Origin of the sequence: Rhizobium sp. RHZ02 (assembly GCF_014851575.1) — a bacterium.
Taxonomy (GTDB): domain Bacteria; phylum Pseudomonadota; class Alphaproteobacteria; order Rhizobiales; family Rhizobiaceae; genus Rhizobium; species Rhizobium altiplani.
In genome coordinates this window covers 1-112,441 of sequence record NZ_JACUZX010000019.1, presented here as the reverse complement: position 1 = coordinate 112,441, position 112,441 = coordinate 1, and the positions used below count along the sequence as shown (strand labels likewise).

At 58.9% G+C, this 112,441-nt stretch carries 102 protein-coding genes and 10 pseudogenes; 49 read left to right on the top strand and 63 right to left on the bottom strand.

Features of this window, described 5'->3' with window-relative positions:
• On the top strand, positions 1 to 944 hold a 944-nt coding region (locus IB244_RS22800; RefSeq protein ID WP_192305667.1), incomplete at its 5' end, for a tetratricopeptide repeat protein.
• Positions 945 to 1,428: 484 nt separating this feature from the next.
• Positions 1,429 to 2,235, top strand: coding sequence for a hypothetical protein (locus IB244_RS22795; protein WP_192305665.1), 807 nt, complete (start codon positions 1,429 to 1,431; stop codon positions 2,233 to 2,235).
• Positions 2,236 to 2,520: 285 nt separating this feature from the next.
• On the opposite strand, the gene kduD is transcribed toward IB244_RS22795, so the two are convergent.
• From kduD to IB244_RS22770, 5 genes are all read right to left on the bottom strand, one after another.
• Complete coding sequence (kduD, locus tag IB244_RS22790) at positions 2,521 to 3,273, bottom strand: 2-dehydro-3-deoxy-D-gluconate 5-dehydrogenase KduD (RefSeq protein WP_192305663.1); 753 nt, start codon at positions 3,271 to 3,273, stop codon at positions 2,521 to 2,523.
• Positions 3,274 to 3,281: 8 nt separating this feature from the next.
• Positions 3,282 to 3,620 carry a cupin domain-containing protein gene (locus IB244_RS22785; protein WP_192305661.1) on the bottom strand — a complete coding sequence of 113 codons (339 nt, stop codon included), beginning with the start codon at positions 3,618 to 3,620 and terminating at the stop codon, positions 3,282 to 3,284.
• Positions 3,621 to 3,631: 11 nt separating this feature from the next.
• Positions 3,632 to 4,474 carry a 5-dehydro-4-deoxy-D-glucuronate isomerase gene (kduI, locus tag IB244_RS22780; RefSeq protein WP_192305659.1) on the bottom strand — a complete coding sequence of 281 codons (843 nt, stop codon included), beginning with the start codon at positions 4,472 to 4,474 and terminating at the stop codon, positions 3,632 to 3,634.
• Between the two features lie 62 nt (positions 4,475 to 4,536).
• On the bottom strand, positions 4,537 to 5,448 hold the full coding sequence (gene kdgD, locus IB244_RS22775; RefSeq protein WP_409564081.1) for a 5-dehydro-4-deoxyglucarate dehydratase: 912 nt from the start codon (positions 5,446 to 5,448) through the stop codon (positions 4,537 to 4,539).
• 93 nt (positions 5,449 to 5,541) lie between these two features.
• Positions 5,542 to 6,282 carry a FadR/GntR family transcriptional regulator gene (locus IB244_RS22770; RefSeq protein ID WP_246734597.1) on the bottom strand — a complete coding sequence of 247 codons (741 nt, stop codon included), beginning with the start codon at positions 6,280 to 6,282 and terminating at the stop codon, positions 5,542 to 5,544.
• A gap of 275 nt (positions 6,283 to 6,557) precedes the next feature.
• Between IB244_RS22770 and IB244_RS22765 the strand changes: the two genes are divergently transcribed.
• Positions 6,558 to 7,706 carry a mandelate racemase family protein gene (locus IB244_RS22765; protein ID WP_018858153.1) on the top strand — a complete coding sequence of 383 codons (1,149 nt, stop codon included), beginning with the start codon at positions 6,558 to 6,560 and terminating at the stop codon, positions 7,704 to 7,706.
• Between the two features lie 28 nt (positions 7,707 to 7,734).
• On the opposite strand, the gene IB244_RS22760 is transcribed toward IB244_RS22765, so the two are convergent.
• The 6 genes from IB244_RS22760 to IB244_RS22735 form a co-directional block, all read right to left on the bottom strand.
• The gene (locus IB244_RS22760; protein WP_192305657.1) at positions 7,735 to 8,793 is read right to left on the bottom strand and encodes a dienelactone hydrolase family protein; all 1,059 of its coding nucleotides are present in this window, start codon (positions 8,791 to 8,793) and stop codon (positions 7,735 to 7,737) included.
• A 60-nt stretch (positions 8,794 to 8,853) separates the two neighbouring features.
• Complete coding sequence (locus tag IB244_RS22755) at positions 8,854 to 9,612, bottom strand: ABC transporter ATP-binding protein (RefSeq protein ID WP_169681536.1); 759 nt, start codon at positions 9,610 to 9,612, stop codon at positions 8,854 to 8,856.
• The gene (locus IB244_RS22750) at positions 9,609 to 10,460 is read right to left on the bottom strand and encodes an ABC transporter ATP-binding protein (RefSeq protein WP_169681538.1); all 852 of its coding nucleotides are present in this window, start codon (positions 10,458 to 10,460) and stop codon (positions 9,609 to 9,611) included. Before IB244_RS22750 ends, IB244_RS22755 begins: the two co-directional genes overlap by 4 nt.
• 10 nt (positions 10,461 to 10,470) lie before the next feature.
• Entirely contained in the window at positions 10,471 to 11,313 is an 843-nt protein-coding gene (locus tag IB244_RS22745) for an ABC transporter permease (RefSeq protein ID WP_169681760.1), read from the bottom strand.
• Positions 11,314 to 11,380: 67 nt separating this feature from the next.
• On the bottom strand, positions 11,381 to 12,397 hold the full coding sequence (locus tag IB244_RS22740) for an ABC transporter permease (protein ID WP_192241638.1): 1,017 nt from the start codon (positions 12,395 to 12,397) through the stop codon (positions 11,381 to 11,383).
• Positions 12,398 to 12,464: 67 nt separating this feature from the next.
• Positions 12,465 to 14,060: an ABC transporter substrate-binding protein gene (locus tag IB244_RS22735; RefSeq protein ID WP_192305673.1), complete on the bottom strand. Its 1,596-nt coding sequence runs from the start codon at positions 14,058 to 14,060 to the stop codon at positions 12,465 to 12,467.
• Between the two features lie 190 nt (positions 14,061 to 14,250).
• Between IB244_RS22735 and IB244_RS22730 the strand changes: the two are divergent.
• Positions 14,251 to 14,385, top strand: a pseudogene (locus IB244_RS22730) (alpha/beta hydrolase); the annotation flags it as partial.
• Positions 14,386 to 14,450: 65 nt separating this feature from the next.
• Positions 14,451 to 14,831: a hypothetical protein gene (locus IB244_RS22725; protein ID WP_169681542.1), complete on the top strand. Its 381-nt coding sequence runs from the start codon at positions 14,451 to 14,453 to the stop codon at positions 14,829 to 14,831.
• 161 nt (positions 14,832 to 14,992) lie between these two features.
• Here IB244_RS22725 and IB244_RS22720 read toward each other — a convergent pair whose 3' ends face one another.
• The 6 genes from IB244_RS22720 to IB244_RS22695 form a co-directional block, all read right to left on the bottom strand.
• Positions 14,993 to 15,220: a hypothetical protein gene (locus IB244_RS22720; RefSeq protein WP_192305655.1), complete on the bottom strand. Its 228-nt coding sequence runs from the start codon at positions 15,218 to 15,220 to the stop codon at positions 14,993 to 14,995.
• A gap of 508 nt (positions 15,221 to 15,728) precedes the next feature.
• Positions 15,729 to 16,343: a DJ-1/PfpI family protein gene (locus IB244_RS22715; protein ID WP_018858163.1), complete on the bottom strand. Its 615-nt coding sequence runs from the start codon at positions 16,341 to 16,343 to the stop codon at positions 15,729 to 15,731.
• Positions 16,344 to 16,401: 58 nt separating this feature from the next.
• Positions 16,402 to 17,352: a substrate-binding domain-containing protein gene (locus tag IB244_RS22710; protein ID WP_037217502.1), complete on the bottom strand. Its 951-nt coding sequence runs from the start codon at positions 17,350 to 17,352 to the stop codon at positions 16,402 to 16,404.
• Between the two features lie 57 nt (positions 17,353 to 17,409).
• The gene (locus tag IB244_RS22705; RefSeq protein ID WP_192305653.1) at positions 17,410 to 18,402 is read right to left on the bottom strand and encodes an ABC transporter permease; all 993 of its coding nucleotides are present in this window, start codon (positions 18,400 to 18,402) and stop codon (positions 17,410 to 17,412) included.
• Complete coding sequence (locus tag IB244_RS22700) at positions 18,399 to 19,979, bottom strand: sugar ABC transporter ATP-binding protein (protein ID WP_210334310.1); 1,581 nt, start codon at positions 19,977 to 19,979, stop codon at positions 18,399 to 18,401. The genes IB244_RS22705 and IB244_RS22700 overlap by 4 nt, the downstream gene beginning before the upstream one ends.
• Positions 19,980 to 19,989: 10 nt before the next feature.
• A complete protein-coding gene (locus IB244_RS22695; protein WP_018858167.1) occupies positions 19,990 to 20,691 on the bottom strand; it encodes a GntR family transcriptional regulator in 702 nt (233 codons plus the stop codon).
• Positions 20,692 to 20,780: 89 nt separating this feature from the next.
• On the opposite strand from IB244_RS22695, the gene IB244_RS22690 reads away from it, so the two are divergent.
• The 7 genes and pseudogenes from IB244_RS22690 to IB244_RS32465 all read left to right on the top strand — a co-directional run.
• A complete protein-coding gene (locus IB244_RS22690; RefSeq protein WP_083929876.1) occupies positions 20,781 to 21,815 on the top strand; it encodes an Ldh family oxidoreductase in 1,035 nt (344 codons plus the stop codon).
• Complete coding sequence (locus IB244_RS22685; RefSeq protein ID WP_192305651.1) at positions 21,812 to 23,038, top strand: iron-containing alcohol dehydrogenase; 1,227 nt, start codon at positions 21,812 to 21,814, stop codon at positions 23,036 to 23,038. Before IB244_RS22690 ends, IB244_RS22685 begins: the two co-directional genes overlap by 4 nt.
• Before the next feature lie 18 nt (positions 23,039 to 23,056).
• Positions 23,057 to 24,544: an NAD-dependent succinate-semialdehyde dehydrogenase gene (locus IB244_RS22680; protein ID WP_169681554.1), complete on the top strand. Its 1,488-nt coding sequence runs from the start codon at positions 23,057 to 23,059 to the stop codon at positions 24,542 to 24,544.
• Between the two features lie 14 nt (positions 24,545 to 24,558).
• Positions 24,559 to 25,389 carry an alpha/beta hydrolase gene (locus IB244_RS22675; protein ID WP_169681556.1) on the top strand — a complete coding sequence of 277 codons (831 nt, stop codon included), beginning with the start codon at positions 24,559 to 24,561 and terminating at the stop codon, positions 25,387 to 25,389.
• Positions 25,390 to 25,915: 526 nt separating this feature from the next.
• On the top strand, positions 25,916 to 26,962 hold the full coding sequence (locus IB244_RS22670) for a catalase family peroxidase (protein ID WP_192305649.1): 1,047 nt from the start codon (positions 25,916 to 25,918) through the stop codon (positions 26,960 to 26,962).
• The gene (locus tag IB244_RS22665; protein ID WP_112658375.1) at positions 26,959 to 27,495 is read left to right on the top strand and encodes a cytochrome b; all 537 of its coding nucleotides are present in this window, start codon (positions 26,959 to 26,961) and stop codon (positions 27,493 to 27,495) included. Before IB244_RS22670 ends, IB244_RS22665 begins: the two co-directional genes overlap by 4 nt.
• A gap of 72 nt (positions 27,496 to 27,567) precedes the next feature.
• A pseudogene (locus tag IB244_RS32465) lies at positions 27,568 to 27,696 on the top strand (IS30 family transposase); the annotation flags it as partial.
• A gap of 197 nt (positions 27,697 to 27,893) precedes the next feature.
• On the opposite strand, the gene IB244_RS22660 reads toward IB244_RS32465, so the two are convergent.
• On the bottom strand, positions 27,894 to 28,319 hold the full coding sequence (locus IB244_RS22660; protein ID WP_192305647.1) for a pyridoxamine 5'-phosphate oxidase family protein: 426 nt from the start codon (positions 28,317 to 28,319) through the stop codon (positions 27,894 to 27,896).
• 581 nt (positions 28,320 to 28,900) lie between these two features.
• Entirely contained in the window at positions 28,901 to 29,902 is a 1,002-nt protein-coding gene (locus IB244_RS22655) for a catalase family peroxidase (protein WP_192305645.1), read from the bottom strand.
• 218 nt (positions 29,903 to 30,120) lie between these two features.
• Here IB244_RS22655 and IB244_RS22650 point away from each other — a divergent pair, with 218 nt between their 5' ends.
• The gene (locus tag IB244_RS22650; protein ID WP_018858175.1) at positions 30,121 to 30,360 is read left to right on the top strand and encodes a hexameric tyrosine-coordinated heme protein; all 240 of its coding nucleotides are present in this window, start codon (positions 30,121 to 30,123) and stop codon (positions 30,358 to 30,360) included.
• A 71-nt stretch (positions 30,361 to 30,431) separates the two neighbouring features.
• Here the strand turns inward: IB244_RS22650 and IB244_RS22645 are convergent, their stop codons facing one another.
• The 13 genes from IB244_RS22645 to IB244_RS22585 form a co-directional block, all read right to left on the bottom strand.
• Positions 30,432 to 31,325, bottom strand: coding sequence for a helix-turn-helix domain-containing protein (locus tag IB244_RS22645; protein ID WP_192305643.1), 894 nt, complete (start codon positions 31,323 to 31,325; stop codon positions 30,432 to 30,434).
• A gap of 9 nt (positions 31,326 to 31,334) precedes the next feature.
• The gene (locus tag IB244_RS22640) at positions 31,335 to 32,231 is read right to left on the bottom strand and encodes a helix-turn-helix domain-containing protein (protein WP_169681564.1); all 897 of its coding nucleotides are present in this window, start codon (positions 32,229 to 32,231) and stop codon (positions 31,335 to 31,337) included.
• Positions 32,232 to 32,272: 41 nt separating this feature from the next.
• Entirely contained in the window at positions 32,273 to 33,223 is a 951-nt protein-coding gene (locus IB244_RS22635; RefSeq protein WP_192305641.1) for a catalase family peroxidase, read from the bottom strand.
• A 122-nt stretch (positions 33,224 to 33,345) separates the two neighbouring features.
• On the bottom strand, positions 33,346 to 34,602 hold the full coding sequence (locus IB244_RS22630; protein WP_192305639.1) for a condensation domain-containing protein: 1,257 nt from the start codon (positions 34,600 to 34,602) through the stop codon (positions 33,346 to 33,348).
• 51 nt (positions 34,603 to 34,653) lie between these two features.
• Positions 34,654 to 35,868, bottom strand: a complete 1,215-nt coding sequence (hemA, locus tag IB244_RS22625; protein WP_192305637.1) for a 5-aminolevulinate synthase — start codon at positions 35,866 to 35,868, stop codon at positions 34,654 to 34,656.
• A gap of 146 nt (positions 35,869 to 36,014) precedes the next feature.
• Positions 36,015 to 36,923: a helix-turn-helix domain-containing protein gene (locus tag IB244_RS22620; RefSeq protein ID WP_192305635.1), complete on the bottom strand. Its 909-nt coding sequence runs from the start codon at positions 36,921 to 36,923 to the stop codon at positions 36,015 to 36,017.
• A gap of 446 nt (positions 36,924 to 37,369) precedes the next feature.
• Positions 37,370 to 39,220 carry an ABC transporter ATP-binding protein gene (locus tag IB244_RS22615; RefSeq protein ID WP_192305633.1) on the bottom strand — a complete coding sequence of 617 codons (1,851 nt, stop codon included), beginning with the start codon at positions 39,218 to 39,220 and terminating at the stop codon, positions 37,370 to 37,372.
• 20 nt (positions 39,221 to 39,240) lie between these two features.
• The gene (locus IB244_RS22610; RefSeq protein WP_192305631.1) at positions 39,241 to 40,002 is read right to left on the bottom strand and encodes a DUF1028 domain-containing protein; all 762 of its coding nucleotides are present in this window, start codon (positions 40,000 to 40,002) and stop codon (positions 39,241 to 39,243) included.
• Positions 40,003 to 40,007: 5 nt separating this feature from the next.
• The gene (locus tag IB244_RS22605) at positions 40,008 to 41,789 is read right to left on the bottom strand and encodes a gamma-glutamyltransferase family protein (RefSeq protein ID WP_169681579.1); all 1,782 of its coding nucleotides are present in this window, start codon (positions 41,787 to 41,789) and stop codon (positions 40,008 to 40,010) included.
• A 21-nt stretch (positions 41,790 to 41,810) separates the two neighbouring features.
• Positions 41,811 to 42,683 carry an ABC transporter permease gene (locus tag IB244_RS22600; RefSeq protein WP_192305629.1) on the bottom strand — a complete coding sequence of 291 codons (873 nt, stop codon included), beginning with the start codon at positions 42,681 to 42,683 and terminating at the stop codon, positions 41,811 to 41,813.
• The gene (locus tag IB244_RS22595; RefSeq protein WP_018858186.1) at positions 42,680 to 43,627 is read right to left on the bottom strand and encodes an ABC transporter permease; all 948 of its coding nucleotides are present in this window, start codon (positions 43,625 to 43,627) and stop codon (positions 42,680 to 42,682) included. Before IB244_RS22595 ends, IB244_RS22600 begins: the two co-directional genes overlap by 4 nt.
• 74 nt (positions 43,628 to 43,701) lie before the next feature.
• Positions 43,702 to 45,210 (bottom strand): ABC transporter substrate-binding protein, encoded by a 1,509-nt coding sequence (locus tag IB244_RS22590; RefSeq protein WP_169681583.1) that lies wholly within the window; start codon positions 45,208 to 45,210, stop codon positions 43,702 to 43,704.
• 59 nt (positions 45,211 to 45,269) lie between these two features.
• A complete protein-coding gene (locus IB244_RS22585; protein WP_025661554.1) occupies positions 45,270 to 46,025 on the bottom strand; it encodes a FadR/GntR family transcriptional regulator in 756 nt (251 codons plus the stop codon).
• A gap of 545 nt (positions 46,026 to 46,570) precedes the next feature.
• On the opposite strand from IB244_RS22585, the pseudogene IB244_RS22580 reads away from it, so the two are divergent.
• Positions 46,571 to 47,003 (top strand): annotated as a pseudogene (locus IB244_RS22580) (IS30 family transposase); the annotation flags it as partial.
• 99 nt (positions 47,004 to 47,102) lie between these two features.
• On the opposite strand, the pseudogene IB244_RS22575 reads toward IB244_RS22580, so the two are convergent.
• Together IB244_RS22575 and IB244_RS22570 are read right to left on the bottom strand one after the other, a co-directional pair.
• A pseudogene (locus tag IB244_RS22575) lies at positions 47,103 to 48,209 on the bottom strand (nucleotidyl transferase AbiEii/AbiGii toxin family protein).
• Positions 48,190 to 48,918 (bottom strand): DUF6088 family protein, encoded by a 729-nt coding sequence (locus IB244_RS22570; protein ID WP_169681585.1) that lies wholly within the window; start codon positions 48,916 to 48,918, stop codon positions 48,190 to 48,192. Before IB244_RS22570 ends, IB244_RS22575 begins: the two are co-directional and overlap by 20 nt.
• A gap of 236 nt (positions 48,919 to 49,154) precedes the next feature.
• Here IB244_RS22570 and IB244_RS33200 point away from each other — a divergent pair, with 236 nt between their 5' ends.
• The 3 genes from IB244_RS33200 (at position 49,155) to IB244_RS22555 (ending at position 51,382) form a co-directional block, all read left to right on the top strand.
• The gene (locus IB244_RS33200; RefSeq protein ID WP_169681587.1) at positions 49,155 to 49,544 is read left to right on the top strand and encodes a substrate-binding domain-containing protein; all 390 of its coding nucleotides are present in this window, start codon (positions 49,155 to 49,157) and stop codon (positions 49,542 to 49,544) included.
• A gap of 984 nt (positions 49,545 to 50,528) precedes the next feature.
• Entirely contained in the window at positions 50,529 to 50,837 is a 309-nt protein-coding gene (locus tag IB244_RS22560) for a DUF1778 domain-containing protein (RefSeq protein WP_169681589.1), read from the top strand.
• Positions 50,837 to 51,382: a GNAT family N-acetyltransferase gene (locus IB244_RS22555; protein ID WP_169681591.1), complete on the top strand. Its 546-nt coding sequence runs from the start codon at positions 50,837 to 50,839 to the stop codon at positions 51,380 to 51,382. The genes IB244_RS22560 and IB244_RS22555 overlap by 1 nt, the downstream gene beginning before the upstream one ends.
• 182 nt (positions 51,383 to 51,564) lie before the next feature.
• On the opposite strand, the gene IB244_RS22550 is transcribed toward IB244_RS22555, so the two are convergent.
• Together IB244_RS22550 and IB244_RS22545 are read right to left on the bottom strand one after the other, a co-directional pair.
• A complete protein-coding gene (locus IB244_RS22550; RefSeq protein ID WP_062369244.1) occupies positions 51,565 to 51,819 on the bottom strand; it encodes a type II toxin-antitoxin system Phd/YefM family antitoxin in 255 nt (84 codons plus the stop codon).
• Between the two features lie 156 nt (positions 51,820 to 51,975).
• Positions 51,976 to 52,866, bottom strand: coding sequence for a LysR family transcriptional regulator (locus IB244_RS22545; protein WP_169681593.1), 891 nt, complete (start codon positions 52,864 to 52,866; stop codon positions 51,976 to 51,978).
• An 82-nt stretch (positions 52,867 to 52,948) separates the two neighbouring features.
• On the opposite strand from IB244_RS22545, the pseudogene IB244_RS33195 reads away from it, so the two are divergent.
• Positions 52,949 to 53,083 (top strand): annotated as a pseudogene (locus tag IB244_RS33195) (helix-turn-helix domain-containing protein); the annotation flags it as partial.
• Positions 53,084 to 53,122: 39 nt separating this feature from the next.
• Entirely contained in the window at positions 53,123 to 53,293 is a 171-nt protein-coding gene (locus IB244_RS33190; protein WP_409564082.1) for a hypothetical protein, read from the top strand.
• Positions 53,294 to 53,807: 514 nt separating this feature from the next.
• On the opposite strand, the gene IB244_RS22535 is transcribed toward IB244_RS33190, so the two are convergent.
• From IB244_RS22535 to IB244_RS22520, 4 genes are all read right to left on the bottom strand, one after another.
• The gene (locus tag IB244_RS22535; protein ID WP_192305627.1) at positions 53,808 to 54,863 is read right to left on the bottom strand and encodes an alpha/beta hydrolase family protein; all 1,056 of its coding nucleotides are present in this window, start codon (positions 54,861 to 54,863) and stop codon (positions 53,808 to 53,810) included.
• A 141-nt stretch (positions 54,864 to 55,004) separates the two neighbouring features.
• Positions 55,005 to 56,150: a helix-turn-helix domain-containing protein gene (locus IB244_RS22530; RefSeq protein WP_246734596.1), complete on the bottom strand. Its 1,146-nt coding sequence runs from the start codon at positions 56,148 to 56,150 to the stop codon at positions 55,005 to 55,007.
• A 137-nt stretch (positions 56,151 to 56,287) separates the two neighbouring features.
• The gene (locus tag IB244_RS22525; protein ID WP_169681599.1) at positions 56,288 to 57,598 is read right to left on the bottom strand and encodes an MFS family transporter; all 1,311 of its coding nucleotides are present in this window, start codon (positions 57,596 to 57,598) and stop codon (positions 56,288 to 56,290) included.
• A gap of 519 nt (positions 57,599 to 58,117) precedes the next feature.
• Positions 58,118 to 59,938, bottom strand: coding sequence for a chloride channel protein (locus IB244_RS22520; protein WP_169681601.1), 1,821 nt, complete (start codon positions 59,936 to 59,938; stop codon positions 58,118 to 58,120).
• A gap of 86 nt (positions 59,939 to 60,024) precedes the next feature.
• On the opposite strand from IB244_RS22520, the gene IB244_RS22515 reads away from it, so the two are divergent.
• Positions 60,025 to 60,465, top strand: coding sequence for a MarR family winged helix-turn-helix transcriptional regulator (locus IB244_RS22515; RefSeq protein WP_169681603.1), 441 nt, complete (start codon positions 60,025 to 60,027; stop codon positions 60,463 to 60,465).
• A 51-nt stretch (positions 60,466 to 60,516) separates the two neighbouring features.
• Positions 60,517 to 61,008, top strand: a complete 492-nt coding sequence (locus IB244_RS22510) for a MarR family winged helix-turn-helix transcriptional regulator (protein ID WP_246733649.1) — start codon at positions 60,517 to 60,519, stop codon at positions 61,006 to 61,008.
• An 856-nt stretch (positions 61,009 to 61,864) separates the two neighbouring features.
• On the opposite strand, the gene IB244_RS22505 is transcribed toward IB244_RS22510, so the two are convergent.
• On the bottom strand, positions 61,865 to 62,479 hold the full coding sequence (locus tag IB244_RS22505; RefSeq protein WP_169681607.1) for an RES family NAD+ phosphorylase: 615 nt from the start codon (positions 62,477 to 62,479) through the stop codon (positions 61,865 to 61,867).
• Positions 62,480 to 63,118: an XRE family transcriptional regulator gene (locus IB244_RS22500; protein ID WP_169681768.1), complete on the bottom strand. Its 639-nt coding sequence runs from the start codon at positions 63,116 to 63,118 to the stop codon at positions 62,480 to 62,482.
• Between the two features lie 260 nt (positions 63,119 to 63,378).
• On the opposite strand from IB244_RS22500, the gene IB244_RS22495 reads away from it, so the two are divergent.
• Both IB244_RS22495 and IB244_RS22490 read left to right on the top strand, forming a co-directional pair.
• Complete coding sequence (locus IB244_RS22495) at positions 63,379 to 63,624, top strand: PD40 domain-containing protein (RefSeq protein ID WP_169681609.1); 246 nt, start codon at positions 63,379 to 63,381, stop codon at positions 63,622 to 63,624.
• A gap of 295 nt (positions 63,625 to 63,919) precedes the next feature.
• Positions 63,920 to 64,210: a hypothetical protein gene (locus tag IB244_RS22490; RefSeq protein ID WP_169681611.1), complete on the top strand. Its 291-nt coding sequence runs from the start codon at positions 63,920 to 63,922 to the stop codon at positions 64,208 to 64,210.
• 520 nt (positions 64,211 to 64,730) lie between these two features.
• Here the strand turns inward: IB244_RS22490 and IB244_RS22485 are convergent.
• From IB244_RS22485 to IB244_RS22475, 3 genes and pseudogenes are all read right to left on the bottom strand, one after another.
• Positions 64,731 to 65,210 carry a hypothetical protein gene (locus IB244_RS22485; protein WP_169681612.1) on the bottom strand — a complete coding sequence of 160 codons (480 nt, stop codon included), beginning with the start codon at positions 65,208 to 65,210 and terminating at the stop codon, positions 64,731 to 64,733.
• Positions 65,211 to 65,338: 128 nt separating this feature from the next.
• A pseudogene (locus IB244_RS22480) lies at positions 65,339 to 66,206 on the bottom strand (two-component system sensor histidine kinase NtrB); the annotation flags it as partial.
• A 376-nt stretch (positions 66,207 to 66,582) separates the two neighbouring features.
• Positions 66,583 to 68,268 (bottom strand): sensor histidine kinase, encoded by a 1,686-nt coding sequence (locus IB244_RS22475; protein ID WP_169681614.1) that lies wholly within the window; start codon positions 68,266 to 68,268, stop codon positions 66,583 to 66,585.
• Positions 68,269 to 68,410: 142 nt separating this feature from the next.
• Here IB244_RS22475 and IB244_RS22470 point away from each other — a divergent pair, with 142 nt between their 5' ends.
• Positions 68,411 to 68,623: a hypothetical protein gene (locus tag IB244_RS22470; protein ID WP_169681616.1), complete on the top strand. Its 213-nt coding sequence runs from the start codon at positions 68,411 to 68,413 to the stop codon at positions 68,621 to 68,623.
• A gap of 248 nt (positions 68,624 to 68,871) precedes the next feature.
• Positions 68,872 to 69,351, top strand: a complete 480-nt coding sequence (locus tag IB244_RS22465; protein ID WP_169681617.1) for a DUF3597 domain-containing protein — start codon at positions 68,872 to 68,874, stop codon at positions 69,349 to 69,351.
• Positions 69,352 to 69,919: 568 nt separating this feature from the next.
• Here the strand turns inward: IB244_RS22465 and IB244_RS22460 are convergent.
• The 12 genes and pseudogenes from IB244_RS22460 to IB244_RS33185 all read right to left on the bottom strand — a co-directional run bounded on the left by IB244_RS22460 (position 69,920) and on the right by IB244_RS33185 (position 81,980).
• Positions 69,920 to 70,855: a LysR family transcriptional regulator gene (locus IB244_RS22460; RefSeq protein ID WP_169681619.1), complete on the bottom strand. Its 936-nt coding sequence runs from the start codon at positions 70,853 to 70,855 to the stop codon at positions 69,920 to 69,922.
• Between the two features lie 79 nt (positions 70,856 to 70,934).
• A complete protein-coding gene (pcaD, locus tag IB244_RS22455) occupies positions 70,935 to 71,726 on the bottom strand; it encodes a 3-oxoadipate enol-lactonase (protein ID WP_169681621.1) in 792 nt (263 codons plus the stop codon).
• 85 nt (positions 71,727 to 71,811) lie between these two features.
• Positions 71,812 to 73,143 carry an MFS transporter gene (locus IB244_RS22450; protein ID WP_169681623.1) on the bottom strand — a complete coding sequence of 444 codons (1,332 nt, stop codon included), beginning with the start codon at positions 73,141 to 73,143 and terminating at the stop codon, positions 71,812 to 71,814.
• Positions 73,144 to 73,186: 43 nt separating this feature from the next.
• Positions 73,187 to 73,971, bottom strand: a pseudogene (gene benD / locus IB244_RS22445) (benzoate diol dehydrogenase BenD).
• Entirely contained in the window at positions 73,968 to 74,993 is a 1,026-nt protein-coding gene (gene benC, locus IB244_RS22440; RefSeq protein ID WP_169681625.1) for a benzoate 1,2-dioxygenase electron transfer component BenC, read from the bottom strand. The pseudogene benD and the gene benC overlap by 4 nt, the downstream one beginning before the upstream one ends.
• Before the next feature lie 37 nt (positions 74,994 to 75,030).
• Positions 75,031 to 75,543 carry a benzoate 1,2-dioxygenase small subunit gene (gene benB, locus IB244_RS22435; protein WP_169681627.1) on the bottom strand — a complete coding sequence of 171 codons (513 nt, stop codon included), beginning with the start codon at positions 75,541 to 75,543 and terminating at the stop codon, positions 75,031 to 75,033.
• Positions 75,540 to 76,898, bottom strand: coding sequence for a Rieske 2Fe-2S domain-containing protein (locus tag IB244_RS22430; RefSeq protein WP_169681629.1), 1,359 nt, complete (start codon positions 76,896 to 76,898; stop codon positions 75,540 to 75,542). Before IB244_RS22430 ends, benB begins: the two co-directional genes overlap by 4 nt.
• 95 nt (positions 76,899 to 76,993) lie before the next feature.
• Complete coding sequence (catA, locus tag IB244_RS22425; protein ID WP_169681631.1) at positions 76,994 to 77,932, bottom strand: catechol 1,2-dioxygenase; 939 nt, start codon at positions 77,930 to 77,932, stop codon at positions 76,994 to 76,996.
• Positions 77,933 to 78,002: 70 nt separating this feature from the next.
• Positions 78,003 to 78,293, bottom strand: a complete 291-nt coding sequence (catC, locus tag IB244_RS22420; protein ID WP_169681633.1) for a muconolactone Delta-isomerase — start codon at positions 78,291 to 78,293, stop codon at positions 78,003 to 78,005.
• A gap of 13 nt (positions 78,294 to 78,306) precedes the next feature.
• A complete protein-coding gene (locus IB244_RS22415) occupies positions 78,307 to 79,488 on the bottom strand; it encodes a muconate/chloromuconate family cycloisomerase (protein ID WP_169681635.1) in 1,182 nt (393 codons plus the stop codon).
• A gap of 449 nt (positions 79,489 to 79,937) precedes the next feature.
• Positions 79,938 to 81,617 (bottom strand): glycoside hydrolase family 3 protein, encoded by a 1,680-nt coding sequence (locus tag IB244_RS22410; protein ID WP_192305625.1) that lies wholly within the window; start codon positions 81,615 to 81,617, stop codon positions 79,938 to 79,940.
• Between the two features lie 135 nt (positions 81,618 to 81,752).
• Positions 81,753 to 81,980 carry a DUF3422 family protein gene (locus tag IB244_RS33185; protein ID WP_409564080.1) on the bottom strand — a complete coding sequence of 76 codons (228 nt, stop codon included), beginning with the start codon at positions 81,978 to 81,980 and terminating at the stop codon, positions 81,753 to 81,755.
• Positions 81,981 to 82,187: 207 nt separating this feature from the next.
• On the opposite strand from IB244_RS33185, the gene IB244_RS22400 reads away from it, so the two are divergent.
• The 4 genes from IB244_RS22400 to IB244_RS22385 all read left to right on the top strand — a co-directional run bounded on the left by IB244_RS22400 (position 82,188) and on the right by IB244_RS22385 (position 87,012).
• Positions 82,188 to 83,228, top strand: a complete 1,041-nt coding sequence (locus IB244_RS22400) for an amino acid ABC transporter substrate-binding protein (protein ID WP_192305622.1) — start codon at positions 82,188 to 82,190, stop codon at positions 83,226 to 83,228.
• A gap of 65 nt (positions 83,229 to 83,293) precedes the next feature.
• On the top strand, positions 83,294 to 84,433 hold the full coding sequence (locus IB244_RS22395) for an amino acid ABC transporter permease (protein ID WP_246734595.1): 1,140 nt from the start codon (positions 83,294 to 83,296) through the stop codon (positions 84,431 to 84,433).
• Positions 84,430 to 85,500 (top strand): amino acid ABC transporter permease, encoded by a 1,071-nt coding sequence (locus IB244_RS22390; RefSeq protein WP_192305618.1) that lies wholly within the window; start codon positions 84,430 to 84,432, stop codon positions 85,498 to 85,500. The genes IB244_RS22395 and IB244_RS22390 overlap by 4 nt, the downstream gene beginning before the upstream one ends.
• Before the next feature lie 291 nt (positions 85,501 to 85,791).
• Positions 85,792 to 87,012, top strand: a complete 1,221-nt coding sequence (locus IB244_RS22385; protein ID WP_192305616.1) for an SfnB family sulfur acquisition oxidoreductase — start codon at positions 85,792 to 85,794, stop codon at positions 87,010 to 87,012.
• A gap of 64 nt (positions 87,013 to 87,076) precedes the next feature.
• Here IB244_RS22385 and IB244_RS22380 read toward each other — a convergent pair whose 3' ends face one another.
• The gene (locus IB244_RS22380) at positions 87,077 to 88,288 is read right to left on the bottom strand and encodes an acyl-CoA dehydrogenase family protein (RefSeq protein WP_192305614.1); all 1,212 of its coding nucleotides are present in this window, start codon (positions 88,286 to 88,288) and stop codon (positions 87,077 to 87,079) included.
• Positions 88,289 to 88,505: 217 nt separating this feature from the next.
• Between IB244_RS22380 and IB244_RS22375 the strand changes: the two genes are divergently transcribed.
• The 11 genes and pseudogenes from IB244_RS22375 to IB244_RS22330 form a co-directional block, all read left to right on the top strand.
• A complete protein-coding gene (locus tag IB244_RS22375) occupies positions 88,506 to 89,762 on the top strand; it encodes an LVIVD repeat-containing protein (protein WP_192305612.1) in 1,257 nt (418 codons plus the stop codon).
• 36 nt (positions 89,763 to 89,798) lie between these two features.
• A complete protein-coding gene (locus tag IB244_RS22370; protein WP_192305610.1) occupies positions 89,799 to 91,187 on the top strand; it encodes an LLM class flavin-dependent oxidoreductase in 1,389 nt (462 codons plus the stop codon).
• Positions 91,188 to 91,293: 106 nt separating this feature from the next.
• The gene (locus IB244_RS22365; protein ID WP_192305608.1) at positions 91,294 to 92,316 is read left to right on the top strand and encodes an ABC transporter substrate-binding protein; all 1,023 of its coding nucleotides are present in this window, start codon (positions 91,294 to 91,296) and stop codon (positions 92,314 to 92,316) included.
• 10 nt (positions 92,317 to 92,326) lie between these two features.
• Positions 92,327 to 93,325 (top strand): ABC transporter permease, encoded by a 999-nt coding sequence (locus tag IB244_RS22360; RefSeq protein WP_192305606.1) that lies wholly within the window; start codon positions 92,327 to 92,329, stop codon positions 93,323 to 93,325.
• Positions 93,325 to 94,113: an ABC transporter ATP-binding protein gene (locus tag IB244_RS22355; protein ID WP_192305604.1), complete on the top strand. Its 789-nt coding sequence runs from the start codon at positions 93,325 to 93,327 to the stop codon at positions 94,111 to 94,113. The genes IB244_RS22360 and IB244_RS22355 overlap by 1 nt, the downstream gene beginning before the upstream one ends.
• Complete coding sequence (locus tag IB244_RS22350) at positions 94,103 to 94,399, top strand: hypothetical protein (RefSeq protein WP_192305602.1); 297 nt, start codon at positions 94,103 to 94,105, stop codon at positions 94,397 to 94,399. The genes IB244_RS22355 and IB244_RS22350 overlap by 11 nt, the downstream gene beginning before the upstream one ends.
• A gap of 31 nt (positions 94,400 to 94,430) precedes the next feature.
• A complete protein-coding gene (locus tag IB244_RS22345; protein WP_192305600.1) occupies positions 94,431 to 95,468 on the top strand; it encodes an isopenicillin N synthase family dioxygenase in 1,038 nt (345 codons plus the stop codon).
• Between the two features lie 101 nt (positions 95,469 to 95,569).
• Positions 95,570 to 96,934, top strand: coding sequence for an O-acetylhomoserine aminocarboxypropyltransferase/cysteine synthase family protein (locus tag IB244_RS22340; RefSeq protein WP_192305598.1), 1,365 nt, complete (start codon positions 95,570 to 95,572; stop codon positions 96,932 to 96,934).
• 33 nt (positions 96,935 to 96,967) lie between these two features.
• Positions 96,968 to 97,288, top strand: coding sequence for a hypothetical protein (locus tag IB244_RS22335; protein ID WP_192305596.1), 321 nt, complete (start codon positions 96,968 to 96,970; stop codon positions 97,286 to 97,288).
• Positions 97,289 to 97,907: 619 nt separating this feature from the next.
• A pseudogene (locus tag IB244_RS32450) lies at positions 97,908 to 98,147 on the top strand (hypothetical protein); the annotation flags it as partial.
• A 27-nt stretch (positions 98,148 to 98,174) separates the two neighbouring features.
• A pseudogene (locus tag IB244_RS22330) lies at positions 98,175 to 98,672 on the top strand (hypothetical protein); the annotation flags it as partial.
• 13 nt (positions 98,673 to 98,685) lie between these two features.
• Here IB244_RS22330 and IB244_RS22325 read toward each other — a convergent pair.
• Positions 98,686 to 98,940 carry a hypothetical protein gene (locus tag IB244_RS22325; RefSeq protein ID WP_192305594.1) on the bottom strand — a complete coding sequence of 85 codons (255 nt, stop codon included), beginning with the start codon at positions 98,938 to 98,940 and terminating at the stop codon, positions 98,686 to 98,688.
• Between the two features lie 521 nt (positions 98,941 to 99,461).
• Here IB244_RS22325 and IB244_RS22320 point away from each other — a divergent pair.
• Positions 99,462 to 99,812, top strand: coding sequence for a hypothetical protein (locus IB244_RS22320; protein WP_029867358.1), 351 nt, complete (start codon positions 99,462 to 99,464; stop codon positions 99,810 to 99,812).
• A gap of 685 nt (positions 99,813 to 100,497) precedes the next feature.
• A complete protein-coding gene (locus IB244_RS22315) occupies positions 100,498 to 101,535 on the top strand; it encodes a fatty acid desaturase (protein WP_192305592.1) in 1,038 nt (345 codons plus the stop codon).
• 38 nt (positions 101,536 to 101,573) lie between these two features.
• Here the strand turns inward: IB244_RS22315 and IB244_RS22310 are convergent, their stop codons facing one another.
• The gene (locus IB244_RS22310; protein ID WP_192305590.1) at positions 101,574 to 102,365 is read right to left on the bottom strand and encodes an NYN domain-containing protein; all 792 of its coding nucleotides are present in this window, start codon (positions 102,363 to 102,365) and stop codon (positions 101,574 to 101,576) included.
• Between the two features lie 290 nt (positions 102,366 to 102,655).
• Here IB244_RS22310 and IB244_RS22305 point away from each other — a divergent pair, with 290 nt between their 5' ends.
• The 3 genes from IB244_RS22305 to IB244_RS22295 all read left to right on the top strand — a co-directional run bounded on the left by IB244_RS22305 (position 102,656) and on the right by IB244_RS22295 (position 106,037).
• Positions 102,656 to 103,738, top strand: coding sequence for an alpha/beta hydrolase family esterase (locus IB244_RS22305; RefSeq protein ID WP_192305587.1), 1,083 nt, complete (start codon positions 102,656 to 102,658; stop codon positions 103,736 to 103,738).
• Positions 103,739 to 104,109: 371 nt separating this feature from the next.
• Positions 104,110 to 104,484 (top strand): hypothetical protein, encoded by a 375-nt coding sequence (locus IB244_RS22300; RefSeq protein ID WP_192305585.1) that lies wholly within the window; start codon positions 104,110 to 104,112, stop codon positions 104,482 to 104,484.
• 383 nt (positions 104,485 to 104,867) lie between these two features.
• Positions 104,868 to 106,037, top strand: a complete 1,170-nt coding sequence (locus IB244_RS22295; protein WP_192305583.1) for a GAF domain-containing sensor histidine kinase — start codon at positions 104,868 to 104,870, stop codon at positions 106,035 to 106,037.
• 138 nt (positions 106,038 to 106,175) lie between these two features.
• On the opposite strand, the gene IB244_RS22290 is transcribed toward IB244_RS22295, so the two are convergent.
• Positions 106,176 to 106,580, bottom strand: a complete 405-nt coding sequence (locus IB244_RS22290) for a response regulator (RefSeq protein WP_192305581.1) — start codon at positions 106,578 to 106,580, stop codon at positions 106,176 to 106,178.
• A gap of 256 nt (positions 106,581 to 106,836) precedes the next feature.
• On the opposite strand from IB244_RS22290, the gene IB244_RS22285 reads away from it, so the two are divergent.
• The 3 genes from IB244_RS22285 to IB244_RS22275 all read left to right on the top strand — a co-directional run bounded on the left by IB244_RS22285 (position 106,837) and on the right by IB244_RS22275 (position 108,393).
• Positions 106,837 to 107,154 (top strand): PepSY domain-containing protein, encoded by a 318-nt coding sequence (locus IB244_RS22285; RefSeq protein WP_192305580.1) that lies wholly within the window; start codon positions 106,837 to 106,839, stop codon positions 107,152 to 107,154.
• 40 nt (positions 107,155 to 107,194) lie between these two features.
• Positions 107,195 to 107,803, top strand: coding sequence for a general stress protein (locus IB244_RS22280; RefSeq protein ID WP_192305578.1), 609 nt, complete (start codon positions 107,195 to 107,197; stop codon positions 107,801 to 107,803).
• 86 nt (positions 107,804 to 107,889) lie between these two features.
• Positions 107,890 to 108,393, top strand: coding sequence for a ferritin-like domain-containing protein (locus IB244_RS22275; RefSeq protein ID WP_192305576.1), 504 nt, complete (start codon positions 107,890 to 107,892; stop codon positions 108,391 to 108,393).
• Between the two features lie 591 nt (positions 108,394 to 108,984).
• Here the strand turns inward: IB244_RS22275 and IB244_RS22270 are convergent.
• A complete protein-coding gene (locus IB244_RS22270; protein WP_192305574.1) occupies positions 108,985 to 110,109 on the bottom strand; it encodes an AI-2E family transporter in 1,125 nt (374 codons plus the stop codon).
• A gap of 1,783 nt (positions 110,110 to 111,892) precedes the next feature.
• Between IB244_RS22270 and IB244_RS22265 the strand changes: the two genes are divergently transcribed.
• Positions 111,893 to 112,180 (top strand): hypothetical protein, encoded by a 288-nt coding sequence (locus IB244_RS22265; RefSeq protein WP_192305572.1) that lies wholly within the window; start codon positions 111,893 to 111,895, stop codon positions 112,178 to 112,180.
• A 156-nt stretch (positions 112,181 to 112,336) separates the two neighbouring features.
• Here the strand turns inward: IB244_RS22265 and IB244_RS22260 are convergent.
• Positions 112,337 to 112,441 (bottom strand): annotated as a pseudogene (locus IB244_RS22260) (IS5/IS1182 family transposase); the annotation flags it as partial.

Sequence of the window (112,441 nt, the reverse complement as noted above, 5' to 3'; positions counted from 1 at the left end):
GGGCACGCATTACGGCGCAGCTTATCGACGCAACCACCGGCGGGCATCTATGGGCGGAGCGGTTCGATCGCGACCTGACCGACATATTCGCTGTTCAGGACGATGTAACGCAGCAGATCGTCGACGCACTGGCGGTCAACCTGACAGAGGGCGATCGGAAAAGGCTGGTGCCGGGGCAGACCGGGCATCCCGAGGCGTACGACTGCTTCCTGCGCGGCCGGGAGCTGTGGCATCGCCTGACGAAGCAAACGAACAGCGACGCCCGCGACCTTTTGCAACATGCCGTCGAACTGGACCCGAACTTCGCCTCGGCGCACGCCTTTCTCGCCCTGACCCACGGGCTCGACTATTTGAACCGGTGGAGCGCGTCGCCGCAGCGCTCGATTCAGCAGGCCGAAGAGGCTGCGACGCTGGCGGTGGCACGGGATGATAGCGATCCCGTGGCCCACTGGGCACTGAGTGTGGTCAGGCTTTACTCACGACAGCACGATAGAGCTATCAGCGAGGCCGAGCGTGCAATAAGTCTCAATCCGAACTTCGCCGAAGGGCAGGTCAGCCTCGGGGAGGCACTTCTCTATTCAGGCAGATCCGAGGAGGCACTCGCCTGTTTCGATCGGGCCAGGATCTTGAACCCGTACTTTCCGGATGTCGTTCTCCACTTTCAGGCCTGGGCATGGTTTCAACTGCGAAGGTACGAAGAGGCCGTTAAATTGTTGGTGCAGCGCGTGACTCGCAATCCCGTCACCGACGTCTCGCGCGCGCTTCTGGCCGCCTGTTACGGACACCTCGGCCGTTTCGAAGAGGCTCGGGCGACGTGGCAAGAGGTGCTGCGCGTCAATCCCGACTACTCCTTGGAATACCGCCGCAAAGTCTTGCCCTTCAAGAACCCCGCCGATTTCGAGCTCGTCATGGAAGGCCTACGCATGGCCGGTGTCGTACAATGATGGGTGATAAATGTCCGATCTTGAACCTGTTCGCCACTTCCACGGAAGATGAGCAATAGCCGATGCCGGCTTAACCACCACCTGCAGCGTAATCGCTAGCAAGGTCTGCTTCGAGGAGTCTGCAAAGCCTCTCTGGCGGGCGTAGCTGCCGTCGAGCCCCAATATTTGCGACCCCCGTCAAAACATCTACGGCCGCCCCAATTCGCTGAAGAGGGCGCGACGGCTTTGTGTCGGCGCTGCCGCGGCCGGCAGGCTGGCGACACGCTGTTGGGCGATGGGCCATTGATACCACGGGTGGGACCGGCAAGCTGGTGATGGCACCGTGCGCTCATTGCGGAGTTCGAGACGGCGATCCACCGCGAACTCCAGATGGTAGGCATCGCGCGGGCCAGGCCGAGGGTCGGACTAGTGGCCAGGCTTGGCAATTATCCATGAAGTACAGCACAACATATACTAGGCTGATGCGACTCCATCGGATGCCGCAGTGGAAAAGAACAGAATGCTCGTGCTATTAAAGCTGACATTGGCACCGCTGCTCGTGGCTTTTGCTACCATCGTTGCACGACGTTGGGGTCCCAAGATTGGCGGCATCGTCGTCGGGTTGCCATTGTCCACCGGGCCGATTTTTCTGTTTCTAGCCGTTGACCAGGGCTTGGGTTTCGCCGATAGAGCGTGCGTCGGAATTTTGCTTGGTTTGATTGGTCTCGCAGGCTTCGCGCTGACCTACACTGTCGCATCTCGATACGCAGGATGGTCTTTTTCCATCATCGCCTCTGCGGTCACTTTTTTCGTTGTTTCAGCCATCACCAGCAGGTTGATGTTAGGCGGAGTGGTGGGGGCTGGTCTTGGTGCCTACACGGCTCTCCTGCTGGCCGCGTCGTTGATCCGGAGACCTCGGCTAGGAGCGAGGAGGCCAGGTTCGCCTTGGTGGGATATCTGGTTTCGCATGACCGCCGCCGCAGCGCTGACTTTGGCTATCACAACCGCTGCCGAAAGACTTGGACCGACGCATAGCGGGATAGTCGGAACATATCCCGTAGTAACTACCGTGATCATGACGTTCACCCATCGCCAATTTGGGCGAGAGGTCGCCATCGCGATGTTGCGCGGCACAGTTCTGTCGTGGATCGGCTTTGTAAGTTGCTTTGTGGTCATTGGATTGACCATCAAGCCATATGGACTAGGACCCTCGCTTGGCCTTGGAGCGCTCGCCACGGTGGTCACCACGCTGTCGGTGCTTTGGATTGATCGCTTGACGGCTTCGCGCATGCGAGAGACACCGCAGATTTAGGTTCTGGTGGCTTGGGGCGGTTGCGGGTAGGAACAAATGACGGTTGATCACTAGGTCTTGGGTTCGAAGGCGCTCCCCTGCAAGGGAGTGTGCATTCGGTGGCGAAAGAGAAAAGGTGGCACGAAGATTATGTGCGTCAAGTTCAGCAAATTGGGCGGTCATGCGGCTTGGCGCATAGCGAGTTTCTTGTGCTCTCGTAGGTCGTCCATGTTGATATAGCGATTGGCCTCCATCGACGCGCTCGTAGCGCTCCGATCAGTGAGTTGCGCGAAAAACGTCGTGCGGTCATCTTGCCAGCCATCCGCCATCGACAGGCAAGACGATGCCGTGGACATAGTCGGACGCCTGTGAGGCCAGGAACACGGCTGCGCCACCGAGTTGCGCGGGATCGCCCCAATGGCCGGCCGGGATGCGGGCAAGGATGCCGGCGTTCCGGACCGGATCCTCGCGAAGCGCGGTCGTGTTGTTGGTCACGAAATAGCCCGGCGCAATGGCATTGACGTTGATGCCCTTGGCCGCCCACTCGCAGGCCAGTAGGCGCGTCAGTCCGGCAAGCCCGCTCTTCGATGCCGTATAGGAGGGAATGCGGATACCGCCCTGGAAGGACAACAGCGAGGCGATGTTGATAATCTTGCCGCCACCTCTTTCCAGCATATGCCGGGCAACAGCCTGTGAGAGGAAAAAGACGCTCTTCAGGTTGATGTCCATGACCGCATCCCAGTCGGCTTCCGTGAAGTCGATGGCATCGGCGCGGCGGATGATGCCGGCATTGTTGACGAGGATGTCGAGCTTGCCAAAGGTCGCTACCGTTTCGTCGACGATTGCCTTTGTCGGTTCGATCGATCCAAGATCGGCCTTGATGGCGTGAAAGCCAGCACCGATCTTGCGAACCGCAGCCTCGGTTTCGTCCATCGATGAGCGGCCAACGGCAACGATCGAGGCGCCGGCAGCCGCCAGCGCCACGGCGATTGCCTGACCAAGGCCGGTATTCGCCCCAGTGACGACCGCCACCTGCCCGGAAAGATCGAACATGGTCATGGCGGGCCTCACTTGAGGAATTCGGCGCGATGTGGCGTAAACGTATCGATCAGCCGACCCTTCTCGAGAGCCTTGACCCCATGTACCAGATCGGGGGGAACGATGAAGCTGCCTCCCTGGTGCAGGGTTTCCGTCCTGCCGTCGATCGTCACCTCGAAACTGCCCTGTGCGATATAGCTTGCCTGGATGTGGGGATGGGAATGAAGCGCACCGACGGCGTCCTTCTCGAAAACGACCTCGACCATCATCATCTCAGGCAGGTAGGCCATGATGCGACGGGTCACGCCCGGTTCCGGACTGGTCCACTCGGCATCCTTGGCCGGCACGAAAAGATCACTCGCTGCCATATTCCCCCTCCTCACCTAAGATCTTCGATGGCGACAAGGTCGACGTCGGTGTAGTCGACGTTGTCACCGGCCATGGCCCAGATGAATGTGTAGCTTGATGTCCCGACACCGGAATGGATCGACCAACCCGGCGACAGGATCGCCTCCTCGTTCTTGACGATGAGGTGGCGCGTTTCGTTCGGCTCGCCCATCAGATGCACGACGCGGGCCTTTTCCGGCAGATCGAAATAGAGATAGGCCTCCATCCGCCGGTCATGCACGTGGCAGGGCATGGTGTTCCAGACAGAGCCGGCAGCAAGCGTCGTCATGCCGACGACGAGCTGGCAGGTTCTGACACCGTCCGGGTGAATGAACTGGAAGATCGAGCGCTCGTTGCTGGTTGCCTGAGAGCCGAGATCGACGCGCTTGGCATCTGAAATGCCGATATGCTTCGCAGGGTGACGGACATGCGCGGGGGCGCTGAGCAGGTAGAATTTTGCCGGTTGTTCGGCCGATACGGACCGGAATGTCACCGAAGCCCCCATGCCGGCATAGACCATGTCGCGGGTACCGGCCTGAAACTCTTCGCCATCGACGTTGACGATGCCGGCACCACCAATATTGACAGCGATCAGCTCGCGCCGGGCCAGAAGCGTATCGGTCCCGGCAGGCTTGATCGTTTCCAGTGAAAGCGGCGCGGAAGTCGGCATTGCACCACCGACGATCATCCGGTCGTAATTGGTGTAGTGAAGCTGGATGCGCTCCGCCACGAAGAGCGGCGGCAGCAGAAAATTCTCGCGCAGCTCTTCCGTACTGAACCGTGAGGCCGTCTTCGGATCGATCGCATAGCGGTTGGTAAAATCAGTGTGGCTCATCAAAAGCCGTCCTTCCGTCTGTGTTTCTCAGTTCGTCAGCGACATACTGACGGTGCCGCTTGTCATCTGCGGTGCGGAGCTACCAGCTTCTCAAGCATCGAGACCTCGTCTGCTGTAAGGTCTGTCAGGGGCGCGCGTACTGGACCGCTATCAAAGCCCTGCAGGCGCACGCCTGCCTTGACGGCGGATACCGCGTAGCCCTTGCGGCGGTTGCGTATCTCCATGAACGGGAAGAAGAAGTCACGCAGGATGCGATTGGTAGTTTCGGTCTTCCCGGCCCTTAGAGCCGTGTAGAATTCCTGTGCCAGAGCCGGTACAAAGTTGAAAACCGCCGACGAATAGGTCGTCACACCCGCGCCGAGATATGCATCCGCAAAGAGCTCGGCAGTCGGCATGCCGCCGAGATAAGTGAGCCGGTCGCCGATGGTTGCTGTGATCTGTCGTACCAGCCCGATTTCGCCCGAGCCATCCTTGAAGCCGACCAGATTGGGGCAAACCTCGCAGAGCCGTGCAAGGGTATCGGCCGACAGGATGGCGTTGTCGCGATTATAGACCATAACGCCGATGTCGACCGCGTCACAGACCGCCTTCACATGTGCAAACAGGCCGTCCTGGCTGGCATCGATAAGATATTGCGGCAGCAGCAGAATGCCGTCGGCCCCCGCCTCTTCGGCCAATCTGGCGATCCGGACGGCCATCTTTGTGCCGTATCCGCATCCCGACACGATCGGCGTTGCGCCCGCTGATGCCTTGGCAGCACGCACCACCTCCGGCACCTCGTCGGGGGTTAGCGAGAAGAATTCGCCGGTACCACCGGCGGCAAACAAAACACTCGCGCCGAAACCGGAAAGCCAGCCGACATGGTCTTCGTAGACAGACCGATTAAACCGATCGTCGTCGTTAAAAGGGGTGACGGGGAAAGAAAGAAGGCCAGCTCCAAGAGCAGCCTTCAAAGAAATGGGGTCCAGTGCCATGGATATCCTCCGGACAGAACGAGAGTCGATGGCAGTGAAACTAGCAGAGATATGATGACTGTCAATAACTCATCATACGATAATTGAGATCACTCAGCCGCGCTTGATGAAATTCCGGTAGCGCTGTTGGCTTCCCTTCAGGTGGAGACGCATCGCCTCTCGCGCCGCGGCCTCATCCTGGTCCGATATCGCCCGGGCAATTCGCAAATGCTCGGATTGAATCTGCTGCAGGTACTCCTGCGAGGATCTCTCGGTATCACCCTCAGCCAAGACGCCCCTTGGAATGATCTGCTTGCCGACCAGCTGTAAAAACTCACGAAAACGGGGATTGCTGGTGGAATCAGCTATCGCCAGGTGAAACGCCCTATCTGCCTCGACCGTCGGCTTTTGATCCTGCTTCAGTCGCTCGATCTCGTCATAGGCCTCAAGAATGGCCTCTTCCTGGGCCGGCGAACGCCGTATGGCCGCAAGCCCGGCGGCCTCGATTTCGATCGCGGCCCGCAGCTCAAGCATTTCAAGCAACGAGGAGATCTTATTGGGATCGGCGCTTTTGAACCCGTCATAGGCGCCGGCCGGAGGCGTCAGGACGAAGACGCCGACCCCGTGGCGCGCTTCGACCAGTCCGTCGGCGCGTAGCGATGCGATCGCCTCGCGGATTACCGTTCGGCTGACCTCGTATTCCTGCGTCAAACCACCTTCCGTTGGCAACCGATCGCCGGGCTTCATGGCCCCTGACGCAATCGCGTCGCGCAGGCGGCGCGCCACCATTTCCACTAACGTTTCACCGCTTTTGCGTTGCTCTGGCCCCGTCTGCTGAACCACATTGCGCCCCATATTTGTCCCCGCCCTCTGTCGATCTAGACATCCCGAACGACGCCCGTCTGTCAAGAGATTGCAAAAATCCGATTGACCAGAACGCGTCAGACATATTATGACATTAGTGACGCCGTATTACAAGTAAGCATCCGGAGGCCTTCGGCAAAGGCATCGCCGCGCACGTCAGCACCAAAACAGTCCAGGCGATGACGCGACAGGACTGTGGATCGAACCTTCGACATTTGCCGTATTCCGCCACCGGCCGGACACAGAAAGAACCTGGAGGAGAAGACTTGAAGATCGTCGATATTAACGTGCGCGTCTTTGCGCACACGACCTATCGCCACGCCGACACGGCTGGGCATGCGCATCCTGGGCCGGCTCACAAGGTCAACCTTGCGCTGCTGACGATCGTCGCAGACGATGGCACCGAGGGCTACTGCTTCTCCCCGCCCGAAATCGTTCGTCCGCATGTCCTCGACAAGTTCATCAAAAAGGTCCTGATCGGCCAGGATCCATTTGATCGCGAGAGACTCTGGCAGGAACTCGCCCATTGGCAGCGTGGCAGTGCTGCGCAACTGACCGACCGGACCCTTGCTATCGTGGACTGCGCGCTGTGGGATCTCGCCGGACGTAAGCTCGCTATCCCCGTCCACAAGCTTATCGGCGGCTATCGCGACAAGGTGCGGGCCTATGGATCGATCATGTGTGGCGATGAGCTCGAGGGCGGCCTTGCGACGCCGGAAGACTACGGGCGCTTCGCCGAAAAGCTGGTAAAGCGCGGCTACAAGGGTATCAAGCTGCATACCTGGATGCCTCCGGTCTCGTGGGCACCTGATGTGAAGATGGATCTGAAGGCCTGCGCGGCCGTGCGGGAGGCCGTTGGTCCCGATATCCACCTGATGATCGATGCGTTTCATTGGTATAGCCGGACCGAGGCGCTCGAACTTGGCAAAGGCCTGGAAAAGCTGAGCTTCGACTGGATCGAAGAGCCGATGGACGAGCAAAGCTCGGCCTCCTACGCCTGGCTTGCCGCCAATCTCGATATTCCCGTTCTTGGTCCGGAGAGCGCTGGTGGAAAGCACTTCAGTCGCGCCGAGTGGATCACCTCGAATGCCTGCGACATCCTGCGGACAGGCGTGCACGATGTCGGCGGCATCAGCCCCGCGATGAAGTCGATGCACCTTGCGGAGTCCTTCGGCATGTATTGCGAAATTCATGGCAACGGCGCCCCGAACCTGATCGTCGCCGCCTGCAGCAAGAATGCCAAGTGGTACGAGCGGGGCCTCTTGCATCCCTTCCTCGAGTATGATGACGGCTTCGAGTATCTGAACGCGCTTGTCGATCCCATGGACGAACACGGCTATGTCCACCTTTCCGATAAGCCGGGTCTTGGAGAAGACATCAACTTCGCCTTCATCGAGGCGAACTTGGTCGCATGAACAAGAGGGGCTGGCGAAGCGTCGTTTGTCAGCCCCTTAGAGCCGCATCGAGCCAGTTGAGCGCAGCGTCCTGCTCTGGGATGGGAAACTCGTGGCCGCCTTGCCAGATGGTCGTTTTCAGATTTTGCATCCCCTTTCCGGCCGACCAGAGCTCACGCAGACGGCCAAACGCAGCCTCAACGACGGCTGGAGGGAAATGCCGGTCCTCGCGCCCGCTCAGAAAGTAGCCCGGCTTCGGCGCTGCAAGGCCGGCAAAGTCGGGATAGTCCAGCTTGCCTGCGATCTGTGGATGCAGCATGTAGAATGCCGATTGCCCGCGCAACTGGTTGCCGCCGGTTTGCATGAGCCCCTCCAAGGTGCCCATCCAGCCGATTGCACAGAAGGCCGCAATGTCGGCAGAAAGAGCTGCGACCTGCCAGGCGCGGTACCCGCCAAAGGAAAATCCGTAACTTGCCACGCGCTTCCGATCAACCGCTGGCAACTCGCCAAGAAATTTGGCGGCTGCGATATCCTCCATGGCAACGACTGAGGCGAGCGAGACGCCGAACTGCATCAGGTTGGCGGCAAGCGCCTGCTGCGCTTCGTACCCGTTACCGCAACGGCTTGACCAGCCGAGCGCATCGACGCTGAGAACGACATAGCCACGCCGCGCCGCCTCCTCTCCAGGGAAACGTCCCCCATAGAAACGATCTGCCCACGCCTGCGCTGCTTCCCGCGTCGGGCTATCTGACGGCGCAGGGGCTACCTTTTCCTTGCCGATATCAAAGGTCGCACCGTGATCATGCAACATCAGCAAGGCTGGTGCAGGTGTCTGTTGGTGTGGCAGAAGGAGAAGGGCCTCAGCCACCTCGCCATTGGAAAATCGAAGGCTCAGCCGTCTGCCGGCAAAAGACGAGCAATCCCATTGCGCAATCGTTTCCACCCGGTCGACATGGCATGCGTCAGGATCGATCGACTGCACGACATAGGCCAATGTCGAGGAACGCCACGTCGCGAAGTCGACTGAAGAGCCGCCAAACCTCAACGGAAATGCTGACGTGTCGCGATGCCGTCGAGCGATGGAAGCAAGATTGTCTCGATCGATCATTGGCCTTCATCCGTATTGCCCGGCGCTGCCAACCTCACGATTGCGCCGCTTGGCGCCAGCTCAAACGGCCTGGTCGTACTCGACACTGGCTCGGATCAATTCCCTTGCGTAGGGATCGGTCGCCCGCCCCGTCGAAAGGACCGCACGGTCCAGGATCTCGACGATGCGTCCATGCTGCATGACCGCCAGCCGATCGCACATATGGTCGATCACCGCGAGATCATGCGAGACGAGGAGATAGGTCAGCCCCTTGCGTGCTCTAAGCTCGGAGAGGAGGTTCAGCACTTCTGCCTGAACGGACACGTCGAGGGCCGAAGTTGGCTCGTCGAGCAGCAGGACGGAAGGATCGAGGATGAGTGCGCGTGCGATGGCGACGCGCTGGCGCTGCCCGCCGGAGAGCTCGTGCGGATAGCGCTGGAGAAAGGCGGGAGTGAGCCCGACCTCGATCAGCGCCTGTTCCATGCGTTCTTGATGGCGATCCATACGCTGAATACGCAAGGGCTCCTGAAGCGCGGTTTGGATCGACTGGCGCGGGTGAAGCGATCCGTAGGGGTCCTGGAAAACCATCTGGACGGTACGGCAGTATTCGTCCTGAGGCGTATCGCGGACGGCTTTGTTGTTGATGGCAATCCTACCATCCCACGCGTTCAGCAGGCGGGCGACACACCGCAGGACCGTCGACTTGCCCGAACCAGATTCTCCGACAAGCCCGAAGGACTCGCCCTTGTCGACGCTGAAGTTCACGCCCCCGAGAATGCGCTTTGCGTGAACGCCAAGGCCGAGCGAAATGGATAGATTCTCAATCTCGATCGCGCTCATGGTGTACCCTCAACTGTTGCGACTTTGATGGTCTGGCTGCGGCTCAAGACAGGCAGTGGGCGGCGGTCACCGCCGATGTGAGGCTGCGCTGCCAGCAATCCGCGTGTGTAGGGATGTTCCGCGTTCTTCAGGTCGCGCGCCTGCCGTTCCTCGACGAACTCGCCCGACCGCATCACCAGAACGCGGTCACAGAAATTTCGGACCAGGTTGAGGTCATGGCTGATCATGATCAGCCCAATGCCCTTACTGATCACCAGGTCATTGAGGATCTTCAGCACCTGCATGCGCACCGTGACATCGAGCGCTGAGGTCGGCTCATCGGCGATGATCAGCTCAGGCTCGGGGATCAACATCATCGCGATCATGATGCGCTGCCCCATTCCGCCCGAGACCTCGTGCGGATAAAGACCGAACACCCGCTCAGGATCACGAATCTGCACCGCCTCCAGCATTTCAAGCGTGCGTTGCTTGGCCGCGCCGCGTGAGGCGCCACTGTGTATGCGATAGGCTTCCGCAACCTGATCGCCGACCCGGTGGACTGGATTGAGAGAGAATTTCGGGTCCTGCAAGATCATCGACATACGGCGTCCGCGGACCTGCAACATCTCTTTCTCGCGGCAGGTCAGCAGATCGGTTTCACCGAATTGCATCCGCTCAGCTGTAATTTTGGCCGTCGGCAGAAGCTTCAGTAGCGCCCGACCGATGGTGGATTTTCCCGATCCGGATTCACCAACGATACCCAGCCTCTCTTGCCCGAGCGAGAACGAGATTCCCTTGACAACCGGGTTGTCACCTTTGCGGCCGCGATAGCTGACATGTAGATCGCGGACATCGAGGAGATTGGCCATGTGACGTTCCTCACTTCTGCTTCGGGTCGAGCACGTCGCGAAGACCGTCGCCCAACAGGTTGAAAGCAAGACTGACAAGCAGGATCGCGCCGCCTGGAAACGCAACGAGCCACCAGTTGTCCAGCATGTAGCGCCGGCCCGTCGCCATCATCGCACCCCATTCGGGCAAGGGCGGCTGCGCGCCAAGTCCGAGGAAGCCGAGGCCAGCAGCAGTGAGGATCACCGTCGCCATGCTCAAGGTAATGCGGACGAGGACCGAGGGCAGACACATGGGCATGATCGACTTTACGATAATTCGCAGTGGCGAGGCTCCTTGCATGCGCGAGGCAGCGATATAGTCCGCCCCGCGAAAGGTCAGCGTCTCGGCTCGTGCCAGACGGGCAATCGGTGGCCAGGCAGTAAGCGCTATGGCGATGATCGCATTCTCCAGGCCCGCGCCCAATGCCGCGACAAAGGCAAGCGCCAGGATCAGGCTCGGAAACGACAGGAAGATATCGGTAATGCGCATCATCACCGTATCGCACCACCCGCCGAAGTATCCGGCTGTCGTTCCAACCAGAAGTCCGACCGGGCCAACGATGATAGACACGATGAAAATGAATGTCAGGCTGATCCGGCTTCCATAGACGAGACGGCTGTAGACGTCCCTTCCCAGTTCGTCCGTTCCGAACCAATGAAGGCTGCTCGGTCGGCCGAGAGCGTTGCCGAGGTCGACGACATTGGGGTCATGGCTGGCGAGAACGGGAGCAAGCAGCGCAGTCAACAGCAGTATCGCGACGACGATGACGCCGAAGGCAGCTGTTGGGTTCGCCAGCAACTCGCCGATGACCGCGGCGAACCGTCTGGCCGCCATGACAACAGGTCCGTTGCGACGCTCAGTCAAAACAAGATTGCTCATTTCAAGATGTCCTGGTGCCATGTCACCGCGTCCTTGGATCAAAGATCTTGTAGAGTGCGTCTGAAAGCAGGTTCAGCGCGATGAAGATAACGCCCACAAGCAGCACGCAGGTCATGACCGCGTTCATATCGCCGATGAGCATGTTGTTGGTGATGTATTGTCCAAAGCCCGGCCAGGAGAAGACCGTCTCAATCAGCACCGCCCCTTCGAGCAGGCTGCCATATGCCAAGGCAACGATGGTGACGAGCTGAACCCGGATATTGGCAAAGGCGTGATGCCAGATCGTCCGGCCCTTCGACAATCCCTTCACTCGCGCCGTCGTAACATACTCCTGCCCAAGCTGGTCGAGCATGAAACTTCGCGTCATCCTGGTGATGTAAGCCATCGACGAGTAACCGAGAATGCTGGCGGGCAGGATGAGATGGTTGAGCGCATCGCCGAAGACCTCCCAGTCGCCAGCGATCGCCGCGTCAATGAGCATGAAGCCGGTCGTCTCCGGCACAAGGCCGATATAGTAGTCGGAAATCCGCCCGCCGCCGCCCACGAGCCCAAGCATCGCGTAGAAAATAATGAGGCCGATCATGCCCGTCCAGAAGATCGGCATTGAATGCCCGATCAGCGTCAGGAAGCGGATGATGTGATCGGCTGGCCGATTACGATTGATCGCCGCGAAAATACCGAGAGGTATCCCGAAACCAGCCCCACAAAGAATGGCGAAGGTGGCAAGTTCAATCGTAGCCGGCATGACATGAGCAATGTCGCTGATGACCGGTTGCCCCGTGCGGATAGAAACTCCGAAGTCGCCGCGCACCACGTCCCCGACGTAGCGGATGAACTGTGTATGAAGCGGCAGATTGACCCCCAACCGCTCTGCGACCAACTCGTAGGTGGCGCGATCCGCCTCCTCCCCGACGATCGCTCTCACCGGATCCACCGGCATCAGACGACCGATGCAAAACGTCAGGATGAGGAGGCCGAGCAAGGTCACCATAATGGTGCCGGCCTGCCGCGCGGTGGCAAAGATGCGATCATGGCTCATTGCTGGATCTTTCATAGTCACAAAATGGCATGTGCGACGGGACACACCCGTCGCACGTGTTGGCGGCCTAGCGTTCCTTGGTGACCGTACGCAATTGCGTCGACCACGACGGATTAAGCGCCAGCCCTTTGATATCGGCGCGCACGCCCACGGTATCCACCACCTCGGAGAAAGGCTGGATCGCCGGTACGAGGTCGGCATAATACGCCTGGATATCGCCGTAGAGTTTAGTCTGAGCAGTCTTGTCGGCTTCAACCTGTGCAGCATCGATCATGCTGTTCAGCTTCTCGTCGAAAAACGACGTGCGCCAACCCTGGAAGTTCGTCAGCTTTGCCTCATCCGAATTGTTCGGGTTGTAGGCGATAGCGCGCAGATTGGAGTCGGGATGCGGCAACTGTCCGCCGCCGCCGCGACCGACAAGCAACTCGAATTTGCGTTCGCGCATCGCGCCATAAATCTGATCGCCGGACCCGGTGATGACTTCGGCCTTGATGCCTGCCTGCGCAAGTGTTGCCTGGAGAGCCGTTGCGAGGTTCAAGAACGGCGCGTCCGAAATACCGCGGAGCGTCGTCAAAAAACCGTTCGGATAGCCTGCTTCGGCCAGCAGCGCCTTCGCCTTCTCGACATCGAGCTTGTAGCCGGCATCAGGCAATGCACCGAAGATGCCGCTCGGGATCGGCCGATCGCGTAGCTTGCCGAAATAAGGCAGGACAGTCTTGTCGAGACCCTGATAGTCGATCAGATAGCGAAGCGCCTCTCGAACCTTCGGGTTCTTGAACTTCTCATCCTTCATCGACACCGCAAGGTAATAGAAGCCACTGCCACCGATTGTTTCGATCTTTACGTCCTTGTTGGCTTCCAGCGACTTGAGATCGGCGGCCGACATCGAGAAGGCAATGTCGATATCGCCCTTCTCCAGCATCAGGCGCTGGCTCTGCGATTCAGCCAGATGACGCATGATGATGCGGCGCATCGCCGGCTTGTCGCCCCAGTATTTGTCGTTGCGATCAAGAACGACGCGCTCGTTCGAGCGCCATTCACCAAGCACGAATGGTCCCGACCCCGCTGAATGCGTCGTCAGCCAGGCGGCACCCTTGTCACCGTCCTTTTCATTTTCCGTGACAGTCTTGCTGTCATAGATCGATCCCGGGCCAACGATGCCCAGCGTCATGATGATAAGTTCCGGGTCAACCTTCTTGGGAAGCGTGATGACCACGGTCTTGACGTCCGGAGCGGTGAAGCTTGCCTCGGCGTTGTCGGCAGTAAACCCATGGGTCTTCAAAAACGACGCCTGGGCCAGGTTCAGTGACATCAGCCGCTTCAACGACCAGACGACGTCCTCGGACGTGACGGAGTTGCCGGAAGCAAAGGTCGCCCCGTCTCGCAAGGTGAAGGTAATCTTCGACTTGTCATCGCTGACGACCCAGCTCTCCGCGAGTTGAGGTGTGACCTCGGACCTGTTGACAGGATCGAGTGAAACCAGGTTGTCGTATATGTTGGCGAGAACCTGGACCGTCTCCTTGCCGGTAATGGCCGCCGGATCCAATGTCAGGATATTGTTCATCGAGAAGCCGACAACAAGCATGTTTGGCGGCGTTTCGGCACGGAGCGGTGCGCTCCAGCATGCTGCGCCGATAACCGCTGCAGCAATCATTGCCTTCATGTGATACATCGAAAATCCTCCTTTGCCGACTCCCGATCGACTGGTGATACTATCTGTCATCATATCTCATTAGTCAAGTTGTATGATATGCCCACACAGCAGCGATCCGTATTTTCGCAAGCGGGCGGCAATTGCCCTGACGGTCAGAAACACCTCCCGATAGCAAGAGCGCATGGAGAGCAACTCGCGGGCAAGTTCCGTGCCGCGTGCAGTCGACCTGCTCAAGAACGGGTCGCTGAAGACCTATCCGGGCTACCCCCATGGCATGCTGACCACACATGCAGATGTCCTCAACCCCGACCTGCTCTCGTTCATCAGGTCTTGACCACTCGACCGGACCGCGGCCTTCACCCCACGTCGGCCGCGCGATCTGTCACCCGGCAGTGCCGGGTGACACCTGTCGCCATCGACATGCCAGCATGGCTGGCGTTGCTGTCGTCTTTGAGTTTTATGGCGCTCAACTCAATGGCAGCTTTTGGGACACTGACCATAGACCTGCTCGGTGCCGCCGTTGTTGATGACTGCATCGTTGGTCGCGTCTGCCCAGATCCGGTGAATGTTGCATCCGAGGCTAATTTCCTGGCGATGGCGGCCGCGATGGCGCGCCGAACGAGAAGAGTGATATGTCCCTCGATCGTAGCCTTCGAAGGAGGATTGATTAGGCCGTCGCTTCTGAACCTGCCGTTACATCTGATGGCGGTGCAGTCGAAGTTTCGTTACGAACCTTTGGTTTCTCAAAACGACCAGCAAATGCGAACAAAGACAGGATGAGCCGCTTGATCGAGAGGTGCCGGGAAATGCACCGCGACTCCGAGAGCCCGGCTGTAATGTGGCCAAGATCAAAGCTCAGTTAGCCTTGGAAACGTCGCCGGCTTCAAGGCATCAGCTATCATATCTCCTAAAAGCCGATGCAAGCTGTGCGGTGCTCATGTTCATATGCAAGCAGCTGGCGATGTCGCAGATGCCACTGTTGTTTCCGTCCACAATGGCGGAGCCAAACGCGAGGCAAAGACTCCGTTGTTGTGGCGCGCTTCAGTGATGATATCGACAAAACTCACGGGACCTCCGTTGTCGCGAATATCTAGCCATTTGTCCCCGACAGCGGTCCTTTGGCCGCCACGGACGACCAATTCATTCCTCTTGAAGTCTTCGTCGCTCATGCTCGACTTCCTAGAGTGTGAGGGCGATATTCCACTTGAAGTAGATTGCTTGCCCAGGCGCCAGACGAAATCCCATTTCCTGCGGGATCACCGATCGGACGACTTTTCTCCTTCATTGCGCATAGTCGCCTAGCCGCCTACTGGCGAGCCACCCGAAGGAGGCCCCGAATTACTCGGCCTCAATGGATGCGTTTGACGGCTGGATGAGCCCACGACCCTTTTCACCGCTGGGCCAGGTCCCACATGGAGCGACAGCCGCCTTTGGACGCGTTTACCAGTGGCGCGTTGACGCGAAAATTCGAGAAATAATGTCGAGTTGTCAATTGGCCAGCGGCTTGCGCGATGAACGGAGAAGCGGCCGTGAACCTTAGCTCGACAGATCCCATGCAGACCGCAGTGTGCATCACCCCTTCAAGCTTGGCCGCAAACGCAGGGTGCATCGGAAGCAGTGAAACTTCTGGTTTGGGGCCGCCGAGTGACGGCGACCCTAATGGAGAGGTCGCAGGAGTTACGCTGCCTGTGCAACATCATCCCGGTGGTGAATCTCTGTTCCGAGCACTTTCAGGCATTCCCGGATAAATGCGGCGAGCGCCGTCCATCCCTTTGCGGATACCATCGTGCCGTCAACGTAGGCCTCGGTCGGCGAAAGGTCGATATAGGTACCGCCTGCGAGTGTGACTTCCGGCTCGCAAGCGCCGAGCGCACCGACTTTCTTCCCGCGCACGACGCCGTCGACCGCAATAAGAATCTGCACGCCATGGCAGATCGTGAAGATCGGCTTCTGCTTCTCGTGGAAATGACGGACGATGGCCTGCACACGTTTGTCGGTGCGGATGTATTCCGGACCGCGGCCACCGGCAGCATAAACGGCGTGATATTGGTCTAGCTGCACCTCCGCCTCTGAGAATGTCTTGTTGATGGTGAAGAAGTGCCCGAGCTTCTCGGTATAGGTTTGATCGCCTTCGAAGTCATGAAGCGAGGTCTTGATGAGATCTCCGGCTTTCTTGTCGGGGCAGATGACGTGGACCGTATGGCCAACTGCTTCCATCGCCTGCTGGAAAACGTAGATCTCGTACTCTTCGGTGAATTCACCGGTCAGCATCAGTATCTTCTTGCCTGGCATGATTTACTCCTCTTTGTTCATGCGGCGGGGTGGCTCCTTGCCACCCCTGTTTCTATGATTAGAACGGCGAGTCCGGGAAGTAATACTCCTTCGCATTCGCCTGAGTGATGAGAGGCGCGTCGAGCTTGACGTTTCCTCTGGTGGGAGCCTGTCCGACCAAGTTGGCGACCGTCATGTAGATCGCGGTCTTGATCATCGCTGGCGGGTATGGCGTTTCGACCGGGGTCATGGCGTCTCCGTCGATGACCTTCTTGACGATGTCCTTCATGCCATTGCCGCCGAGTGCCAGCTTGATATCCTTGCGCCCGGATTCCTTGACCGCTTCGAGCACCCCAAGCAGCATGTCGTCGTCGTTTGCCCATACGGCGTCGATCTGAGGGTATTTGGCCAGATAGTCCTGCATCAGCTTGAAGGCTTCATCACTGTTCCAGTTCGCATACTGGATGTCGAGTACCTTGAGGTCAGTGCCCTTGATGGCGTCCTGGAATCCTTGAATGCGCTCGTCATCGATCACTGTCGGAATTCCCCGCAACACGACGAGGTTCCCCTTGCCGCCCAGCTTGTCGATCATGAATTTTGCAGTGTTGCGTCCGACGGCGATGTTATCGCCAGCCAGGTATAGGTCCTGGATCGTTGGATCGTTCAGGCCCCGGTCGACGACCGTGATGAAGGTTCCCGCATCCTTTACCGCCTTGACGGGGGTCGTCAGTTCCTCGGACGTGTAAGGCAAGATCACCAGAGCATCGAGTTTGCGTCCGGCCGACAGATCCTCAAGCGCGCTCACCTGCGCCGTTGCCGAAGGCGAGGTCTTTACCACCACCTCCACGTCCGGAAACGCGGCATTGATTTCCTTTGCTGCGGCCTGCGCGTGATAGACGATGCCTGCCGTCCAACCGTGGTCGGCAGCCGGGATCGACACTGCCACCACTTTCTTGTCGGCGCCGAATGCGTGACCCGCGAGCAGCACCGTGCTTGCGGCGAGTGCCACAACCCATTTCCTCTTCAACATTCATTCCTCCCAGAATAGGACCGACAAAATTCATTCGCCGCGCGGTCCGGACGCGGATTATTTCGAGAACCTCTGAATGAGCATCGCGATGATGATGATCACGCCCTGGACGCCCGCCACCAGGTATTCGGAAACGAAGTCGGACAGCACCATCAGGTTGGCGATGAGTTCAAGGATGACCGCTCCGGCGACCGTGCCCCAGACGTGACCCTTGCCGCCGCGGAGTGCGGTTCCGCCGATGACAACTGCCGTGATGACTTGGAGCTCCCAGAGAACGCCAGTCGTCGGGGTGGCCGCGCCAAGACGCGGCACGTAGCAGATCGCGGCGATCGCAACGCAGGCACCCTGGATGGCGTAGGCGATCGTGCGGGTCTTGATTATCGATATGCCGGAATAGCGGGCAACGTCCTCGTTGGCCCCGACCGCGGCGCATTTGCGCCCGTACTTCATCTTGTAGAGAATGAACGAGGCGACGACAGCGACGGCAATCGAGATCAGGATCGGCAACGGGATGCCCGCGACGGTGCCAAAGTACACGGGGCGGTACGCGTCGCGGAGGGTGCGATCGATCGGGATCGTGCCGCCGTCGGACATGTACGTGATCAGTGCCCTGAAGATGCCCATTGTTCCGAGCGTCGCGATGAACGGCTCGATCTTGCCGACAGTCACAATAATACCGTTCATCAATCCGCAGAGGAGACCCACGGCAATCGCCACCACCATCCCGGCCGGGATTGCCGAAACACCCCAGTCGGGTGCCATCCGGTTCATGAACATGATCGTGATCCCGGTGATGAATGCGGCCATGGAGCCCACGGAGAGATCAAGGCCCCCCGACGAGATGACGAAGGTTGCGCCGACCGCGATGATCGCAATGAAGGCGCTGCGGGTGATGACGTTGCCGAGATTGGTCGCGGAGAGGAAATCCGGATTGACCGCAAAACCGATTGCCAGCAATGCGATCAGAGCCATAAATGGTCCCACATCCGCCCATCCGATATTCCATTCCCGCTCCGGTTTGACCGAGGTCGAACCCGTAATAACAGTCATCTGTTTCCTCCCTCGCCTTTTCCCGGAGCAGCGTCGCTTATCGCCAGAAGCGCGACGTTGTGCTCCGTCATTTCGTCTCCTGAGACCTCCCCCGCGATGCGCCCTTCCCGCATCACAAGAATTCGATCGCAGATCCCGATCAGTTCCTGCATTTCGGAAGAGATCACGACGCACGCCTTCCCCTGAGCCACGAGCCGCTGGATGAATGCGTAGATCTGCGCCTTGTTGGCGATATCGATGCCACGCGTCGGCTCGTCGATGACGACGACCGAGGGCGCGGTCAACAATACCTTCGCAAGCAGGAGCTTTTGTTGATTGCCACCGGATAGCTGTCCTGCTTTCACCCCCAGACTCTTCAATCGGATGTCGTATTGATCGATGGCCTGTGTCAGAGCGGTCTGTTCGCGGCGTCGCCGCATCAACAAACCGGGATGAAACCGTTGAAGCGCGGACAGGGTGAGGTTGGGTGCAAGCCGCTCCTGGAGGAGAAGTCCTTTTCCCTTCCGGTCTTCGGTCAAGTAACCGATCCCGGCGTCGATCGCCGCCCGCGGCGAATGAATGTTGATCGACTTGCCTTCGAGTTCGACTTCGCCAGTTGCCGGTCTCAACCCCATGATCCCTTCGAATAGCTCCGTCCGGCCTGCCCCGATCATTCCGGCGAAGCCGAGAATCTCGGATTTGCGAACGTCGAAGGTGATTTCCTTTGCAAAACCCGGAACTGACAGGTTGCGGACTGAAAGCATCTTTTCACCAGCGGCCGCGGGTGACTTTTCCGGATAGAGCGCCGCGAGGTCGCGTCCGACCATCAGACGCGCCATGTCCAACTGACTGAGACTGTGGCCCGGGTGCGTGCCGACCAGCTTGCCGTCGCGCAGCACCGTTACCTTGTCTGCAATTCGCTGCACCTCGTCGAGACGGTGGCTGATATAGAGGACAGCAATCTCCTGCGCCTTGAGTTGCAAGATGATCGAGAGCAATCGCTCGACCTCGTCCCCCGTAAGGACGGCTGTCGGTTCGTCGAAGATCACCAGCCTATGATCATCCAGCAGCGCCCGAGCGATCTGGACAAGCTGGCGGTCGGCAAGCGAGATGTTTCGCACCAGCGCATTGGGGGAAACCATGCTTCCGAGTTCGGCCAGCTTCTCAGCGGCGAGACGGCGCATCGTCCGGTCGTCAACGACTCCGTTGCGCATCAATTCGCGGCCGAGGAACAGGTTTTCCGCGACAGTCAGGGCATCGGCAAGCAGAATTTCCTGATGGACCAGAACAATACCAGCCTGCTGGGCCTGCTCAGGCCCGACAAAACGGACCACGCCCTTGTCCATGCTCAGCGAACCTGCGGTAGGTTCGGCGTAGCCGGACAGAAGCCGCATGAAAGTCGATTTGCCGGCACCGTTCTCGCCGATGATCGCGTGAATCTCGCCGGGAAGGATGTCCAGTGTCACATCCGAAAGAACCGTGACCTGGCCATACTCCTTGGAAAGGTTTTCGGCACGCAACACCGGCTGACGTGCGAGGTCATCGGCCTGAACCACGGGCGCTCTTCCATCTCTCTGAATGCTGACAACGCTCGACATCGCAGATTCCTCAATCGAAAGCTGGGAGCAGCCTGTCCCGCGAATGCTCAAGGTGGACGCGCATCGCCTTCTCGGCGGCGGAAGCGTCGCCTGCAGCGAATGCCGTCAGTAACGCTTCGTGTTCGTCGAGAGCCTCCTCGGTCACCCGTGAGTGGAACATCAGACGGAAGATATGGAAATGCGTGTGCTGGTGATTGAGCGTCTCGCGGATGAGCTCGTTGCCCGCATATTCGAGGATACGGTCGTGGAACATTGCGTCCTGGCGCGCGAAGGTCGAATAGCGAAGGCGCTCATCGGTGCCATCACGTCGCCCCATCACTCCGGCTGCTTCGCGAAGCGTTGCAAGCTTTTCATCGTCCATCGCGAGGGCCGCTCTGGCTGCGCTGTCCGGCTCAAGCAGAAGACGCAGCTGATAAAGCTCGTCGAAGCGGCGTCGGGCGATCTGGGGAGCCGCGCTGTAACCGATTAGGTGGGTCTTGACTACCAGTCCCTCCCCTTCCAGCCGCCCAAGCGCTTCGCGGATGGGCGTCTGCGAGACATTCAGTTCGCGCACCAGATTATCGACATTGATCCTTGCGCCTGGGGGAATCTTCAAAGCCATCAATTGGGCGAAGATTGCCTCATAGACGCTTCCCGCAAGACTATTGGCCCTCGGGATGAACGCGCCCGTGTCCGGCGCATCGTTAACGATCGTGGGTGTTCTATTCTGCATCATCTATTGCCTCTTGACAGAACCAATCGCTAACACGATGCTCGCCGATATTCAATACTATATCCTATAGGATTTTATTTGGAGCTGTCGTGAGAGTAAAGAGGGAGATAGCGGCGGACCTGGTGAGGAACCTTCTCGAGGAAAAAGGGACCCCTCGTTCATACGCTTTGCAGCAAACCGACGTTCTCGTCGAAGCAGAGTTGAGAGGTCATCCATCGCATGGCCTTCAAAGGCTGCCGAGGATTCTTCAGAGAATTGGCAATGGTCTCATCGATCCAAGCACCCAAGGGAAATCACACTGGCGAACGCCGTCATTCCTGAAGATCGACGGGCTGCGCGGACTGGGGCCAGTGGTCGCTCTCCAGGCATGCACCATGCTCTCTGAACGAGCTTCTTCGACAGGCGTCGCCGTTGCTGGCATCAGGAACTCAAACCACCTGGGGATGCTCGCCTATTACGTAGAGCACCTCGCGAAAGAAGGCATCATCGGGATCGCGCTATCTTCGAGCGAGGCACTTGTCCACCCATATGGCGGGACAACGCCCCTCCTCGGCACCAATCCCCTTGCGATTGCCGTGCCGACTGCGGACCGACCGCTTGTCGTCGATCTCGCGACCTCTGTGGTTTCAATGGGGAAGATCCATCACCATGCGGCAAACGGATGCGCGATCCCGGAGGGTTGGGCACGCGACAGCGACGGAGAAATGACGACCGACGCCGCCGCTGCAATGAACGGGTCGATCGCTCCGTTCGGCGACGCCAAGGGATACGCTCTTGGTATGGCACTTGAATTGCTGGTGGCCTCGATTGCGGACTCATCGACTGCGCCTGACGTCCGGGGAACGCTGGATGCCGATGCCATCTGCAACAAGGGGGACGTGTTGATTGCCATCGACGCCGGCAAGCAGCCCGACCTCCTCGCTTGCTTCAGTACCTACCTCGATCGCATCCGGAAATCGCGTCCAGCCGAGCCCACACGACCAGTAACGGTCCCTGGCGACGGCACCTGGTCGCGCCGCCAGCAGGCGCTCTGCGACGGAATCGAGATTCCTGGAAGGCTTTGGGACGAACTTAACGCCCTTTCCCGCTCAAACGAAGCACTTGTCAAAGGACATGCACAATGACCCTTTTCGCCGCCATTCGGCTTCCCCAGGAAATTCTCTTCGGCAAGGGACAACGTCATGCCCTCCCGCACATTGCCGCGAAGCTGGGCAAGCGTGCGTTGCTATGCACTGACGAGCGGTTCGCTGCTACGCCCGTCTTCGCGGATATCGTGAAGGCGCTCGAGGCCGCCTCGATCACAGTACTGATCCACGATGGTGTCCAGCCGGACGTTCCCATCGAGACAGTTTCCGTCTGTGTGGAGGAAGCACGAACCTTTCACCCGGACATGGTGATTGGCATTGGTGGAGGAAGCTGTCTGGACATGGCAAAGTGTGCCGCCTTGCTCCTTAGCCATGGCGGGCAGTTGAAGGACTACTACGGCGAGTACAAGGTGCCCGGCCCGACGCTTCCGATCATCGCTGTGCCGACGACGGCAGGGACGGGGTCCGAAGTCACGCCCGTCGCTGTCATTTCCGATTCCGAACGCACGCTCAAGGTTGGGATATCCAGTCCCTATCTGATCGCCACGACCGCCATCTGCGATCCCGAACTTACGATGACCTGCCCGCCCGGACTGACGGCGGTTGCGGGGGCCGACGCCCTCACCCACGCAATCGAGGCCTTCACCGCGGCGCGACGCGGTACCGATCCGCTGCTTGCTCAGAACCATGTATTCATCGGAAAGAGCGCTCTTACCGATCATTTCGCGTTGCTGGCGATCAAGCTTCTCGGCCGCAGCCTGGAGAGGGCCTGCAAGAATGGCTCCGATGAAGACGCACGGGCCGATGTCATGATGGGTGCGTTGGCGGCCGGATGTGCCTTTGGGACTGCAGGGACCGCTGCGGCTCACGCGATCCAATATCCGGCCGGAGCGCTGACCCACACAGCACACGGTCTCGGTGTCGCTACCATGATGCCCTATGTGATGAATTACAACAGATCCGTGTCCGCTGCCGAGATGGCCGAAATCGGCACCGCACTCGGCCTCGACAACGCGAACGGTAGCGACGAAGAACTTGCAGTCGCCGCTATCGAAGAGATCCGCAGGCTGTTTGCAACAATAGGCATTACACGGACGCTCGCGGATCTGGGCCTTGCTGCCGACAAGCTGGACTGGACCGCTGAACAGGCCTTCGGCATCGACAGGCTCATCAAAAACAATCCGCGGTCTTTTGACCTCGACGCCATGAAGCGTCTCGTCAGAGCGGCCTACGAAGGCGATCTCGTCGCATCCGCCAACTAAGAGAATCGGGGAAGCATCATGACCATTGCCCAACACATACCTCAAGTCGACCACCAACTGCCGGATCTCACGGCGACCGCACGCGGCCTCTACATCGATGGAGCCTGGCAGCCATCTCGGTCCGGTCGGACAATCGACGTCGTGAACCCTTCGACGGGCGAGGTTCTCGCCACCGTGCCGGATGCCACGATCGAGGATGCCCGCGCCAGTGTCGAAGCTGCATCCACTGCAGCGCCGGGATGGCGGGCTACGCCCCCACGCAAGCGCTCCGAGATCCTGCGCCGGTGCTTCGAGCTTATGATCGAGCGCTCCGAGATGCTGGCGACACTGATCTCGCTGGAAAATGGCAAGGCGTTGCGCGACGCGCGTGGTGAGGTCGCCTACGCAGCCGAGTTCTTCCGCTGGAATGCGGAAGAAGCTGTCCGCATTACGGGCGAGTTCGGCATAGCGCCATCAGGCACCAATCGCATCATCGTCGACTACCAGCCAATTGGCATCTGCCTGCTGATCACGCCGTGGAATTTTCCGGCGGCGATGGCTACCCGGAAGATCGCGCCTGCGCTTGCTGCTGGTTGCACCGTGATACTGAAGCCCGCCAGCGAAACACCGCTGACTGCTTACGCATTGGCTGCAATCTATGAGGAGGCCGGGGTGCCGAACGGTGTCGTAAACGTACTGACGACGACCAACCCCGGACCATTAACGGCAGAGGTTCTCGCGGATCCACGTGTCAGAAAGCTCTCTTTTACAGGATCGACTGGTGTCGGTCGCGGCCTCTTGGCCGAGGCTGCGAAGAACGTCATCTCCTGCTCCATGGAGTTGGGCGGCAACGCACCTTTCGTGGTGTTCGACGACGCAGACCTGGAAGCGGCCCTTGACGGTGCGATGATCGCCAAGATGCGAAACGCCGGCGAAGCCTGCACCGCGGCGAACCGCTTCTACGTCCAGTCGGGGATATACGATGCATTTGCCGAAGGCCTCACAAGGCGCATGGGCGCGCTCATTATGGGGTCGGGAGTTTCCGGGGACACCGAATGCGGTCCAATGATCACCCGCAAGGCGGTCGACAAGATCGCACGCCTCGTGGACGATGCAAAGGTCCGAGGAGCCCGTGTACTCTGTGGCGGCGACGCCCCGGCAGGTGACGGCTATTTCTATCCTCCGACTGTTCTGGCGGATGTACCATTTGAGTCAGAGATGGCCTCAGAGGAAATCTTCGGTCCGGTCGCGCCGCTCTATCGCTTCGAAACCGAGGAAGAAGCCGTCCGGAGAGCCAATGACACGGAACACGGCCTGGCTGCCTACGTCTATACGCGCGACCTTGCACGCGGGCTGCGGGTCTCCGACGGCATCGAGGCTGGGATGATTGCTTTAAACCGTGGTCTTGTATCCGATCCTGCAGCCCCGTTTGGCGGTGTGAAGCAAAGCGGCCTTGGCCGCGAGGGTGGTCAGCATCATGGCATTGCCGAATTCATGGAAGCGAAATATATCGCAACAAGTTTCTGAGCTGGGGAGCAATCGTGGAAACGGACCCATTTCGCATACGTGATCATGTTGCGCACTTCGACAGCATTGTCAGCGAGATCGTGAAAGCGAGTGAAAGAACTCGCGAAACTCTATCAATGACTGGGAACGTCGTCTATGGCGACGGTCCCTCCGAAAGCTTGGATATCTTCTATCCGGAAGGGACACGAAAGAACCTTCCGGTCCACATGTTCATCCATGGGGGCTATTGGCGGATGTTCTCCAAGCGCGACTATTCCTGTGTTGCAAACACCATCACCCAGGCAGGCGCGATCGCGGTCATCGTCGACTATGCATTAATGCCTGCCTACAGGATGGAGGTCCTTGTCGACCAAGTCGTACGCGCCAAACGATGGGTGATTGACCGCATCGCAGAGTATGGAGGCGACCCCTCGACACTAACGGTGAGCGGGCATTCGGCTGGCGCACACCTCGCAAGCTTCCTATTTCATGGGAGTACCATCCCCTCCGGCATCGAAGGTGCGTTCTTGCTCGGTGGCCTTTACGACCTCGCTCCATTGCAGCGGTCGTTTCTTCAAAACGAGATTGCGCTATCGGATGAAGAGGTGGCGCGCTTCACACCTCTCTCTCACCACCACGACCCGCACTGCCGCGTTATCCTAGCGGTTGGCGCAAAAGAGACAGATCCTTTTCATGCGCAATCTAATGCGTTTCTGTCTACCTTGCGAGGGCAAGGGCTCCCGGCAGTCCGGAAGATCCTGGCAGCTCGGAACCACATGGACTCAGTTCGCGACCTCGGTGTCCCTGGCTCTGAGGCTGGAGATCTTCTCGCCCGATTAGTGACTGGCGAGCCGTGCCCCGCCTGAAGCTTCGATGCTTCGATGCTTCGATGCTTCGATGCTTCGGTCCATGCTTGCAACGCGCGTGAACATCAAGGCGCTCATCAATGTTGCCTGATAATGGCGCGAATCCGGATTTGCCCGCTTGATCCTCGAAAAAGGAAGGAGCCATGAAAGCGACCAATACCGTTCTCGCGAGCCGCCCCAGCGGCACGCCGACCTGATTGCCGACCGGGGCTCACCAATACGCTCATCCGTGCTGACAGCGTGGTACTGCGAGTGGAGAGCGAGTTCACCTGTCGAATGACTTGAGGCGCTCAGCTCCATCCAACATCGATCACAGCACGGATTCGCCACCTCTTCCAGGTACCCCATCCCGGCCATTGAGGATGCGTTTCCCGTTATGAAGTCCGATTTGACCGCGCTCAACAACAATGCCATCCTCCGTGGCCCAAGAACAGGAGAAGCGCTGAAACCCGCGTCGTCGCCTGTCGACGCACTAGCTTTGATTTCCTAGCATCGCAGAGAAACTGCTAAAGACGGAGAGGCTTGTATGCCGGGCTCGCAGCGTTCCGCTCTCGGATCCTTGATGCTGATTGCCGCGGTGGTCGGTTTCAGCGTCGGCGCCTTTGCCTACACTGCCGGATGGCTTTCGCCCGGCCGCCTTTCTTCAACAGAACTTGTCAGCGCCCTGGCGCCTCCAGGCGGACCCGCGCTGGGACATCGGCGGAATCACGCAAAGGGCGTCTGCTTCACTGGCACCTTTGAATCGAATGGGACCGCCGTGGCGCTTTCGAAGGCAACGGTATTCACCGCAGGACACTACCCCGTTCTCGGGCGCTTCAACTTGGCAACTCCTGATCCGAACGCCGCTGATCCGACGGTGCGGGTGCGGGGCGTCGGCGTGCAAATCTCAGCGCCTGACAACAGCGTCTGGCGCATGGCACTAATTGACCCACCCGTCTTCGCGGTCTCGACGCCTCACGGGTTCTACGACCTGCTCGAGGCCTCGAAGAGTAAGGATCCCGAAGCGATGAAAGGCTTCGTGGCAGCACATCCAGAATTTACTGCGTTTGGCGAGTGGGCAACCACGGCTCCCTGGACGGCCAGCTACGCGGAGGTGACTTTTAACAGTCTCAATGCATTCATATTCACGGATGCTGCGGGTACAAAGAACGCAGTGCGTTGGTCATTGCGCCCAGAAACGCAGGCCGTGCCAATCTCCGGCGCGGATTTCACGAAACTCGGCCCCAATCATCTCGAAGAAGACATTACTGAGCGCGTTGCCAAATCGCCGCAGCGCTGGACACTCGTGCTGACAGTTGCCGACCCCTCAGATCCAACATCGGATCCGACGGGGGCCTGGCCGCCCGAGCGGCGTACTGTCGAAGCTGGAACGCTCGTGGTGCAGAAAATCGAGCCGGAGGTTGATGGTCCCTGCCGGGATATCAATTTTGACCCGACCATTTTGCCTGACGGTATCAAGGTTGGCGATGATCCGTTCCCGGCAGCCCGATCGGCAGCTTATGCAAGATCCTATGATCTGCGGACCAGTGAGGCGAACCACTATCCTCGAACAGCAGTGAGCGCAAAGCCATGACGGACATAAAAACACGCTTCTCCGCCGTTCAGCGTTTGCTGCATTGGCTGATGGCGATCGGAATTCTGGCCATGCTGTTCATCGGCGTCGGAATGGTCTCGACCATCGGACGGCAGTACGTACCGCTGCTGATAACCCACAAGACGCTGGGAATCGCCATTCTCGTTCTTGCCTTGGTTCGTCTTTTGGTGCGCTTCGTATCAGGCGCACCAGCACTGCCCGCAGACCTTCCCGAGCCGATGAGACTCGCTGCGCATCTCTCCCATGTTGGCTTGTACGCGCTGATGATCGGCATGCCCCTGATCGGCTGGGCCATGATGTCCGCAGCCGCCTATCCCATCGTGCTTTTTGGTGGGTTCCGCCTTCCGCCGATCCTACCGCAGAGCGCGAGCCTCCATACAATGCTGTGGAGCGCGCATTTCTATCTCGCCTTCGCGTTCTTTGCCCTCGTGATGGTGCATCTGGCGGCAGCGCTCTTCCATGGTCTAGTTCGACGCGATGGGGTCCTGCAAACGATGCTGTCTGGCAAGTAGGCTCGCTCCGATCGACGAGGTCGCCCTGCAAAAGGACTTCGTTCGTGAGGCCCGAAGGCCATTTTTCCGCCCGACCTGTCCGTACATAGCCAAGCCCAGCTCAATCCTATCGCCTGGCAGCTCAACGAACGTCCAAGAAAGACCTTGCTTTATCAGACGCCCGCGGAAAAATTTGCAGAATGTGTTGCGGCGATCAATTGAACCCACTACCCAAAGCAGCCGTTCCGAGAACGAAACGCGTCGCCGAGCCCACGATTCGCGAGCGTTGGGAGTGCCCGCATTTATCTTGATGATCGGGTTTGCTGAGCCTCCGCGATCCTCTAGGTTATCGTGCCCTCAAGGCCGGTGTCACGATTTTGCCGACGCCCTCGGACGGCGATCCGAAGCGGTTGCGTCTGTCAGAATTGAATCTCGATCAGCTCGGGAGGCTCCTTGTTGAAATCGGAATATCGAATCCACCGCGGCGTCGCTTTGAACATCTCGGCCCCTCTCTCGATGAACTCCCTTTCGGCCGGAACGCTGTTGAGATGGGCTTCCTGGTATTGTTCGATATCTGCGGCAGGAACCCTTGTGGCCTTACCCTCGTATTGAACCGTGATGTTGTCGTCCCATCCGACAACGAACGCGACGCCGGGACGCTCCGCAAGATTGTTGAACTTCCGGGTGTCTTTGAAAGTGTCGAACACGATCTCAAGATTGTCCCGCACCGAGAAGTCGACCGTAGCCGCCTCCGGCGTTCCATTGCCGTGGCATGTCGCAATGACCGCCAAAGTGTGCTTCCTCAGGAATTCAAGGATCATGCGTTTCGTATGATCTTCGTCCATTGCCTCATCCCTCAGTGAGTATTCACGACTTTTGTGCAGTCTCATTCGACAGCCCGCCGGCTTCACCGGAGTTTGGCCGCCAGCGCCGCGAGCTTGCGAGATATGCGTTCACCGCCCGATCCAGCGATTGATGCGTCCGTTCTAATCTCATGCCTTCCAGGACGATTAACACATTGCTCGCCCTCGTTCGATGGTCGTCAAGACCGTGACCTGGACCTCGAGCGGACTGATGGTGGTTTTGTTCCACTTCGTGCGCGCCTCAGCAGCACAAACTGCATGCAAGCGAGGAAATGGTTGCAGAGGTGCTCTCCCACGTCATCTGCCGGCAGGGTCCTGCCAGGAACATCATGAAGACGGTCAAGGTTCCAAAAGAACGCAAGATCGCCGACAGGACGTTGCTTCACTTGCACGGCTATGATCGCTCTTGCCGCAAAGCAGACACGTCGCCCTGCCCTTGCGCCCAAAATAATTATGGGCGCAGATGGGAACGGATGCGAAACGCGGCCCATCTGCGCCCGAAAAAAGCGCTTTGTTTTCAATGTTCGTGGCGCAACAGGGCGGCGGCCGGCAACTGGCGCTTCCTACTGCCGCTCTCCGAACGATATCGGATAGGTGTGGTTGCGAAACGTCAGCATGGGGTCAGCCGGTTCGATACCAGGGTGACTGGTACCCGGGAGGAAAAGCGTTTGCTTGTCGGCGACGGCCTTATCGCGCGGTAAGCCATCGAAGTTGAATGTGCCAAGCCTTACGAGGTTGCGGCTCTCCGGCCATGCAATAGACGGGTCTTCGATCTTGTCGCCATCTTCGGCCACCTGCGCATACCAATCGAACACGACCGGCTTCTTGGAAATCCTCGACACGATTTCCTCTTGGAGATAGTTCGGTCCCATCCTGTTGAGTTCCTCGGGATTCAAGTAGTGCTCTCCGGCTTTCGGCACAAATCGATAGCGCACAAACGCCGACTTTCCGTCACCATTGGTAAATTTGAATGAGTTGATCCCAAAGAAGGTCGCAGTTGCGTAGGATGCGGGGGACGTGAGTGTCTCGACAAAATGCTTAGAGATTGGATGGCTATCGAGGAACTTTTCCAACGGCGTCGGATGTTCCACGCCCGGACCGCTCGCGGCTACCAAACGTAGAAAGTTGGCGAATTCGTCACTCGTCGCGACGACGAATCCGTTGTGTTGATCGGTGGCGAAATCAAACTCAGTCCCGTCCTTGGCCTTGATTTTGATCGCTAGGCCGGTTGGTGCCGCGCCATTCGCCGTATCTGGAATGTCGGGCACGCCGGCAAAAAGGGAGAAACGCGCAACGACGGGGAGTTTTCCTTCGGAGAACACCGAAGCTTTCGTGAGTTTACTCGCGTCCCTGGTCGGCGTGAATGTACCAACGACCATCACGCCCTTGGTGTGCACCGCCCGTTCGTGGTGCGCACCAAATGTCCCGTGGAGTGTGCTTATGAGGTCCTGCGGCGTTTCCTTCTGCCCGTCCGCCCAGGCGGCCGACGTTATCATGGCGGCCCAAAAGACTGATGCCGCCAGGCAACGTTTGATCCGGAAATTGGCGGAAGTGAGGTTCGACATGCGATTGCTCCTTTTCGCTATATTCACCACGCAATTTTGCCCGAGACGCCACAATCCGGATTTTCCGCAACTGTCATTCTTTTCCAAATCGGGCCATCAAATTGAACATTCAGGTGCAGTACGGAATGGCCGGATAGTGCAAGCAGCGGCGCCACCGTCCAATACCTGCCAACCTGAGTGAACTATCCTGCAACGGCAAAAGATCCTGGGAGGCATCCGTGAAAGAGTTCGCTGCATCACTTGAAACCGCAACGCCCCGCGAAGGCGTCGATCTGGCCGCCAGGCTTGCATGGGAAATGGTGAGGAAGGTCCAGCCTTCGAAGAGCATACGGGACCGGCTGGTGGTGATCTACGAGGACGATGCCGAAACCATTTTAATGGCCTGCCAAATCATTGCGATGAACTTTCAAGCCATCGCTGCGGCGAACAACTATTGGCACGATCGACCCATTGCATAGAGCGGAGAGGAGGCAAACAAAGAGCAAATTGAATCCGTACGAAAGTGCAAAAGAGCGACCGGTAGTGGTAGTCAGTGGACACCACGCGGGTCGGTCCCGACTTTTCGGATGAAATCGCCGACGAAGTCGGAAACTTGCTCATAACCAAGGAGCGCGGCCACTTCTCCGGCTTCGTAGCCGCGGACCAACAGGCGCTTCGCACGCTCAATCCTGAGGTCGTCCCTCCAGGAGTGAACGGAGCCGCCGACGGTTTCCTCGAAGGCGGACACAAATTCTAGTGGCGACATGCCGCACTCATCCGAAAGTTCCTCCAGCCTGAGGTCACCGTCCAGATGTTCTGAGAGCTTTTCCTGTGCTCTTGAGACCTCTCCGTCCGACAAGGTCTTGCGCCGCGTCGCTTTTTGTCGAAACGCACATGCGTGATGGCGCACTGCGTGGGCGGTTGCAGCAACTGTCAGATGGTCGACAAACAACTGATTGGCGAGACCAGGGGAACGGAACGCCGGAAGTATGGCACGGACCAGATTATGCATGACGGGGTCCTGCACGCCAACGCCCGGGTTGTGATTGAAAGCGTCGACCGACGGAATTCCTTCCTTATCGGTGATAGCCGTCAATGCTGTCCGGGGCACATAGAAGCTAATGTGGTTAAAAGCGCTTATACTATTGGCCACCGGAGACGAGCGCAGATCGTAAAAGCTCGTTGTCCCCACAGGCAGAAACGCGGTTTTCATTTGCTTGCCATCAAGGAACAGGTCGTGAGCGGGAACGTCGCGCAACTGTACGGTCATGAGGAACGCGTCCTCGACTGCGATCGGCTCGCTCAGGCCCGTGTTTGCCTTATCACAACGGATTTCCGTGATGGCGATCCGGGCGTTCTTCAAGGTTTTGGCGACAAGGGATGGCGCGCGGGCGACTTTGAAAGTCTTTCTCAACCGCTCACCGTAAGCACCGGTCTCTTCCATATCGTTCTCCTAAGCGCGCCTGCGCCACGCGCCGGGCGAGATGCCGACAATGCGGGAAAAGGTGCGGGTGAAATGACTTTGGTCTGCGAAACCGCAGGCGAGTGCAATGTCGGAAATCGGCAATCCGGTATCCCGAAGCAGCTCCTTTGCCCGATCGCAACGCCGCACCACCATCCAGTGATGCGCGGGCATTCCCGTAGATTGCTTGAAGGCGCGCGCGAAATGGCGAGGCGACAGTCCGCAGTGCGATGCAAGTTCCGCGAGGGAAATCTCTCCCGTAAGATTGGCGTCGATGATTTCCTTCGCGCGCCGTTCATTCTTCGCGGAGAGACCTCCAGCGACAGCCCGCGCAATCACGTGCAGACCGCCGTAACGGTGGGCGATATGATTGGCGACGGCAAGCGTCGTGTGATCGAGGAAGAGTTGGCTCGCATATTCGGGATTTGCAAAAGCGGGCATCAGGGTTGTGCTAAGGGCGGCGATGACCGGATCATCAGCGGGCTTGTCAGACCGCATCTCCAGCTCTCCAAATCGCTTGCCATGTTCCTCCGCTATCATATCCATGGCGCTTTTCGGCAGGTAGTACATCATGCAATTCGAAGTTTCGCCGATGAAGGACGTTGGGTCTTCACGCAGATCGTAGAAGGATGTTTGGCCGCCGAAAAAGGGAAGCCTGCCGGTACCCTTGCCGTTGATCCAAAGCTCGTGCTCGATGCAGTCTTCGATCTGATACGCCACCAGATAGGCATCTTCGGGCGGGATCGATGACGTCAGGCTAGGTTTCCGACACTTAATGTGTGTGACTGCCACTTCCGATCGCTTCAGCGTCTTGGTCACGATGGCCGGAGCGTCGTCCAGGTGAAAGTGGTCTCCGAGACTTTGTCCATAAACTCCCTGACTGCGCATCTCAGTTTCCTCGCGGGCAGCTCTCGTAGTTCGATCGGTCGTTATTGGCGCTTTGCCAAGGAAATTCGATAGGCCTTCAGACGCGCGGCGAAGATTTCGTCGGGCGGATAGCCAACTCCGTGGGCCAACGTACCCGGATCGAAAATCGAGACATCGCAGGCATGATCACTATCGATCGCAACGATCGTGATCGTACCGAGGACAACTGTTTCACGTTCATCTTCTCCGGGCCAGCGAGCGGTAACATCCATGGTCGGATCGCCTGGTCGATCGAGCAACGCCAGAATGTCAAACTCTATCCCGCCGTTCCGGATGCGATCCTCAAGGTCATGGTGGAGAAAGTCCACAGCCTTCTCTTTCGCCTCTTCATCGGTCAGAACGATCTCTCCGATCCGTGGCACGATCTTGAATTTAATGAATCTCGTCTTGCCTGCTTCGTTGATAACGGGGAATGAGTGAACTCCCCAGTACGTGGTTCCCGCAAAGCTCGCCGGGAGCGAACGGGCCGCAATGTACTTCGCCTGGTTGAGCGTCTCGGGATTGGCGTCCGAAAAGGATTTGACTTTGGCGGGGTCCGGTTTGCCGTCCGGCCCGGGAATGCGGGCCTTAAGGAAGGCAAGCATCTGGTCGAGAGTGCGAGCGAAATGGACCGGTGCGCTTTCGACAAGGATGTCCGACGTCTCGCCGTCGGTCTCGATGCGAAAGCTGAACCCGCGCAACACCAACCTGTTCGTATCCGGCACATTCGGGTTGCCGCCACCCATCGAGAACCGCGCGAGTACACGGCCTGGTCTCGTGAAATTCACAGAACGTGTAATTTCCGCTACGCGCTCGGAAGGCACGTAGCGGCCGCGTACGCACCGACCCTTTGCGAAACTTGCTCGAACCTTTGGAGGATTGCCCGCAACAGCCTTGAGGGCCGCCACAATCGACGCCGGCGTCGCGGCTCCCTCGGCCGGGACAAATTCGGTGTTTTCGATCACATCAGCCATCGCCTATACCTCCGGCGAACCGCGTTGGTGTTCGTTGAGTTTAGTAGCGGCATCTCGGGTGTCGTGAACTGGGCAGCGATGTTTTGTCTAAAAAGGACAAAATCGCCGTCTGCGCTTCATGATCAATCAACGGCTTCCCGAAGCAGGTTCTCGGCAGCCTCCAGAAGGCCAGGAATCGGTGTGAAGCTCGTGTGGAGCAAATGGATGCGGCCGCCGACTGTCGCTACACCGATCATCTGCTCGCCCTCGATGCCGACAAAAACCGATGGTCCCCAAAGGGCTTCGACACGGACAGCGCCATACGCGTCAGACAAGGGCGCTTCCCCAAGGTTCGAGAGCATCATTTCGCAAGCACAAGCCTGCAACTCGATGGCGGCGAGCTCCTCGACCGAGGGCGAAGTGTCGAAGATATGCTGAAACGCACCGAAGGACTCGACAATTGCCTCTCGAGTCTTCATCGGCATCAGGTCTTGGCGGATATCCCTGGCCAAATCCCAGAGCCCGGTCGCGATGCCCGGCGCGTATCCGCCGATCGGGAAGACGATGGAGACAACACAGTCGTCTGTGATACCGAGCGTCGGCCTGAGATTGACCGGGGATACGGCGCGGATTGTCGCGTCGCACCATGCTTTTGAAAGCCGCCGACCTGCCAGAATGATGGCCGACAGGAGCGCGCCATGGACGGTCGTCGCATGACGCCGCACAGCCACCCTAAGCTGCGCTGAGAATTCCTGCGACAGTTGCAGGCTCGAAATGACGGGCCAGCCCTTTGACCTATCAAGCATTCGCGCCGGGATCGCCGTTGCGGACTGGGCTGCCCCGACGGAACTAACGTCCCATTCAGAGGCGATGCTCTCTTGCGCGAGGGCCAGCCCGAGCTGTCCGCGGTGACCGCCACTCATCACCTCTAGCATGTCTCGCAATACAAATGCGATCGACATGCCGTCAGCTACTGCGTGATGCGCAGTGAAGACCAGTGTCGCATAGCGAGGTGAGTGAAACAAAACTGCGCGAACGAGCGGCGCATCGGTTTGTTCGAACGGCTTCATTAGTTCATCCGACACCACTGTCTTCCACGCATGTGGCGGCTCGGACCTGATGACTTCTAGCGGGATCGGGCGACCACTGCCCATGTAAAAACTTGGAACGCCGAACTCATTCCTTGCGATCTTCGAACGCAGGAGTGGGTGCCGCAACCGGGTAGCCTCGAGAGCACTCTTCCAGGATTCAATTGTCGTTTCGCCCGACACCTGCAGCGTCATGCAGAAGTGTTTGGGACTATTTTTGTCGCTAAGCCAGAAGTATTGCTCCACAGCGCCTAAGGGACGAAGTGGAATGCCGGATTGTGGGGCGACTGATGGCTTTACCTGCTGTTCCATGACGAATTCCTTTGTTCGGACGGCCAGCAACGATTGCCGCGATACTCGGGCTCAGGCTGCCGCTTTGGAAAGCGCGCACTGCGACCACAAGGACGAGAGTGCGCCAACGAGGTGTTCGATGTCCGCATCGGTGTGAAGTGGTGTAGGCGTGATCCGGAGACGCTCGGTCCGACGGGGGACAGTCGGATAGTTGATTGGCTGCGCGTAAATGCCGAAATCCCGAACGAGAAGGTCGGATACCCACTTGCATTTGGCCGCGTCGCCAATGACGATCGGGATAATGTGACTGGGATTATCAATGTGAGGAATGGCGGCTCGATCGAGAAGCGCGCGCAATCGGGCGACCCGATCCTGATGCCGGGCGCGCTCGAAAGGACTCTTTTTAAGATGCCTTATCGAGGCTAATGCCCCGGCGGTAAGCGCCGGTGGCAACGCTGTCGTAAAAATGAAGCCAGAGGCGAACGAGCGAATGAAATCACAGAGCGCTGCCGACGCGGCGATGTAACCGCCCATGACCCCGTACGCCTTGGCCAGCGTTCCCTCGATAATCGTCAGACGGTCTGATAAACCCTGACTTTCGGCAATACCGCCGCCGGTGTGCCCGTACATTCCGACGGCATGGACCTCATCAAGGTAGGTCATCGCACCATAGTTCTCGGCGAGGTCGCAGATATCACGGATGGGAGCAATGTCACCATCCATCGAATAGAGAGATTCAAAGGCAATCAGTTTCGGGGCGTGAGGATCGGCTGCACGGAGCTTGTCGTCCAGATCGCGGACGTCATTGTGCCGCCAGACAATGCGCTCACACCTCGAATGGCGGATGCCTTCAATCATCGAAGCGTGATTAGCTGCGTCCGAGAAGACAATAAGATCGGGTATATGCGTGCCTAGTGTCGTCAGAGTGGCCCAGTTCGACATATAGCCGGAACTGAATGTCAAAGCCGCCTCTTTGCCATGCAAGGCGGCAAGTTCGCTCTCAAGAAGGACATGAAGGTGATTGGTACCGGCGATATTGCGGGTGCCCCCGGCTCCACCCCCATATGCATCCACGGCCTCCTTCATAGCGGAGACGACAGCAGGGTGCTGCCCCATGCCGAGATAGTCGTTGGAGCACCACACGATAACTTCACGTGATCCGTCCGGCGAATGAATCATAGCTCGGGGGAACGTGCCCTCGGTGCGCTCCAGATCGGCGAAAATCCGATACCTGCCCTCAGACCTAAGGTCTGACAACCGTTCATTGAAAAATGCCTCGTAGTCCATCTTTTTCTCCCGCGTTTCCGACTGAAGACGGGATCATCCTAAGCGATGAACTGGAAGGCCGATGGAAGCGACGGGTCATCTATTGTTTGATTCGGACAGGAAAAAAGTTTGAGGGCGGATTGCTGTTCTCTCGGCCCTGACGACGCTCATATGGCGTTATTCCGCCGCCATAACCCTGGGCTCGTCCCGGTTAGCGCCACGAAAACTCGTGTGAAATGGCTCTGGTCAGCAAAGCCGCAAGCCAGGGCCACCTGTGTGAGGTTCAGTTCGTTGGCGGCGAGAAGCCGCTTCGCAGTCTCCACGCGTTGCTGCGTCAGCCACTGGTGCGGCGAAATACCGGTCGATTGTCGAAACGCCCGGGAAAAATGACGGGCCGAAACCCCGCATTCGCTGGCGACTGCGGCGAGCGAGATATCCTCACCAAGCCTAGACACGATCATTTCCTTAGCCCGCTTCTCCTGCCAAGGTGCAAGCCCGCCTCGCGCGCCTTCCCGCCTAAGCCTCATGCCGCCATAGCGAGCGGCCACGTGGATTCCGATCGCAAGCATCACATGGTCCATAAAGAGCACGCTCGCTTCTTCGGGGCGCCCAAAGAACGGCAACAATCCGGCTGACATATTCCGCATAACAGGATCGTCGGTGGCCAATGCCGGCTTGTATTGCAGCTCATCGATAGGAGAAGCACCTGCTTCCTCTGAGATGGCGCTTAGGGCGGCACGGGAGAAATAGTAGTGAACAGTGTGGAAGCCGTGATTCAGGAGAAATGTCGGCTGTCGCTTGAGGTCATAAATGATGGTCTGCCCTTGACCTATTGCCGAGGCCGGAGCGGGACGACCACTCTCCCAGTAAAGATAGGATGAACAGTCGACAAGATAGTGCCCGACCATGAACGCATCTTCCTCCTTTGGAGGAGTGGAGAGTTCAAAGCTCGGATTATCATATCGGAGTTCGGTTGCGGCAATCGTCGATTTTCGAAGCGCTCTACTGACAAAGGACGTTGCCTGCGCGCCAAGCCTTTTGCCGAAGCCTTCCCCGTAGCCACCGCTGTCGCGCATTTAGTCACCACGATCACTTCGAATGGATGCGCATAATATGACAGCCATTCGGCGATGCAATATGTCGTAAAAGAATGTGCCTATCGCAAACGCTCGGACCGCTCACTTTGCCACGGCGCACGGCCGTCATTGGCCGACCAGTCAATCACGCTTGAGCTTCTGATCCATTTGCGGCATGAGGCCCTGTTTGCAAGGAGTCAACATATCCATCCCAAAACGACTTTTGCTTGCCGTCGTCCTTCCATAATCGGCAATGGTGTCCATGAAGGGCTTCGGATCTAGTATTTCCAGCGAAGCGATCGCCTATAACCTGCTGATGCAGGCTAAGGAGTTTTTCCGGACAGAAGCGGGCCACAGACCGGTGGGAATCTCGCATCCCGCTCCGTCCGCCCGCGATCCCCGACCAAACGTCGAAGAACACGACCGTAGTGGCACAAACCTCGGTCCTAGGCGTCTTGGTCGATCCTGACGAGGTGGCCGGGGCTGACTTCGCGATACTGGCGTGTGGGTGGGACGTAGTCGAGGGGACGCACCGGGCTTTTCAGCTCGTCAGCCGCGAGGTTTCGCCGGATACCCCGGCGGGCGGGATCGGGGACCGGCACTGCAGCTATCAGTTTTCTCGTATAGCTGTGCTGCGGATTGCCGAAGACCGCCGGACGCGGCCCGATTTCCACGATCTCGCCAAGATACATGACTGCGACCCGGTGGCTGAGGCGCTCGACGACGGCCATGTCGTGCGAGATGAACAGGTAGGCCAGGTCGAGGCTCTTTTGCAGGTCCATCAGGAGATTGCAGACCTGCGCCTTGATCGAGACATCCAGCGCCGAAACGCTTTCGTCCGCAACGATGACCTTGGGATCAAGTGACAGTGCACGGGCAATGCAGATGCGCTGGCGCTGGCCGCCGGAGAATTCGTGCGGATAGCGGCTCATCATCTCCGCCTTCAGCCCGACCCGTTCCATGAGGTCGGCTGCCTTGTCGCGTGCCTGAGCGCGCGTTCCAAGGCCGTGTTCGCTGAAGGGTTCGGCGATCAAGGTGCCGACGCTCATGCGCGGGTTAAGGCTGGCAAAGGGATCCTGAAAGATCATCTGGATGTTGCGGCGCATGGTACGCAGGCTGGCGCCGTCGAGTTTCAGCACGTCCTTCCCCTCGAAGTGGACGCTGCCGGCCCGCGCATCGAGAAGGCGCATGATCGAGCGGCCGGTCGTGGACTTGCCGCAGCCGGATTCACCGACGAGCGAGAGTGTTTCGCCCTGGTGAAGGTCGAAGGAAACGTTCTCGACTGCGTGTATCGCACCGGTTTTGCGCCCGAGCAGGCCGCCGCGAATGTCGAAGCGGGTGACGAGCCCTTTGACTTCGAGGATCGGCTTCCTGTTATCGTCAACCGTTCGGCAAGCCTCCGCGGCCTCTTTCAGCTGCCCGGTCGCCGCGTCGACTACCGGGAACGGAAGCGGGCTTGCACGATCCGTCATCGAACCCAGACGCGGCACCGCTGAAAGCAGGGCGCGGGTATAGGGATGCTGGCCCCGGTGGAAAACGTCTTCCGTCTTTCCTGTTTCAACAGCCTCGCCACGATACATGACGACGGTGCGGTCCGAAATCTCTGCTACCACGCCCATATCGTGGGTGATGAAAAGGACGGACATACCCTCCTCTTCCTGCAGCGTCTTTATGAGATCGAGGATCTGGCCCTGGATGGTGACATCGAGCGCGGTCGTCGGCTCGTCGGCAATCAACAACTTCGGACGCAGGGCCAGCGCCATGGCAATCATCACCCGCTGGCGCATGCCGCCGGAAAACTGGTGGGGATATTCGTCGAAGCGGGAGGCCGCATTCGGGATCCGGACCTTTTCGAGCAGACGGATCGTCTCAGCCCTGGCTTCTGCCGCCGAAAGATTGCCATGGCAGGTCAGTGCCTCGGAAATCTGCCGTCCGATGGTGAAGATCGGATTCAGCGAGGTCATCGGCTCCTGAAAAATCATCGCGACGTCCTTGCCGCGGACACCGCGCATCTCCTTGTCGGAGAGCGAAAGGAGATTCTTGCCATTGAGCAGGATGCGGCCTTCGACGCGACTGCTGCCTTTCGCAAGCAGCCGCATGATCGAGAGCGACGTAACGCTCTTGCCGGAGCCGCTTTCGCCGACGATGGCGACGGTTTCGCCGGGCATCACGTCGAAGGAGACGTCGCGCACGACCGGCCGCCAGGCGCCGTCCACTTTGAACGACGTCGTCAGGCCGGAGACCGACAGGACGGGTGCCAGGCCTGCGGCGGGCTTGACGGCGGCTGCGGTTGTCATGGGCTCACCTTCCATTTGCATCAGGTCGCGGCTTTGAGCGGCGTGGCGAACGAGGCGGACGGTCTTCCGGCCGCCACGCGTTCCGCCTCCAGCCCTGCGATCCGCTCGTCGATTTCGCGCCGGTCGATCATGCCGCTCGGATTGTCCCGGGTCGGCATGGTCTCGGCGACATGCAGGTAGCGCTCCTTGGCGACGGCGTAGAGCCGGTTGAGTTCGCCCAAGGGATCGGCGTGGTCGTCGACGCGCAGATTGAGCCAGGCAAAATCCTGATCGCGGTAGATGAGGAGCGCTGCCGACTGCTTGCCGCGCTTGTCGCCGCCGGCGTCCTCGCCGGCCTGCATGGCTTCGAGCAGCCGTTCGGCCAGGGGCCTGCCCGCCGTCTTCTTGAAGGTGGCGAGCGTTTCGGCGATCACCTGCGGTCCCGCCAGCATGTTGCCGGCGACCGAGACGTTGTCGTCGACCAGATGGCCAGCCCAATCGATGCACTTGGTGCCGGTGAAGGCCGCGTTGCGGCCCTTGACATCAACGAGGTGCAGCTGGCGCTGGTCCCGCCCCTCGTCGCGCCCGGTCAGAGCCGGAATGATCTCCTCCGGCGACTTGCCGGCGGCGAGCATGGCGAGGCCATCGGTGCCGTAGAGCGGGCTCACGAAGGCCTGTGTCGCGACCGCACCGACGCGGCCGCGAATGTGCGGCACGACGCCGCCGACGGCGAAGAAGCGGGTGGCGACCGCGATCGCCAGATGGCCGGATTCCGGTTCGCGGGCAACGATGGACCAGGTCATGGCGATTATCTCCCGACCGCGTAGGCCTGCATCAGGCGCGGCGTGGCGGCCGCGCGCAACAGTCCGTCGGCATCGCGCCGCGCCGCTGTCAGGCGCCCGACGGTCCATGGATCGGCAACCGTGAGCTGATGGCCTTTCTGGCGCAACGCCTCGAGCACTGCCGCCGGGAAGTTGGCTTCGGCCGTCAGGTCACCCGGCGCCCGGGTGCGCGGATAGAAGGAGCCCGGGAAATGCGCGGTATGGAAGAGCGGCTGGTCGATCGCTTCCTGCAGGTTCATGCCATGATGGACATAGCGCAGGAAGAAAGCGAGCTGCCACTGGTCCTGCTGGTCGCCGCCTGGCGTACCGAAGGCGAGTGTCGGCCGGCCGTCATGGAGGGCGATGGAAGGCGTTAGCGTCGTGCGTGGACGCTTGCCCGGGGCGAGCGACGACGGCAGACCTGGTTTCAGCCAGAACATCTGAGCGCGCGAATTGAGGCAGAAGCCCAGGCCGGGAACGATCGGGGAGGATTGCAGCCATCCGCCGGAGGGCGTCACCGACACCATGTTGCCTTCGCTGTCGATGACGTCGATATGCACGGTGTCGCCGCGCTTCTCGCTCAGATGCGCCATGGTCGGCTCGTAGACAGCACCCGTCTTGGCGCCTTCAAGCAGCGCCATGGTGGCATCGTACTGTGCCTCGAAGCCGGAAAGACGGCCGGGACGCAGATCGAAGGAGGCTTCGTTCGTGATCAGCTTGCGGCGCTCGGCGGCGTAGGCGTCCGACAGAAGCTCTTCAAGCGGTACGTCGGTGAAATCAGGATCGCCATAGTAGACCTCGCGGTCGGCATAGGCGAGCTTCATCGCCTCAACGACGGTGTGTACGAAATCTGGACCGGCCGGATCCATGGAGGCGAGATCGAAGCCCTTCAGCAGCGACAGCGATTGCAGGAGTACTGGCCCCTGTCCCCACGGACCGGTCTTTGCGACCGTCCAGCCGTGATAGTCATGGGTGACAGGCGCCTCGACGGTCGCCTGCCAGTTCGCCATGTCGTCCGCGCTCAGCACGCCCTTGTGGTGGTTGCCGCTTGCATCCATCACTTCCGCCTCGCGCAGGTAAGTGTCGATCGCCTCGGCGACGAAACCGCGATAGAAGGCGTCGCGCGCGGCTTCGATCTGCGCTTCGCGGCCGGACTTGCTCTCCGATTCCGAGACGATGCGCTTCCAGGTCTTGGCAAGCACGGGGTTCTTGAAGTTGGACCAGGGAGCCGGCGCAGAGCCGCCGGGCAACCAGGTTTCGAACGAGGTCGGCCATTCCTTTTCAAAGAAGTCGGCAAGGCCGGCGATGGTGGCCGAGACACGCGGCAGCACGGGATGGCCGTTCTCAGCATAATGGATCGCCGGTTCGAGAACGTCGCGGACGCTCAAGCGACCGTAGTCGCGCAGCATCAGCATCCAGCCATCGAAGGAGCCCGGAATGACGGTCGCGAGCAGACCGTCGCCGGGGATCATCTTCAGTCCCTCGTTCGTATAGTGCTCGATCGTGGCTCCGGCCGGCGCCGGCGCCTGGGCGCAGATGACCTCGACCTTGTCCTTCTTCTTCGAATAGATGATCGCCGGCAGGTCGCCGCCAGGGCCGACCAGATGCGGCTCGACGATCTGGAGTACGAAACCGGTCGCGACCGCCGCGTCGAAGGCGTTGCCGCCCTTTTCCAGGATGCTCATGCCGACGGCCGAGGCGATCCAGTGCGTCGAGGTGACGACACCGAAGGTGCCGAGAATTTCGGGGCGGGTCGTGAACGTACTCATCTCAATTTCCTTTCGAAGAAATTACGCTTCGCGAGGGTCCAGCGCATCACGCAGGCCGTCCCCGAGAAGATTGAAACCCATGACGACGAGAAAGATCGCCAGTCCCGGCCACAGCGCCATCCAGGGCGCCTGGTTGAGAAAGTTCTTGGCGACGTTGAGCATCGAACCCCAGCTCGGCGCCGGCGGCTGCTGGCCGAGACCGAGGAAGGACAGGCTTGCCTCGGCGATAATAGCAGTGGCGATCGTCAGCGTCGCCTGCACGAGGATAGGCGCAAAGACGTTCGGCAGGACGTAGCGTCTGATGATATTGAAGTGTCGAAGCCCGATGGCGCGCGCGCCTTCCACGAATTCCTCGGTCTTGACGGCGAGCGTCTGGCCGCGCGTCAGCCGCACGAAGATCGGCATGGCCGAGAGCCCGATCGCGATCATCGCATTGGAGAGGCTCGGCCCCAGGAAGGCGGCGAGCGCGATCGCCGTGATCAGGAACGGCATCGCCAGGAACGCCTCGATGATGCGCGAGATCACATGGTCGATCCAACCGCCGAAATAGCCGGCGATGAGGCCGAAGGGCACGCCGACGACAACCGCGATCGCGACCGAAAAGATGCCGGCCAGCAGCGATGCCCGGGCGCCCCAGACCATGCGCGAAAGGATGTCGCGACCGAGTTCGTCGGTGCCGAGAAGATGGGCAAGCGACGGCGCCTTGCGGATCGCCGACCAGCTCGTCGCCGCCGGGTCGGGTATCGGCAGCAGCGGCGCGGAGATCGCGACGAGCGCAAAGAAGAGGACGATGACAAGGCCAGCAAGCGAGCCCTTGTTGGCCTTCATCTTGCGCCAGGCGCGGTTTTGCGAACGCGGCTCGACTGCTGTGGCCGACTGCTCGATGGCGGTCATAGGGCGGTCCTCATGCGCGGGTTGAGCAGGACGTAGAGCACGTCGGCGACGAGATTCATCAGGATGAAGCCGGTTGCGGTACAAAGCACGATGCCCTGCACGACGGCATAGTCGCGGTTGAACACGGCATCGACGATCAACTTGCCGAAACCGGGAATGGTGAAGATCTGCTCGGTCAGAACAGCACCCGCAAGCAGCTCGCCGAAGAGAAGCGCCGTGACGGTGACGATCGGAAGCAGTGCGTTGCGGAAGGAATGCTGCAAGACGACCGCCCCCTCCGACAGACCCTTGGCACGGGCGGTGCGGATATAGTCGGCGCTGAGCACGCTCAGCATCGAGGAGCGCGTATGGCGCATCAGCGTGGCTGCGAGCGCGTTGCCGAGAACGAACGCCGGCATGATCATTGTTTCGATCGAATGCAGCGGATCTTCGAAAAAGGGCGCGTAGCCCGAGGCCGGCAGCCAGCCGAGCTTTACCGAGATGAAGAGGATAAGCATGATGCCGAACCAGAAGTTCGGGATCGACAGGCCGCAGAGCGCGATGAAATTGGCCACAAGATCGAGCGCGGTGTTTTTCTTGACTGCAGCGAGTATGCCCATGGGGATGCCGATCAACAGTGCAAAGACGATCGACATCACGGCGAGCTGGATCGTCACCGGCAGCTTCTCGGCGATCAGCGTCGTCACTTCCTGGTTCGTCCTAAGCGAGATGCCGAGATCGCCCTTCACCGCACCCGCCAGCCAGTAGCCGTACTGGTAGACCACCGGATCGTTCAGCCGGTATTTTTCGCGCAAGAGCTCCAGCACTTGCGGACTGCGGTCCTCGCCGGCCATGGCCAGGACCGGATCACCCGGCAGAAGCTTCTGAAGCGAGAAGACGAAGACGGAGATGATCAGCAGCGTCGGTATGGCAAGCAGCAGCCGCTTTCCGATGTAGGTATACATGAGGAGATCCCGATGCTCGTCAGTCGCGTTGCAGGCGCCGCGCGGGAGACAACCCCCGCGCGGCGGTTCTTTTGTTAGTCGGCTTTCTTCACGCCCACGAGGCGGATCATGCCGTCCGGTGACGGGACAAAGCCGGTGACTTTCTTGTTGTAGCCCCAGATCCAGGCCTGATGTCCGATGTAGACGATCGGGAGGTCCTCAGCGAGGATCTTGCCGGCGGCATCGTACTTCTGCTTGCGCACGGCATCGTCCTGCGACTGGCGGGCTTCGGCAAGCAGTTTGTCCACGTCGGGGTTGCTGTAGTGCATGTCGTTGAGGCCCGCGCCAGTGGTGTAGAACTGGTTGGTGTTGCCGTCAGGGTCGACGCGGCCGGACCAATCCGAGCGGCTGACCTGGTAGTTGCCGGCGGTCTGGTCGTTGAGCAGCGTGGCGAATTCGGTGGCCTTCAAGGTCACGTCGAACCCGGCTTCGGCGACCATCGACTGGATGATCTGCATCATCTGGGCGATGATCGGATCGTTGGCCATGTTGAGCTCGACCGGAACGCGGTCGAAGCCTGCTTCCTTGATCAGGGCCTTGGCTTTTTCCACGTCGCGGGCCGGAACCGGGAGATCTTTGTTGAACCATGGGCTCGACGGCGGGAACGGCTGGTTGCCGGCAACACCCGTCCCGTCATAGACGATCTGCATGGCTGCCTCGCGGTCGATCGCCAGCGAGAAAGCCTGGCGAAGCCGCTTGTCCTTGCCAAGCGGATTGTCGGCGCGGGCGCCGTTGCCGACGTTGAAGTAGATGCCGAGGTTGCCGATATTGACCTTGTCGACCATGTCCAGGTTGGAATCGCCCTTCACGGTCTCGACATCCGTCGGCGCCACGCGCTCGATCAGATCGAGATCACCCGAGCGCAGGTTAGCGAGCCGCACCGCGCTATCCGGGATCGGCCGGTAGGTGATCTTGTCGATGAAGATGTTGTCCTTGTTCCAGTAGTCCTGGAACTTTTCGAGCACGATGCGGTCCTGCTGCACGCGTTCAACGAATTTGAACGGGCCGGAGCAGACGGGATGGTCACCAAACTTGGCGCCGAGTTCCTTGGCGGCCTTCGGCGAGATCATCATGCCGGCGCGGTCGGAAAGCTGTGCGACCAGCGTAACATCCGGAGCCTTCAGCGTGAACTTCACCTCGTAGTCCCCTGTTGCCTCGACCTTGGAGACGGAGGAAAGCTCGCTCTTGCGGCGCGATTCTGGCAGGGTCATCGCGCGGGTGATGTTGTCGACGACGGCCTGGGCATTGAATGGCGTATCATCCTGGAATTTCACGCCTTGGCGCAGCGTCAGCGTCAGTTCCTTGCCGTCGGCGGACCATTTGTAATCCGTTGCCAGCTGCCCGACGATCTTGAGATCGGGCGTGACGTCGAACAGCTTGTCGCAGAGCGCCGTGTAGACGATACGACCGACGAACGAACGCGATTGTGCCGGATCCAAGACGTCAGCGTCATCGGCAAGGCCGATCTTCAGTTCGGCGGCAAAGGTTGGTAGCGCTAACAGGACGCTTGCGCCAAGAGTAGCAAGGAAGTTGGCAGTTTTCATCTCGTTCCCTCTTATGTTTGAACCAGTTTTCCGGGCCGGCTTCCCCGGCCGGCCGATCGTCAGGCGTCGGGAGCAACTCCGTCAGCTTTTCGTTTCTCTTCGCTTCCCTCTTCCGGCAGATCGAAGGAGGTGACGCGGATGAGGCTTTCCTGCAGCATCAGCAAATGCTGGCGCATCGCTTCGGCGGCGCGCAACGGATCCCGCTCGGCGATTGCGTCGATCACGGCGGCGTGCTGCGCATAAGCGCGCTCTTCCGTCTTATGGCTGCGCCGAGCCATTTCGCGGATCGCCTGCCAGGCGTCGTCCTGGCGGACATGGTTGATGACATCGAAGATTTCGAGAAAGAACTGATTGCCGGCGCTTTGGGCGATCAGCCGGTGCAGCGCGCCATCCCACAATTCGCGCGCGTCGGCATCCTCACTCGCGACGATCTTCTTCGTCAATTCACGCATGCGCTCGATGTCGGCTGGCTTGGCACGGACGGCAGCAAGTTGCGCCAGCTGCGGCTCTATTCGCAGCCGCACTTCCATGATTTCCAGAAAATTGGTTCCGGCGACGATAGCGCCGACATGCCGGCTAAGCCCTTCGGCTCGCTGACCCGCGTAAGTCCCGGATCCCTGGCGGCGAGAAATCCTGCCCTCGGCATCAAGGACTTCCAGCGCCCGGCGAATGGCGCGGCGACTGACGCCAAACAGATCGGAGAGAGCACGCTCGGTCGGCAGCTTGCCGTCCGCAGGAAGATCGGAAGAGCTCAGCAGCTCTCGGAGCTTCTCGAGAGCATAAGTTGAATTTTCGGGTAGTCCTTGTACTGCCATTTTGCTTATTGGTTCGAACCAATTTCCAAGTGGTTCAAACTGCCCCGCAATCCGCGGTGGCGTCAATGCCAAAATTCATGAAAGTCGCAATTTTCTTGACTTCGTAAGGCAGTAGTTACGCTCGCAAGCTGGCATTTCACCTGCGGGCAGCGAAGGGCGCCCGACCACGTGCAACTTGAGCCGTCGAGAGCTAACCGTCTACGCGCCATACAGAGGATTTCGGAGCACGCTGCTAAGGTCTCTGACGCACCTTTCGCTCAGGCTGACGGTGTCAAAGTTCCAAGATGGCACGCCGTTCGATGCTGCGGCGGCCATAAAGTCGTTCGAACGCCGCCGCGATGACTCGGGCTGATCCTGAGCTACATGCTAGCCAGTGGTTTCTCAAGAATGCTACCAGCTGGCATCGTACACCTAACGGTGGCGGACCAATGGCGAACAGGCCGTTCTCTATCCGTCTGTCATACCCGAGTGATTTGCGTCCGAAGGTTCATGGCGGCGGCGCGGAGCTCGCGGTGATGGTCGCAGGCAATTGGACCGTCACCGTGTTTGAGTGTCCACTCGGCCATGCCAATGTCACGTCCTTCGTGGAGCGCAAGAGCCGCTGCACCGTTCTCATCAAGAATCCAAGCCGGCATTCGCTCCCTGATCATGGACAAAATCATCAGAGCTCTTTCTCCATTGCCGGCATTTGCGCGTCAAAGCTTCATGTTTGATCGCGGTACCGAGTTTGCCGGATTCAGGGCTTTGGACGAAGGGGATCCGCGCGTAGCTGGTTCTGCGACCCCAGTGTAGAGTGGCAAAAGGGAGCCCTGGAAAACGCCAGCAAGCGCCTACGCCGCTTCATGCCAGGAGCTACAGATCTGGCCGCCGTGTCACAACGCGACCTGATCCAACTCGCCCGTCAATGACCAACCCCGTAAATGCCTTGGCTACAACACTCCAGCCGAGGTGTTCATGGCGCATTGCAGGATGACGCGTGATCCCCTACCCTGCAAGACGGGTGTGATGCACTTGGGGCTTCTCCAAACGGCGCGCAAATGTCACGGCAGCACCTGGAGCTAGTCCGACATGACCTCCTCAATTTTTCTCTTCAGAAACCGAATTCAGGAACTGCTCGAGTTCAGCAATGCTTCGCATCACATCCCCGAATTTCGGGATTTCGCCGAAGATCATGGCTGACATACGCTCGTAGTCGCGTGCGAGCTTTTCCAGCATCTCAGAATTTGGGTTTAGCCGGTAGCTTCCCGGCACTGCGCGATCATAGCGATGATCTGGCGCCCGAAACATCAGTTCCTTGTGCACTCGGCAGGCCTCGGCCAACTCACTCATGCGGGCCGTTTTCTTTCCATAAGCGCCGTTCGTCCAGATTTGATGGACATCATAGTAGTGCCGCGAGTACCGGTTGAGATCAGGTACCGGCTTTTCGGGGTTCTGCTCGTCGGCTCGCTTCTGCGTCATTTCGGTCATCGCATGGAGAATAAGCACCTTCTCCCAGAAGGTTCTTTCCGGCTTCACGGTCGTTACCCCATTGACCGCCAAGTCGTCCGCGGAGGTCAGTTCGGACGCGATGTAGGGGATGATCGTGCGAGCTTCGACGGGAACAGGATCAGGGCGGGCGCCGCCCTCTATCCGGACGGCCGGCCTAACATAATCGGCATCGGTCCCAAGCACGCTCTTATAGGTGACGACAAGAATGTCGAGCGCGTCACGTTTCCGATAGGCATCGTAGCCGTACTCGACGGTGAAATGGCCTTGTTCGCCAACTATCGCCTCGATCTCTGCAATCTTGCGGAGAAGCTGGTCGCGTAAAGGGCCGGAGATGTAGGTGCGCGCCGCATCGTCGACCTTCTCTGCGAGCATTTTCTGTTGCTTGGTCACCGAGCCCTGTGCGGCAATCTCGTCTTCAAGGGGTGCTTCAATGTCGGCTTTATAGACGCCAAAGTCGATATCTTAGGAGAACCTTTTGATGACGTCATAGGCCTTGCTCAGGCTGGTGCCGCCTTTGAAGTAGAGATTGACCGGATCGCCATCTCGCTGATTGAACAGAAAGTCCAGGATCCAACAGACATAGAGATCCTTTTCGACATTCTCAGCGCGCGTCTGGAGGCCAGCTGCGGCTGCCGCATACAGCGCACGGCGTTCGTCGGGGTTCGGTCGAAGAACCTCAATGAACGTGGTCTGCATCGGCGGTCCCCTCTGGCGTCGTTTCTTGGCCGTGTGGTGCTAAGCCGTCGGCTATTTCTTGCGCAGCCGAATACATCCAGGCTGGCAGAGCCGAGAGGTTGGATCGGAGATCATCCGAAATCGCTTCTCGGTCCGGGCTCTTCCTCAGTTTCTGGACGATCCCGCTTATGGCCGGTTCCAAATTGCTGCGATCATCGCGCACCCAAGCTAACGCCTGGACTATGCGCATGGCCGGCCGGCCGGCCCAGAATGCGGCTTTAGCCGAGACTCGCTTGAAATCGAGCGTGTAGATGACCGGGGCGCTTACCTTGGGATCCCCGGTGGTTGCATCGATTTCGATCGTCCGCGGATATGTGTCCGCGTAGATTGTCGATCGCGCGGGAGCAGCCGTTGTGAGCCCGAGATCATTAGCCGCGGTCATTCCGTCCACGAGTATCCGAAGCTTGTCCCGGCGGGCGATTGCATCAACGAATGATGCGCGCGGCGGGAACACCAGCTTTCCAGTGAGCTTGCTGATAGAGGGTTTGTCGTAGAGCCCGCGGTAAGGTCGACGAATATCGCCACGGTTTGTCAGGCGCTGCAGCGCTTTCTCAACGGCGTTCGGGCTGGCGATATCAAGGAAGTCACCGCGGGACCACACACCCGAAGGAGCGCCAGCGCTGATCCGGGAGTGAATTTGCTCAAGGGTATCTGACGTCGGGTCGGGCATTGGTTCTCCAATGTCCAAAGATTATATACAAATACTGGTCAGCGACAAGCTGTCCAAAGTTTGCGTACAAATTCTGGTCAGCAAGGTCGTCCTTCGCTGACCGGGTATCGCGGTTGCCGCGGTCGTGATGATCGGCGGCACGGAAATCCTGCAGCCTGGCGCTCCTTCAGGCGCGGGAACATCGCGAAGACCTTCTCAAGGTCCTCTTTAAAGTATTTGAGGTTTCCCCCGCTAGAGTGATTACCGCGTCTCCTGCAATCCGAATAGAAATACCGTCTTCCCCCGGCATACGGCCGGGTAGGGTCTCTCAATCCTGGCAAGCTTACGACGCATATCGCGTCGCCAGCGACCTCCTGGACCGCGGCCGTCGACCGGATGCGTTCGTGGTCGGGGATGATTATTATGCGCTCGGCCTCTACCGAGCTCTACGCGAGCGTCGCATCCGCATCCCGGATGATGTGTTGGTTATGCGGTGGGGAAACCACCCCTTCGCACGTTTTATGGAGCCACCGCTTTCTACATTGCTTCTGCCTTTCCAGGAGGTTGCACGTCGCGCAACGCGTCGGCTCCTCGACCGGATCGAAAGGAAGCGCCGACGATCGGGTGGTGGAACGATTTGCGCCTGAACTTGTTGCTCGGGCTTCAACCACGCGCTGATCCTCAGCCTCGTTAGCAAATCTCGGCATTGGCCTGATGAAGTCAATGCGCAGATCGTGTCGGAGAGCCTCGGCCCGTTGCGGGGAACCGCCTTTCGACTTGGCGAACGATAGCGCGGCAGAGAAAGCTTGTTCTGCCTGCACCTGAGGACCTCGTCCGCTCCACGCTGGCCGATTGGGTCGGGCTGCTTTCCAAGAGGTCGACTGCGGGTGTCGGCTATGACTGCCACCTTTTTAGCTGGAGGCTTCGCAGGTCTTGAACGGAGACGAACCGCCGACCCTGTTGCTGCCTAGGCCATTTGACTGCCTCAGGCGCACCGTTGGAAACGCTCCCAAGACGAGAACTGAAACAGTCCTGGCGGGTAAAAGACCTGCGCCACCGGAACGCAAATAGCTCCAACAAATGCCATGTTTCACGGCGGTGACGCGGTTCTCGACGGTGACGCGTCTGTGCCAGAACACACCGCGGAGTTTGGTGACAGCCGACCTATGCCTTGTAGCGTTCAATCGTCGCTGCAAAGACTAGCGCGACCGTCTCCATCAATGCATCAACATTTGGCGGTCGACGCCCTGGATCGAAGGCGACACCGACCACGATTGTCTGGTCCACGGTCGCTGGGACAGGCCAGAAGTCAAAGCGGGAGTTATCGAAGGGGTAGACATCCGCCGCGACCAACGTGTTCGACCCCGATGCCGCTCTCGCCGCATCTATCTCCATATCAGTCAGGCTTGCATCACACTTACGACCTCCATTTCATAGTCGGGACCGATGTAAATGATGGCGACCGGTCTCTGGAGCGCTCTTGGCCTGCTCCCCGGAAGTCGCCGCAATCATCAGTCTCGTATATGTTGCCTTCCAACGTACGTCGCACGGACGGACGCATGCAATATGACTTGACCTTGTACGTCGATGAGGCGTACAACGCGATCTAGTTTCTAAGGCAGGAGGCGACTATGGTTGCTTTCAAAGACATCACTGTCGATATCGACGAGCCGAGCAACGCGCGGATGAATTTCCGTACGAAGCCTCGTATCAAGGATGCCATTCACCGGGCGGCTGCGCTTTCTGGCATGGACGATTCCGCCTTTACGATCAATGCAGCCTACAAGTCTGCAATCGAAACGATCGCGGCCCACGAAGCGACCGGTCTTAAGGCTGTCGATCACACGGCATTTTTCGAGGCTCTCGATAATCCGCCTGCGCCGACGAACAGCCTGAAGGAAGCTTTCAGGCGTCATCGCGAGACCGTCGTTTCCAAGTAATGGCAGAAGACGTAAAGCCGAAACTCCTCATCGAGCCGCTCGATCCTTCCAAACACGATCGGGCGGCTTTTTCGTGTGGCGTTAGCCAAGTCGATAACTTTATCAAGAAGACGGCCAACAAGCTCACGAAGGCAGATAATCTTCGTGTTTGGGTGCTGACGGCGGAGGACGAGAAGTCGATCATCGGGTTCTACGCGATCAACGCTCATTCGATCTATTACGACGAACTGCCGGAAAATTTCGCCCGCAATCGTCCGGGGCACGGCGCGATACCTGCCGCGTACATCTCCATGGTCGGTCGCGACGAACGATTCAGAGGCGGTGGATACGGCGGCATTCTTCTTGCCGATTGCCTCCAACGGATTGTCCGGATTGCGGAGCAGATCGGCACGGCCGTCATCGTCCTGGATGTACTCGATTGCGGAGACCCCGGAAAAACGCAGCAGCGCAAGGACCTCTACATCGGATACGGGTTTCAGCCTTTTCCCTCTATGCCGATGCGGATGTTCCTGCCTATTGCAACGATCAAAGATCTCGTCGGTTGAGCCCGCTTGCCATCCGAGTTTGAATCTCAGTTGCGGTATAGGACAGCTTGAGAGAATTGCCTGGTTGTCAGAGATTGGCCATCACCCACCGTATTCCAGTTCCCGCCTAAGTTTGTCTGGTAGGACGAAGGTCTTGAACGGAATCGAACCGAAGGGGTCTCGGCCGGATCGACGGTTTCGTTTCAGGATAGGTCAACCGACCGGGCATGTTCCGTGCGCTGCGGGAGCGGTAAGTCAACATCATCCGCTCCGGGCGCGGCCAGCATGTCACCGAGCGTCCGCATTTTACCGATAAGCCGCTTGTACTCATCGAACGACAGGAGGACATGCGCAGGCCGGCCCCTGTCGGTGATGATCACCGGTCCATCCCTGGTGGCGCGCTTTGCGCGGCCGAGGTCCTGATTGAGTTCTCGGCCTGAAAGCATGGTAACGGTCATGACGAGCCTCAACCTTACGCAACCACTTCTAGCTCGCGTAAACTGGAATTGTAAGGGGGCAGGCCCCTCGGGCTAAGCTAAAACTGCCTAGCCAAGCTCGGCAATCTGCCGGAGCAGCGGAAAAGTCGGCACCAGCGCAGGCACACTCTCGAGCGCTCACCGCCCTGCCCGAGCCAGCGACCGTGCGATGTCGACGATATCGTCTCGGCCAGCGGTTGGATCCTCTTTGCTCCAGGCAATGCCAAGCCCGATCCGGAAGTCGATCCCGCTTACCTTCTTCAGTTCAAAGCCGCGATTGGGAAGATCAAGCGTCCACTCCGGTGCAAAGCCGATGCCAAGCCCGGCAGAGACCAGCGACACCAGCGCATAGGTGTCATCGCAGCTGAAGGCAATGTTGGCGGTGAGGTCGTATTCCGCGAACTTCTCATTGAAGTAGCGTTCCGAAAACGACAGGTTCTGCCGGTTGAAGGCGATGATCTTCTGAGTGCGCAGATCATCGATGCTGATCTCCTCTTTGGCTGCCAGCGGATTGGCATGGCCAACTGCCAGGTAGTAGCGCTCATGCGCAAGCGAGACGAAGCGCAAGGAGCCGATGTTTTCCACCGGCCGGATGAAGCCTAAATTGAGCTGGCCGGTCTCCAGGCCGCGGATGATCTCGCCGGTATTGCCCGACGCGATATGGATGCGGACATCGGGATACTTGCGGGCGATCTTGGCAAGGAAGGTTGGCAGCATGCCCATGGTGGCCGGATAGATGCTGCCGATCTTGATCTGGCGGATGCGGCTGCCGCCGGCTGCCCGCGTCAGTTCCGTGGTCAGGTCGATGTCGCTCAGGATCCGCACACAGCGATCATAGAAGGTTTCCCCTGCCCTGGTCAGTTCCACCCGTCTGGTCGAGCGGATGAACAGCGGACAGCCAAGCTCCCTTTCCAGCGACATCACATGATTGCTGAGTGCCGGCTGGGCAATGCACATCCTGGCTGCCGCCCGGCCGAAATGCAGTTCCTCGGCCACCGCTTTGAAGTAAGAGAGTTGGCGTAGTTCCATGGAACTAAATCCACACATTGTTCTATTGTATATCAACGTATCGTACATGGACCCGTTGGGCTTGTCATGAACAAAATGTGGTATGGAACCATTTTCCGCGAATCTTAAACGACGTGCCGAACAGCTCGGAATCTCAAATGCTGAAGTAGCAAGGCGAACTGGCCTGAGCGACCGACGGTACGGGAACTACGTCAGTGGGGCACGCGAGCCCGATCTTGCAACGCTTGTCCGGATCGCGACTATTTTGGGGAGTTCCGTGGACGAACTGCTCGGGCTTGGTAACGAGGAACGCGTTCGAAGCGCCGACGAGGTTTTTCAAGAACGGATATCGGCAGCATTAAAAGCACTGCATCAAGAGGACCTTGCCAGATTAGTTGTCATGATCGAAGCGCTGGCGAAAGCAAACGGCACATTCGGCTCGCGGTAACGATATTTGTCACCTTGATGGGAGTCGGCCTCACAAAGGAGGCGACTATATGCAGGGAATTCGGGTGCGTTGTATTCTCCACAATCGACCTCCGGGATAATCCAACAGCGCGACCTTTCAAAGTTCGGGTGCCCGTCCGAACCGACGTCCCGAGAAGCATGATGCCGCGCTCGGCTAGCTCCATGCACAATTCGTCAATCGTCAAATCACCCTTCTCAGCCACACGTTCCCGAAACTACGAACCGTGGTCGCCCAACGTGCCGCCGCCAATATGACCTGTCGTCTCGGCGACAGAGAGCTCGTCTCTCGCTTCAGAACAGCAAGGCTATTCACAAATCGAGCCGACACCCGCAAATGAGGGGACGTCCGCGATGAGTGTTGCCCTCTTCAACGAATGCAATAACACGGGAACGCAACTTGATCGGGTGGGAATTGCCCATGATCGGTCTCCTTCCAGCCATGAATCACAAATCAGCCGATTCGAGAACCTGGATCAAACAACGGACGACGCGTTTTAGCGCTCCGTTTTGAGCCTTTGATCGAAAGCCTCAATGACCAAATTTACCAGTTCCTGATGGATTTCGCGGCGTGAGTGCCCATCGCCGTCCGTGCAAATGGGCTCCTCGATGTCTGCGGACTTGGCCATCTCGGCCGCATCCGGCTTACACACTCCGAACATGCTATAGTGGCTTGCATCCTTTAACATGAAATACCCGCCTTCGGGAATGACCCTTGCGATTCCCGAGGCGAGCAACGTCCGGGGGATCGTTCCAGGTTGGCCAAGGTTTATTATCTCGACGGGGATCGAAACCTTCAAAAAAGACTCGATCTGAAAGACATCTACCGGAGCAGGGTCGATTGCCATAGCAAACTCAATCCGCCTGTCGCGATTGTCGCGATCAGCAAGTTTCATGTCCATCGCATGAAGGTCAACGCCACTTTGTTTTACCCATCCGCAAAGTGAAGGATTGAGAGCATCGGTGTCACAGTAACTCCCCAGACGGATTGGATCGATACGACCACCAGCCAAAGCCAAGGCTGTATTCCCGCCCATCGAAAGCCCAAGCACACCCGTCTTTTTGGGCTCAAGGTGATCTTCGAAAACCGGTTGCTTTTCCAAAGCGTCGAGCGTTGCGCTGATATCCGCAGGCCTAAGCCAAAGCTTCACCGTTTCGGCTGCTGACCTGTTGGCTCCTCCGTTCCCGAAATGAAGAGGAGCTGCCACGATGAACCCTTGCTTGGCCAAGGGCGCTGCAATCCAACTCATCGCTTGGGGAGTTCCCCCCAAACCTGCGCCATGAGATAGCAAAATCAAAGGGTGTCTTCCGTGCGCAATAGGGGCATCGAGCATGGCTTCCGTTCCGTAAAAGAACTGACTTTCGCCGAGCGTGACAGGCTTGCCACCAGCGTCGGCCGGATACCAAACGGTCACGGGAAATTCAGTGCCTCGCTCCTTGGAGGGCGCTGTGATCTGCCGGACGCCGACGAGTGCACTGTCTGCGGCTGAGTGCTGCGCTATCGCCATTGAAAGGACGCTGGCGCAGAACATTGCAACGATTTTGATCAGCATTTTCCTCGAAGCTCCTCATAGCCGTGGGTTATGTCGGAACTTGTCGCGGATTGAAGAGCGACGCGCCCAAGATCACGATTTCGCACGTCCAAGATCACGATTTAGGACGTATCGCGCATCGGCGTTTGAACTCACGCGGGGCTATCGAATGGAAGCTTCTTTGGGCAGTTCGGGCGCGGCAGACGTCTCGCCACCAGTGTTCCGATAGCGGCTCGGGGTCATGCCCGTGACCCGTAGGAATTCTCTATTGAAATTTGATTTTGTACCAAACCCCGCCTCCAGCATGATTGCCGTTATCTGATCGCGTGTGGTCACCAGCCGCTGTTTGGCATCACTCACTCGATATTCATTCACCACCTGCGAAACGTTCCGACCGTAGGTTCTGTTCAAAGCGCCGGAAATCTGGCGTGCTGGAATACCTGAGCGCCTTGCGAGACGCTGTAAGGTCAGGTCTGGGTCACGATAAAGATGTTGTTCCCGCATCAATGCATCGATGTGATTTGCTATCGCTTTATCCTCCATAGCGTCCGAAGGAACCTGCTGTGCGGATGAGGAATGGTCGAAATCCTCCGAAAGCGCATTCCCCTCATCACCGGGACGGGCATTGTCCGCAACAGTGGCGGCGTAACCGGCAATGGCCAGCCATAAAACGCTCGCAACCGTAAGAACCATTCGGCCCTGCTCGCCCTTTCCAAGGAAAAAATCAACCGCCACAACGGCGTCGATGAAGGACGTCACGACCAGCATAACCGCCACTGCGACAAGCGCCTTGTGAGCAGTCCACTCATCAGCGACGCGTACAGAAGAAAGCGCGTCCGGCCCCTCTTTGGCAATCTTGAGAAGTGCAAGGCCGTAGCCGAGGTAAGTGGCAAAAAGAACGATATCGATTGGAGCACGCCATAGGGTGACCAGAATGGCAACGAGGATCGCAGGCAGCAGGTGTGGCAGGATATCGTTGGACGTTGCGAGCCTATCGCGTCGCAGCTGATTGAACGCGGCAAAGCATAGAGCTGGGAGGATCGCCGCCACGACCGGCTGAATGAGACGCGCAGGATACCAACCGAGGTTCCAATTCAACCCCGACAGGATCGCCTGAGCGGCAAACGTTGCAATGAGCGGAGAAAACAGACCGAGTTTATATTCCGCCTGCCGCATCGTCCGAAAGAGGATGAGGCAAAGAAGAAGGGATATGACAAATGGCAAAGGTATCGAAGGCATCGCTGAAAGTGACACTTTTTCCTGTACCAGCGACGATACAGGATAGATTGTTTTCTTCAATGACTGCAAAGGCGCATTGTTGGCATCTGTGTCACGGCGGTATTACTCGAAATGGCAAGACGCGCGCGAGCGAGGCAAACGGCGCCTACGATCGACTTCACTTTTCTCGACGACGAGAAGGTATAGGCGATGTCGCGCGGTCAAGATCAATCTATCATCCCTTCACCCTGAAGGTAGCCTTTCTTCCGGGGATCGGGCATGAGAATAGCGGCGACGAGCGCAATGACCATCATTGCGGTCACGTACCAGAAGAACCAACTCTCGTGACCGATTGACTTGAACCAAAGCGCGAAATACTCCGCCGTTCCGCCGAAGAGCGCATTGCCGATCGCATAGGCGAAGCCGACACCGAGTGCTCTTACCTGTGCCGGGAACATTTCCGATTTCACGATACCGCTGATGGACGTGTAGAGACTGACGACTGCAAGGGCGCCCGTCACGAGGAAAAAGGCGCTGAATGCGTTTGTGGTGCGCCCGATGACGGTTAGAAATGGAACGGTCGTCAGAATGGAAAGGCCGGCCCATAGAAGCATGGAATTGCGCCTGCCGATCCTGTCAGACATGGCGCCGAAGAGCGGCTGCATCAGCATGTAGACGAAAAGGACCGTCGTCATCGTCAGGCTTGCGACCTCCTTGTCGAAGCCGGCGGTATTGACGAGGTATTTTTGCATGTAGGTGGTGAACGTGTAGAAAATCAGCGATCCCCCGGCAGTGTAGCCGACGACGATGAGAAACGCGCGCAAATGGTTGCGCAGGAGGCCACTCAGCGTTCCCGCCTCCTGCATGGTGCGGGTCTCTTCAGTCGACGTCTCCTGAAGCGAGCTTCGCAGATAGAGCGCGATCACGGCTGCCACACCGCCGATGGCAAAGGGAATGCGCCAACCCCACGCACGCAGCTGCGCTTCGTCAAGGAACTGCTGCAGGATGACAAGGACGAGCACGGCGAGCAGCTGGCCGCCGATCAGGGTGACATATTGAAATGAGCCGAAGAAGCCGCGGCGACCGGCAAGCGCTACCTCACTCATATAGGTCGCGGTCGTGCCATACTCGCCGCCCACAGAAAGCCCCTGGATGAGGCGCATGAGAAGGAGCAGAAGCGGCGCGAAGACGCCGATCGAGCTGTAGGTTGGCAAAATGGCGATAACAAAGGATCCGCCGCACATCATCGTAACCGAAATCAGCATCGCACGCTTGCGGCCCACCCGGTCCGCAATGCGTCCAAACAACCACCCCCCGATCGGCCGCATGAGAAAGCCCGCAGCAAAGATAGCAGCAGCATTCAGTAATTGACTGGTCGCGTCGCCTTCCGGGAAAAACTCCGACGCGAAATAGAGTGCTAGGAACGAGTAGACATAGAAATCATACCATTCAACAAGGTTGCCCGAAGCACTCGCCATGATTGCAAAAACGCGTCGCCTCGTATCTGTTGCGTCAGGCGAAAGGGGAACTGAAGTCATGGGCTCTCCGAGATCGAAATATGTTGCCGAAGCGGGATTATCAACCACTCGTTGAGTAATTGATATAAGCTGCAGAATGCCACACGTCAGGGGAGAGTGAAACCATTATTTCGCACGGTACCTGGTGCTGATCACAGACTACTACTCCAAGTAATCGATCTGATCGTCCTCCGGTCGCGTCTCGCGCCAACGGCAACGCGGGCTTCGGTCCGGCATCGCCTTTCTCAAGGATGACATTCCGCCACCCGGCACGAGCGCGTTTACCAACGGAAAGACAATTGACGCGGCGGCTGACTGACGCGGAAGTTTGCCACAGGTCCGAAATTCTCAGACGAAGCGCGTTCGGCGACAACATCAACGCACACCGTGAATGCGGTAGAGTGTCACCAGGCCGGGAGATTCCTAGACGACCTATATAATTGTCACAGCCACGTTCTGAAGAACCAGGCGATGGCCGCGACAACCGAAGAACCTTGTTAAATGGTGGATGGAAATCGCCCCTTTTAACGTCAGAGCTGATCATCTCGTAGGCACCTCGCGTCCCGAACCGACGGCGCGTCCGAAATACGGCCGCCGCTCCGTTTCGCTTGTTCTTAGGGAATGACGGAGCCTCAACAGGTCCTTGCGGGCTACGAGGCCGACGAGCTGGCCGTTATCGGGATCGACGATTGGAATGCGGCCGGCATCGGTTACCAGCATCAGATCGGCAACGTAACCGACCGTGTCATCGGGGTGAGCAAGCGGCACGGAATTATCGGACACCAGATCGGCGAGCGGCTGACTGCGCTCCACACGTTCCTGCTGCCAGCGCAGAGCGTCACCGCGCGACATCAGACCCTTGAGGATGCCTAGGTCATCGACTACCGGATAGACCCGGTGTGTCTTCGATCGCGTGGTAAAGAAATCGATCGCCTCCCCGGCGGTCATATCGGCCCTGAGGCTATCGACCTTGGAGATCATGATGTCACGGGCGCGGGCAAACTCGAAGGGATCGATGCCATATTCGCGGGTGATGTGCTGGCCACGGCGGGCGATCTTTTCCGTCAGGATCGAGCGGCGCAGCAGGAGAACGGTGACCGCGTAGGCCGCCACCGTTGCCGCCAGCAGCGGCAGCAGCGCCTGGACATCGCCGGTCAGTTCGACGGCGAAGAAAGTGCCAGTCAGCGGCGCCCGCATCGTGCCGCCCATCATCGCCGCCATGCCGAGCAGCGCCCAGAAGCCCGGATCGCCCGGCAGAACAAGTCCGACAAGCCAGCCGAGCGCACCGCCGAAAATCAGGAGCGGCGCCAGCACGCCGCCCGAGGTGCCCGATGACAGCGCCACGAGCCAGATCGCCGCCTTGACCAGCAGGATTGTCAGCACCGCTTGCGGCAGCAGGCTGCTGTTCAGGAGACCATCGATGATATCGTAGCCGACGCCGAGAACTCGCGGTTCTATGAGCCCGCCAAACCCGATGATCAGCCCGCCCAGCGCCGGGCACCACATCCAATGGATGGGCAGCGCTTCGAACAGGTCTTCAATCTTGTAAAGAAGCGTTGTCAGGATGCCCGACTGTAGGCCGGAGAGGATGCCCATTCCGGCGCAGAGCAGGATACCCCACCAGGGCAGATCCATGTGGAATTGTCTTGGAAAGAGAGGACCGGCTTCGAACAGGAAAGGGCGCCAGCAGATCGACACGCAGGCGGCGACGGCGACAGGAATGAAGCTGCGCGGCTTCCATTCGAACAGCAGCAGTTCAACGGCCAGCATGATCGCGGCGATCGGCGAACCAAAGATCGCAGTCATGCCTGCCGCGGCACCGGCGACCAGCAGCGTCTTGCGCTCTGCCGAACTCAGGTGAAAGCATTGGGCAAAGAGCGAACCAATCGCGCCGCCAGTCATGATGATCGGGCCTTCAGCGCCGAAAGGGCCGCCCGTTCCGATCGAGATTGCCGAGGAAATCGGCTTCAAGATCGCCACCTTTGGCGACATCCGGCTGCCGCCGATCAGGATCGCCTCGATTGCTTCAGGAATGCCGTGGCCGCGGATCTTCTCCGAGCCGAAACGAGCCATCAAGCCAATGACAAGACCGCCTAGAACCGGGATTACCACCATCCAGACCGAGCGCGGGGCCGCTGCCAACGAGACGGCATGGGTACTAAGGCGGCCGAACCAGACAAGGTTGGTCACTAGCGAAATGAGGCTGACCAGGACCCAGGCGGCAAAAGCGCCGCCGGTGCCGACGATCAGCGCCATGCCGATCAGAGCGATGACGCGCTTGTCGGTGGTGAAGTCTCCGGCTTCACGCCGCGAAAGGCCGCCCATGAAATCATGCGGCCGGTGGGTATTTTGTGGGGACATGGGGGTTCCTGTTGACAGGCTGGCAATGAAGGCCCAGATATATCGTATTACGATCTAATGCAAGTCATGCTTTGAGGAGCAGGCCGATGCCCAAGGAAGCCCTGTCAGAGACCGAATATGAGGCACTTGCCAATCTGAGATACCGGATCCGCAAATTCCGCCAGTTCAGCGCCGGGGCGGCCAGCCGTCTCGGCCTTTCACCACCGGAGCATCAGGCGCTTCTCGCCATCAAGGGGTTGGGGATCCGTGGCGAAATGAGCGTTTCCAGCCTCGCGGAGAAGCTGTTTCTGGCGCCTGCCGCGGCCACGGAACTGACGGAAGGATTGAAAGCCCGCGGCTTTCTGACCGTCGTCATCAAGCCGAAGCGCCGCATCGTTGTTCGATTGACAGATCAGGCGGAAGAGCTATTGCGTCGACTGACGCCTGCCCATCTTTATGAGATCCGGGAAATGGCGCCGGAGTTGATGCAGGCGCTGCGCGCGCTGCAGGATCACCGGCGGATGGAGATGGCGGCATGGATGCAGTGATCTTGCAGGTGGCAAGCCAATAACGGCAGGAGATTGATGGCCAGGAAGCAGATGGACGATCTGTCGGATGCCGATTACGAGGCGCTGTCCAACCTGCGCCATGCACTGCGCCAGTTCATGGATTTCAGCGCCTCGGCCGCCCACGAAGAAGGATTGCCGGCGCAGCAGCATCAGGCCCTGCTCGCCATCAAGGGCCACAACGGCGAGGAAGCGATGTCGGTCGGCCTGCTTGCCGAGCGGCTGCTGATCGCGCCGCATTCGACAACCGAACTCGTCGGCCGGCTGGTGGCGGCGGGATATGTGTCGCGCACAGTCGATCCCAACGACAAGCGACGCCACACGCTTGCGCTGACCCAGAAGGCCGAAGCGGTCCTCAAACGGCTGACGGCTATTCATCTGAGCGAGATTCGCGAGATGGCGCCACGGCTGATCGCCATCCTGCACGGCCTCCAGGATGGAGTGGAGCTAAATGGTCGCGCGAACATAGGTAGTCAGAAAAGCAATCCGTTTGAAACATGGATGTCAAACGTAAAGAGTCGATAGACGTACCTCTTACTACGGGATCCGATGCAAGAAGCCTCACATCAGGGCGGCACTCCGTGGCTTGCCTCGCCCAAGAGGACAACGTGCTTGTCAGCGAAACGGTCGAACAGATCGCCGAAGTGCGGATCGTGAAATTGGCTAAACGGTTCCGCTGCCTCTTTGATCAACGCCGGCAACGCCGGGCGACTACGGATCGGAGGAAGATCGGGTCGGTGCCATCCCTCCCATTGCCGCCAGCAACCGCTCATCGCGAAGGCCACGACCACGCAAATGCCGTTCAACCATGAGATCGCGTGAGTAGGCCATATCCAGCATGGGGAGATCCTCCTCCCCACCGAACGACGGAACGGCCTAAAGGTTGCGGCGCTCGCATCATCCCGGTTTTCTGGATGCGTCAGGAAACCCCAAATGCGTTCGAAGCATGCATCCAGAAATCAGGGACTCGTTCGGGGGGACGTTCTCTAGCCGCATCCATCAAATTTTCCCTGCTGATCAGGAGCGTCAGAGGGCGGATCCCGATCGCTCATGCGCTAGACGGGTTCGAACGCTGGCCCGCCACGTCATCGTAGCGCGCGGATCGAGTTAATCCCGGAAAAAAACTTGCGGCCTACGCCTTGAACACAGGCCAGTTCGAGGGCCAAGGCGTGTTTCAAGCTCAAGACCCGGGTGGTGCTATCGCCGACACGAGCGACACGGCGAAGGTAGTGGAGCCAGAGCCTGCCGATGCCGCGCCGGCTGAAAGCGAGGCCGAGCCTTCAAAATGCAAACGATATCGAAGCGGCGGGTATCAGGATTGATCTGTCGAGGATGGGCTGTCAGAAATGACTTATCGAGCAACGCTAAACGCGGCGATGAATCAGGGATCGACAATCGCAACGTTCAGGTCATCGAGTACATTCGCGAGACCCGGCGCCCGTATCAGCTTTGTTGCGCCGACTGCCTTCAGCTTCCCGATGGCTCGATCAAACACCGCAAGATTCGTGTGCCCGTTTAGCCTTGACGGATAAATGATGCCGTCGACCTGATCTCGATGTTCATGGAATGCAACAGCCCATTTGCGAGCAAGGGATTGCTTGGAGGATTTTGCCACATCCGTCGGCACACCCATCTTGATCGCTCCGTCGTCGCGCAGATCAATCATCGTCAGTGGGTCGATCACCTCGATCTGCGCGTACTGTCGGTTGTGAAGCGCTGACTCGGAAATGGGGAGATCGCCGATCGAGCCATCGCGTTGGTCTCGCAGTACGGCTTCGAGAAAGCATACTTTGATGGTGCCGCCCATGTAGAGGACCCCAAAGCGATTGGCGGGCTTGCGGCGCCGCGGATCGCTGAAGCGGCTCGGTGTCTTTCCGAAGCCGAGCGGATCAGGGTATCTATCGAGGTAGATGCGGCCGAACCGTGAGCCGGGCGCGACGACGTGTAGATGCAGGCGTGCTGTTTCGAAGCCGACGGGCGGCAGTGCACTTCCCATTTACCGGAAATCTCGCCCAACGCTTTCCGCTACCGCGATCACCTGCTTAGTCCGTCCACGCTCCAGTGCTTCACGACCCGTCAGACCATCCAGTTCACCATGCGGCTGGACCAGGAAGCGATAGACTGCCCAGGCTCCACCGAGCATTTCGTGAAGGATAGGGAGTGCAGCAAATGGCTTGCCATCGGAATCGAGCTGCCAATCGGGGAAGCGATACCCACGCTTGGCCCCGTCGAGGCCGAGCACAAGACCGTTTTGCCGCTTGGTATTGATTGTCACCCGCGTCGTGCCGAGCAGGCGAGCAAAGTCGTCAGCGCTGAGCATTTCGGCGCGCTCGAGGATTTCTGCTGCTTTCGAGCGTCCGCGTGCCCGGGCTGCGGCAAGAGCTTGCTCAAGGCCAGCATCTGCGGTGTTGTCCTCCTCAGATGGCGCAGGGGCGGCCAATGCGTCGTCTTCGACCGGGGTTACGACCATCTCGCCTTCTGGATCGACGTCAACGCGGAAGCTTACACGTCTGCCGGCGGTTCGACTCCTTGAAATGGCCTGACCATATTGCTGCAGCAGTGTCTGCACGCGCTTCGGCTTGTCGGACAGGACTTTGGTCGCACTATCCGGAACTTTGATTTTGAAGCCGCTCATGCCTTCCGGCAGCGCACCGGCGCCTGTCGCCAGGAAAAAAGCCATGGACCTATCTGGTCCATCCCTGCGGGTCGAGCCGCCCTTGATGCTGGGTTTTGCCTTGGGAGATGCCATAACTTGCCTCCATACAGAAGTACTTATATGGCAAAGATGGATAAGTTCGTCAAGTTGGTAAAGGCATTTTTAGTCCATGGCACGCATAAGGCCAGGCGATCCAGAGCGAGGGCACAGGAGCGAAGGACCCAATTGCCGACGCCGTAATGCTTCCGGATGGCCGCTCCGTCAATGTGGGGCATTATGGCGGCGCTCCAGCGGCAGTCGTTCTCAAGTCAGACGGCGGCCTCGATACATCCGTTTCAAACGACGGCGTCATCGAGCTCCCCAACGAAAAGGTCAAATCAGGTTTCAACGCCGCCTTCCTGTCCCCGGATGGGAAACGCATCGCGATCACAAGTGACGTTGACGAAAAAGGAGCGCGCCTGGTTGTTCTGAGCGAGGAGAATTGAAACCGCGGCGCCCTTCGTGCGATGAGCGCCACCCATTAAGCTTTGTATCAAGCCCCGGTAGTCGCTTGCAGTTGGTTCAGGTCAAGGCGCGAGCGCAGCAGAAGCGAGATCACCATCCGATTGACCTCGGAGCACCTCGACAAGCTCCAGAAAATAAGCCTGTGCGACTGTCGGAATCCAATCCTTCCGCAAGGTAAGGCCAATGGGTCTTGCTGTATGTTCAAGATCTACAGGAAGAGCTCTGATAAGACCCCTCACGAACAGACAGGACACCACGAACAGCTTAGGCGCGGCGGTGGAAGCCGATACGATAAACTACGCCATGGCCGGCGCTTCGCTGCGGATCGAGAAACCGGTCTTCCACCCGGGTGCCTGGTCGCCGCAGTTCGAGGTGGGCATCGAGCATGAATTCGAAAACACCTATGGTAGCTATACTGGCGAAGAAAACTACCTCGCCACCAAAGTTGGCTTCGGCCGCCGCTTTGGCAACTCGGGATACTTCAATGTGGCTTATTCCCGAGAGGACGGGTTCACCGGCGCCCGACATCAGCAGGCGTTGACCTTCATCTACTCGCTGACCTTCTGACAGCACACCTTAACGAGCGACAACAACTCGGAGCCAAGTCTTGGAATTTGGCTCCTTGCTACACCTTATCCCCGGCCCTGGATTTTAGGCGTCGCGCTGTCTGACGCTCACCTTCGAGGCCGCAGGCATAACCTTTCAGAGTGAAGGTGAGATTACCGATGGAGGAATAGGCGTCCGCCTTCGATCGCAGGATCGGCATTAGACGTGGACAGGGATACATGTACGAGTTTGCTTGGTGTTCTTGAGCGGATACGAACCCGCGACCCCTACATTACGCAGATCTGGATCTTGAGCAGCGCTCATCGCGGTTTCAACTGGATGGCTGCACCATAAACAAGGTTCTGGCCTTTACCCCTCTCTTCGGCGAAGGCTGCCAACAATGGTGCTGATCTCTTCCTCCAAATGCCGTCCGCGATAAACGAACGACGTTTCGTGGCGCGCGTATTGACCATCTCGATCGGCGCTGAGCCAGTTGTATGACCCGACGCAAAGAAGGTCAGTGTCGATCGCTACGATCTTGCTATGCAGCTTCGGGAGCTTGTGCAGCCGAACCCCCTGCTGCCGATGGATTGACCCAGATGGAAGCGGTCGAAAAGGCATGCTCATAGATTAGGCCGAGGTTGAGCAGCGGATCAGCGAACACGTCGACTTCGGCGCCCCGCTGGACGGCGGCGTTGAAGGCCGCAAGGATTCCAACTCGTTCCATCGTTGAAGCGATCACCCACGGGCTGACGATGGTGTAGCGGCGTCGACCCTCAGACAGCGCATTCAGCAGGAAGGCATGATGCCCAGCTGCATCTCGAAGCATTTGAATCTGACCGCTCCCCTGCTTCAGGTCCTCGCGCGGCTCGACCGCAAACTCAAGCGCGTTCCGCTCTGACGCGAACAGGAAGTCCGCGAAGAGAGCCCTTGGCGACCCGGCTTTCGCGGCCGCCATAACGTCCATATCGGCAAATACCAGACAACTGTCCTTTGCCCGCGAGACCATCACGTTCAGCATACTTGGCGAAGCGTCGACGAAACCACCGTCAGCATGTATCTAGTAGACGGGCGAGAAGATCACGACGGATCGCTCAGCGCCTTGAAGCGCGTGGACTGTTCCGATTGTCATCCCTACGCGGCCGTCGAGAGCGTGATGACGCCCCCGAGAGGCATGGCGTCGCGTGCGTTTACGACCAGGTTCAGGAGTGCGGTCTCCGACTGGTTGGCGTCGGCCTGAACTTTCGGCAGAGCCAGCGGGAAACTCGTGACAATTTCGATCGACGGGCCGATCGACCGCTGAAGCAGGCCCGCCATTCCCTTCACGAGGTCGGACACGTCGACCGGCTCAAGCTTGAGTTCCTGCTTGCGGGAGAAGGCAAGCAGCCGCTGTGTCACGGCCGCGCCCCGTTTTGCCCCTTGGATGGCGTTCTCGATCAGATCCTGACCGGCGAGAGCCCGTTTCTTCGCGATCTCGAGACTGCCTAGAATGGCCATCAGTAGATTGTTGAAGTCGTGCGCGACGCCGCCCATGAGCTGGCCTACGGCTTCCATCTTTTGGGCCTGGAAGAGTTCGAGCTGTGCTCGCTCGTGCTTCCTGCGTCTGTCACCTCTCCGTAATGTCGCGCGTAATCTTGGCAAAGCCGATGAGCGTGCCGTCTTCTGCCCGAATAGGGTCGATGATGACATCTGCCCAAAAGCGCGTCCCATCCTTTCTGACCCGCCAGCCTTCTCTTTCGAACCGGCCCTCGGATGCGGCGATTTCTAGCGCTCTTCTTGGCAGATCGTCGGCCTTGTCCTCGTCGGTATAGAACTGCGAGAAATGCCTACCAATGATCTCTTCGGGTTCGTATCCCTTGATGCGGCGGGCGCCCGCATTCCAACTCGATACGTGACCGTTCGGATCGAGCATGTAGATGGCATAGTCGATCACGCCTTCGACCAGCACGCGAAACTGCTCCTCGCTTCGGTTCGGATCTTCGGTCTGCCTACGCTCTAAAAGGTCGATGGTCATGCGGAATTCCGATTGCGTGTTTCTCGAGGTAACTAGTTATCCGCCCTGGATTCGCAAGCCCAAGTCCAACTGGAAGCAAGACATTGAGCCCGTGATTGCGCTCCGGCGTTAACCCATTGCCGAAGAATACGTTTCCATCAATTCGCTCTTGCCTAATATTCAATTCATGGCTGGCTCGCGACCTGACCCGAAATGGCGGGCCGCGGGGACCGAGCAGCCATTTGGCCTTGCTCGAACGCCAGAGGAAGAGAAACTGGGGACTCTCCGGAGGCAACGCTCCCGAGTTTCTCTTCCGACCGACATTGCAACGCAGTCATCAGACCGGCTCCTCACCTCGTTGGCGAATGATCCTCGACGATCGGTACCTTCGGCTTCTTTCTCACGTCCTCTGCTCCGCAGCTCCATTTGTCGAAACTTGCAAACGCGGCTCTGGTTCCGTTGTTGTAAACGAAAGTTCGAAGACGAGTCCGTCGGGGCGATAGTCAGTCCGGCACACCGAGCGCGCCCTCGACGGGAAAGCTCGCTCGATCAGGACGGAGCCGAAGCCCTTCCGGGCAGGCGCGCCGACAGGAGGACCACCGCTTTCGGTCCAGGTGAGGTCGAGCCGTTCGCGCTCCTTGCGCCAGGCGATCGAAACCTTTCCTGTCTCGTTCGAGAGGCTTCCGTACTTCGTGGCGTTGGTTGCCAGTTCGTGCACCACGAGTGAAAGCGGCAGTGCGAGATCGGCGGCAAGGACAACGTCGGGTCCTTCGAGCCGAATGCGCTCGCAACCGCCATCAAGATGAGCCTCCATTGCGGCCACAATGACTTCACGCACCGACGACGACGTGGTCTCCTTCGAAAGTAGCAAATCATAGGTCCGGGCGAGCGCGGTCAGGCGCTCGGAGAAGGAGCGGTAGCGTTCGGGTTCCACCTTCGAGAAGGTCTGACGGGATATCGCCTGTACGAGCGTGAAGCCGTTCTTGACGCGGTGCGCCAGCTCCCTCATCAGCAGAGCACGCTCCTCAACCACCTGCTCGCTCTCGAGGCGGCGACGGTCGAGTTCTTCCAGCAGGCCATCGAGCGTCGCTCCGACCGCGGACAATTCATCGGACCCCTTCATGCCTGTCCTTGCCTTCGTCTCGCCGTTGCGCCAGCTGTCCATCGTCGCCGCGATGCGTTCGATTGGCGCGAGCAGGAACTTGTTGCCGATGAAGAACGCGGCGACGAAAGCAAGCAGCACTCCCCCCGCAATGCCAAGCATGTTCGCGAGTGTCGACCTGTTAATCTGAGCGAAGGCCTCCTCCTTTGAGAAGCCTGCACTGACGTAAAGCGGGCTGCCCGGCAGAGCGATCGGGCGGAATCCGAGGATCCGCTCGGTACCATCCTGGCTCGTGACATCGATGACGCCAGGCTCGTCGGCATGAATGAGCGACTGGAATTTGTCCGGAATGACGGTGCCGACGAACCGTTCGGGAAACGGCACCCGCGCAAGGATCGTCCCCTTTCCATCAGCTATCGTCACGGCATTGCCGGGGGAGACGCCGCGCTCGGTGATCCTGTTCTGAAGCCAGTCCAGCCGGACGCCGGTGACCACGACTCCCTTTAGATTGTCGCCTTCCATCAACGGCATTGCGATCGGCAACACGGCCGTATCCGAGATCCTGCTCATCGTGTAGGTGCCAACGACCGTCTGCCGAGAAACGATGACTCCCTTCAAATAATCACGGTCGGCGAACGTCGTGCCGGCCGGTATCTGCTGACTGCTGCAGACAGGGCTCCCGGTTGTATCGAGGACGAAGATCGTTCTGACGTTTGGAACGTTTTCCGCTACAGACTTCAAGCTCTCGTTGCAACTCGCGGCGTCGAGATGACGAACGGCGGGCATGGCGGACACCGAGACAAGCATGGCGCGGACGCCTTCGATGATCCGGTCGACCTCTGACGAAGCCTGACGAGCGGCTTGCGCAGCGTTGGCTCTCACCTCTTCGTTCCGCTGGGCACGCAGCGCGACCTCGTTATACACGAGCATAGCGACAACGGGCGCGAGGGCCGCCGCTGCGACCGCTACAAGCTTCAGCTTCATGTGGCCCCCCACTCAGACCCAAGGTCGTAGCACGCGCGCGAAACCTTGGCTATCCGGTGAGTTCAATCCCGCAACCTCCAGATCTGGCGGAACAAACCGCCGTCGCAATCATTTCGACGCGAGGAAAAGGAGGAGCTGGGAAATGCATTCAGATCGTCATTTTGAACGCCGGCGGGTGTTGCGTGGCAACGCCTATACCCTTGAGGAGTTTCGGAGCCGATACGGCCTTCATCCGGACGTGGCCGAGGACCTGTTCTATCGCTTCGGGCCGTCATCGATTGAACTGGACATCCTGATGGCCGCGAAGACGCGCGTTGCGTCGATCCACGCGATAACGCAGGAAATCGGACTCTAGGCACGTCCTCCACAGCGATGTCGACGGAAGGCGGATTACAGTCGTGGACGCTCGTCAGCAACCTTTCCTCATGAAGGTAAGCGGGGTCTCGGCTTGCTGTTGCGGAACCTCTAGCCGGACCTTCTTTCGAAATGGCGGCCCTTTCGCAGGGCTGCCGACGCTCTGTCGTCTCGGCGTCTCGCACTCCTCCAACGGAACAGAATGCCTCCGATCGTGTTTTTGTTTCACCGCGAATAAGGAGTCAGTCGATGAGCATTTTCGAACGCATACGCAACGCGATTTTGGGCGACGCCAACGCAGCAACGCCCGCTCAAGCGGCTTCCGCTTCCCCGTTGACACCGCCAGCGGCGCCCGATGCTGATCCAGTGCCGCCTCTGGGGCCAGGAGCACCCCAGTCGGATCAGATCGCCGAGCGTCCGCCGATCGTCACCGACCCGGCCACTGGTGCGCCTCCGCCGCCTCAGGCCCCCGCGATCGATATCGCGGACGTGCTCGATCAAGCCGCAAGGAGTTCAGGACAGAAACTCGATTGGAGACATTCGATCGTCGACCTGATGAAGGCCGTGGGGATGGACGCAAGCATGCAGGAGCGCAAGGAACTGGCATCCGAGCTGGGCTACTCGGGCGACAAGAGCGATAGCGCGGCTATGAACACGTTTCTGCACAAGACGCTGATGAAACGGTTGTCCGCGAATGGCGGAAAGGTGCCGCCCGACCTGCTCGACTAGAACCCGATCTTGCTCCAGTGAGCCGACCATAGCATGCGAACTCAGAGCGTTCACTCTGGTGGAGTACAGTCCAACATAGGCGCCGATCAACATCGCGGCGATGTCGTCCGCGGTAGAATGGCCCTCGTTGAACAACTGAACGGCCGCATTGCAAAGGACCGTGGACGCACGCTCGTCAGGGCGAACCTCGTAGTATCGGTACCAGGCTCGAACTGCGTTCGACCTCGTTTCGAAATCGAGACTTCCGCAATCGCGCTGCATCACCGCGATCGTCCCGGTTTCATTTGCGCAAGTGTGGCTCGAACAGTCTGGCGTTCGATCGCGTCGAGTTTGTGGCGTCCCCAGAACGGAAGCAATCTGCCGTCACGCTTGTAAACCAACTCCAACCGGCTCAAGGCAACCTGCAGGAACATTTTGCAATCGTGGACATTTCTTTCCGAGCAACCTGCCGCCCATTATTGGTGCGGACAATTGGTATGCGTATCGAACTCTATGTTCCGCGTTCCAAGAGCGGCTCAAAAAATGGGCACATCGTTCAATACAGCGTGCGCCACGGGGACTGAACGCCTCAGGGTTTATTCGGGAGTTTTACATTCGAGAGCCGAAGCCACGGAGGATTGTCGGCGTACATCTCGCGGATCAAATTCTTAATCTGTTCCACCTTGGAATTTGGCTCATCGTACCGATAGCTCATGATTACTGGTGAGGTTGCCTTCTCGTCCCGAATTGTGCGATATGACACGTCGTCCGGCCGCTGTCGTTGGGACGCTGACGGGATGATGCAAACCCCTGCGCCGGCTGCGACCATTCCCAGGGCGGTTTGGATTTCGCGAACTTCCTCGATCTGCGAATGCGCAATTCCGAGCTCGGCGAAAAGTGACATAACTTCGTCCGCGAAACTCGGCCTCGGCACGGACGGGTAAAGGATGACCGTTTCGTGAGCCAGTGATGCGAGGTCTATAGGCTCTTCAGACGCAGACAACGGGTGATGCTTTGGAAGCGCTACGACAAGGCGCTCCTCACGAAGCGTCAGACGCTCCACCTCGCGATCGTTGAATCTGACGCGACCAAAACCGAGATCGATACGCCGCTCTTTCAAGGCGCTGACCTGCTCCGTCGACATCATCTCCCGGATTTCTATGTCAAGGTCGGGCCAGAGATGCCGCATGCGGCGAACCAGGTCCGGGATGCCGCCGTATAGCGTGGAGCCGACGCAACCGATAACAAATCGCTCCCGCTTCGAACTGCCGATCTTGCGCGTCTGCTCGATGATATGTTCAGTTCGCAAAAGAATGTGAGTCGCCTGTTCGTAGAGAAAGCGGCCCGCCTCCGTCAAGGCGATCGGCCGCTGGCTACGATCGACAAGCACTACGCCGAGTTCGTCCTCAAGCTGTTGGATCTGCCGGCTAAGCGGCGGCTGGGCGATGTGGAGCAGTTCGGCAGCCCGTGAAAAATTCCGTTCGCGGGCGACCGTCACGAAATATCTCAGTTGTCGAAGATCCATCTGCCAGCCTCCCAACACATTGTTTGGGACTATCGCCGCCCGTCGCCGAGCCGTCCAGTGAGATGGCGCAACCCGGCTTCTACCGGCGCAGAAAGTCATGAACTGCCGAATTGAAAGGGTGTGGAGTTTCCACGTTGACGATATGGCGGCCGGGTAAAGAAACATGCCTGCCGTCGCGCACCCCGTGCGCGATGCTCTCGAGATCGGTGGGCGGGCATACGGCGTCGTCGGCACCAGACAGGGCAAGGATCGGGTTGGAAATCGAGGCAATCTCCTCTCTCAAATCTGCATCCCTCAGTGCTTCACAACAGCCGAGGTAGCCTTCTTCTGAAGTCCTCGAGAAGCTGTCGAGCACGCCTGTCACCACGCCTGGGTTGGCGGCGGCAAAATCCGGTGTAAACCACCGCTCGGCCGTAGCGGGCACCAAGGCGGCGAGACCGTTTGTCCTGACGTCACCGATCCTTGCGGTCCACCCCTCGGCCGTTCCGATTCTGGAGGCGGTGGCACACAGCACCATCTTTCCAAATCGAGGTCCGTGATGGACCCCAAGCCATTGTCCGGTGAGGCCGCCGATGGAGAGACCGCAAAAGTGAGCGCGGGAGATGTTGAGGGCGTCCAGAAGGGAGATCACATCGCTGCCGAGATCATCGAGTGCGTAGGGCGCAGGTGGTGGCGATGACAATCCGTGACCTCGACGGTCATAACGCAGGATCCTGAAATCGTCGGCGAGTTCGCTGACCTGTTCGTCCCACATGTGCAAGTCCGTGCCGAGCGAGTTGCAAAACACCAGCCATTCCTTGCTGGAGGCAGTGTCATCAGTGCCATCGAGCCGAAAATGGAGGCGGTGGGTGGGTAGGTCGAGAAATGGCATTCGATCAAGATTCCGATCAAGGCGGTGACGACGGCCCGAGATCCGGGCCAAGGGGTCGCGCGGAAGAACGCCGCGCGACGTCTACTTAAGCTGCGACAGCCGGAACTGAAGCGGTTCTTCGGCTGTTGCTGAGGGCGAACACCACCATCGCCACGGCCGAGACAGCAGCGGGAAGGGCGAAAATCAGGAAATTCTGCTGTAGCGGCAGGTTCTGTCCGAGCAGGACGCCGCCCAAGGTCGGGCCAACGATGGCTCCGATGCGGCCGACCGCTGACGCCCATCCGAGGCCGGTCGAGCGGACGGAAAGATTGTAAAGCTGGGCGACGCTTGCATAAAGCAGGATCTGGGTGCCGATCGTCGTGGCGCCCGCGACGAACACCATCAGGAAAAGAAGCGCCGGCGCCAGGTTGAACCCGATCAGGGCGATGGACGCTGACGCGGCCGCAAAGAAACCGATGACAACCTTGGCGAGGCCGAACCGGTCGCCTAGCCAGCCGCCCGCTATGGCGCCGACCATGCCGCCGAAGTTCAGCGAAAACAGGCTAAGCAGGCTCGCCTTCTCTGCATAGCCGGCCTCCTGGAGCACCTTCGGGAGCCACGACGAAAGCAGGTATACAAGCAGCAGGCAGCAGAAGAACGACACCCACAGCATCAGAGTGCGAAGCGTACGCTGATGCCTGAACAGTTCGGAAACCGATGCAGACGCGCCTTTGTGTTCCGAAAAGACCAGCCGATCTGCAGGTGTAAGCGACGCCGCCGGCACCACCTTCGCGTAAATCGTCCTGGCCTGTTCCTGGCGCCCTTGGCGAATGAGGAAACCAAGCGATTCAGGAAGCTTCCATAGAATGATCGGCAATACGACGAGTGGAACCGCAGCGACAAAGAACATCGGCTTCCAGCCATAATGCGGGATCATCTCGATACCGAGCCCCGCCGCGACCATTCCGCCGACGGAATAGCCGGAGAACATCAGGGCGACCATCGTCCCCCGAAGCCGCTTCGGCGCATATTCGTTCATGAGGGCAACCGCGTTTGGCATCAGTCCACCGCACCCAAATCCCGCGATGAAGCGGAAGATCTGAAACTCGAACGGTGAACTCGCAAATCCCGTCAAAAGCGTTGACGAGGTGAACAGGATGAAACTGATGGCAATGCCCTTCTTGCGACCGATCCGGTCGGCGAGTGGCCCGAAGACCAGCGCGCCGAACATCATTCCAAACAGTGCCCACGCCTGCAGTGCACCTGCCTGCGGTTTTGAGAGGCCCCACTCCGCGATCAAGGTCGGCAGGACCGTGCCTGCCACGAAGACGTCGTAACCGTCGACAACAAGCAAAAGGGCGCAGAGCGCCACGACCGCCCACTGAAACGCTCCAAAGGGCGCATTGTCTATTGCGTCATTCACATCGATGTTGCGCATTTTCTCCTCCCCGAGTTGCTACGCATTTTTCAAGAACAAGTGGTCAGCCGAGATCACCTCCCGCGACCGGCAGTATGCTTCCAGTGATGTATGAGGCCTCGTCGGAGGCCAGAAACAGGATTGGCGCAGCCTGCTCGGCGATGCTGCCGTAGCGTTTCATGAAGCTCGATTGCTTTACCTGCGCGACGACCTCGCCCATCCAGGCCTTTTCCTCCTTGGTGTCGCCTTCGGCGTTCCGAGGGATAGACCTTGCAGGGGCCTCAGTGCCGCCCGGCGCTGTCGCCACGACACGGATGTTCCGTTCGGCCAATTCCATTGCAAGCGACTGGGTGACAGCATTGACCCCACCTTTCGCCGCCGAATAGGGCACGCGGTGAATGCCTCGCGTCGCGTTCGAAGACACGTTGACGATGGTGCCGCCGCCACGCGCAAGCAGATGTGGAATGACGGCGTGGCATCCGTAGAGTGTCGGCATCAGGGATCGACGTATTTCCGCATCAATCTGCACCGGCTCGAATGCCTCGAAGGGACGCATTCGGATCGCACCGCCGACATTGTTGATCAATATGTCGATTCCGCCGAAGGTTTCCGCGGCGAAGCGCATGGCTTCCAACGCGCCGTCGTAGGTCTCGAGATCAGCGAGAAACGAGGCCGCATTGGCGCCCGCCTCGCGGGCCACGTCCCTCGCAAGCTCAGCACGATCCACCAGAACTACGCGAGCGCCTCATCGGCAGCGCGCAGCGCCACGGCGCGGCCAATGCCCTGCGCTGCCCCCGTCACGACGATCACCTTGCCAGCAAAGCGTTCCCGATAGCCGGTCATCGTCATGCCGCCTCTTTCGCGACCGCATTCGGCGTAAACTTCTCATAGTAGAAGCTGTTGGGGCTCACACCATTGTCGTCGAAGTGCCTGCGCACCGCATCGACCATGGGCGGAGGGCCGCAAAGATAGACGTCGACATCACCGCCATGAAGAACCTCTTCCGGCATGTGTTGCGTTACCCAGCCCTTGCGCGGGTGGCTGGAGGCATTCTCGGCCACGACGGTCGTGAAGTTGAAGTTCGGCAGGCGGGCGGCATAAGCCTCGATCTCATCGACGAGAACGAGATCGAGATCGCGCGTCACGCCGTAGATCATGTGGATCGCCTGGTCAGATTCAGCGCGGGCGAGCGTTTCAAGCATCGAGAGGAAGGGAGCAAGCCCGGTGCCGCCGGCCAGAAACAGCAGCGGGCGCTTCACTTCACGCAGATAGAAACTTCCCAGCGGACCAATCAGGTCAAGTTTGTCGCCAGGCTTTGCCCCGGCGAGCCAGCCGCTCATCGCACCATCGGGAATCCGCTTTATGAGAAAGGCGAGACGCTGGTCGCCCGGCGCCGAAGAGAAGGAGTAGGAGCGGCTCTGACCATAGCCGGGAACGTCGATATTGACGTACTGGCCGGGCAGGAAGGCCGGCGAGGATGCCGTATCCACTTCCAGTTCAATGACAATCGCAGCATCTTGGTGTGGAGTCACGGCAGTAACGGTCGCCGCAAACTTCTGATGGCCGGTCTTGCAGGCGAGCGAGGTCGTCGGCACTGAAAGAACGCAATCCGATGTCGCTCTCATCTGGCAGGTGAGCACCAAACCGCTCTCCGCCTCGTCCGCGGTCAGGGCGTCCTCGATATAATCGTCACCGAGGTCGTAGCTGCCGCTTTCAGCCCGGCACTTGCAGGTGCCGCACACGCCGTCGGAACAATCCATCGGCAGGTTGATCTTGGCGCGATAGGCAGCGTCGAGGACCTTCTCGCCGCTGTTGCATCCGATGAAACGGGTAACGCCGTCCTCAAAATTCAATGCGATCTTATAGCACATGGCTCCTCCTCCGGGCCGCGGTTGCACGAGCCGGCCCTCAGATGTGATAGATGTCGATGACCTGGCGGATGTAGTCGTTCTTCAGCACGATCTTCTTGTCCGAGATCAGCAGCCCGCCGCCGGCCCTTCGAAGGGTGACGAACATGGTTCCGAAAAACTGGTCGGTGACCTTGTAGCGATGGTTCAGCGTGTGGAAGTTGTAGCGAACATCGACCTCCTCACCACGGTCCTTTAGGATCTCGACGTTCGTGATATTGTGGCTGGTGCGCGGTTCCGGGGTCGAAGCGCCGGAGCGCTCCGTCTTGATCCGGAAGACGCGATCTTCCAGACCATCCCGGCTCGGATAGTAGATCAGCGATATCTGGGTCTGCGGATCGTCGGTGATCTGGTCGTCGTCATCCCATGCCGGCATCCAGTAGGTCACGTCGGGTGTGTAACAGGTCAGCCATTCATCCCACTGCCGATCATCCAGCAGCCTTGCCTCACGATAGAGGAAGGCACAGATGTCCTGGTACGAAGACGTGGTGATTTCCGGAAACGAAATGGTCATGCCGCACCTCCGCTCTTTTCCATCGAGAGGGCGTCACGCATGACCTTGGCCCAGTATTCGTGCTGGCGAACGAACAGGCCTTCATCTTCACTGCGTTCTCCAGAAAGCAACGGCTCGATGCCCATCCGCTTCGCATTCTCATCCGGGCCATCGATCCAAAGCGGTGCGCCTCTCGACAGGTCATTCCAGAGCGCAGAGATGCCGGCATAGCCGGCCTGGCACGCGCGAAATTCCTCAAGATCGTCGGCCGTGCCCATTCCGGACACGTTGAAAAAGTCCTCGTACTGGCGGATCCGCAGCGTCCGGTCGGCTTCGCTTTCGCCTCTCGGCGCAAAGCAGAAGATGCTGATCTCGGTCTTGTCGACGCTGATAGGACGGGTCACGCGGATCTGCGTGCTGAACTGGTCCATCAGGAACACGTTGGGGTAAAGGCAGAGATTGCGTGTCTGGTTGACGATGAAGTCAGCCTTCTCCTTTCCAACGTGTGCGACAATCTCGTCGCGACCGCTGAAGACTGGCCGCACCTCGGGGTTCATCGTGTTTGTCCACAGAAGGATGTGCCCGTTTTCGAAGCCATAGACGCCGGCTACAGACTTGCTCCACCCGTTGGCGTCGACCGCCTTGGTACCTTCTTCCGTGCGGCGACCCATGGTGGCGGAGTAGTTCCAATGAACGGAGCTGACGTGGTATCCGTCGCAGCCATTCTCCATCTGCAGCTTCCAGTTTCCGTCGTAAATGTAGGACGAGTTGCCACGCAGGACCTCAAGACCGTTGGGGGCCTGATCGACGATCTGGTCGATGATGATTTTGGTCTCGCCGAGATAGTCCTCAAGCTCGGCGACATCGGCGTTCAGGCTGCCGAACAGAAAGCCTCGGTAGCTCTCGAAGCGGGCCACGCGCTTCAGGTCGTGCGAGCCGTCCTTGGCGAATTGAGCTGGATACTGGCTGGATTTTTCGTCCTTTACCTTCAGGAGCTTGCCTGAGTTCGAGAACGTCCAGCCATGGAACGGACAGGTAAAGCTGCCCTTGTTTCCATGCTTGCGCCGGCACAGCATCGCGCCTCGGTGCGCGCAGGCATTGATCACGGCATGCAGTTCGCCGGCCTTGTCGCGGGTGATGACGACCGGTTGGCGACCGATATAGGTCGTGTAGTAGTCGTTGTTATCAGGAACCTGGCTCTCATGTGCGAGATAGACCCAGTTGCTCTCGAAGATGTACTTCATCTCCAGTTCGAACAGGTCGGCATTGGTGAAGATGTCGCGGCGGCAACGGAACACGCCAGCTTCCTTGTCGTCTTCAACTGCGGTTGCCAGCAGTTGGTCGAGATCTCGTGCCTTCTCGATAATCGTGGACATGGCTTCTCCTCCCGCTGCGACGCCCTTCAAGGTCCGCCGTAGCGACAATTTCGGTTTTGGGACGGGAAGCGGCGGCCGGGGCCGCCGCGTGGCTCTTAGGCCGCGGCGCGCTTGCGCAGTTCGTTGATCTGGTTGTCGACGCCATCCACCAGCGCGGTCAGATGAATATCGAACTTGATCTCGGCGAAGGGGCCGGAAAGACTATTGGCCTTGATGCTGACCTCGTCGGTATGCTCGACGATCTCGGGAACGAGCCCGTCTCGGGTGGCGTAGGCGAAGTCGTCGTTGACAAGCGGATCGCCGGCGATGTTGATCTGGGTGGTCAGCTTGCGATGACCGTCGCCGCTGATGAACAAGTGGATGTGAGCCGGGCGCTGGCCATGGCGACCAAGAGCGCAGAGCGCCTGCTCGGTCGGGCTGCCCGGAGGAACGCCATATCCCTTCGGAACGATGCTCTGGAACTTGTAACAGCCCTTATCGTCGGTGACGATCGTGCGCCGCATGTTGAAGGGCGCCTGTTTGCCTGTCGGGTCGAAGTGGGAGTAGAAGCCGCGGGTATCGCAGTGCCAGACTTCGACGGTGGCATCCGGCAGCGGCTTTCCGTCGTCGCCGTAGACAGTGCCGTGCATGATGAGCGTATGGCCATTGGTGTCCGTGCCATCGTCAAGACGGGCAAAGCCATGTGCGACAGGAGCGCCGGCGACGTAGAGTGGGCCTTCGATGGTGCGAGGGGTCTCGTTCTTGATCCCCAATGCTTCGTCGATCGCGTCGAGCCGCTCATCCAAAAAATGATCGATGCCGAGGCCGGGCGAAATCAGGCCTGCCTGTCCGGCCGCACCGATCTCGTTCAGCCAGGCAATCCCTGTCCAGTATTCGTCCGGCGTGATGTCGAGGTCGTCGATCGCCTTGTAGATGTCGGACAGCAATCGGTGAACGATCTGCTTGACCCGTGGATTGCCGTCCGGCTTGTCGAGACCGGCAACCTTGGTCAGGAAGTCCTGGACTTCCGGCTTGTCGAAGATCTTTACACTCATGTCTTTTCCTCCACTTGGGTGATGTGAACTTTGAGCGCCGTCTCCTCCTGAGACGCCGCCAGCGAAGCGATCAGCTATCGTCTTCGCGTATGGATGATGGATGTCGAAGGAGCGGCGAGACTTCGATCTTCATGAACTTGAAGAGCGGAAGCCCCGACAGGACCTCGTGAAGCTCTGCGTTGTCTTTTACGTCGAAGACGCTGTAGTTCGCGTATTCGCCGGCGATGCGCCAGATATGCCGCCATTTTCCAATGCGCTGCAGTTCCTGCGAGTAAGCCTTCTCTCTGGCTATGATCGCTTCGGCCTCGGTAGCGGGAAGATCATGGGGGAGGTTTACGTGCATACGGACGTGAAAAAGCATTGGATACCTCCACTCAGCCCACGATGCTGATTGTCTTGCGAAGCCCGTCACGGGCAAAGAACGCTACACGCTCCTCGTCAAGCTCGATGCCCAATCCCGGTCCATCCGGAACCGTCAGCTCAAAGTCGCTGTAATCAAGGGGGCGGATCAGGATCTCCTCCGTCAGGAGCAACGGACCGAAGAGCTCGGTTCCCCATTGCAGCTTCTCGAACGTAGAAAAGGCATGTGCCGATGCGATGGTGCCGAAGGCACCCTCGAGCATCGTTCCACCATAGAGTTCGATGCCGGCAGCATCGGCGATCGACGCAACTCTCTGTGCGTTGAAGAGCCCGCCGCTCTGCGCAATCTTCACCGCGAATACATCCGCGCCGTGGATTTTCGCCAACTCAAATGCGGATTCGGGACCTTTCAAGGATTCATCGGCCATCAAAGCCACCTGGAAGCGATGCATTAAGCGCGACAGCGCCTGCGACGATGCCACCGGCTGTTCGACCAGTTCGCATCCTGCGGCGGCCAATGCGGCCATGGCGTAGACTGCTTCCGTTTCACTCCACGCCATGTTGACGTCGACACGGACCGCCCCGCGGTCACCAAGGGCGCGCTTGATAGCAGATACATGAGCAATATCGGCGGAGAGGCTCTTTGCGCCTATCTTGAGCTTGAAGATCTTGTGGCGCTTGAGATCAAGCATCTTTTCGGCTTCGGCAATGTCCCGCGCGGTGTCGCCGGATGCGAGCGTCCACGCGACCGGCAGACGGTCCCGCAGCCGGCCGCCCAGGAGTTCACTCACCGGCTGGCCGATACGCTTTCCATGCGCATCGAGCAGCGCCGTCTCGATGGCATTCTTGGCGAAGCGATTATCCTTCACCATCTTGCCGACGCGGGTCATCAGAGCGCGGATGCGAGTTGCGTCCTGTCCGACCATCACCGGAGCAAAATAGGTATCGATCGCCAGCTTCATACCTTCGGGGCTCTCGCCCCCGTAGGCGAGACCTCCGATCGTCGTTCCTTCACCTATACCGACGACGCCGTCGCTGCAGTGAACTTTGACCAGCATCAGCGTCTGGCCGTTCAGGGTGGTCACTGATAGCTTGTGCGGCCGTATGGTCGGCAAATCGACCAGTATTGTTTCAACCCGCTCGACAAGAGGGTGAAGGCTGGCGGACAGTGCGAGATGGGTCGATGACGTTTTCATGGGGACAGTTTGTCCGGCCATCCAATCTGCGTCCAACACCGATTTGGTTTGTTTTCATACCTTGGCGGTATAGTAAGGTGGCGTGCGAGCTCAGAAATCCGAGCGCTGGACCAGGCCGCCGATCTCAATGATCATCGGTGATTTCAACACTTTATTCAGGTGTGATGTCATGCAGAACCGCGACTTGCGGGCCGCTTTAAGCTATCCGGCATGTCTCATTTGCGCGAGCGGTTTCTTGCGGAAACTTCGCTCCTTACCGCCCTGCCCTGGCCAGCGACCGTGCGATGTCGACGATATCGTCACAGCCAGCGGTCGGATCTTCTCTATTCCAGGCAATACCACGCCCGATCCGGAAGTCGCCGCCACAAGAGCACTTTGATCGGAACGCGATCCCTGCCACTGCAATCGTTGTGCCGATAGCATGTGTTTATTGAGCGTCCGGCGCAGGCTCAAAAGTGCGCGTCCTCAAGGCCGCAGAATGGATCCACAGGGTTCACGCCCACGAAGGGCTTGCGACCAAGCATGCAGTCAACGACGGCTTCCTGGACGCTGTCCATTGTGGAATATGCGTTGATGTAGGCCGGTACCCGTGGCGCATCGTAGAGATGATATGGATGCCCGAAGGAGATCATTATTGACGGAATATTCGTCCAAGGCCGATACATCGCCTTGAAGAGTCCCCCACCCCCCATGCGATGCCAGTCGACAAATATCCTGCCCCGAACGAGCAGCGACTCATCGCCCAGCGCATAGACCACGAGATCGAAATCATCAGGTGATGGCACAATGTCGGGTCGGTCAATCGTGACTTCGAAACCCTCCTTCTCCAAAAGCTCGGGAAGCACAAATTTCAGAGGCTGCGGGATAAGCGGATGGATGATACCTCCGTCGACCAGCAACACGCGCTTCGTCTTGGCCGGGTCGAGCGGAAAGATGCCTTGGACGTCCTTCACAAGCGTCGGCGATCGTCCGATGAACTCCCTCGATGCGGCCACGTTGTCCGGATGCGCAAGCACGCGGCGCGCTTCGGTGGCCTCAGGTAGAACATCCGACGGCTGAAAAAGCCTGAGATGCGCCTTGAGCGCCAGCACGCGCAGTACGGCTGCCTCGAGCCGCTCAGAGGTAATTCGGCCGTCTTCAACGGCGGCCTTGACCGCAGCCATATCCTTCTCAGGCGCATCGCTGAAGAGGATCATATCACAGCCATTGGCAATGATGTCGGGCATTGTCTCTGTGTGGTGGCCCCAAGCTGAAAGACCTCCCATGGGTGTCGCGTCGGAGACGATGAGGCCATTGAAGCCGAGTTCGTTCCGCAGGAGGTCAACGTTCAACAACCGGGAAACCGAGGCCGGTCGGAAGGCTTCAAGATCGGCATCCGGCACTTTCGATCGGACATAGGCCGGAAACGAAATATGCCCGCTCATTACAGCCAGCACGCCTTCGTTGATCAGGGTTGTGTAGAGGCGACCGAAGGTTCCCTTCCACGCCTCCACCGAAAGCGGATTTGTCGTGGTAACAAGGTGCTGATCGCGGTCGTCGTATCCCTCGCCAGGCCAATGCTTCGCGGTGGCAGCCACACCATTTCGTTGGAGACTACGAACATGGGCAACCGCATGACGCTCGATCTTGTCGACATCGGAGCCATAAGAACGGGTACCGACGATCGGTGATCGGAAGGCGGCATTAATGTCAATAACTGGCGTGAACGACCACCGAACACCCATTGCGCGCCCTTCGCGTGCCAGGATTTCCGAACTTCTCTCTGTTGCCTCGACATCGTCAACAGCGGCAAGCCCAAGTTGGCCGAGCACCGGGGTGCCAAATGCAAATGAATGTCGGCTGCCTTCGAGGTCAGCGCTGATGATAGGGGGAACTTTGCTCCTTGACACGAGGTCGGAAATGACCCGCCGCTCGAAGTCAAGATCGGGCGTAAAGAAGCGGGTTACGCCGCCAGGTTTTAGCGAAGCAATGCGTTTGAACTCCTCCTCATCGGTCCCGATCATGATCAAGATGAAGAGTTGTCCGATCTTATCGTCGACGTCGAGCGAGGCATAAACGTCACGAACCCAAAGGATCGCAGGCTCATCGAGGTTGAAAGGCGCTTTGCGAAGTTCGTCGTAGGCCGTCATGATTCTCTCCCCCAAGGTGGCACGTCGACCGGGTGGTCACGTTCGCATTTGCACGATACCCATATCGTGCAGCTCCGAACCAAGGAAATACCGCCCTACCTTCTCATTCGAACTGCATTTGCCGGCTGCCGTCGCCTACTCAGGCAATTGACTAGCCGTTACCAATGGACTGACGTGTAGGCCTGCGTGTTCGCAAGACTCAAAGACGACTTTCAGTATGCCGATCAAATAATAGCTGATCGCAATGATGGAGAAGCCTTCGACCGCACGTTGCTCACTTGGGTGTTGGCTACGCTTGTGCTCACGCTCATCTCCTGGGTCTAAACGGATGTCCCCGCCGAAGCTTAAGGCAGAGTGGTACATTCGGAGGACCGGAACAAGGCCGCCGACCGGCATTCGCCAATCAGGTCAGTCTCGAAATAAAGCATTATGTTCCAGCAACTGCCGACAAAACGCAATAATCTATCTATTTTATAGATTTTATTTAATTAGCTTCTTCGTGGCAGGCGCTTTCGATCCTCCCAAGCTCGACGCGCCTGCATGGGGACGAAACTTCCAGGAGAGAATATTATGAACGCAATTTCCCTTATGCGGCGGCACCTCAAGGGCGCCGCTGCCGCAGCACTCATCGCCGCGGCGATGTTGCCGATGGCAGCGCACGCTGGTCCGACACTCGATAAGATCAAGGAACGCGGTGTCATCAAAGTCGGCGTCGGCACGACGCCTGGCTTCTTCACGCCCGACAGCAATGGCCGCTGGCAAGGATTCTTCGTGGATTTTGGCCGGGCGCTCGCCGTGACCGTCTTCGACGATCCGGACAAAGTCGAGTTCACCAACTCCTCGCCGCAGCAGCGCCTGCCGGCATTGCAGTCCGGCGAGTTTGACATCCTTCTCTCCGGTGTCACCGAGACCATTACCCGCGCCTTCAAACTTGGTTTCCATTTCGGCCCGGTCGTCTTCTACGACGGCCAGGGGCTGCTGGTGCGCAAGGATCTCGGCGTAGCCAAGGGCGAGGACCTCGACGGCGCCACCATCGGCGTCCAGAGCGGCACCACTGGCGAACTCAACATCGCCGATTTCTTCCGCAAAACCGGCAAGAAATTCACGCCGGTAACAATCGAGGAGACAAGCGAATTCACAAAGGCGCTGGATACCGGCCGCGTCGATGCTCTAACTCAGGATTCGACTGACCTCGCTGCCAAGCGAACCCAGCTCAAGAGCCCTGATGACTACGTTCTCCTGCCCGAGCGCCTGTCGAAGGAGCCGCTCGCACCGGCCGTCCGCGGCGGTGACGACCAGTGGCTGGAAATCGTCAACTGGACGGTCTTTGCAACCGTTCAGGCCGAAGAACTGGGCATCACCAAAGACAATGTCGATAGCTTCCTGACCAGCGACGATCCGACGATCAAGCGCTTCCTCGGTGTCGATCCATCGCTTGGAGAGGCGATCGGTCTGGACCCGAAATTCGCCTATCACATTATCAAGGCCGTCGGTAACTACGGCGAAATCTTCGAACGCAACGTCGGCAAGGGCACGACGCTCAATTTCGACCGCGGCTATAACCAGCTGTGGACGAAGGGCGGCCTGATCTATTCGCCGCCCTTCCGTTGAGCATCGCCGTGCTGTCGCAAGCGAGTTCGCATCATCAACTCGGGCCGGGTTTTTCGAAGCCCGGCTTGGGCACCATCCGCCGCTGGATCGGTCCATCACCGGCTCAACAGATCGCCGTGCTCCTCTTCATCGTCGCGGTCTTCTGGTATTTCGGCGACAACATCGTCGCCACCATGCAGCGACTGGGCCTGCGCCCCGGTTTTGTCTTTCTCGGCCAGCGGGCCAATTTCGAGATCGGCGAGAGCCTGATTTCCTATTCCTCCGCCGACACCTACGGCCGCGCACTGCTGGCGGGCCTCGTCAATACCGTCGCCGTCTCCGCCTTCGGATGTCTCTTCGCCACCATTCTCGGCGTTCTCCTTGGCATCGCCCGCCTGTCGCGCAACTTGCTTCTTTCAAATGTCGTGCGGGCCTATGTGGAGATCTTCCGCAACACGCCGCTCCTCCTCCAGCTCTTCGTGTGGAGTTCCCTCTTTCACAGCCTGCCGGCGCCGCGCCAGGCGATCCAATTCTCAGGCAACGTCTTCCTCACCAATCGCGGCATCTTCGTTCCGCGCCTTACCCTGGAAGGCCCCTCAATGCTCATCTGGCTGCCCCTTGCAGTCGCCGTAGGCGGCGCGACGACCTTTCTCGCGCGCCGGCTATTTTTCGGCCAGCACTACTATGCAAGCCGGGTCGCCGGCGGTGCCCTTGCCGCCACGATCGCCTTTCTGTGGCTGGCGGACGTTTCCATCTCCGCCGAGCTGCCCGCGAAAGGCGGTTTCAACATTCGCGGCGGCCTGTCGTTGACACCGGAATTCGCCGGTCTCTTGACAGGCTTGGTCTTCAATTCGGCTGCGACTATCGCCGAAATTGTACGCAGTGGCATCCAGTCTGTCGGAAACGGACAGTGGGAGGCGGCGCGCGCGTTAGGGCTTGGGCCCGGCCACATCATGCGCCTGATCGTGTTGCCACAAGCGCTACGCGTGATCACGCCTCTGATGACCTCCAGCTATCTCGACCTCACGAAAAACTCGAGCCTGGCCGTGGCTATTGGCTTCCCCGATCTCGTCAGTGTCGCCAATACGACCGCGAATACCACCGGCCAATCGCTGGAAGCGATTGCGATCATCGCCCTGGCCTATCTCACGCTGAACCTCGCCGTCTCGCTGGCGATGAATCTCTACAATCGCCGCATCGTGCTGAAGGACACCCGCCGCAAATGAGCGAATTGCAGATCACCGCACCCCGGCGGCTCGTCCCTCGCCGGCTTACCGCCGGTCTCATAGACAGCAAGGCCAATACGGCAATCACACTCCTCTTTGGTGCAATCCTTCTCTGGCTGTTTTCGCCGATCTGGCGCTGGGCTTTCGAGAATGCTGTATGGACAGGATCAGCTCAGACCTGCGCCGCTGAGAGTGCCGGCGCCTGCTGGGCCTTCATCGGCGCAAAACTTCGCTTTATCCTCTTCGGCTTCTACCCGCCTGAGCTGCAATGGCGCCCCGCGCTTGTCCTACTTGGCATCGGTGCCATGCTATCGCTCTCCGCCAGCCCGCGTTTCTGGAGCGTGAAGCTCGTGCCGCTCTGGCTGCTGACGCTTCTTCTCGCCTGGCTATTGATGTCGGGTATCGCTGTTCGGCCCGTAGTCCCCCCCAACCAGTGGGGCGGTTTGCCGATCACCATCCTCGTCTCGCTGGTCGGGCTTGCGAGCGCCTTTCCGCTGGCACTGGTGCTTGCACTCGCGCGACGCTCCTCAATGGGCATCCTGCGCGCACTGTCGGTAATTTTCATCGAATGCCTGCGAGGCGTACCGCTGATCGCGGTCCTCTACGTCGCAATGTTGATTGTACCTATGGCCTTGCCGGCAGAGACGCTGCTGGACAAGCTTGCGCGGGCGCAGATCGGCATTACGCTGTTCGTCTCAGCCTATCTCGCGGAGATCATCAGGGCCGGGCTGCAATCGATCCCGGCCGGGCAAACAGAAGCAGCCCTTTCGCTCGGCCTTGGCTACTGGCGCACGGCGCAGCTCGTCATCCTGCCGCAGGCCCTGAGGGCGGTCATCCCCGCAATCGTCAACCTGTCGGTCGGCATCCTGCTCAATACCTCGCTCCTTGCCGTCATCGGCATATCCGACCTCCTCAACACTGCCAAGATCTCCGCGGCGGATCCCAATTGGCTGGGTTTCTATTCTGAAGCGTTCTTCTTCGCGGGGACTCTTTATTTTGCAATCAGCTTCGCGGCTTCGCGTTACAGCCTTTGGCTGGAGGCAAGGCTGCGGCGAGGCGGCAAGTAGCAGGAGAGCGATTCTATGCAAGAATCCAGGCAACGAAAGCGTGGCGCCGCAAGACACCATCGCGGTCGCAGACAACACGACACCCTCCTGGTTCAAACCACATCACGTTTCGATCCCGAAGGACCGGGATATCCCTGGCCACAAGCTCGGCAATGTCACCCGGGGCCCGAGACGGTCGCGGCGTACAGCCGACGCAAAGACATTTCGTAATACATCAATTCCGTAGAATTTGATCACTTACCTTCTTTGTCGACTTCTTTCACCAATAGGCCAGCAATCTGGGAGAAGAAAATGGAAGCAGCAGCCTTCAAACCGGCTTATCGCATCGGGCCCACGGCAACCCGCCTGACCAGTGAGGAGGAAGCACTCTCGACCGCGCGAGCGCTCGCAAAGGAATTCGCCGCCGGTGCTGCAGAGCGGGACACCAATCGGTTGCTACCGCATACCGAGCTGGATGCGCTCTCCCAATCCGGATTGCTCGCAATTACGGTTCCCACTGAGTACGGCGGCATCGACGTGTCGAATGCGGTGCTGGCCGAGATTACCGCCATTCTGTCCGAAGCTGACGGCTCCATCGGGCAGATCCCGCAAAACCACTTTTACATTCTCGAGGCGCTGCGTACCGACGGAAGTGAAGAACAGAAGCGCTATTTCTTCGGTCGGGCACTCGTTGGCGACCGGTTCGGCAACGCGCTTTCGGAACGCGGAACCAAGACGGTTGGTCACTACAACACCCGGATCGTCCGCGATGGATTCGGCTACCGCATCGATGGCCGAAAATTCTATTCGACCGGGGTGATCTTCGCCGATTGGATTGCCATTTTCGCCTTGGATGCCGAAGACAAGCTCACCATGTCCTTTGTGCCGCGCGGAACGGACGGTATCGAGATCATCGACGACTGGGACGGTTTTGGCCAACGCACGACAGGCAGCGGCACCACCGTGCTCGACAATGTTTATGTCGCGGCCGATGCCGTCATTTTCCATCATAAAGGCTTCGAGCGTCCGACCACCATCGGTTCGGTTGGCCAGATCATTCATGCCGGCATCGATCTCGGTATCGCGCGGGCTGCCTTTGCCGAAACAGTCGATTTCGTTCGAACAAAGTCGCGCCCCTGGATGAACAGCGGCGTCGAGCGCGCTTCCGATGATCCGCTGACCGTCGCCAAACTCGGCGAGATCGCAATTCGGCTGGAAGCGGCGACGGCGACGGTCAAGAACGCCGGCCTTAAGGTCGACATCGCGCAAATCGATCCGACGGAAGAGAACGTCGTGGCCGCAACGCTTTCGGTCGCCGCTGCCAAGGTCCTCACTACCGAAATCGCGCTCGACGCAGCCAATACACTTTTCGAATTGGCCGGCAGCTCATCCACCCGTATCGGTCTTAATCTGGATCGCCATTGGCGCAACGCCCGCACCCACACGCTGCACGACCCGGTGCGCTGGAAATATCATGTGGTCGGCAACTATCACCTCAACGGGACGATCCCGCCGAAGAACGGCGCTCTCTGAAAAGTAAGATCCCCGTTCGCCCTAGCGAACGGGGATCATTTCTTCGGGGCCGCCCCGCCTTGTGTCAGCTGTAAAGGCTAACCGTCGGGATCCTGTCGTTCAGGATGAAATCGCCTACTTCCTTGGCCTTGTAGTACACCGGATCGTGCAGCGTGTGGGTGCGGACGTTGCGCCAAAACCGGTCGAAGCGATAGGATTCTACCGTCGAGCGCGCGCCGGTGAGCTCGAAGACGCGTGCGGTAATGTCCAGCGATACGTGCGTGGCATTGACCTTCGCGGCGTAGGCTTCGGCCGCCGCTTCGCCGCGCTCGCGTGCCGTCACCGCTCGGCCACGCGAAAGCGCCGTCTGCACCGTGAGTGCTGCCGAATCGGCCAGTGCGATCGAGGCCTTTAGGGCGGAGCTGAACTCGCCGATGCGCTCGAGGATATAGGGATCGTCTGCTGCCCGCTCCACGCCGGAGCTAATCCAGGGACGCGTGGTGTTGCGCACGTAGTCGGCCGCTGCCCTGAGCGCACCGTCGGCGGTACCCAAATAGAAGTTCACGAAGACGAGTTGGATGAGCGGCGTATTGAAGGTTGGAAGCGCGGGCGGCACAGCGTTGATCTCGACCGGCGCGTCTAGGAAATCCTCCTCATAGACAGGAAAATCATGGAACTCGACGCTGCCGCTGTCGGAAAGTCGCTGGCCGATATTGTTCCAGTCATCGTTGGCCACATAGCCAGGCCGGTCGGTCGGTACGGCAAAATTGGCGATTTTGCCGTCGAGAAGCGCGTTGGCGTTGATGTAGTCGGAGATGCGTGCGGCCGTCGAGAAGGATTTGCGCCCGTTCAACACATAGCCGTTGCCGCGGCGGGTTAGCACCAGGCCGGGATCGCGCGGATTGACGGCGGCGCCCCAGTAATAGTCCTTGGCCACCGTCGCTGATCCTAACGCATGGACCCGCGCCGCGTCCTCGATCGCCCAGTAGATGTATTGGCTGTTGACGAAGTGATAGCCGAGCAACTGGCCGATCGAGCTTTCGCCGCGCGCCAGGACGCGAACCAGCCTGAGCCCGTCCACCCAGTCGAGCCCGCCTCCCCCGATCTCAGGCGCGTGCAGCGCGTTCAACAGTCCCGCATTCTTCAGCTTGACGATCTCGGCTAGCGGCGGCCGCCCCTCGCGATCGAGCTCCGCGCCGCGGGCCGCAAGCTCCGCCGAGAGCTGCTCGGCGCGCGCAAAAAGGGCTTCGCGGCCGACGCCGCGGCTCGCCACGTGAACGACGTTGGATTGGGTCATCAAAGAGGCTCCGGTTTTGGAAACTTGGACACCGGTTCATTAAATATAATATCTATAAATTTTATAGATTAAATGATCCGATTTTGCCGTGCCGGTGAGATTTATTGTTCCGGCGGTCGGCACAGCCGGGAATGCCTTGTCTGGAGAAGATCCAGCAGGCGACGGCATTATCGCATTGACCGTAAACACTGTTTAGTGACCATCGTAGCGAGACCGAATGCTCCCTTCCCGCGACCTCCCCCGTCCCGATCATGCCCACAACATGAAGCTGATTGGCCATTCGGATATTGGCGGCCGCGGCGACGGCCTGCAGCTGATGGTGCATCGCGGCTTCGCCTATATCGGCCATCCCTGGTCTCAGGGCTTTTCCATTGTCGATGTGCGCGATCCTGTCCGGCCGGGTGAAGTGACCTACATTCCCGCCCCGCCGAACACCTGGAACATCCATCTGCAGACGCATGACGATCTTCTGCTGGTCATTGATGCTCTCGACCTTTTCGCCGACGTCGAAACCTTCAGGGACGAGAAGACCTACTATACCCGCTCGATCGGCGAGACGGTTGCCGCCCGCAAGACGAAGCGGGCCTGGAGGGCTGGCATGACCGTCTACGATATATCCCGCCCGGACAGGCCGCGCCGCATCGGACAACTCGATGTGGATGGCATCGGTTTCCACCGCCTCTGGTATGTCGGCGGACGATACGCCTACGCCTCGGCGCTTCTCGATGGCTATACCGACTATATCTTCGTTACCATCGACATGGCCGATCCGACGCGGCCCGACATCGTTGGCCGCTGGTGGCTTCCGGGTATGAATGCCGGAGCCGGCGAAACCCCGACGGCGCCCGAAGGCAAGCGTTACGCGCTGCATCACTCGCTTGTCGCCGGCAACACAGCCTATGCCTGCTGGCGCGACGGCGGATTGACGCTTCTCGACATCAGCGATCACGCTGCACCGAAGCTGATTTCCCATCGGAACTGGTCACCCCCTTTCGGTGGCGGGACCCACTCCGCCCTGCCGCTGCCTGGCCGCGATCTGCTCGTCGTTGCCGACGAGGCTGTGCTCGATCATGAGGAGGACGGACGCAAGAACACGTGGATCTTCGATATCCGCGAGCCTTCCAACCCGATCAGCATCTCTTCCTTCCCGGTTCCTGAAGACGCCGACTACCCGCGTAAGGGTGGCCACTTTGGCCCACACAACCTGCATGAAAACCGGCCCGGGTCCTTTGTTTCCGAGACACTGATCTTCGCCACCTGGCAGAACGCCGGGATCCGCGCTTTCGACATTTCCGATCCCTACCGCCCGGTAGAGACCGGCGCGCTGGTGCCTGCGGGGCCGGCACAGATGACCGATCGTCGCCCCGGCCGGCCAAGCGTCATCCAGTCAGCAGACGTCTTCGTCGACGCCGCCGGCCTCATCTATGCGACCGACTACAATGCCGGGCTTGAGATCATCGAATATGGCGGCTGACGGCGCCATCCTTCCAGAACGACCCAGGAGCTTTCCATGACCCGAGAAATCAGACTGAACGCCTTCGACATGAATTGTGTCGGCCATCAGTCGCCCGGCCTTTGGCGACATCCGCGCGACAAATCCTGGACCTACAAAGACCTCGACTACTGGGTGCATCTGGCAAAAACGCTGGAGCGCGGTCGCTTCGACGGACTGTTCATCGCCGACGTGCTTGGCGTCTACGACGTGCTGAACGGTAATGTCGATGCCGCACTTCGCCATTCCGCTCAGGTGCCAGTAAACGATCCACTGCAGATCATTCCCACCATGGCTTACGCGACCGAACATCTCGGCTTCGGGCTGACCGCTTCACTCTCATTCGAGCATCCCTATACCTTCGCGCGGCGAATTTCGACGCTCGATCATCTGACCAAGGGTCGCGTCGGCTGGAACATCGTTACCTCCTACCTCAACAGTGGGGCGCTCAATATAGGCCAGAAAGACCAGGTTCATCACGACGACCGCTACGATCTCGCCGATGAATATCTGGAGGTCTGCTACAAGCTTTGGGAGGGAAGCTGGGAGGACGGAGCCGTCGTGCGCGACCGCGAAAGCGGCATCTTCACCCACCCTGAAAAGGTTCACCCCATCCGTCATTCAGGCAAGCATTTCACCGTGCCCGGCATCCATCTGTCGGAACCATCACCGCAGCGCACCCCAGTGCTTTATCAGGCTGGCGCATCCAGCCGCGGCAAGGAATTCGCCGGCGCTCATGCCGAATGCATTTTCGTGGCAGCACCCTCGAAGGCGGTGTTGAAGCGCTATGTCGCCAATGTGCGCGAAGCGGCGGAACGGCGGGGCAGAAATCCGCGTGAGATCCTCGCTTTCAACCTCCAGACGGTCGTACTCGGCGAAACGGATGCCGAGGCGAAGAAGAAGTTCGACGAATACCGCAACTACGTCTCTTATGAAGGGGCGCTCACACTTATCTCCGGCTGGACGGGGATCGATTTCGGCCAGTTCAAGCCCGACGAGGTGCTACGGCACCGCTATACCAACGCCGTGCAATCAGCCGTGGAGACCTTCACGACCATCGATCCGGATAAGGAATGGACGGTGCGCGAAATGGCCGATTGGGTTGGGGTCGGAGGCTTCGGGCCCGTCTTTGTCGGGTCGCCGCAGACGGTCGCCGACCTCATGCAGGAGTGGATCGAGGATACCGATGTCGACGGCTTCAATCTTGCCTATGCCGTCACCCCGGAAAGCTTCGAGGATGCCGTCGACCTGTTGGTGCCGGAATTGCAGAAGCGTGGCGTCTACAAGACCGACTACCGCCAGGGAACGCTGCGCGAGAAACTGCTGGGCAAGGGGCCGCGACTGGCAGCCCCCCACCCCGGGGCGGCCTATCGCGACCGTGGCGACATCGTCCGCCTGGCCGGTTGAATCTTTGGAAAAGAATTTTCAACGGCCATACAATTTTAGTCTATAAAATCTGTAGACTATAACAACAGCGACTAGCATGGGGTCTCCAGATCAAGGGGGTCCCGCCATGAGCCATATCGCTTCCGACACGGTTTTTTCACGCCGCAATTTCCTCAAGGCCGCCGGTGCTGCCGGTGCCGCCGCCTCCATCGGCGCCTTCGCCGGCAATACCGGCTACGCGATTGCCGGCAATCTTGCCAAGGTGAAGCTGGAGTGGACGGAAGTGGCGGCCTGCCATTCGCCCGTCGGTTTTGGCCTGGCAAAGGGAATCTATGAGAAAAACGGTCTCGACGTCGAGCTCTTCTACCAGGGGGCTTCCGGCCAGACGTTGATCCAGTCGCTCGCCACCCATAAAGCCGAAGCAGGCCCCGGTCTGCTCTACGATTGGCTGAAGCCGATCGAGCAGGGCTTCAACGTCAAGCTCTTCCACGGATCACACGGCGGCTGCCAGCGTCTTCTCGTCAAGAAGGATTCCGGCATCAAGTCGCTCGCAGATCTCAAGGGCAAGACGATTGGTACCTTCGACGTCGGCTCGCCCTCGCGCGTGGCGTTCTCGGTGGCGCTCGCCAAGGCCGGGATCGACCCCGAGCATGACGTGACCTGGAAGGTCTTCCCCTTTGATCTCGTTGCCGAAGGTGTCGAGCGGGGCGAGGCCGACGCCGTCGCCCATATGGATCCCTGGGCCTACTCCTATGAGAAGCAGCACGATTTCCTGAAGATCTACGATACCCAAACCGGCGTCTTCCAGGATCGCGTCTGCTGCGTGCTCGGCGTGAACGGCGACTATTACGATGCCAACAAGGACGTCATCCGCCGCGTAGCCGCCGCCAACCTCGAAATCCACCAGTACACGGCCGAACATCCCGACGAAGTGGCGAAATGGTATTTCGACACGCTGAAGCCAGGACTGCCACTGGAGGATCTGACAGAAGTCCTTGCCGGCCTCACCTATCACAAGAACTGGTTCGGCAAGGATCTCATCGACGAGGTGCGGATCGGCTATGAAAACTTGAAGCAGACCGGCGTCATCGACGCGGCGACAGATCCAGAGGAAATCGCCCACCGCGTCACGCTCGATATCTTCGCGTGAGGCCGAAGCCATGGCCGATATCGCACAAGACGGCGCGCCGCTGATTAGCGGGCGCCTCTCGTCCCTCCAGGACCATGTCTGGAGGGACGGCTTCCTTGCCGCTGCGACCTGGTTCCTTGCGGCGGCGATCAGCCATTTCCTGCCGGATGTGGTTGTCTGGGGCGATACTGAGGCTTTCGCGCTCCTGACCGCGATCGGCGGGGCAGTCTTCCTCGCCCTTGCCTTCGCCGTGCCGCGCCTGGCGGACAAGCTCCGCACGCTCGTCCACTACGGCCCCTGGTTCGTCGCCATCGGCATCTGGCTCGCCGTTTGGGAACTGACGACGGCCAAGCTCGGCTGGCTGCCGAAGCCTTTCTTCTCGCCGCCGCAGGGCCTGCTGCACGTCTACCTGACCGATTGGGACAGGCTCCTGATCTGCATCGCTTATACGGGCCGCCTGTGGATCCTCGGTTTTTCCTCCGGCATTCTCGCTGGCTTCGTCGCTGGTGTTGCCCTCGGCTGGTCCAAGCGCTTCGCCTATTGGGGCATGCCGATCCTGAAGCTGATCGGCCCTGTGCCGGCGAGCGCCTGGATCCCCTGCACCTTCTTCATCTTTCCCTCGACGTTCCATGCCTCGATCTTCCTCGTGGCACTCGCCTCCGGCATCCCGGTCGCGATCCTGACGGCGGCCGGCGTAGGGCAAGTTAACAAATCCTTCTACGACGTGGCGCGCACCCTCGGCGCAAGCAATCGTTACCTGATCTTCAAGGTGGCCGTTCCAGCGTCGCTGCCCAACGTCTTCGTCGGTCTGTTCATGGGGCTGTACTATTCCTTTGCGGTGCTGGTCGTCGCCGAAATGCTCGGCGCCAAATATGGGCTCGGCTGGTACCTGCAGTTCAACACGGCCTATTCGGCCTATGCCAATGTCTATGCCGCTCTGATCATCATGGCGCTGATCTGCGCTGGACTGGTGAAGTTGCTCTTCATCGTTCGCGAGCGCCTGCTTGGCTGGCAGAAAGGGATCATCTGATGAATGCGCTTGCACGAAGTGTCGCGCCGGCTCAGAGCCTGCGCCTTGACATCGACGATGTCAGTCACGAGTTCGATTTTGGAAAGAGCCGGTTGGCCGTCCTTTCCAACATCTCGATCACCATCGAGCCAGGCGAGTTCGTAGCCCTTCTAGGTCCCTCCGGCTGCGGCAAGTCCACACTGCTGAGGTTGGCCGCCGGGCTGGAAGCGCCGACCCGCGGCGCGGTGCTGGAAGACGGTAGAGCGATCACGCGACCGGACCCCTCCCGTATCCTCGTTTTTCAGGATGCGACGCTGTTCCCCTGGCTGACCGTCTGGAAAAATGTCGCGACCGGGCTCGATGCCCGCGGCATTCTGAAAGATCAGGAGCATCGCGTCGACGACATCTTGAAACTCGTGAAGCTGGACGCCTTCGGCGACGCTTATCCGCACCAGCTTTCCGGGGGCATGGCCCAACGCGTGGCAATCGCCCGTGCGCTCATAAACGACCCAAAGCTGCTGCTCCTCGACGAACCCTTCGGAAAGCTCGATTCGCTGACACGATTAAAGATGCAGAAGGAACTGCTGCAGCTGTGGCAGCGCTCCGGCTTCACCGCGCTGCTCGTCACCCACGATGTGGAGGAAGCGCTGCTGCTCGCCGACCGCGTTATCGTCTTCGGCGACCGGCCCGCAAGCATCATCGCCGACATCACCGTCGACAAGCCGCATCCGCGCCGGCGGGACGATAACGCTCTCGTAGCACTTCGCCAGGGGCTTCTTGAAAAGCTCGGAGTGTCCCATGACGTCTAATCCGCGCCTTGCCAATGCGCTCGCCATCGCCGGTTTTGCCGCGCTTGCGGTCGGACTTGCCTGGTGGTGGCTGGTCTTCCGTCAGGTCGTTGCCAACGACTACATCAGCTATCGCCAGGCCGCCACCTGCATCGGTCGCTCCAGCGACCTTTGCCTGCTCGCACAGTCACTCTGCAAGTCGAACCACTGGCTCGACATCAAGACCTATTCCTCTTCCGTCTTCTGGGCCGGCGTGGCGTCGCTGAGCGCCAGCCTCATCCTGCGCTCGAGCCGCCGTTTCGCTTGAGCGACAAACCGCAATAAGGATCAAGACCATCATGGCAGCGCCCAAAACCCTTCCCATCCTCGATCTCAACCGCTTCGCGCCGGACCACCGCGAGCGCACCCAGGCGCTTGCGGAACTGCGCGACGTCAGTCGCACGGTCGGTTTCTTCTATCTCGCGGGTCACGGCATCCCTCAGGAGGAGATCGACGAGTTGACCACTCTTGCGCGCCGCTTCTTTTCCCTGCCGGAGAAAGACAAGCTCGAGATCGAAATGCGCAGGTCCCCACATTTCCGGGGCTATAACCGTGCCGGCCTGGAATACACGCGCGGCGCTCAGGACTGGCGCGAACAGGTGGATTTCGGGCCTGAGCGAGAAAAGCTCGACCTGACGGCGGGCGATGCTCCCTGGAAGCGGCTGATCGGCCCCAACCAGTTCCCCTCTGTTCTGCCCGAGTTGCGTCCAGCCGTGCTCAAATGGATCGAGGACGTTACCGCCGTCGGCCTCAAGGTGTTGCAGGCCTTTTCCGAGGCGCTGGGCCAGAAGCCGGACGTCTTCGCGCCGATCTACAGCAACGGCCCCAACCAGCTTCTGAAGATCGTCCGCTATCCAGGCCGCGACCAGACCGAGAGCGACCAGGGCGTCGGCGCCCACAAGGATGGCGGCTTCGTCACCATTCTCCTGCAGGATGTTGTCGGCGGCTTGCAGGTCGATGACGGTGAAGGCGGCTGGATCGACGCACCGCCGGTCCGCGGCACGTTCGTGATCAACATCGGCGAACTCCTTGAACTGGCGTCCAACGGTTACCTGAAGGCCAACATCCATCGCGTGGTGACACCGGCGGCCGGCGGGGATCGTCTTTCCATCCCCTTCTTTCTTGGCGCCAATCTCGCCGCCTCCATCCCGGTTCTCAACCTCCCGCCGGAACTGGCCTCGGAAGTGCGCGGCGTCACGCAGGACCCGCTCAACCCACTGTTCCGCGCGGTCGGCCGCAACGTGCTGAAATCTCGTCTGCGTTCCCATCCGGACGTGGCGCGCGAGCACCATTCCGACCTGCTGGAAGAACAGGCGCAGGAAAAGACCCCCGCCTGATCCAGCCGCTGTCGCTCCACCGAAATGGTCCGCGGCAGGTGCGTTGTAGCCTGCCAGCGCGAGGCTTTGTCCAATCGCAACGTGAGAGAAAGGCAATCAGCATGACGATCCACAATCCGCCGTCACCGGTTCCGGAAACACCCGCGCAGTCTTCCGGCACCTCCGGTCCCCGCTCGTTGCGACGCCATCCCGAGACGATCGCGCTCCACGGCGGCAGCTTCCGCTTCGACCCCGTCTCTGGCGCGGTCGCCGTGCCGATCTATCAGACCACGTCGTTCCAGCTTCCCGGTACGGAAGGCGCCGACAAGCTTTTCGCGTTGGAGGCCGCCGGTCACCTCTATACCCGCGTCTCCAATCCGACACAGGACGCCTTCGAGCAGCGCTTGGCCGAACTCGAAAGCGGAGCGGCTGCACTTGCGCTTGCCTCGGGACAGGCCGCCTCTGCTTTTGCCATTCTCAACCTTGCCCGCGCCGGCGACAATATCGTCAGCGCCGCCGGCCTGTACGGTGGCACCTGGGCGCTTTTTGCCGCGACGCTGAAGAGCTTTGGCATCGAAACGCGTTTCGTCGACGCCGCCGATCCCGAGGCATTCGCACGCGCGACCGATGACAGAACGCGAGCCTACTACGCCGAATCCCTGCCAAATCCGAAGCTCGAGGTCTTCCCGATTGCCGAAGTCGCCGAGGTCGGCCGCCGCTTTGGCATCCCCCTGATCGTCGACAATACCGCCGCTCCCCTCGTCATCCGGCCATTGGAGCATGGCGCTGCAATCGTCGTCTATTCCACGACGAAATACATTGGCGGCCACGGCACCTCGATCGGGGGCGCCATCGTCGATGGCGGTACCTTCCCTTGGAAGGATCTCGCCAATCGCTTCCCGACGCTGCACGAGCCTGATCCGAGCTATCACGGCAAGACCTGGATCGAAAAGGCGGCAGCGATCGATTTCCATCCGTATATCCTGCGCGTGCGCGCCGTGCTGTTGCGCGACATCGGCGCGGCCATCAGCCCTCAGAACGCCTTCCAATTTATTCAAGGCCTCGAAACCCTGCCGCTGCGGCTGCGGCAGCACAACGAGAATGCCGTCAAAGTCGCTGAATTCCTGAAGAACCACCCAAAGGTCTCACGGGTCATCTTTCCGAAATTCCAGACCGGGGCCGCCGGCGAGCGGGCGGAGAAATATCTTCGCAACGGCTACTATGGCGCGCTCGTCGGCTTCGAGTTGAGGGACGGGCGCGAAGCTGGTCGCAGCTTTATCGACAACCTTCAACTGCTTTACCACGTTGCCAACATCGGCGACGCGCGCTCTCTGGCAATCCACCCATCCACAACAACGCATTCACAGCTGACAGCCGAGGAGCAACTCGCAACCGGCGTCACCCCCGGTTACGTGCGCCTCTCGATCGGCCTCGAGCACTGGGAAGACATCGTTGCGGACATTGCGCAGGCGTTGGAAGCGGCATAGTCCAGCAGTCATCAACAAGCGGACCGGCCAGCAGTGATTATCTGCTCGCCACACTGGCACGGCATTTGCAGGCTCGGCGGTGCCTTGACGTCGAGCCTGACAGGGCGTGCCACCTCCCACGCAGACAGGAGTGCTGATCGCATCAGCACGCAGTCTCCAAGGGTTGACGTCTCCACACCGCCAGTGCTTCTCGCGCTCCTCGTCGATCAGTGGGTCGATATCGGTGGTGAAACGCTCTGGCATCCATCTCTGCGGAAATGTGCCGGCAGCTTTGCTGCCAGCACTACCGACGTCGTTGCTGTAGCGATGGTCGACTTCATTCTCGTTTCCCTACGTTGGTCTCTTCAACGTTGATGACGCAGGAAAAGGCGAATTCAACCGGCGACGCGGCCGATGACAGCACCAGCTATATGCGTAAAACTCGCCACCGGTGTGAAGGAGACAGGCTGAGGTAGTCGGGGCTATTTCGCCCTATCGAGCACAGCCCTTCCCTCGCACATCGGCGAGCCGCACCGCTTTCCCGATTTCGATTTGATGCCGGGTTATCGGGCAATAGCGGATTCCCTGCGTAGTTAGTGAAGATCAGTGGGCGTCTCTTCGCTTTCGTTTGCCCTGCGATCCGCAAGCAGCCGATCTAAAGCCCAATGCTCTGGCCCAAACGGGCGCTGGTTCAAAAATGAAGTGACAAGGGTTGTCGTTTCGTGACCGCCAGACGAGGGGTTCCCACGATGAACGACGACCTCTGTACTAGTCACATCATCGATACCCAAAAACCACCGATCGCCATTCGCGCTCGAGGCAAATTCTCTTAGATTTTCCAAGTTGAAACTCCTTCCTTGAAGAAGAAACTAGGACTCTACAGCGGGATTGCGACAAAATACTTGGGAGCGTCTATTTTCAGGCCGAGAAGTAACCTTCGGTCTCCCTGGACGCGTTGCTGGAGCCAACCTGTGGGGATATCTAGATCGACGGCGCCGTTCTGGCCCTGATCTCCCTCTTTACGCACAATCATCTGTTTTGGATCGCGAACTCGCAGTTAGCTTTTATAGAGTTTCCGGATTTTTCCACGCCGCTTTATTCCATTGCCCAGTCCCTCGCGAAGCTTTCAGGCAGAGACGCAAAATCGACCGACGACCCGGCCCTGATATCAGAGGAGTCAACCGTCCAAGAGCAGAGGCCGTCCAATTCGGATACGTCCGGAGAGGGTATCTGATCCAGGTTTGAGCTCATCCTCTGCTCCATGATCACGTCTCCCCGACTATCTCTTTCGACGCTATGGTCAGGGAAAGCCGATCGGGCAAGAGATCACGCTCTACACCGTCTGGTACGAGCTGCGATGGGGCATCACCGCGTGCCTTCTTCGTACCATCCCCCTCATTACGATGATCTTCTGCTTCCACCCGCCAACGAAGAGCGTGACGGCGGTGCGCAAAAGGCAAGCGCAGAAGCTGCTCTTGCCCAGGCACAGGTGAAGCTGGACACGACGCCGGTACGGGCCGGCATCGCGGGCACGGTCCAGCACTTCACGCTCCGGCCGGGCAACGTCGTCAATACGATGATTTGCCCCGCGGGCATTCTCGGGCCGACGGGTGCCGGCAAGGGCACCCTGATTGCAGGCTTCGACCAGATCGAGGCGCAGGTGATGAAGCCGGGCATGATTGCCGAAGCCACGTGCATCGGGAAGCCCTTCACCATCATTCCGCTGGTCGTGACCCAGGTTCAGGACGTAATCGCCGCCAAAAAGTCGCATCTCAGTCTTGACTGGTAACGCCCAAGACCAAGTTTGAATTCGCCGGTAAGAGGTGCAGTCGCGCGGGCGAGGCCAGATAGAGGACATAGCGCTCGGCTGCGTCCGCCAGTGCCAAGGCAGCCTCCGACTCCCGCCAGCCGGCATTTATCGCTGAGATCACAGTGTTCCGGGCGATCTTGTCAAATACACGAGAACACTGTGCCTCGCGGCGCAAATCATTAACATGGAAAGTAGGTGCCGGGAGGTCGGAAGACATGACGTCCTCCTTTCGGTCGGGGCAAGGGGTTGAGGACCCAAAACGGCAGCGCCCTGATAATTGCTGCCGAAGTTGAGAAGATGCGCCTTCGAAAGATACGAAGCAAGCTTATTAACGCACGTCGTCTCACGCTCAGCTCCCCGAAGACAGTCGTACCTTTACCAAGCTGCTATTGGGAAGGCATGCCCTCGAAACGGTTTCGTCGCGTACTCTATTGAAGCAGCCATTCAAGGGCTGCGCGCGTCGGTGCCTGTTTCACGAGCCATCAGCCTCGTCATGTGGGCTCGAAGCTCTATCTCGTCCAGAATGCGACCGGCGGCTCAAAGATCTGCCAGGATGAAGAGGACTGAAACAAAGAACATGAAATGTAAAAATAGAATTTATTGCAAGTCATCAAAAATAGTATTTCAAGCACTCCAAATAAAATGGAGGGAAAAAATAATATATTAGTCGAGAATTGCGTTTTGTGTTATTGTAGTTCTGCGCAATATTGCGCGTTCTCATTCAGATTGGATATGGACATGCTAGACATGACCTGGCTTCGCCCCGGCCTATGGGGAGCGGCATGCGGCGCGGCCGCACTTGCCATCGTCGGCTTCACATGGGGAGGTTGGGTGACCAATGGCAGTGCTCAAAAAGCCGCCGGGATCGAGCGAACCTCGGCCATCGCGGCTGCGCTGACGCCCTATTGTCTCGAGAGGGCCAAATCGGATCCAGCTTCGGCAGAGATCTTGGCCGCACTCAAAGCAGCCGGTACCTACGGGCGTAGCGATGTTATCAAGAAGGCCGGCTGGGCAACGCCACTTGGCAGCACCGAGCCAAATGCAGACCTTGCACAGGCCTGCCAGATTGCGCTCGGAAGCGCGGGCTAATTTCAAAGCCTGGGGGATCGCGGAGCCTGAATGGAAGGAGCCCTGCCATGCAGGCAAAGCCATCCGGTAGCGATCGGTCAAACAAGATCGACGGATAACGAGTGATCCGTTTCGAGAAAAAGTTCGATCTGCAGTCATCGCTGAAGGAAGCGGAAACCAGTCGCGCCGAACCGGTCCACGAATCTGCGAAAGAAGAGAATAAAAAGACAGGCAGAGGCCAAGTGCGGTCACGAACTCAAACGGCTGATGATGACCGCCTCTAGAGCGCATGCTGCCTGTCGCTTGTCCCCGCATCATGGGCCCGGCACTTTAATTTCAATGAACAAAGGATCGCCTGGATAGCCAAAGGACAAGTGCGAAGCAACCGTGAGGCGCGGAAACCGAAACAGGAAAAGGCGCCGGCGAAGGTGCAGGCAAGCTTTGCCAACCAGATCAAGGATGCCTCGAAAAGCAGCCTGCAGGGCGGCAAACACAAGAATTGAAGCACAAACAATAGCGCCAAAGCGCCGGCTTTGCTCGCCGAGTTAGCGCCGTGAACAGACATATTCCGAAAACCAGGAGATTCGGCAATGACAAACATTCTTCATGAGATCTATCGCTTCGACTATAGGCTGTTCCTCATCAGGTCCGCCGTGGTGATAGCCCTCGCCTTCTCGGCACTCGTTACCATGCGTGGAATTATTCTTTGATCGATATCATCGACCGCGACCCGAACCATACCCTTTCCGATGAAAGGGCATGGCTCAATATCCTCGCCAGATACCGTCAGCCGTATCTCAAACGCAGCGTTATCGAACTTACGGTGACCGCCATCCCGTTCGCGCTTTTCTGGGTCGGCGCATGGGCATCGGTTCACTACAGCTGCTGGCCCGGCCTGATCCTGATCGTTCCCGCAGCAGCCTTCCTGTTGCGTCTGTTCATGATCCAGCACGACTGCGGCCATGGTTCCTTCTTCGCGCGTCGACGCGCTGACGACTGGACGGGCCGCGTGATCGGTGTCCTGACGCTTACTCCCTATGACTATTGGCGTCGGGCGCATGCGGAGCATCACGCCTCGGCAGGCAATCTCGAGGAGCGCGGCATCGGCGACATAACCACATTGACGGTATCGGAATACAAGGCCCTGTCGTGGTCCGGACGGCTTAACTACCGGCTCTACAGGCATCCGGCAATCATGTTCGGCATTGGCCCCGCATGGCTGTTCCTGTTCAAGCAGCGGCTGCCCTTCGGCATGATGCAAGCCGGTTCATTGCCCTGGATATCCACCATGGGGACAAATCTGGCGATCGCTGTCATCTCCGGGGTACTGATATGGGCAATCGGAATCCTGCCCTTCCTGGCGGTGCATCTGCCGATCACCCTGCTGGCTGGAGCCGCGGGCATATGGCTTTTCTACGTCCAGCACCAGTTCGAGGAAACCCATTGGTCGAAAAAGCCCGAATGGCAGTTTTCACATGCAGCCCTTCATGGCGCGTCGCACTACGATCTGCCGCTCGCACTTCGCTGGATCAGCGGTAATATCGGCATCCATCACGTTCATCATCTGTCGAGCAGGGTGCCTTACTACAGGCTGCCGGAAGTGCTGCAGGATCACCCCGAACTGGCCGGCGTCGGCCGTATTACGCTGATGGAGAGCCTGCACTGCGTAAAACTGGTTCTCTGGGATGAGCAAAGCCGGCGCCTGATCTCGTTTCGCGAGGCCGCAAAGTTGCGGTACGCGTAATAGTAGGCGATTTAACAGGCCATCGTGGATGAACCACGTTATTCCGTGGCGGGACTTTTTGCAGAGCTGCGGGAGCGTCCTCTCTTTGCTCTTTCCTCCGCGTTCGGCTTCTGCCTGATGCGAATCCTGAGAGGACTGCCTTCGGTTCGTTCGATGTCGAACTGGCCCGTCTTGCGGACGAGGTCGCTCAATTTCTTGAAGCCGAATGTCCGCGGATCGAAATCCGGTGCCAGATTGAGAAGCTGCTTGCCGACCGTGCCGAGGCTGATCCAGCCGTCATCAGTATCTTCCTGAGCCAGGACCCGCTTTATCAGAAGGCTGGCCGTATCCGGTGACTGCAGGGGCTTGCTGCTTGTGGCGGTATCGCCTTCCTCCTTGATCTTTCCCGGCAAGAGGTTTTCGGTATAGATGAAACGTCGGCATGCTTGGCGAAAACTCTCCGGAGTTTTCTGCTCCCCGAACCCGAAAACATCGATGCCCTGTTCGCGGATGCGTGCCGCTAGCCTCGTGAAATCGCTGTCGGACGAAACCAGGCAGAAGCCGTCGAAACGCCCGCTGTGCAGCAGGTCCATCGCATCGATGACAAGCGTGATGTCGGACGCATTCTTGCCTGTCGTATAGGCGAATTGCTGCTGGGGAATAATCGCGTGCTTTGCCAGGATCTCGGCCCAGCCCCGCGAACGCGTCCCCGAAAAATCACCGTAGATGCGGCGCACGCTTGCCTCGCCGATCTTGGCGACCTCTTCAAAAAGACCGTCGGCAATTCTCGCTGAGGTGTTATCTGCGTCGATCAGAACCGCCAGACGCGGTGATCGTGGTTCAGATGGCATCTATTGCCTCCCCCTTGCTTCAGTTCAGCCTTGCTACATGTCTTCGGTGATTACCTCGAGACGGGCACTCCGAAAGCCGTCGACAGGGCGACATCCGTCGCATCACGACCGACCGCCCTCTCCGATGCTTGAAGAAGGCGCGGTTGGACGAGGGCACCGCCTTGAGCAATCAATGTAAGCAATCTGGTCGCGGGCCGCCACATTAACTTTGTGCAACGCAGCAACCTCTAGCGTTCTCGCTCGTTGAGGTAACAATCATCGCCGTCATGGCCGTGATCTTAGGAGCCAAGATGCGACCATTATCCGACACCATAGCTCGTCTGTCACGGTTAAACCGCCGTCCCCCTTTCCCAAGCGATGCCCTCCCCACACGGCTGAGCGACCTTCCAAATTTCGGTTCCAACCCTGGAGCCCTCTCCGCCAAATTCTATGCCCCGTCAGAGCCCCCGAAATCGCCAGCCCTTGCCGTCGTCCTTCACGGCTGCACGCAAACAGCGGCGGGCTACGACGGTTGCGCCGGTTGGTCCAAGCTTGCAGAGGAGTATGGCTTCTACGTCCTTTTTCCGCAGCAGAGGCGCGAGAACAACGCCAACCTTTGCTTCAACTGGTTTGAGAAAGGCGACACGGTCAGAGATCACGGCGAAGCGATGTCCATACGGCAGATGATTGAAACTCTGGCCGCGAAATGGAAAATCGATAGAAAGCGCATTTTCATAACGGGCCTGTCAGCTGGCGGAGCAATGGCGAACGTTATGCTTGCTACCTACCCTGAAGTGTTCGCAGGCGGGGCAATTATCGCGGGACTGCCCTATGGCGTAGCATCAACGGTCCCGGAGGCTTTCGACAGAATGCGTGGCCACGGAGTGCCTGACAGGAACAAGCTGCAAAACCTGCTACGTGGAGCGGCTCCGACATTGACGACGTGGCCGTCAATCTCGGTTTGGCATGGTACAGCAGACCAGACGGTGTCTGCCGTCAATGCCACCGCGATCGTCGACCAATGGCGTGGCGCCCATGGAGTTGAAGGATATCCGCCGACAGTTACAAAGGACGAAGATATGGTGCGCCAGGATTGGCATAACGAAAGCGGCCAGGTCGTACTATCTTATCATTCGATCGATGGAATGGGGCACGGAACGCCTGTCGATGCTTCAAACGGTCGAGAAAACAGCGGCCCATTCATGTTAGACGTGGGCCTTTCCTCGACTTCAAAAATTGCTGCCGACTGGGGTCTCACACCGTCGTTTGAACGGAGGCCGCAGTCTACCCAAGCGCAGACGGCGCATCTTGCGCCGCCGATAGCTCCCAATTTGTCATCCGGGATAAAGCAAACGATTGAGAACGCCCTGCGAGCTGCTGGGCTGATGAAATAAAGCCATTCGCACAAGCGCACGGACACATTGGGCTGTTGGCTTTTGCTGTCGAATCGACTCGTTGGTCTCGCGACGACGCTCGACGAAGAGGAGACCACCTATGAGTTGCTCTCCGAACTCGCCGACGCGACCGTGAACGCGAAAGCCGCCTCACCGTCGAGAGGCGTGCGTCGGCGAGGCCAGTCTGTTGGCGTTATGGCCTCGGACAATGGCCCGCTAGGATCAAAAGGACCACCTCGGGACTCTACATTTGCTGTCGCCAAGATCCGCAGCCGAGTTGCGAAGGAGCACGCCGGTCAAGTTAGTTTTGAGCGCCGGTGGAACTAACTCGTAGTTCCGAGCTTATCTCGCTGCCCTTTGGAGTGAAAAAGATGACGGACTTTCAGGATATCACCATCGTAGAACTCAATGACATAGACTCCGGTTTGTCCAACGAGGGCCCGCTGACCAGCATGGTTCTTCGCCTCTCCGCAGACGCGCCTGATCCCTGGTGCGCCGCCTTCAACGAGGGATGGCAGTCTCACGATGGCATGATGAAGCGGAAAGCGACGGCCAACCGAGATACCATCACTTCCCTCTGTATGCCCTACGAATTGCAGGGGCAGATCATTGAACTGAACAAGGTCATTTCCCAGACAAACGCCACTTATCGCGCCTCACTGTCTCCAGAGGCGGCCGGGTGCTACCGTGAGGCGGATGCTAGGCGAGAACTCAGCGACCTGAAAAACTCGCTTACCTACGACTGACCATCTGCTCGGGACTTCAAGATGGGCCAACACCGCTCAACCATCCGCCCATCGCACGATCGATCGAACACGATATCGTCCGAGGCCGTCGTTAAACGGTGCCGCTGCCGCCAGTGGCTACTCTAGCCTCTGCCGGTGAGGCCAATTTTCCACAGCAAGAGAGCTCGTAAAGGCCTGCTGCCAGGGGTGAGTTCGCATACCTGCTTGAGCGATGGCGGCGGACGCTTAAACGAGCGCCGGGCCGACCGATACCAAGTCGAAAGCCGATTGGGCTTGGAACGGACGTTGGCATACATTTCGCGCAGCGCTTCAGTCTGTCCTATTGCGCCGTCTCGCCTCAGCCATCATGTATGATAGCGTCGGACACGAACCGCAAGGTGGCTATGGGAGAGATCAAAGCAGACATCGAGGCCGTCGGCCGGATGGAAGAAGTCCCCACCATTTTAGAAGTCGTCTGCAAGACCACGGGGATGGGTTTTGCTGCCGTCGCGAGAGTGACGGAAAGGCGTTGGGTGGCTTGCGCAGTTCTCGACACTATCGACTTCGGGCTCACGCCAGGCAGTGAACTGAGGCTTGAGTCGACGATCTGCAACGAGATCCGGCAGAGCCACCAGTCTGTAGTCATCAACAGCGTCACTGATAGTCCCGACTATTGTGATCATCACACGCCGGCAACGTACGGCTTTCAGAGCTACATCTCCGTCCCGATCGTTCAGCGCGACGGCTCCTTTTTCGGAACGCTATGCGCCATAGACCCCTCGCCTCACAAACTCGACAATCCCGAGACGATCGGCATGTTCAAGCTGTTCGCCAAGCTGATCGCCAGCAATCTCGACAATGAGGCTGATCTCGTTCAGGTACACGCCGACCTTGCTGAGGAGCGCGAACTGTCTGTAGTCCGCGAGCAGTTCGTGGCGGTGCTTGGCCATGATCTGCGCAATCCGATCGCGTCGATGATGGCGGGCATCCGACGCCTCACTCGTACTGGCGTCAACGACGAGACGCGCAAGATTCTCAACTTGATGCAATACAGCGCGGTCCGAATGCGCGACCTGGTCGACAACGTCCTTGATTTCGCACGGGCGCGGCTTGGCGATGGCCTGAAGCTGGAGGTCGTGGCGGAGGCGCCGTTGGGACCGGTGCTCGAGGGCGTGGTCGGTGAGGTTCGAGCGGTGAACCCGAACCGGGAAATCCGCTCGACGTTCGACCTGGTTCGCGATGTAAGATGTGATCATCCGCGGATCGCGCAGCTCCTGTCCAACCTTGTAGGCAATGCCGTCACTCACGGCGATCCGACAAAACCGATCGAAATCGGAGCGTGCACGCGCAATGGCACATTCGAACTCTGGGTGTCGAACGCAGGTGACCGCATTTCCGAAGCAGCTATGGGAACACTCTTCAAGCCGTTCTTCCGAGGCGAAGTGCGCGGCAGCCAGCAAGGACTGGGTCTGGGTCTCTACATCGCCAGCGAGATCGCACGGGTCCACGGTGGAGCACTTTCCGTGAGATCGGATGAGACCGAGACGCGCTTCACCTTCACTATGCCGCTCTAAGCGCATGTCAACGGCCATCTTCCCGCGCGAGACGGACGTTGACATGCCGGGATGTCGATGAATGGGTGGCGGCCGTGCGATTGCCTCGCCAAGCCATAGCATAAGCTGGTCATCGCCGAGATAAGGAAGGCGGTCTGATCAGCGTTTGCGGCGGGGGCCGTTCGGAAAGTGCTCCAGCAGCACCCCGAGTACCGTCTCAGCGGAGAACGGCTTTTGAATGAAACTTGCGTTGTCCGGCAGGTCGCCATCGTTCGGCAGCCGCGCCCCGGAAGCGACGACGACCTCGATGCCCGGCCAGCGTTCGGCCACCTTCCTGGCCAGTTGGAATCCATCCATATCCCCTCCCGTGTACACATCCGTGAAGAGAAGCTGGAGCGAATTGTATTTGATCAGGAACGCAAAGGCATCATCGGCCGACGACGCCTCGACGACATAGTATCCCGCGCCGGAGATGATGTCCGCGGTGTCCATGCGGATCAGTGGTTCGTCGTCCACGACAAGGGCGATTGGTTGGGAGATTTCGTCGAATTGCTTGCTGCTCATGCCGGGTAACCTTCGCGCCGCGCGGTTGTTCCACGCAGCGCGAAAGCATTTCGGCGACACCGGACGACGGCATTGTTTCCCCCTATTGCTGCACGCAGGAACGTTCGGCAATCCGGGTGCACGGTCGCCGTGGCCGGGGCCGTGGCCAGCAACGGAGATTCACCTCCATTCCATCTTAACGTCGGAACATAACGTTGCGCGGCGAGTTCTCATCTCACGGACGTGTGAACCCGCTCCGGGAAAACGAGGAATCTCAATGAAAATCATGATTTTGGCCGCGGCGCTCGTCGCAGCGTCGGCGATGGTGGCTGCTGCCCAGACAAACCCAGCACCATCGACCGAGAGCAACACGCCCGCAGTTGCAACCCCCAACACGAAGAACCCGACCGCGCCTGTAGAGGGAGCCAACAGCTTCACCGAGGCGCAGGCGAAGGACCGCATTGAGCAGGGAGGTTACAGCGGCGTGACGGGACTAAAGCTCGATGACAAGGGCGTATGGCAGGCATCCGCCACCAAGGACGGCAAGCCCGTCAAGGTCAGCCTCGACTATCAAGGCAACATTGTCGCCATGTGATCGCCAATAGCGATCGAACCCCCTTTTTTAGGAGACTTTCATGAGAACGATCACCGGACTTTTCGACGACTATAACGATGCAAGCTCGGCCGTCAGCGCCCTGGAAGCAGCGGGCATACCCTCCAACGACATCAGCATCGTCTCCAATAACGCGGACGACGGCCACGTTAACAACCAGTCGGGTGCTGCGACCGGGGCTGAATCCGGCGCCGGACTTGGCGCGGTTGTCGGCGGTGCAGGTGGCCTTCTGACCGGTTTGGGCATTATGGCCATTCCTGGCGTCGGTCCCGTCGTTGCGGCTGGTTGGCTTGCCGCGACGGCGGTCGGCGCTGTTGCTGGCGCAGTCGCAGGCAGTGCAGCCGGCGGACTGATTGGCGCACTGACGGATTCCGGGGTGTCCGAGGAGGATGCCAATCTCTATGCCGAGGGCATTCGACGCGGCGGCTCGCTCGTGACGGCAAGGGTCGACGAGGCATTTGCACCTGAGGCCGAGGCGATCCTGAAGGGCTTAAACTGGGTCGATCCCCTCGAACGCCGGGCGGCTTACAACGAACAGGGCTGGACGGAGTTCGACGACACGCTCGACCCCTACGCCCCGGATCAGATCGACCAAGAGCGTAAAAGATACCGCAGTCCCGCAAACCTCTGATCGATCGATCAGATCCGGCGAGAACGAAGCCAGGCGAGGTTATCGCCTGGTGCGAAAGAAAATTCAACCAACCCAAGGAGCCAATCATGGCCAAGGAAATCAAAACACTCGACGTGCTTTTCCACGACACGCTGAAGGATGTCTATTTCGCAGAAAACAAGATCGTCGCCACGCTGCCCAAGATGCACGACGCCGCGCAGAGCAAGCAGCTCAAGGACGCCTTTACGAAGCATCTCGCCGAGACGAAGGTCCATGTGCAACGGCTGGAAGAGGTCTTCAAGATCATCGGCAAGAAGCCGGAACAAAAGACCTGCGATGCAATCATGGGTATCGTAAAGGAGGGCGCTGAGATCATCGAGGACTATCAGGGCGCTCCGGCTCTCGATGCCGGCCTCCTGGCCGCCGCCCAGGCCGTCGAACACTACGAGATGTCGCGCTACGGCACCCTTAGAACATGGGCGCTTGAACTTGGCAGGAAGGACGCAGCGAAACTCCTTCAGACCACGCTTGACGAAGAGCAGGCGACCGACCTCGCCCTCACCTCGATCGCCACGAAGGTCGTCAACCAGAACGCTGAAAAGGCGGCCTAAAGCCTACGGTCAACGATCTGGACCCGATGGACGCGCGCACCGCGCGACCTTCGGGCGACCCTAGTGCCTACGCAGCCCCCACAGTCGCATCAACTGATTTGGCGCGGAGATTTCTGCCGGGAGCACGAAGGGGTCTTGCGAGCGTTTCGGCGCGGTGGCGGCCGCCTTGCTTATCGGAATGCCGTGACCCAAGCCCGCGACTGAATAGAGAGCCACGCGGACTTGCCCTGCTCGCTTCCAAGACCGCAGGACGCCCCATGATTTCTCCTCGAATCGCCCGGCTTCTTCGGGGATCCCAAGCACTTCGAGCCATTGCGCAATGCATGCATTTGCGTTGACGGGGTTGACCACCCTGTCCCGCGCTCCCTGCCAAATCGTCACTCTGATGTGGGACCATCAAGCCGGGGCGCGCTGTCGGCAGTCCACAATGTCGGTGCTTGACCGAAACCGCCGACAAATTCGAACAGGGAGTTTGAACGTTGAAAGGGAGCTCCAGACGTCTTGCCGTGAGAAGCTGCCGAACGAGCCGCGGGCATATCCATATTTGGTGTCTTCCAGCAGCTCCGCCGCAGGAACAACAGAGTGTCGCAATTATTCGTCACCGCTGAGGAAGTGCCCGATGGCGGCAAGAGGCCGAATTCCATCGCAGACGATTTTCGTGACGGCCAGCATCGGCACGGCCAGAATTGCTCCCGGCACACCCCACATCCAGAACCAGAAGATTAGCGCTATGATTACAAGTACCGGATTGAGCGTGAAGCGCCGGGCGAGCAGCACCGGCGTGATGATCTCTCCCTCGGCCACATGGATTAGAAAATAGAGCGCAGCCGGTAGAAGAGCCAGCCACAACGGATCTATTACCAGAAGGCCGGCGAGGAGAAAAATTCCGACCCCTAGAAGTGGTCCCATGATCGGGACATAGTTTAGAAGAAACGCCACGACACCCCATAGAACCGGATCACCGAGCCCTGTCAGCCACATGGCTATGCCTGTGGCCAGACCAACGGCGCCATTCATGACTGTGATGGTGACCAGATAGATAGAGATATTCTTCTCGACATCCTGGGACATTTCGACGACCTGGCGTTTCTCCTTGAAGTTAGGCAGTATTTCGACCATCCGTTTTAAGAACGTGCTTCCGGATACGAGCAAAAAGAACAATATGATGATGGTTTCGAAGAAACTGGCTGCGAAGTGGGTAGTTCCAGCAAATAACGTCGCTGCGATCGTTGAACCGCCTCCCCCACTTGAGACGGAACCCTGCTGCATGAAGTTGTCAAGCTGATGCAGGAACGTCTGGAGTGCTTTCACGGGTTGATTGAGGAACTTCAGACGCTCCTGCAATCTGGGAATACCTTCGGGCAGCTTCGCGGCCCACTCCGTCGCCGGACCGGAGATCGCAGCCCCGATACCGACGATGGCGCCGAAGACCAACAGGATTAGCAACAAAGCTGCAAGGCTTCTCGGAAAATGGAGTTTCTCGAGCAATCGCATGGCCGGCTGGAATAGAAGCTTAAGAACGAACGCGAGCACAATTGGCAGTACGATTTCGGCCGCCACGTAGGCAATACACAATATGGCGAGCGCCACCAGCAGTGAGAGCAGCACAACCACCGGATTGGTCGGCAAATCCAGCGATCTGACTTGTGCGACCGGACCCGTTTTGGGCTCTGCCACGTTATCGACGTTCAGTTCGGTATTGTCATCAGTCGCCATTTTGTATTTCCTCTGACCCTGCCAAACTGACCGGTCGAATTGAGTTGCAAGAGCCCGTTTGTCACCGACCCACAGAGTGCGTTTAAGCCTCGGTGTTTTTGCGGATCTGCTCACCGGGCTTGGCATCCTGCGCGCGGGTGCTCGAACGCCGGTAAGCCAGCGCTTCTCTTGAGGAAGGATTGCTGGAGCAAGAGGTCACGCCCAATAGTTGCAGTGGCTCCGCTTGCCGATGGCACGTTGTTGCTCCTTCACTGAGAAGAGCGGGTGTGTCTCGCTATGAGAACCAAAATTCCTGTCAAGTGTTCCGCCCTGTCTGACAGTTCCCAGCACAACTAGGTGAAGGCCGCCACCGCGTTGGGGCCGGGCGCGCGAAATGCCCTGTGCTTGCCCATTCAGCCCAGGTAAGACCCTCCAGCTCGTCGAAGGCGCGAACCACATGGAGCCTTACGAAAGTTCTTCAAACGACCCTCGACGGAGCCGGGGCCCGCGAAGCAGCAAAGCAAACCCGTCCCGGCGCCATGCCTTCATAGGAGCTCTCATGAGGAGGAACGCCTTACCTGACTCTCTCAATCATGCTCTGCCCAGCTTCTCCCGGACGTGAATCTAAAGGATTGCAGCTAGTTGCCCAGCAGACCCTGTATCTCGTAGCGATGCCGACAGGGACCTAGTCCCGGTCGCTTCCCGATTAAGCACGCACGCCATCTCCTCAGCATCGATTTTTGAAAGGTTTAGTAGGGGAATGAATCGCGGCTTGGCGACACTGCTGGAGTGCGTTTCAAACACCGCCCAACTGCCGTTCACCTCGCGCCGATGCGCGTAGGGCATTTCGGTCGTCTCGCTCATTTCACCATCTCCGGCATTGCGCCCTCTATAGAGCGCAGCAACACGGACTTTGAGGGGACATGCAGAGGACCGGCGAGAGGCAGCATCTTGGAGGTCAAGTAATGTGCTCGCTTAATCAGCGTCTGAAGGATTTGAGCGTCACGTGCACGAAAGTCGACATGCTGAATGCTGGAAGACATAGGGGTCCTCCTTTCAAATAAGGCCAGGGTTGGTGGCCCTGAAGTAGCAGCGCCTGTAAAAATTGCTACTGAAGTGGCGACAATGGGCGCAAGCCTATGTAATGGCAAGCGATCAATTGAGATCACTTCGGCCTGACCCTCACAAGAAGGCCATCTCGCCGATCTGTCCCAGGCAGAACGAAACAGCATTGATTGGACGAGAATCTCGGCGTGATCGACATCGACCTTTCGACTGCCGAACGTCTCGAACAGAATATGCACATGCCGGGATTGAGGTTCAGCGCGAGCGCTCCCCTATCGCCTGAGAGGACTGTAGAAAGTCGCGGTATCGCTGCTTAGGAACTACGCCGATTTCTTTAGCTTGGATGTGACTGCTCTGGGTCGGTGGCAGAAGAATGGCTCTCGTTTGTGCTCGCTTTCGAGGATTGCCGTCAGCCTCATCTTGTAATTGTGGTTGGCATCCCCATATTTGCTAAGGTAGCAGCCACAGCACGGGCGCTGCTTTCAAGGGCGCTTAGAAACGCTCTAGCCCCAATCAAGGAGGACACGATGTCTTCCACCCAATCCCTACACCGCGCAACTCGCTACCTCAGCCGGTTTCGGTATGTCGATTTCATCATCAAGTCGACACCAATAATATGCATGGCTTTCGTTCTTTACCTCATACTCCACGGCACGTTCGGGTAGCGGTAGCAGCGCGCATATTTACGGGCCGCAAGGCGCTTGCGGCATGAGCAACCCAACAGACATGAGGTTTTCCCATGACCGAACGCACCACAGCATCTGAAATCACCTTTTCTCACCCGTTCATCCTAGGTTCGCTGGTCGTACCGCTTGATGCCGGCACCTACCGGCTGATAGTGGATGAGGAGCTGATCGAGGGACTCTCTTTTCCCGCCTACAGAAGAACGGGAACGCATCTCGAAATTCCGGCGGTGGGGGTCGAGATTGGCACCAGGCAATTGCTGCAGGTTCCTCGACAGGAACTGGAGGCGGCAATGCAGAGGGATGCAGAAGACGGTGAGGAAAGCCTTGCTTCCCAAGTATGAGGTGCCCGACGGGCGTCGATGAGGCGAAGCCTCTCAGGACGTTTGACGATGTTCAGTTTTCAGTTCGCACCGGATCGTAGTGCAGTGAATTCCCGCTTTCGCAGTGGGTAATGGTGGCCACCATGGCTGTCGGGCTAGGCTGTGGTGACAATTTAACTATTTGATCCATAGCATGATGCTCGCGAGCTTTATGAAGCCGAGGAAGTTGTCGGCGATCTTGTCGTAGCGCGTTGCGATACGCCGCCATTGTTTGAGCTTGGC

Coding starts and splice junctions, on each gene's coding strand:
- IB244_RS22755 (WP_169681536.1), bottom strand. CDS start 9,612: ATGAGCGCGATCGAGATTGAGAATCTATCCATTTCGCTCGGCCTTGGC.
- IB244_RS22295 (WP_192305583.1), top strand. CDS start 104,868: ATGGGAGAGATCAAAGCAGACATCGAGGCCGTCGGCCGGATGGAAGAA.
- IB244_RS22400 (WP_192305622.1), top strand. CDS start 82,188: ATGAACGCAATTTCCCTTATGCGGCGGCACCTCAAGGGCGCCGCTGCC.
- IB244_RS22750 (WP_169681538.1), bottom strand. CDS start 10,460: ATGGCCAATCTCCTCGATGTCCGCGATCTACATGTCAGCTATCGCGGC.
- IB244_RS22705 (WP_192305653.1), bottom strand. CDS start 18,402: ATGACTGTTATTACGGGTTCGACCTCGGTCAAACCGGAGCGGGAATGG.
- IB244_RS22640 (WP_169681564.1), bottom strand. CDS start 32,231: ATGCGCAGTCAGGGAGTTTATGGACAAAGTCTCGGAGACCACTTTCAC.
- IB244_RS22495 (WP_169681609.1), top strand. CDS start 63,379: ATGCTTCCGGATGGCCGCTCCGTCAATGTGGGGCATTATGGCGGCGCT.
- IB244_RS22505 (WP_169681607.1), bottom strand. CDS start 62,479: ATGGGAAGTGCACTGCCGCCCGTCGGCTTCGAAACAGCACGCCTGCAT.
- IB244_RS22655 (WP_192305645.1), bottom strand. CDS start 29,902: ATGTCGAACCTCACTTCCGCCAATTTCCGGATCAAACGTTGCCTGGCG.
- IB244_RS22600 (WP_192305629.1), bottom strand. CDS start 42,683: ATGACCGCCATCGAGCAGTCGGCCACAGCAGTCGAGCCGCGTTCGCAA.
- IB244_RS22365 (WP_192305608.1), top strand. CDS start 91,294: ATGAGCCATATCGCTTCCGACACGGTTTTTTCACGCCGCAATTTCCTC.
- IB244_RS22660 (WP_192305647.1), bottom strand. CDS start 28,319: ATGGACGAAGATCATACGAAACGCATGATCCTTGAATTCCTGAGGAAG.
- IB244_RS22740 (WP_192241638.1), bottom strand. CDS start 12,397: ATGAGCCATGATCGCATCTTTGCCACCGCGCGGCAGGCCGGCACCATT.
- IB244_RS22340 (WP_192305598.1), top strand. CDS start 95,570: ATGACGATCCACAATCCGCCGTCACCGGTTCCGGAAACACCCGCGCAG.
- IB244_RS22265 (WP_192305572.1), top strand. CDS start 111,893: ATGACCGAACGCACCACAGCATCTGAAATCACCTTTTCTCACCCGTTC.
- IB244_RS22590 (WP_169681583.1), bottom strand. CDS start 45,210: ATGAAAACTGCCAACTTCCTTGCTACTCTTGGCGCAAGCGTCCTGTTA.
- IB244_RS22465 (WP_169681617.1), top strand. CDS start 68,872: ATGAGCATTTTCGAACGCATACGCAACGCGATTTTGGGCGACGCCAAC.
- IB244_RS33185 (WP_409564080.1), bottom strand. CDS start 81,980: ATGTACCACTCTGCCTTAAGCTTCGGCGGGGACATCCGTTTAGACCCA.
- IB244_RS22290 (WP_192305581.1), bottom strand. CDS start 106,580: ATGAGCAGCAAGCAATTCGACGAAATCTCCCAACCAATCGCCCTTGTC.
- IB244_RS22670 (WP_192305649.1), top strand. CDS start 25,916: ATGCCGGGCTCGCAGCGTTCCGCTCTCGGATCCTTGATGCTGATTGCC.
- IB244_RS22695 (WP_018858167.1), bottom strand. CDS start 20,691: ATGCAGAATAGAACACCCACGATCGTTAACGATGCGCCGGACACGGGC.
- IB244_RS22715 (WP_018858163.1), bottom strand. CDS start 16,343: ATGCCAGGCAAGAAGATACTGATGCTGACCGGTGAATTCACCGAAGAG.
- IB244_RS22300 (WP_192305585.1), top strand. CDS start 104,110: ATGACGGACTTTCAGGATATCACCATCGTAGAACTCAATGACATAGAC.
- IB244_RS22720 (WP_192305655.1), bottom strand. CDS start 15,220: ATGAGCGACGAAGACTTCAAGAGGAATGAATTGGTCGTCCGTGGCGGC.
- kduD (WP_192305663.1), bottom strand. CDS start 3,273: ATGACCATGTTCGATCTTTCCGGGCAGGTGGCGGTCGTCACTGGGGCG.
- IB244_RS22305 (WP_192305587.1), top strand. CDS start 102,656: ATGCGACCATTATCCGACACCATAGCTCGTCTGTCACGGTTAAACCGC.
- IB244_RS22550 (WP_062369244.1), bottom strand. CDS start 51,819: ATGACCGTTACCATGCTTTCAGGCCGAGAACTCAATCAGGACCTCGGC.
- IB244_RS22450 (WP_169681623.1), bottom strand. CDS start 73,143: ATGCGCAACATCGATGTGAATGACGCAATAGACAATGCGCCCTTTGGA.
- IB244_RS22635 (WP_192305641.1), bottom strand. CDS start 33,223: ATGGCTGATGTGATCGAAAACACCGAATTTGTCCCGGCCGAGGGAGCC.
- IB244_RS22460 (WP_169681619.1), bottom strand. CDS start 70,855: ATGGATCTTCGACAACTGAGATATTTCGTGACGGTCGCCCGCGAACGG.
- IB244_RS22320 (WP_029867358.1), top strand. CDS start 99,462: ATGCTAGACATGACCTGGCTTCGCCCCGGCCTATGGGGAGCGGCATGC.
- IB244_RS22525 (WP_169681599.1), bottom strand. CDS start 57,598: ATGACTTCAGTTCCCCTTTCGCCTGACGCAACAGATACGAGGCGACGC.
- IB244_RS22665 (WP_112658375.1), top strand. CDS start 26,959: ATGACGGACATAAAAACACGCTTCTCCGCCGTTCAGCGTTTGCTGCAT.
- IB244_RS22355 (WP_192305604.1), top strand. CDS start 93,325: ATGAATGCGCTTGCACGAAGTGTCGCGCCGGCTCAGAGCCTGCGCCTT.
- benB (WP_169681627.1), bottom strand. CDS start 75,543: ATGACCATTTCGTTTCCGGAAATCACCACGTCTTCGTACCAGGACATC.
- IB244_RS22710 (WP_037217502.1), bottom strand. CDS start 17,352: ATGTTGAAGAGGAAATGGGTTGTGGCACTCGCCGCAAGCACGGTGCTG.
- IB244_RS22385 (WP_192305616.1), top strand. CDS start 85,792: ATGGAAGCAGCAGCCTTCAAACCGGCTTATCGCATCGGGCCCACGGCA.
- IB244_RS22380 (WP_192305614.1), bottom strand. CDS start 88,288: ATGACCCAATCCAACGTCGTTCACGTGGCGAGCCGCGGCGTCGGCCGC.
- kduI (WP_192305659.1), bottom strand. CDS start 4,474: ATGAGCCACACTGATTTTACCAACCGCTATGCGATCGATCCGAAGACG.
- IB244_RS22285 (WP_192305580.1), top strand. CDS start 106,837: ATGAAAATCATGATTTTGGCCGCGGCGCTCGTCGCAGCGTCGGCGATG.
- IB244_RS22390 (WP_192305618.1), top strand. CDS start 84,430: ATGAGCGAATTGCAGATCACCGCACCCCGGCGGCTCGTCCCTCGCCGG.
- IB244_RS22415 (WP_169681635.1), bottom strand. CDS start 79,488: ATGAAAACGTCATCGACCCATCTCGCACTGTCCGCCAGCCTTCACCCT.
- IB244_RS22645 (WP_192305643.1), bottom strand. CDS start 31,325: ATGGAAGAGACCGGTGCTTACGGTGAGCGGTTGAGAAAGACTTTCAAA.
- IB244_RS22770 (WP_246734597.1), bottom strand. CDS start 6,282: ATGGGGCGCAATGTGGTTCAGCAGACGGGGCCAGAGCAACGCAAAAGC.
- IB244_RS22620 (WP_192305635.1), bottom strand. CDS start 36,923: ATGCGCGACAGCGGTGGCTACGGGGAAGGCTTCGGCAAAAGGCTTGGC.
- IB244_RS22280 (WP_192305578.1), top strand. CDS start 107,195: ATGAGAACGATCACCGGACTTTTCGACGACTATAACGATGCAAGCTCG.
- IB244_RS22785 (WP_192305661.1), bottom strand. CDS start 3,620: ATGGCAGCGAGTGATCTTTTCGTGCCGGCCAAGGATGCCGAGTGGACC.
- IB244_RS22760 (WP_192305657.1), bottom strand. CDS start 8,793: ATGATCGATCGAGACAATCTTGCTTCCATCGCTCGACGGCATCGCGAC.
- IB244_RS22610 (WP_192305631.1), bottom strand. CDS start 40,002: ATGACCTGGTCCATCGTTGCCCGCGAACCGGAATCCGGCCATCTGGCG.
- hemA (WP_192305637.1), bottom strand. CDS start 35,868: ATGGACTACGAGGCATTTTTCAATGAACGGTTGTCAGACCTTAGGTCT.
- pcaD (WP_169681621.1), bottom strand. CDS start 71,726: ATGCCATTTCTCGACCTACCCACCCACCGCCTCCATTTTCGGCTCGAT.
- kdgD (WP_409564081.1), bottom strand. CDS start 5,448: ATGGCACTGGACCCCATTTCTTTGAAGGCTGCTCTTGGAGCTGGCCTT.
- IB244_RS22485 (WP_169681612.1), bottom strand. CDS start 65,210: ATGCTGAACGTGATGGTCTCGCGGGCAAAGGACAGTTGTCTGGTATTT.
- IB244_RS22345 (WP_192305600.1), top strand. CDS start 94,431: ATGGCAGCGCCCAAAACCCTTCCCATCCTCGATCTCAACCGCTTCGCG.
- IB244_RS22500 (WP_169681768.1), bottom strand. CDS start 63,118: ATGAGCGGCTTCAAAATCAAAGTTCCGGATAGTGCGACCAAAGTCCTG.
- IB244_RS22700 (WP_210334310.1), bottom strand. CDS start 19,979: ATGTCGAGCGTTGTCAGCATTCAGAGAGATGGAAGAGCGCCCGTGGTT.
- catC (WP_169681633.1), bottom strand. CDS start 78,293: ATGCTTTTTCACGTCCGTATGCACGTAAACCTCCCCCATGATCTTCCC.
- IB244_RS22270 (WP_192305574.1), bottom strand. CDS start 110,109: ATGGCGACTGATGACAATACCGAACTGAACGTCGATAACGTGGCAGAG.
- IB244_RS22545 (WP_169681593.1), bottom strand. CDS start 52,866: ATGGAACTACGCCAACTCTCTTACTTCAAAGCGGTGGCCGAGGAACTG.
- IB244_RS22560 (WP_169681589.1), top strand. CDS start 50,529: ATGGTTGCTTTCAAAGACATCACTGTCGATATCGACGAGCCGAGCAAC.
- IB244_RS22555 (WP_169681591.1), top strand. CDS start 50,837: ATGGCAGAAGACGTAAAGCCGAAACTCCTCATCGAGCCGCTCGATCCT.
- IB244_RS22535 (WP_192305627.1), bottom strand. CDS start 54,863: ATGCTGATCAAAATCGTTGCAATGTTCTGCGCCAGCGTCCTTTCAATG.
- IB244_RS22615 (WP_192305633.1), bottom strand. CDS start 39,220: ATGACAACCGCAGCCGCCGTCAAGCCCGCCGCAGGCCTGGCACCCGTC.
- IB244_RS22630 (WP_192305639.1), bottom strand. CDS start 34,602: ATGGAACAGCAGGTAAAGCCATCAGTCGCCCCACAATCCGGCATTCCA.
- IB244_RS22470 (WP_169681616.1), top strand. CDS start 68,411: ATGCATTCAGATCGTCATTTTGAACGCCGGCGGGTGTTGCGTGGCAAC.
- IB244_RS22685 (WP_192305651.1), top strand. CDS start 21,812: ATGACCCTTTTCGCCGCCATTCGGCTTCCCCAGGAAATTCTCTTCGGC.
- IB244_RS22595 (WP_018858186.1), bottom strand. CDS start 43,627: ATGTATACCTACATCGGAAAGCGGCTGCTGCTTGCCATACCGACGCTG.
- benC (WP_169681625.1), bottom strand. CDS start 74,993: ATGTGCTATAAGATCGCATTGAATTTTGAGGACGGCGTTACCCGTTTC.
- IB244_RS22275 (WP_192305576.1), top strand. CDS start 107,890: ATGGCCAAGGAAATCAAAACACTCGACGTGCTTTTCCACGACACGCTG.
- IB244_RS22325 (WP_192305594.1), bottom strand. CDS start 98,940: ATGTCTTCCGACCTCCCGGCACCTACTTTCCATGTTAATGATTTGCGC.
- IB244_RS22375 (WP_192305612.1), top strand. CDS start 88,506: ATGCTCCCTTCCCGCGACCTCCCCCGTCCCGATCATGCCCACAACATG.
- IB244_RS22350 (WP_192305602.1), top strand. CDS start 94,103: ATGACGTCTAATCCGCGCCTTGCCAATGCGCTCGCCATCGCCGGTTTT.
- IB244_RS22570 (WP_169681585.1), bottom strand. CDS start 48,918: ATGCCCGACCCGACGTCAGATACCCTTGAGCAAATTCACTCCCGGATC.
- IB244_RS22410 (WP_192305625.1), bottom strand. CDS start 81,617: ATGACGGCCTACGACGAACTTCGCAAAGCGCCTTTCAACCTCGATGAG.
- IB244_RS22745 (WP_169681760.1), bottom strand. CDS start 11,313: ATGGCGGCCAGACGGTTCGCCGCGGTCATCGGCGAGTTGCTGGCGAAC.
- IB244_RS22370 (WP_192305610.1), top strand. CDS start 89,799: ATGACCCGAGAAATCAGACTGAACGCCTTCGACATGAATTGTGTCGGC.
- catA (WP_169681631.1), bottom strand. CDS start 77,932: ATGAGTGTAAAGATCTTCGACAAGCCGGAAGTCCAGGACTTCCTGACC.
- IB244_RS22310 (WP_192305590.1), bottom strand. CDS start 102,365: ATGCCATCTGAACCACGATCACCGCGTCTGGCGGTTCTGATCGACGCA.
- IB244_RS22510 (WP_246733649.1), top strand. CDS start 60,517: ATGGACGATCTGTCGGATGCCGATTACGAGGCGCTGTCCAACCTGCGC.
- IB244_RS22515 (WP_169681603.1), top strand. CDS start 60,025: ATGCCCAAGGAAGCCCTGTCAGAGACCGAATATGAGGCACTTGCCAAT.
- IB244_RS22680 (WP_169681554.1), top strand. CDS start 23,057: ATGACCATTGCCCAACACATACCTCAAGTCGACCACCAACTGCCGGAT.
- IB244_RS22605 (WP_169681579.1), bottom strand. CDS start 41,789: ATGAGTACGTTCACGACCCGCCCCGAAATTCTCGGCACCTTCGGTGTC.
- IB244_RS22475 (WP_169681614.1), bottom strand. CDS start 68,268: ATGAAGCTGAAGCTTGTAGCGGTCGCAGCGGCGGCCCTCGCGCCCGTT.
- IB244_RS22360 (WP_192305606.1), top strand. CDS start 92,327: ATGGCCGATATCGCACAAGACGGCGCGCCGCTGATTAGCGGGCGCCTC.
- IB244_RS22585 (WP_025661554.1), bottom strand. CDS start 46,025: ATGGCAGTACAAGGACTACCCGAAAATTCAACTTATGCTCTCGAGAAG.
- IB244_RS22735 (WP_192305673.1), bottom strand. CDS start 14,060: ATGAAGGCAATGATTGCTGCAGCGGTTATCGGCGCAGCATGCTGGAGC.
- IB244_RS22430 (WP_169681629.1), bottom strand. CDS start 76,898: ATGTCCACGATTATCGAGAAGGCACGAGATCTCGACCAACTGCTGGCA.
- IB244_RS22520 (WP_169681601.1), bottom strand. CDS start 59,938: ATGTCCCCACAAAATACCCACCGGCCGCATGATTTCATGGGCGGCCTT.